General features: G+C 68.5%; 90 protein-coding genes, 2 tRNA genes and 1 pseudogene. 41 read left to right on the top strand and 52 right to left on the bottom strand.

The features are described from left to right. Positions 1-467 precede the first annotated feature (467 nt). Positions 468-1,955 (top strand): lipopolysaccharide biosynthesis protein, encoded by a 1,488-nt coding sequence (locus DDE10_RS14920; protein ID WP_284734683.1) that lies wholly within the window; start codon positions 468-470, stop codon positions 1,953-1,955. A 13-nt stretch (positions 1,956-1,968) separates the two neighbouring features. On the opposite strand, the gene DDE10_RS14915 is transcribed toward DDE10_RS14920, so the two are convergent. Beyond that, positions 1,969-2,397 (bottom strand): CBS domain-containing protein, encoded by a 429-nt coding sequence (locus DDE10_RS14915; protein WP_114953587.1) that lies wholly within the window; start codon positions 2,395-2,397, stop codon positions 1,969-1,971. A 161-nt stretch (positions 2,398-2,558) separates the two neighbouring features. On the opposite strand from DDE10_RS14915, the gene DDE10_RS14910 reads away from it, so the two are divergent. Then, complete coding sequence (locus DDE10_RS14910) at positions 2,559-2,864, top strand: hypothetical protein (protein WP_114953586.1); 306 nt, start codon at positions 2,559-2,561, stop codon at positions 2,862-2,864. After that, positions 2,845-3,231: an acyl-CoA thioesterase gene (locus tag DDE10_RS14905; protein ID WP_114953585.1), complete on the top strand. Its 387-nt coding sequence runs from the start codon at positions 2,845-2,847 to the stop codon at positions 3,229-3,231. The genes DDE10_RS14910 and DDE10_RS14905 overlap by 20 nt, the downstream gene beginning before the upstream one ends. Before the next feature lie 15 nt (positions 3,232-3,246). Here DDE10_RS14905 and DDE10_RS14900 read toward each other — a convergent pair whose 3' ends face one another. The 8 genes from DDE10_RS14900 to hisS all read right to left on the bottom strand — a co-directional run bounded on the left by DDE10_RS14900 (position 3,247) and on the right by hisS (position 12,394). Beyond that, positions 3,247-3,549: a fucose-binding lectin gene (locus DDE10_RS14900; protein WP_114953584.1), complete on the bottom strand. Its 303-nt coding sequence runs from the start codon at positions 3,547-3,549 to the stop codon at positions 3,247-3,249. A 120-nt stretch (positions 3,550-3,669) separates the two neighbouring features. Further along, the gene (locus tag DDE10_RS14895; RefSeq protein WP_162806641.1) at positions 3,670-5,220 is read right to left on the bottom strand and encodes a DUF4139 domain-containing protein; all 1,551 of its coding nucleotides are present in this window, start codon (positions 5,218-5,220) and stop codon (positions 3,670-3,672) included. After that, a complete protein-coding gene (locus tag DDE10_RS14890; RefSeq protein WP_114953582.1) occupies positions 5,217-6,761 on the bottom strand; it encodes a DUF4139 domain-containing protein in 1,545 nt (514 codons plus the stop codon). The genes DDE10_RS14895 and DDE10_RS14890 overlap by 4 nt, the downstream gene beginning before the upstream one ends. A gap of 6 nt (positions 6,762-6,767) precedes the next feature. Continuing rightward, positions 6,768-8,150, bottom strand: coding sequence for a DUF4139 domain-containing protein (locus tag DDE10_RS14885; protein WP_114953581.1), 1,383 nt, complete (start codon positions 8,148-8,150; stop codon positions 6,768-6,770). Positions 8,151-8,265: 115 nt separating this feature from the next. Next, the gene (locus tag DDE10_RS14880) at positions 8,266-8,958 is read right to left on the bottom strand and encodes a DUF4167 domain-containing protein (RefSeq protein ID WP_114953580.1); all 693 of its coding nucleotides are present in this window, start codon (positions 8,956-8,958) and stop codon (positions 8,266-8,268) included. A 254-nt stretch (positions 8,959-9,212) separates the two neighbouring features. Beyond that, on the bottom strand, positions 9,213-10,037 hold the full coding sequence (prmC, locus tag DDE10_RS14875; RefSeq protein WP_114953579.1) for a peptide chain release factor N(5)-glutamine methyltransferase: 825 nt from the start codon (positions 10,035-10,037) through the stop codon (positions 9,213-9,215). A 30-nt stretch (positions 10,038-10,067) separates the two neighbouring features. After that, a complete protein-coding gene (prfA, locus tag DDE10_RS14870; RefSeq protein WP_114953578.1) occupies positions 10,068-11,153 on the bottom strand; it encodes a peptide chain release factor 1 in 1,086 nt (361 codons plus the stop codon). After that, the gene (gene hisS, locus DDE10_RS14865; RefSeq protein ID WP_114953577.1) at positions 11,150-12,394 is read right to left on the bottom strand and encodes a histidine--tRNA ligase; all 1,245 of its coding nucleotides are present in this window, start codon (positions 12,392-12,394) and stop codon (positions 11,150-11,152) included. Before hisS ends, prfA begins: the two co-directional genes overlap by 4 nt. Before the next feature lie 118 nt (positions 12,395-12,512). Between hisS and DDE10_RS14860 the strand changes: the two genes are divergently transcribed. Beyond that, a complete protein-coding gene (locus DDE10_RS14860; RefSeq protein ID WP_114953576.1) occupies positions 12,513-14,111 on the top strand; it encodes an amidase in 1,599 nt (532 codons plus the stop codon). 2 nt (positions 14,112-14,113) lie between these two features. Here DDE10_RS14860 and DDE10_RS14855 read toward each other — a convergent pair whose 3' ends face one another. The 6 genes from DDE10_RS14855 to DDE10_RS23860 are packed head-to-tail and all read right to left on the bottom strand — an operon-like array spanning position 14,114 to position 17,521. Then, positions 14,114-14,872, bottom strand: coding sequence for a hypothetical protein (locus DDE10_RS14855; protein WP_162806640.1), 759 nt, complete (start codon positions 14,870-14,872; stop codon positions 14,114-14,116). Positions 14,873-14,923: 51 nt separating this feature from the next. Continuing rightward, a complete protein-coding gene (locus DDE10_RS14850) occupies positions 14,924-15,292 on the bottom strand; it encodes a TfoX/Sxy family protein (protein WP_114953574.1) in 369 nt (122 codons plus the stop codon). Beyond that, positions 15,289-15,603 (bottom strand): DMT family transporter, encoded by a 315-nt coding sequence (locus tag DDE10_RS14845; RefSeq protein ID WP_114953573.1) that lies wholly within the window; start codon positions 15,601-15,603, stop codon positions 15,289-15,291. Before DDE10_RS14845 ends, DDE10_RS14850 begins: the two co-directional genes overlap by 4 nt. Before the next feature lie 9 nt (positions 15,604-15,612). Then, positions 15,613-16,512, bottom strand: coding sequence for a DMT family transporter (locus DDE10_RS14840; RefSeq protein ID WP_114953572.1), 900 nt, complete (start codon positions 16,510-16,512; stop codon positions 15,613-15,615). Between the two features lie 47 nt (positions 16,513-16,559). After that, a complete protein-coding gene (locus tag DDE10_RS14835) occupies positions 16,560-16,868 on the bottom strand; it encodes a hypothetical protein (RefSeq protein ID WP_162806639.1) in 309 nt (102 codons plus the stop codon). Between the two features lie 11 nt (positions 16,869-16,879). Next, positions 16,880-17,521 carry a cell wall hydrolase gene (locus DDE10_RS23860; protein ID WP_284734682.1) on the bottom strand — a complete coding sequence of 214 codons (642 nt, stop codon included), beginning with the start codon at positions 17,519-17,521 and terminating at the stop codon, positions 16,880-16,882. A 100-nt stretch (positions 17,522-17,621) separates the two neighbouring features. Between DDE10_RS23860 and DDE10_RS14825 the strand changes: the two genes are divergently transcribed. Further along, the gene (locus tag DDE10_RS14825) at positions 17,622-18,275 is read left to right on the top strand and encodes a retropepsin-like aspartic protease (RefSeq protein WP_114953570.1); all 654 of its coding nucleotides are present in this window, start codon (positions 17,622-17,624) and stop codon (positions 18,273-18,275) included. Between the two features lie 7 nt (positions 18,276-18,282). Here the strand turns inward: DDE10_RS14825 and ispG are convergent, their stop codons facing one another. The 4 genes from ispG to DDE10_RS14805 all read right to left on the bottom strand — a co-directional run bounded on the left by ispG (position 18,283) and on the right by DDE10_RS14805 (position 22,085). Continuing rightward, positions 18,283-19,407, bottom strand: a complete 1,125-nt coding sequence (ispG, locus tag DDE10_RS14820) for a flavodoxin-dependent (E)-4-hydroxy-3-methylbut-2-enyl-diphosphate synthase (RefSeq protein ID WP_114953569.1) — start codon at positions 19,405-19,407, stop codon at positions 18,283-18,285. 119 nt (positions 19,408-19,526) lie between these two features. Beyond that, the gene (locus tag DDE10_RS14815) at positions 19,527-20,780 is read right to left on the bottom strand and encodes a M24 family metallopeptidase (protein ID WP_114953568.1); all 1,254 of its coding nucleotides are present in this window, start codon (positions 20,778-20,780) and stop codon (positions 19,527-19,529) included. 155 nt (positions 20,781-20,935) lie between these two features. Next, positions 20,936-21,148, bottom strand: a complete 213-nt coding sequence (locus DDE10_RS14810) for a type II toxin-antitoxin system antitoxin (protein WP_114953567.1) — start codon at positions 21,146-21,148, stop codon at positions 20,936-20,938. Positions 21,149-21,167: 19 nt separating this feature from the next. Continuing rightward, positions 21,168-22,085, bottom strand: a complete 918-nt coding sequence (locus DDE10_RS14805) for an SPFH domain-containing protein (protein WP_114953566.1) — start codon at positions 22,083-22,085, stop codon at positions 21,168-21,170. 183 nt (positions 22,086-22,268) lie between these two features. Between DDE10_RS14805 and DDE10_RS14800 the strand changes: the two genes are divergently transcribed. Beyond that, the gene (locus DDE10_RS14800) at positions 22,269-23,273 is read left to right on the top strand and encodes an isoaspartyl peptidase/L-asparaginase family protein (protein WP_114953565.1); all 1,005 of its coding nucleotides are present in this window, start codon (positions 22,269-22,271) and stop codon (positions 23,271-23,273) included. A 25-nt stretch (positions 23,274-23,298) separates the two neighbouring features. Here the strand turns inward: DDE10_RS14800 and DDE10_RS14795 are convergent, their stop codons facing one another. Further along, a complete protein-coding gene (locus DDE10_RS14795) occupies positions 23,299-23,997 on the bottom strand; it encodes an HAD family hydrolase (protein ID WP_114953564.1) in 699 nt (232 codons plus the stop codon). 85 nt (positions 23,998-24,082) lie between these two features. Here DDE10_RS14795 and DDE10_RS14790 point away from each other — a divergent pair, with 85 nt between their 5' ends. The 5 genes from DDE10_RS14790 to DDE10_RS14770 are packed head-to-tail and all read left to right on the top strand — an operon-like array spanning position 24,083 to position 28,041. Next, positions 24,083-25,192, top strand: a complete 1,110-nt coding sequence (locus DDE10_RS14790) for an ABC transporter permease (RefSeq protein ID WP_114953563.1) — start codon at positions 24,083-24,085, stop codon at positions 25,190-25,192. Beyond that, a complete protein-coding gene (locus tag DDE10_RS14785; RefSeq protein ID WP_284734681.1) occupies positions 25,189-25,983 on the top strand; it encodes an ABC transporter ATP-binding protein in 795 nt (264 codons plus the stop codon). The genes DDE10_RS14790 and DDE10_RS14785 overlap by 4 nt, the downstream gene beginning before the upstream one ends. Next, positions 25,983-26,978: an MlaD family protein gene (locus DDE10_RS14780; RefSeq protein WP_114953561.1), complete on the top strand. Its 996-nt coding sequence runs from the start codon at positions 25,983-25,985 to the stop codon at positions 26,976-26,978. The genes DDE10_RS14785 and DDE10_RS14780 overlap by 1 nt, the downstream gene beginning before the upstream one ends. A gap of 2 nt (positions 26,979-26,980) precedes the next feature. Continuing rightward, complete coding sequence (locus tag DDE10_RS14775; RefSeq protein WP_114953560.1) at positions 26,981-27,574, top strand: ABC-type transport auxiliary lipoprotein family protein; 594 nt, start codon at positions 26,981-26,983, stop codon at positions 27,572-27,574. A 14-nt stretch (positions 27,575-27,588) separates the two neighbouring features. Then, on the top strand, positions 27,589-28,041 hold the full coding sequence (locus tag DDE10_RS14770) for a hypothetical protein (protein WP_114953559.1): 453 nt from the start codon (positions 27,589-27,591) through the stop codon (positions 28,039-28,041). Between the two features lie 3 nt (positions 28,042-28,044). Here DDE10_RS14770 and pepN read toward each other — a convergent pair whose 3' ends face one another. Beyond that, complete coding sequence (gene pepN, locus DDE10_RS14765) at positions 28,045-30,633, bottom strand: aminopeptidase N (protein ID WP_114953558.1); 2,589 nt, start codon at positions 30,631-30,633, stop codon at positions 28,045-28,047. Positions 30,634-30,778: 145 nt separating this feature from the next. On the opposite strand from pepN, the gene DDE10_RS14760 reads away from it, so the two are divergent. Next, complete coding sequence (locus DDE10_RS14760) at positions 30,779-31,249, top strand: hypothetical protein (RefSeq protein ID WP_114953557.1); 471 nt, start codon at positions 30,779-30,781, stop codon at positions 31,247-31,249. 120 nt (positions 31,250-31,369) lie between these two features. Continuing rightward, positions 31,370-31,642 carry a GlsB/YeaQ/YmgE family stress response membrane protein gene (locus DDE10_RS14755; protein WP_114953556.1) on the top strand — a complete coding sequence of 91 codons (273 nt, stop codon included), beginning with the start codon at positions 31,370-31,372 and terminating at the stop codon, positions 31,640-31,642. A 33-nt stretch (positions 31,643-31,675) separates the two neighbouring features. On the opposite strand, the gene DDE10_RS14750 is transcribed toward DDE10_RS14755, so the two are convergent. The 3 genes from DDE10_RS14750 to DDE10_RS14740 all read right to left on the bottom strand — a co-directional run bounded on the left by DDE10_RS14750 (position 31,676) and on the right by DDE10_RS14740 (position 34,276). Further along, on the bottom strand, positions 31,676-32,647 hold the full coding sequence (locus DDE10_RS14750) for a DMT family transporter (protein ID WP_114953555.1): 972 nt from the start codon (positions 32,645-32,647) through the stop codon (positions 31,676-31,678). Next, positions 32,644-33,648: a threonine aldolase family protein gene (locus tag DDE10_RS14745; protein WP_114953554.1), complete on the bottom strand. Its 1,005-nt coding sequence runs from the start codon at positions 33,646-33,648 to the stop codon at positions 32,644-32,646. The genes DDE10_RS14750 and DDE10_RS14745 overlap by 4 nt, the downstream gene beginning before the upstream one ends. Before the next feature lie 145 nt (positions 33,649-33,793). Continuing rightward, positions 33,794-34,276, bottom strand: a complete 483-nt coding sequence (locus DDE10_RS14740) for a hypothetical protein (RefSeq protein ID WP_284734680.1) — start codon at positions 34,274-34,276, stop codon at positions 33,794-33,796. Between the two features lie 191 nt (positions 34,277-34,467). On the opposite strand from DDE10_RS14740, the gene DDE10_RS14735 reads away from it, so the two are divergent. Beyond that, a complete protein-coding gene (locus DDE10_RS14735; protein ID WP_162806638.1) occupies positions 34,468-35,196 on the top strand; it encodes a response regulator in 729 nt (242 codons plus the stop codon). Between the two features lie 10 nt (positions 35,197-35,206). Here the strand turns inward: DDE10_RS14735 and DDE10_RS23855 are convergent. Next, positions 35,207-36,169, bottom strand: a pseudogene (locus DDE10_RS23855) (ATP-binding protein); the annotation flags it as partial. Positions 36,170-37,321: 1,152 nt separating this feature from the next. Between DDE10_RS23855 and DDE10_RS14725 the strand changes: the two are divergent. The 3 genes from DDE10_RS14725 (at position 37,322) to DDE10_RS23515 (ending at position 38,414) form a co-directional block, all read left to right on the top strand. Next, positions 37,322-37,756, top strand: a complete 435-nt coding sequence (locus DDE10_RS14725; RefSeq protein WP_114953551.1) for a PilZ domain-containing protein — start codon at positions 37,322-37,324, stop codon at positions 37,754-37,756. Between the two features lie 10 nt (positions 37,757-37,766). Then, positions 37,767-38,156, top strand: coding sequence for a PilZ domain-containing protein (locus DDE10_RS14720; RefSeq protein ID WP_114953550.1), 390 nt, complete (start codon positions 37,767-37,769; stop codon positions 38,154-38,156). Positions 38,157-38,243: 87 nt separating this feature from the next. Beyond that, a complete protein-coding gene (locus DDE10_RS23515) occupies positions 38,244-38,414 on the top strand; it encodes a hypothetical protein (RefSeq protein ID WP_162806636.1) in 171 nt (56 codons plus the stop codon). Positions 38,415-38,448: 34 nt separating this feature from the next. Here DDE10_RS23515 and DDE10_RS14715 read toward each other — a convergent pair. Further along, positions 38,449-38,523: transfer RNA gene (locus tag DDE10_RS14715), tRNA-Thr, on the bottom strand. A 91-nt stretch (positions 38,524-38,614) separates the two neighbouring features. On the opposite strand from DDE10_RS14715, the gene DDE10_RS23850 reads away from it, so the two are divergent. Next, complete coding sequence (locus DDE10_RS23850) at positions 38,615-38,785, top strand: hypothetical protein (RefSeq protein WP_284734679.1); 171 nt, start codon at positions 38,615-38,617, stop codon at positions 38,783-38,785. 26 nt (positions 38,786-38,811) lie between these two features. Here DDE10_RS23850 and DDE10_RS14710 read toward each other — a convergent pair whose 3' ends face one another. Beyond that, a complete protein-coding gene (locus DDE10_RS14710) occupies positions 38,812-40,611 on the bottom strand; it encodes an aminopeptidase P family protein (RefSeq protein ID WP_114953549.1) in 1,800 nt (599 codons plus the stop codon). A 162-nt stretch (positions 40,612-40,773) separates the two neighbouring features. Here DDE10_RS14710 and DDE10_RS14705 point away from each other — a divergent pair, with 162 nt between their 5' ends. Genes DDE10_RS14705 through DDE10_RS14700 form a run of 3 tightly spaced genes read left to right on the top strand, consistent with a single transcriptional unit; the run spans position 40,774 to position 44,650 of the window. Next, on the top strand, positions 40,774-42,861 hold the full coding sequence (locus tag DDE10_RS14705) for a S9 family peptidase (RefSeq protein ID WP_114953548.1): 2,088 nt from the start codon (positions 40,774-40,776) through the stop codon (positions 42,859-42,861). Continuing rightward, positions 42,858-44,261 (top strand): M1 aminopeptidase family protein, encoded by a 1,404-nt coding sequence (locus tag DDE10_RS23845; protein ID WP_284734678.1) that lies wholly within the window; start codon positions 42,858-42,860, stop codon positions 44,259-44,261. Before DDE10_RS14705 ends, DDE10_RS23845 begins: the two co-directional genes overlap by 4 nt. Then, positions 44,258-44,650: an acyl-CoA thioesterase gene (locus DDE10_RS14700; protein ID WP_349356546.1), complete on the top strand. Its 393-nt coding sequence runs from the start codon at positions 44,258-44,260 to the stop codon at positions 44,648-44,650. Before DDE10_RS23845 ends, DDE10_RS14700 begins: the two co-directional genes overlap by 4 nt. A 33-nt stretch (positions 44,651-44,683) precedes the next feature. On the opposite strand, the gene DDE10_RS14695 is transcribed toward DDE10_RS14700, so the two are convergent. Together DDE10_RS14695 and serS are read right to left on the bottom strand one after the other, a co-directional pair. Next, complete coding sequence (locus DDE10_RS14695) at positions 44,684-45,346, bottom strand: alpha/beta fold hydrolase (RefSeq protein ID WP_114953546.1); 663 nt, start codon at positions 45,344-45,346, stop codon at positions 44,684-44,686. Positions 45,347-45,377: 31 nt separating this feature from the next. Continuing rightward, positions 45,378-46,640, bottom strand: a complete 1,263-nt coding sequence (gene serS, locus DDE10_RS14690) for a serine--tRNA ligase (protein WP_114953545.1) — start codon at positions 46,638-46,640, stop codon at positions 45,378-45,380. A 150-nt stretch (positions 46,641-46,790) separates the two neighbouring features. Between serS and DDE10_RS14685 the strand changes: the two genes are divergently transcribed. Then, positions 46,791-46,883: transfer RNA gene (locus DDE10_RS14685), tRNA-Ser, on the top strand. 263 nt (positions 46,884-47,146) lie between these two features. After that, positions 47,147-47,911: a DUF1134 domain-containing protein gene (locus DDE10_RS14680; protein ID WP_114953544.1), complete on the top strand. Its 765-nt coding sequence runs from the start codon at positions 47,147-47,149 to the stop codon at positions 47,909-47,911. A gap of 67 nt (positions 47,912-47,978) precedes the next feature. Here the strand turns inward: DDE10_RS14680 and pyrC are convergent, their stop codons facing one another. Next, positions 47,979-49,025: a dihydroorotase gene (pyrC, locus tag DDE10_RS14675; RefSeq protein ID WP_114953543.1), complete on the bottom strand. Its 1,047-nt coding sequence runs from the start codon at positions 49,023-49,025 to the stop codon at positions 47,979-47,981. A gap of 39 nt (positions 49,026-49,064) precedes the next feature. On the opposite strand from pyrC, the gene ygfZ reads away from it, so the two are divergent. Beyond that, positions 49,065-49,793 (top strand): CAF17-like 4Fe-4S cluster assembly/insertion protein YgfZ, encoded by a 729-nt coding sequence (gene ygfZ, locus DDE10_RS14670; RefSeq protein WP_114953542.1) that lies wholly within the window; start codon positions 49,065-49,067, stop codon positions 49,791-49,793. Between the two features lie 10 nt (positions 49,794-49,803). Here ygfZ and DDE10_RS14665 read toward each other — a convergent pair whose 3' ends face one another. After that, a complete protein-coding gene (locus DDE10_RS14665) occupies positions 49,804-50,322 on the bottom strand; it encodes a rhodanese-like domain-containing protein (protein ID WP_114953541.1) in 519 nt (172 codons plus the stop codon). A 12-nt stretch (positions 50,323-50,334) separates the two neighbouring features. Beyond that, the gene (locus tag DDE10_RS14660) at positions 50,335-50,898 is read right to left on the bottom strand and encodes a rhodanese-like domain-containing protein (RefSeq protein WP_114953540.1); all 564 of its coding nucleotides are present in this window, start codon (positions 50,896-50,898) and stop codon (positions 50,335-50,337) included. A gap of 162 nt (positions 50,899-51,060) precedes the next feature. Between DDE10_RS14660 and DDE10_RS14655 the strand changes: the two genes are divergently transcribed. Next, complete coding sequence (locus DDE10_RS14655; protein WP_114953539.1) at positions 51,061-52,200, top strand: sterol desaturase family protein; 1,140 nt, start codon at positions 51,061-51,063, stop codon at positions 52,198-52,200. 1 nt (position 52,201) lies between these two features. Here the strand turns inward: DDE10_RS14655 and DDE10_RS14650 are convergent, their stop codons facing one another. From DDE10_RS14650 to DDE10_RS14640, 3 genes are all read right to left on the bottom strand, one after another. Continuing rightward, positions 52,202-52,858, bottom strand: a complete 657-nt coding sequence (locus DDE10_RS14650) for a cyclase family protein (protein ID WP_284734677.1) — start codon at positions 52,856-52,858, stop codon at positions 52,202-52,204. A gap of 42 nt (positions 52,859-52,900) precedes the next feature. Next, positions 52,901-55,612, bottom strand: a complete 2,712-nt coding sequence (gene acnA, locus DDE10_RS14645) for an aconitate hydratase AcnA (protein ID WP_114953538.1) — start codon at positions 55,610-55,612, stop codon at positions 52,901-52,903. A 598-nt stretch (positions 55,613-56,210) separates the two neighbouring features. Next, positions 56,211-56,435, bottom strand: coding sequence for a hypothetical protein (locus tag DDE10_RS14640; protein ID WP_114953537.1), 225 nt, complete (start codon positions 56,433-56,435; stop codon positions 56,211-56,213). Between the two features lie 249 nt (positions 56,436-56,684). Here DDE10_RS14640 and DDE10_RS14635 point away from each other — a divergent pair, with 249 nt between their 5' ends. After that, entirely contained in the window at positions 56,685-56,885 is a 201-nt protein-coding gene (locus DDE10_RS14635) for a hypothetical protein (RefSeq protein ID WP_114953536.1), read from the top strand. A gap of 18 nt (positions 56,886-56,903) precedes the next feature. Here the strand turns inward: DDE10_RS14635 and DDE10_RS14630 are convergent, their stop codons facing one another. After that, positions 56,904-57,191 (bottom strand): hypothetical protein, encoded by a 288-nt coding sequence (locus DDE10_RS14630; RefSeq protein ID WP_114953535.1) that lies wholly within the window; start codon positions 57,189-57,191, stop codon positions 56,904-56,906. 324 nt (positions 57,192-57,515) lie between these two features. Between DDE10_RS14630 and DDE10_RS14625 the strand changes: the two genes are divergently transcribed. Together DDE10_RS14625 and DDE10_RS14620 are read left to right on the top strand one after the other, a co-directional pair. After that, the gene (locus tag DDE10_RS14625; RefSeq protein ID WP_284734676.1) at positions 57,516-57,782 is read left to right on the top strand and encodes a hypothetical protein; all 267 of its coding nucleotides are present in this window, start codon (positions 57,516-57,518) and stop codon (positions 57,780-57,782) included. A 140-nt stretch (positions 57,783-57,922) separates the two neighbouring features. Continuing rightward, complete coding sequence (locus tag DDE10_RS14620; RefSeq protein ID WP_114953534.1) at positions 57,923-58,435, top strand: retropepsin-like aspartic protease family protein; 513 nt, start codon at positions 57,923-57,925, stop codon at positions 58,433-58,435. A gap of 3 nt (positions 58,436-58,438) precedes the next feature. On the opposite strand, the gene DDE10_RS14615 is transcribed toward DDE10_RS14620, so the two are convergent. Continuing rightward, a complete protein-coding gene (locus tag DDE10_RS14615; protein WP_114953533.1) occupies positions 58,439-59,392 on the bottom strand; it encodes a peptidylprolyl isomerase in 954 nt (317 codons plus the stop codon). A gap of 210 nt (positions 59,393-59,602) precedes the next feature. On the opposite strand from DDE10_RS14615, the gene DDE10_RS14610 reads away from it, so the two are divergent. After that, entirely contained in the window at positions 59,603-60,100 is a 498-nt protein-coding gene (locus DDE10_RS14610; protein ID WP_114953532.1) for a hypothetical protein, read from the top strand. A 39-nt stretch (positions 60,101-60,139) separates the two neighbouring features. Here DDE10_RS14610 and DDE10_RS14605 read toward each other — a convergent pair whose 3' ends face one another. From DDE10_RS14605 to DDE10_RS14560, 10 genes are all read right to left on the bottom strand, one after another. Further along, the gene (locus DDE10_RS14605; protein ID WP_114953695.1) at positions 60,140-62,185 is read right to left on the bottom strand and encodes a M13 family metallopeptidase; all 2,046 of its coding nucleotides are present in this window, start codon (positions 62,183-62,185) and stop codon (positions 60,140-60,142) included. A gap of 141 nt (positions 62,186-62,326) precedes the next feature. Continuing rightward, on the bottom strand, positions 62,327-63,046 hold the full coding sequence (locus DDE10_RS14600) for a Crp/Fnr family transcriptional regulator (RefSeq protein WP_114953531.1): 720 nt from the start codon (positions 63,044-63,046) through the stop codon (positions 62,327-62,329). Positions 63,047-63,162: 116 nt separating this feature from the next. Then, positions 63,163-63,912 carry a Crp/Fnr family transcriptional regulator gene (locus DDE10_RS14595; RefSeq protein WP_114953530.1) on the bottom strand — a complete coding sequence of 250 codons (750 nt, stop codon included), beginning with the start codon at positions 63,910-63,912 and terminating at the stop codon, positions 63,163-63,165. A gap of 149 nt (positions 63,913-64,061) precedes the next feature. Beyond that, positions 64,062-65,171, bottom strand: a complete 1,110-nt coding sequence (locus DDE10_RS14590) for a hypothetical protein (RefSeq protein WP_162806635.1) — start codon at positions 65,169-65,171, stop codon at positions 64,062-64,064. Positions 65,172-65,322: 151 nt separating this feature from the next. Continuing rightward, entirely contained in the window at positions 65,323-65,637 is a 315-nt protein-coding gene (locus tag DDE10_RS14585; RefSeq protein ID WP_114953528.1) for a PilZ domain-containing protein, read from the bottom strand. Between the two features lie 121 nt (positions 65,638-65,758). Then, positions 65,759-68,956, bottom strand: coding sequence for an amidohydrolase family protein (locus tag DDE10_RS14580; RefSeq protein ID WP_114953527.1), 3,198 nt, complete (start codon positions 68,954-68,956; stop codon positions 65,759-65,761). A gap of 157 nt (positions 68,957-69,113) precedes the next feature. Continuing rightward, positions 69,114-69,359, bottom strand: coding sequence for a KTSC domain-containing protein (locus tag DDE10_RS23510; protein ID WP_162806634.1), 246 nt, complete (start codon positions 69,357-69,359; stop codon positions 69,114-69,116). Positions 69,360-69,532: 173 nt separating this feature from the next. Beyond that, positions 69,533-71,170 (bottom strand): peptide chain release factor 3, encoded by a 1,638-nt coding sequence (locus DDE10_RS14570; RefSeq protein ID WP_114953525.1) that lies wholly within the window; start codon positions 71,168-71,170, stop codon positions 69,533-69,535. Between the two features lie 298 nt (positions 71,171-71,468). Beyond that, positions 71,469-72,200 (bottom strand): extensin-like domain-containing protein, encoded by a 732-nt coding sequence (locus DDE10_RS14565; protein ID WP_114953524.1) that lies wholly within the window; start codon positions 72,198-72,200, stop codon positions 71,469-71,471. A gap of 58 nt (positions 72,201-72,258) precedes the next feature. Then, positions 72,259-73,005 (bottom strand): NUDIX hydrolase, encoded by a 747-nt coding sequence (locus tag DDE10_RS14560; protein ID WP_284734675.1) that lies wholly within the window; start codon positions 73,003-73,005, stop codon positions 72,259-72,261. Between the two features lie 54 nt (positions 73,006-73,059). Here DDE10_RS14560 and DDE10_RS14555 point away from each other — a divergent pair, with 54 nt between their 5' ends. The 5 genes from DDE10_RS14555 (at position 73,060) to DDE10_RS14535 (ending at position 78,980) form a co-directional block, all read left to right on the top strand. Next, the gene (locus DDE10_RS14555; RefSeq protein ID WP_114953522.1) at positions 73,060-74,421 is read left to right on the top strand and encodes an amidohydrolase family protein; all 1,362 of its coding nucleotides are present in this window, start codon (positions 73,060-73,062) and stop codon (positions 74,419-74,421) included. Beyond that, positions 74,414-75,556, top strand: coding sequence for a dipeptidase (locus DDE10_RS14550; protein WP_114953521.1), 1,143 nt, complete (start codon positions 74,414-74,416; stop codon positions 75,554-75,556). Before DDE10_RS14555 ends, DDE10_RS14550 begins: the two co-directional genes overlap by 8 nt. Before the next feature lie 134 nt (positions 75,557-75,690). Next, entirely contained in the window at positions 75,691-76,587 is an 897-nt protein-coding gene (locus DDE10_RS14545; RefSeq protein ID WP_114953520.1) for a bile acid:sodium symporter family protein, read from the top strand. Then, complete coding sequence (locus tag DDE10_RS14540) at positions 76,584-77,531, top strand: ornithine cyclodeaminase family protein (protein WP_114953519.1); 948 nt, start codon at positions 76,584-76,586, stop codon at positions 77,529-77,531. The genes DDE10_RS14545 and DDE10_RS14540 overlap by 4 nt, the downstream gene beginning before the upstream one ends. Before the next feature lie 204 nt (positions 77,532-77,735). Further along, positions 77,736-78,980: a multidrug effflux MFS transporter gene (locus DDE10_RS14535; RefSeq protein WP_114953518.1), complete on the top strand. Its 1,245-nt coding sequence runs from the start codon at positions 77,736-77,738 to the stop codon at positions 78,978-78,980. On the opposite strand, the gene mdlC is transcribed toward DDE10_RS14535, so the two are convergent. From mdlC to DDE10_RS14520, 3 genes are read right to left on the bottom strand one after another with little or no spacing between them, the layout of a single operon-like run. Then, the gene (gene mdlC, locus DDE10_RS14530; protein WP_114953517.1) at positions 78,948-80,513 is read right to left on the bottom strand and encodes a benzoylformate decarboxylase; all 1,566 of its coding nucleotides are present in this window, start codon (positions 80,511-80,513) and stop codon (positions 78,948-78,950) included. The two genes, DDE10_RS14535 and mdlC, sit on opposite strands and share 33 nt — an antisense overlap. Positions 80,514-80,559: 46 nt before the next feature. Beyond that, a complete protein-coding gene (locus DDE10_RS14525) occupies positions 80,560-82,221 on the bottom strand; it encodes a GMC family oxidoreductase (RefSeq protein WP_114953516.1) in 1,662 nt (553 codons plus the stop codon). Between the two features lie 31 nt (positions 82,222-82,252). After that, a complete protein-coding gene (locus DDE10_RS14520; RefSeq protein ID WP_114953515.1) occupies positions 82,253-83,092 on the bottom strand; it encodes a p-hydroxycinnamoyl CoA hydratase/lyase in 840 nt (279 codons plus the stop codon). A gap of 181 nt (positions 83,093-83,273) precedes the next feature. On the opposite strand from DDE10_RS14520, the gene DDE10_RS14515 reads away from it, so the two are divergent. From DDE10_RS14515 to DDE10_RS14495, 5 genes are read left to right on the top strand one after another with little or no spacing between them, the layout of a single operon-like run. Next, a complete protein-coding gene (locus DDE10_RS14515; protein WP_114953514.1) occupies positions 83,274-84,044 on the top strand; it encodes a glutathione S-transferase family protein in 771 nt (256 codons plus the stop codon). Continuing rightward, complete coding sequence (locus DDE10_RS14510; RefSeq protein WP_284734674.1) at positions 84,041-84,814, top strand: glutathione S-transferase family protein; 774 nt, start codon at positions 84,041-84,043, stop codon at positions 84,812-84,814. The genes DDE10_RS14515 and DDE10_RS14510 overlap by 4 nt, the downstream gene beginning before the upstream one ends. A gap of 15 nt (positions 84,815-84,829) precedes the next feature. Further along, positions 84,830-86,389: an AMP-binding protein gene (locus DDE10_RS14505; protein ID WP_114953512.1), complete on the top strand. Its 1,560-nt coding sequence runs from the start codon at positions 84,830-84,832 to the stop codon at positions 86,387-86,389. Positions 86,390-86,416: 27 nt separating this feature from the next. Continuing rightward, a complete protein-coding gene (locus tag DDE10_RS14500) occupies positions 86,417-88,543 on the top strand; it encodes a PQQ-dependent dehydrogenase, methanol/ethanol family (RefSeq protein ID WP_114953511.1) in 2,127 nt (708 codons plus the stop codon). 26 nt (positions 88,544-88,569) lie between these two features. After that, positions 88,570-89,235, top strand: a complete 666-nt coding sequence (locus DDE10_RS14495; RefSeq protein ID WP_114953510.1) for an O-methyltransferase — start codon at positions 88,570-88,572, stop codon at positions 89,233-89,235. Positions 89,236-89,396: 161 nt separating this feature from the next. Here DDE10_RS14495 and DDE10_RS14490 read toward each other — a convergent pair whose 3' ends face one another. Together DDE10_RS14490 and DDE10_RS23505 are read right to left on the bottom strand one after the other, a co-directional pair. Further along, positions 89,397-90,839 (bottom strand): XRE family transcriptional regulator, encoded by a 1,443-nt coding sequence (locus DDE10_RS14490; protein WP_284734673.1) that lies wholly within the window; start codon positions 90,837-90,839, stop codon positions 89,397-89,399. After that, positions 90,824-91,354, bottom strand: a complete 531-nt coding sequence (locus DDE10_RS23505; protein WP_162806633.1) for a hypothetical protein — start codon at positions 91,352-91,354, stop codon at positions 90,824-90,826. Before DDE10_RS23505 ends, DDE10_RS14490 begins: the two co-directional genes overlap by 16 nt. A gap of 459 nt (positions 91,355-91,813) precedes the next feature. Between DDE10_RS23505 and DDE10_RS14485 the strand changes: the two genes are divergently transcribed. Next, entirely contained in the window at positions 91,814-93,157 is a 1,344-nt protein-coding gene (locus tag DDE10_RS14485; RefSeq protein ID WP_162806632.1) for a toll/interleukin-1 receptor domain-containing protein, read from the top strand. Between the two features lie 149 nt (positions 93,158-93,306). Then, complete coding sequence (locus DDE10_RS14480) at positions 93,307-94,710, top strand: argonaute/piwi family protein (protein WP_284734672.1); 1,404 nt, start codon at positions 93,307-93,309, stop codon at positions 94,708-94,710. The last annotated feature ends 290 nt before the right edge of the window (positions 94,711-95,000 follow it).

Raw genomic sequence — 95,000 nt, 5'->3', positions numbered from 1 at the left:
GCCCACATGTCCCTTCATCTAAACCGACAATGTCAAAGAGCCGACGTCTCTCCCTCCCGGTTGTTCCGGGATACCGGCTCGCGGCTGAGAGAGACGCAAACGGGGTCGGGCAGGCGCCCTGCCCCGTCGGTGAAGCGCCATATATGGAGGCGACTGCCTACCGTCAATGGCTTTTTTCGTAAAATCTTCCGCGAGGCCGCGGCCGATTTGACGAAAGGGGAAGATCGGCAAGCCGACCCGCCCATCAGACCCATATAGGAGGGAAATTCCCTCCTGCAAGGGGCTGGCATGCTCTAAATTTCAAAGATTTCAGTAACTTGCCGTTGCCGGCTCGTTGCTGCGAACGGGCATATGATCGCCGGGCGCGCGGCCGTCAACCCTTATTTCAATTTTGTTGCTCAATGAGGGCTTAACCCCTTCGCGCTACCTCCCTCAGCCGAGGACCGGCGGCAGGACAAGGTTGGGCAGTGACGGAATCGGCGACCACGGACGCAGCGCAGTCGGCCGCCCTTGCTAATCAGGTAAAGGGCGCGGTGCTCTGGCGCTCCGGCAGCCAGATGGCGGGCCAGCTCATCGCCTGGGCGTCGACCTTCCTGGTGATTCGGGTGCTCGAGCCCAGCGATTACGGGCTGGTCGCGATGACCGCGGTGATGCTCACCTTCCTCAGCCTGTTCGACGGCTGGGGATTTGCGAGCTCGCTGGTCCGCGACGCGCGAATCGACCGCCACCGAATCGGCCAGGCCTTCGGCATGCTGCTGGTGATGAATGTCGGGCTGGCGGCCGTGCAATGGGCGGCGGCGCCGCTCGCCGCCGCCTATTTCCATCAGCCGATGCTCACCGATCTGCTCCGCGTCCAGGCTCTGTTCTACCTCAGCAACCCCTTCGCCGCGCTCGCCAACGCGCTGCTGATTCGGCGGATGGACTTTCGCCGCCAGTCGCAGGCGAATCTCGCGGCGGCGGTGCTGAGCGCGGTGACGGCGCTGGCCTGTGCCTATGCGGGCTGGGGAGTGTGGACCCTGGTCGCGGCACCGTGCGTCTTCTGGTATGCGCGGGCGATCGGCCTCGCCGTGGCGGCGCGGCTGTGGATCCGCCCGGTCTTCCGATTCGCCGGCGCCGGCGTGATGGCGCGCTATGGCGGGGCGATGATCCTCGTCCAGTCCTGCTGGTTCGTCCAGAGCCAGTCGGACGTGTTCATCGGCGGACGCCTGCTCGAGGCGCACGATCTCGGCCTCTACACCACCGCGCTCTTCCTCACCCAGATCCTCGCGGCCAAGTTCGTGCCGCCGCTCAACGAGGTGGCGTTCGCCGCTTATTCGCGGATCCAGGGCGAGAGCGACATCCTCCAGGCCGCGTTCGCCAAGACGGTGAGGCTGATCATGCTGATCGCCTTGCCTTTCTATTTCGGCCTCGCCGTCACCGCCGAGCCGCTGGTCACCGCCTTCCTCGGCGACAAATGGTCCGAGGCGGCGTCGCTGGTGCCGGTCCTGGCCATGGCGATGCCGCTGATGACGCTGCAGATCCTGTTCGCGCCGGCGACCAACGCCATCGGCCGGCCGTCGCTCGCCGTCCGCACCGGGCTGTTCGGCGCCCTGCTGATGCCCGCCGCCTTCCTCGCCGGGATCCAATGGGGAACCGAGGGCCTGGCCTGGGCCTGGCTGGGCGGCATGGCCGCCTTGCTCCTGGTCACCATCCAGGTATCGCTGCCGACGATCGGCATCGGCCGTCGCGCGCTGGCGGCCGCGGTCGCGCCCGGACTCGCCGCGTCGGCGGCGATGGCCGCGGCCGTCGCCGCGCTCGATTCGCTGCTCCCGGAAATGGGCGACCTCGCCCGTCTGGCGACCCTGGTGCCGTTCGGCGCGGCGCTGTACGGCGTCCTGCTCTTCCTGTTCGCCCGGCCCCAGGTCGACGAGATGATCGCCCTCGCCCGTCCGAGCCGGGTCGCGGCCGAAGCCTGACCAGATCCGCCGCTCAGGCGCTCTGGATGTAGTTGAGCAGCTGCGCCGCCTCCTGCTCGATCTGGTCCATGCGGTATTTGACCAGGTCGCCGATCGAGACGATCCCGACGAGACGCGATCCTTCCACGACCGGAAGGTGCCGGATGCGGCGGCGGGTCATCAGCGACAGCGCGCCGAGCACCTCCTGGTCCCGCGCGACGGTGATCGCGGGTGCGGTCATGATCCGCTCGACCGGCCAGTCGAGAATCGCGGCGCCGTCGCTGTTCAGGCAGTAGATGATGTCGCGCTCCGACATGATCCCGGCCACTTCGTCGCCGCGGGTGACCGGCACCGCGCCGATTCGGCGTTCGGCGAGCAGAGCGGCCGCGGCGCGAACCGCCGTCTCGACCGAGACGCTCTGCACGTCGGCGCCCTTGTTCTGGAGGATGGCTCCGATCGTCATGATTTCACTCCTTCGCCCTCCGCCGCGAATCAAGCCTCTCACGGGCGGCCGCAAATGTGAAGCCGGCGCGGAGCGCCTCGCGGCGGGAAGGCGGGCGGGCCGGTAAGCCGGCACGCCCGAATCGCCTTGAAGTCGGCCGGACCGATCGGCAAAGGGACGGCATGCCCCGTCACGATCCCGTGCCTCACCGCCGCCAGGCGGATTATGAGCGCGCCGCCATTGCCTGGGCGCGGTACAAGAGGATGATGAAATGGATGGTGCTGGTCGCCGCGGCCGCGGCGGCCCTCGCCCTTCTCTACCTGCGCGAACCGGGCGAGCCGATGCGGCTCCACCTGGTGGTGGCGACGATCGCCGGAGTCGGCCTCACCATCCTGGTCGGCACCGGGCTGATGGGCCTCGTCTTCCTCAGCAACCGGACCGGCCATGACGAAGCCGCGGGAGGCACGGATGACCACCGGCGGCGGTAGGGACCCGGTGCTGCGGGTGGTGCCGCGGCCTGCCGACATCAACGCCAACGGGCACATCTTCGGCGGCTGGGTGCTGAGCCAGATGGACATCGCCGCCGGCATCATCGCCGCGCGCGAGGCCGACGGCGCGGTCGCCACCGTGGCGATCGAGGCGATGGAGTTCATCGCCCCGATCCAGCTCCACGACCTCATCTCCGTCTATGCGACGGTGGAGCGGATCGGGCGGACGTCGATCGCGATTCGCGTCGAGGTCGTCGCCAGCCGCGAGCGAGGGCAGGCGGAGGTCAAGGTGACCGACGGCCTGTTCACCTTCGTCGCGCTGGACGAGAATCACCGGCCGCGGCTGGTGAAGCGCGGCAGCCGCTGAGGCGGCGCCGTCCGTTCAGACGGTCGTATAGTCGCCCTGCGTCCAGCCGGATCCCGGATCGTTGCACCATTCGACCGTCTTATCCTGAAAGGTGCAATAGACCCGCAGGTGGACGCCGGCGCTGTCGTTCCAGCTCGTCGCCGATACCGCCGATCCCGCCTGCTTGAAGTCGCCGATCTGCCAGCCGGCGCCGTCGTAACAGCGCTCGATCACGGTATAGGCGTCGCACGAATAGACGCGGATGTGATCCTGACCTCCCGAATCGACCCAGCTGACCACGGCCGTGGAGATCGGATAATTGGGATTGTCCTGAGCCATTGCTGCCTCCCCTCCCCTGCCGGCGGGAATGGCGACTCGCGCCGGACCGGAGAAGGGTAGGCCCCGCGCGGGCACGCGGCTATCGAATTCGGTGGCCCGGTCGGAGGCGCCGGCGCCGCCTCAGCGGTTCGCGGGCACGCGTACGCGCAAGGTCGCGCGCCCGTTCGCGGGCACCGTCACCGCCCACAGGTTCAAGCCGCCACGGCGACCGAGCGGCGCATCGGCCGTCAGCCCGGCATGATCGGTTATCTGGCCCTCGAACGCGACCGGAGCCCGGCCGTCGTTGGTGACGATCAGCTCGTAATCCGCGCTCTCGGTCGTCCGGGCGACGAGCCGCGCGGCGGTTTGGACGCCCGGGGCGGGGCCGATCGCGAAATCGACCTCCTCGCCGACGGCGCGATCCGCGATCGTGCCCTGGCCGAGCAGGATCGGCCGCGGGCCGCCGGACGAGAAGACGCGGATGCGGCCGGCCGGGAGCGGGAGCCCGAGACCTTCCTGATCGCGGTTTCGAGTCGCGATGACGCGAGTCGCTGGCGCGGCTTCGTCGCGGCCGTACAGCCCGAAATGGTGCCGGTAGAGGAAGCGGGTCCGGACACGCGGCCGCTGCAACAAGGCGACCTGCTTTTGGCTGCGGGCGGCGACCGTGACCGGCTCGGGAATTCGGTAGAGCTTGAGGTCACCGAGTTCCTCCTGGACCGCCTGCATCGCAGGCGGCGGGGGTGGCGGAGCAGGCGGAGGAGGAGGAGGAGGAGGCGCCATCATGTCGGCGAAGCCGGCCATGCGGCTGCCGGTGACGACAACTTGCTCGAACTGCTCCTCGTCGATGTCGCTGGTCGTCCCCTGCGGCCAGCAACGCAGGTTCAAGGGCGGCCCTTCCGAGGGCTGCGGCCGCACGTCCCGGCGATTGAGGCGGCCAGCCACCGCTTGGGTATCGGCCGCCTCGAAGCTGGTCTCGTCGCCACTGGCGAGGGTGAGCCAGGCGAACAGTTCCATCCGGTCGCCCTCGGGCGAAAGGGTGGCGATATAGTCGGCCTGCCAGTCGAAGCCGCTGGCGAGATAGGAAAGGGTGATTGTGGCCGTGACCGGCTCGCTGCTGCGCGCCCGCACCGACAGGGTCGGCGTGGTCGCCAGCTCGGCCGGGACGGAATCGTAGACCGGCGTCTCGCGAAGGCCGGTGCAGCGCAGCGCCTCGAACCCCGATTCGGTCTGAAGCACGACCGCGCCGTCCGCGCCGGAGCGGACGATCGCCTCATGCTCGCGCACCTCGCCGGTCGCTTCGGAGGTGCGGCGCAGATGGACGCGGCGGCCGAGGGAGCGGTCGAGCAGGGTCGCCGGCGAGAGCAGATAGGCGTCGCGATTGCGCTCGACGATCCCGTCGGGAAAGCCGGTGACGATCGCGCTCTGCGGCAAGATGCCGCCGGCCACGCCTTCGAACCGGACCTGAGATTCGCCCGCGGGCAGCGAGATACGCCGCGTCTCGCTGACCAGGGCGAAACCGTTCAGCCACCTGAGATTGGGGTCGCGATCGGGCGGCCGAGCGGGATCGCGGTAGACGGTGACGTCGACCTCGGCCGGCGCCGGGGAGGCGACGATCGTCTGGGCGGAGGCGGACGCGGCGCCGAGCAGCAAGGCGAGCAAGGCGAAACCGCCGGCTACCCGCCCCCTTCTCATCGGCCGCGCTCCGAGATCCGGTAGCGCAGCTCGGCGCTGCCATTGGCCGGAATCGTCACTGCCCAAAGCGGCCTCCCGTCGCGCCGCGCCAGCCGCGTCCGCGGCCGGAAGCGCTCGTCCTGGCCGACGTTGAACTCGGCTTCGAATCGCACCGGCTCCTGCTGGTCGCTGGTGACGGTCACGCGATAATCGGCCCAGTCGTCGCCAAACTCGATCGTCTCCACCCGGGTGACGACACCTGCAGCCTCGCCGATCTGGATCTCCACCTCCTCGCCGACCGCGCGATCGGCAAGCGCGCCCTGGCCAACCAGGATCGGGCGACCGCCGGCGGCCGCAAAGAGCTGCAGTGAGCCGCCGGGCAGAGGAAGGCCCAGGCCCTGCTCCGGGCGGTTGCGGGTCACCAGCATCCGCTGGGCCTGAAGCGCGTCATAGTCCGACCCAGCCGCAAGCCGCTGCCGGTAGACGAGATCGAAAGCGACCTGCGGCTGGTGGAGGAAGGCAACCTGCTTCTGGCCGTTCGCCGCCACCGTCACCGGCTCGGGCAGGCGATAGAGCTTGAGGTCGCCGAGCTCCTCCTGGCGGGCCATTCGCGCGCCGGTCACGACCACGTCCTCCGCACCGATGACGGTGACCGGCGCGACGGAATCAAAGCGCGCCGCAGCGAGGGCGCGCTGCCGGCGTGCGGGCGGCGCGTCGGCCGGGATGTCGCTCGTCCGTGCGCTCGGCCAGCAACGAAGCCGGAGCGCGCCGTCGTCCCCGCGCTCGCGCTCCACCGCCTCGCGGTTCAGCCGGCCGGCGACGGCCTGGGTATCGGCGTCGGGAAAGCTGGTCTCGTCGTTGCTGGCCAGGGTCAGCCAGGCGAACAGGTCGAGGGTGCGCCCGTCAGGGGCGAGCGTGGCGATATAGTCGGCCTGCCAATCGAAGCCGCTGGCGAGGTAGGTCAGGGTGATTGTGGCGGAGACCGCCTGGGTCGAGCGCGCCCGCACCGACAGGGTCGGGCTGGCCGACAGTCCGGGAGGCACCGAAGGATAGACGAGCTGCTCGGTCATTCCCGTGCACTGGAGCGCCTCATATCCGTCCGCCGTCTGCAGCACGACGGCGCCGTCGGCGCCGCTGCGGATCACCGCCGGATGCTCGCGGACAGCGCCGGTGGCGCGGGAGGTGCGGCGGATCCGGACGTGGCGACCGAGGGACCGTTCCAGCAGGCTCGCGGGCGAGAGGAGATAGGCGTCGCGGTTGCGCTCGACGATCCGCTCGGGGAAACCGCTCAGCACCGCGCTCTGCGGGACGATGCCGCCCGCCACGCCTTCGAAGCGCAGCTCCGTTTCTCCGGCCGGCAGCGAGACGCGGCGTGTCTCGGCAATGAGGGCATAGCCTTGCAGCAAGTCGAGCTCCATCGCGGTCGACGGATCACGGCCGGGCGCGCGATAGACCGTCACGTCGACCGAATCGGGCCGCGGCGAAGTGACCAGCGTCTGCGACGCAGCGGGCGCCGCACCCGCGAGAGCAGCGGCCCATGCGAGGCTCGTGAGAGCGCGCACGGCCCCTCAAAAGCGGGTGTCGAAGGTCGCCGTGACGGTCGCCTCGCCATTGGCCGGGACCTGGACCCGCCACAGCGCCTCGTCGGCCGAGCGGAGCTCGCTGGGCTGGCTCTCCTCGACGATGCGGGTATCGCCCCACAGGCCCGACTGGAGCAGGTCGACGGTGACCGCCTGCGGCCGCGCATTGGTCAGCGTGTAGCGCATCGTCGTGCGCCAGCGGCTGGAATTGATCCGCTCGCGCCGCTCGACGACCGGCTGCACCTTGACGTCGAAGGCCTGGCCGGTGACCAGGCCGAGCTCCGAGCCCATCGGCGTATGTCCGATCTGGCTCTCGCCGACGAATTGCGGATTGCCGCGCGCGTCGCGCTGATAGACGCGGACGGTCCCGGCCGGGAGGGCGTCGCCGAGGCCCTGCTCGCGCGAGCTCGAGAAGCGCAGCACGGAATTGGCGCTCCGCGCCTCGTCCGCCGTGCCGAGCCAGGGATTGCGAAACTCGTAGGCGCGGGCCGCCGGCGTGTTGCCGACGTCGAGGAAGCTCACCTGCTTGGTCTGGCGATTGGCGACCGTCGTCCGCTCGGGCAGCGGATAGAGATAATAGTCCCCGAGCCGCTCGCGATCGGCGGTCTCGGTGCCGGCCTGGCGCAGGCCGCGGCGCGGCGGGACGTAGCCGCCGCCCTGACCGGGATCGCCGGCGACGAGCAGCAGGTCGGCATTGTTATAGGGGGTGCCGCTATTGTTGGTGAGCGTGATCCAGCCCTGCACGTTCATCCGACCCGCGGATTCGTCGAACAGGGCGACATAGTCGGCCTGCCAGCCCAGCCCGGGCGTCAGATAGGTGAGGGTGAGCGGGCGGCGGCCGCCGCGATCGCTCTCGACCGTGACCGACAAGGTGGGACGGGCGCGCAGGTTCTCCGGCACGCGATCGAAGATCACCCTCACCGGCAGGCCGTCGTCGCGCAGCACCTCGATCCGGTCGCCGATCTGGAGGACGACGCCGCCATTGGCGGCGAGCACGCGCGCCCGCTCCCGGCTTTCGGCGCCGGAGGCTGGATTGGTGCGGACCAGGGTGATGGTCTCGCCGACCGCCTTCTGCATCAGCGCCTGGGGCGAGAGCAGGTCGAAATCGAAATTCTGCTCGACGATGCCGACGCCGCTGCCGGTGAGGGTCACCGTCTGCGGCTGGATCTGGGCAGAGACGTCGGGGAATTCCTGTCGCGAGCGGCCCGACGGGAGGTCGATCTGCCGGGTGTCCTGAACCAGCGCGAGATCGTTATTGTAGATGGTGACGGCGACCTCGCCCTGGGCGCTCTGGCTGGGAGCGGGTATCTCGTTCTGGGCGATCGCCGGGGCGGCAAGGAAGGTCGAAAGCAGCAGCCAGCCAGCGCGCATGTAGAAAGCTCCCCCGGATTATCGACCCGGGGGAGCGTCCTATACTGTTGCGGGCGGGTCAACCGGCAAAGGCCGGAAAACGCCCTCGAAATGTGCGCGGGAGTGCCCGGTGCGGTCAGGCCGCCGGGGCGACTTCCTCGCCGGGCGGGCGCGGCCGGCGGGTGCGGCGGCGCGGCGCGCGCGGCTCGTCGCCGCCTTCGTCACCCGCGGAGATGGCGGGCGGCAGGCTGTCCGCGGCGATCCGCTCCTCGCCATTATTGGCGGCTTCGGCCGGAGCGTCGGAGGAACCGGCCTCGCTGCGCCGCGTGCGCGGCCGGCGAGCCCGATATTCGCCATTGCCCGAAGCCGCTTCCTCGCGGTCGCGGGACGGACGCTCCTCACGGCTCCGGGGCGCCCGCTCCTCGCGGTCGCGCGCACTGCGCTCCTCGCGGTCACGCCGGGGCTCCGGCTCGCGCTCCTCCGGCTCGGCGTCGGACTGGGAGTCGCCGTCGCGGCCCTCCATCTCGTCCTGATCCTCGTCGTCATAGGAATCATAGTCGCCGCGCTGCCGGCGCTGCTCCTCGAAGCGCGCCCGGTTCTCGTTGAGAAGGCGGTAATAATGGTCCGCGAACTGCAGATAATATTCGGTCTGCACGCGGTCGCCCTGCATCTGCGCGTCGCGCGCAAGGCCCTTATACTTTTCGAGCAATTGGGCAGCGTTGCCGCGCTGCCGGTTGTCCTGGCGATTGCCGCCTCCCGGACTCATATTGGGCGCGCGTCCCCCGCCGCCCCGGCCGCGCCGGCGGCCGCCCTGACGATTGTTGATCAAACGAAAATCCTCACCGATGGTGGTTCACTCTGCTTCACCGGCCGGGTCATCCCCAGCCCCTTATACTGCACGGCCCCAGAGGCACGGATCCGCAAGGCGAACCAGTTACCTCACCAAATCGCCTGACAAGCGACCAAGCAATCGGGGGTCGGCGACGTCAGGCCTCACGCATCCACGCTGTGATCGGCCCCGTCCCTGACACCCTATGTAGCCATCGCCCCGCGGAAATCCAAGGGGAAAAGCATTGCGCTCGATCAAGCGGCGAGGCGAAGGACGAGGCAGCGTGCCACGCCATTAAGGTCGTTGCGTGACGAAGTGGTGAAACCTTCACGCGCGAACAAGGCGGCGGCTGCCTCGGCCTGGCCGGCACCGAGCTCGAGACAGGCCATCCCGCCCGGCGCCAGCAGGCCGCCCAGGCCGGGCGCGAGCCGGCGATAGGCGTCCAGCCCGTCCGCGCCGGCGAACAGCGCTTCGGCGGGCTCCCACTCCGAGACGTCGGGCGGCAGCGGCGCCTCGGTCTCGACATAAGGCGGGTTGCACAGGATGAGGTCGAACCGCTCGCCGATGCCCTCCGCCCAGTCGCCGCGGGCGAAACGTGCTCGGGCCGCAAGGCCGAGCCGGTCGGCGTTGCGGGCGGCGACGGCGAGCGCCGTCTCCGATCGGTCGATGCCGAGCCCTCTCGCCTGCGGCCATTGATCGAGCGCGGCGAGCAGCAAAGTGCCGGGCCCCGTTCCGAGGTCGAGGATCGTCGCCGGTCCGGCGTCGCCGAAACCAGCGAGCGCCGCCTCGATCAGGGTCTCGCTGTCCGGGCGCGGGATGAGCACGCCCGGGCCAACTGTCAGCTCGATCGTCCAGAAGGCGCGGCGGCCGGTGATGTAAGCGACGGGCTCGTGCGCGAGCCGTCGTTCGACCAGCTCCTCGAAGGACGGCGGCGCCGCCCTTTCGAGACCGCCGAGCAGGAGAGCCTCGCGCGTGAAACCGAGGGCGTGCGCCATGAGCAGCTCGGCGTCGAGGCGCGGCGTGGCGGAGACGGCGCGCAGACGGGCATCGGCCTCGGCCAAGGCGGCCCTGACGTTCACTCCTCTTTCCGCGGCGGCCGGCAAGGCCGATCAGGCCTGCGCATCCAGCGTCGCCAGGCGCTCGGCCTCGTCCTCGGCGACGAGCGCGCCGATGAGGTCGTCGAGCTGGCCCTCCAATATCTCCGGCAGGCGGTGGAGGGTAAGGTTGATGCGGTGATCGGTCACCCGCCCCTGCGGGAAATTGTAGGTGCGGATGCGCTCCGACCGGTCGCCCGAGCCGACCATCGACTTGCGTGCGCCGGCGCGCTCGCTGGCGAGGCGCTCGCGCTCCATCTCGTAGAGGCGGGTGCGCAGCACCTTGAGCGCCTTGGCCTTGTTCTTGTGCTGCGACTTCTCGTCCTGCTGGATGACGACGAGGCCGGTCGGCAAATGGGTGATCCTGACCGCGCTGTCGGTGGTGTTGACCGACTGGCCGCCAGGGCCCGACGAGCGATACACGTCGATCCTGAGGTCCTTGTCGTCGATCTGGACGTCCACATCCTCCGCTTCGGGCAGCACCGCGACCGTCGCCGCCGAGGTGTGGATGCGTCCGCCGCTCTCGGTCACCGGCACGCGCTGGACGCGGTGGACGCCGCTCTCGAACTTGAGACGGGCGAACACGCCCTGGCCGGAGACGGAGGCGATCACCTCCTTGAAGCCCCCCATTTCGGGGGCGCTCGCCGAGATGATCTCGAAGCGCCAGCCGCGGCTTTCGGCATAACGCTGGTACATGCGCAGAAGGTCGCCCGCGAACAGGGCGGCCTCGTCGCCGCCGGTTCCGGCGCGGATCTCGAGCATCGCGGCGCGCTCGTCGGCGGCGTCGCGCGGCAGCAGCTTCAGCGCCAGCGCGCGCTCCGCCTCGGGCAGCTTCGCCCGGATCGCCTCGGCCTCCTCGATCGCCATCGCCTTCAATTCGGGGTCGGCATCGCGATCCTCGGCCATCGCGACCAGCGAGTCGAGCTCGTCGCGCAGCTTGCGCAGCTCGGCGGCGGCGACCGCGACCGGCTCGACCTCGGCATATTCCTTGGAGAGGCGGACGAAGGCGTCAGGGGCGAGATCGCGCGCCGACATCGCCGCCTGCAATTCGTCCCGGCGCGCCTCGATCGCGGCGATCCGATCGGCGGAGATGGCGGTCATCGCGCGACCAGCGCTCCGGCCAGATCGGCGAGGGCGACGCGGAACTGCTCGCCGCTGCGCAGATCCTTGACCGCCGCCTCGCCGGCGGCAAGCTCGTCGTCGCCCAGGATGATTGCGAAGCGGACGCCCGCCGCGTCGGCCTTCGCCAGGCGGCGCTTCATATTGCCCTTGAACGCCATGTCGCAGGCGATGCCGGCGCGTCTCAGCCCGGCGGCCAGTCCGGTCGCCGCCGCCTCCGCCGCCTCGCCGAGCGGCACCAGGGCCGCCTGCGGCCGCGCCGGCTCGGGCGCCGCGATCATCATCGCCAGCCGCTCGATCCCGGCCGCCCAGCCGACCGCGGGCGTAGGCGGCCCGCCGAGGCTCTCGATGAGGCCGTCATAGCGGCCGCCGGCCAGCACGGTGCCCTGGGCGCCGAGCCGGTCGGTGATGAACTCGAAGGCAGTGTGGCGATAATAATCGAGGCCGCGCACGAGGCTGCCATTGCGCGTCCAGGCGACGCCGGCCGCGTCGAGACCCGCGGTCACCGCGGCGAAGAAGTCCGCCGCCTCGGCGGTGAGGAAGGCGTCGATCACCGGCGCGCTGTCGGCGGCCGGCCGGTCGCGCGGATCCTTGCTGTCGAGGATGCGCAGCGGATTCTTCTCGAGCCGGTTGAGACTGTCCTCGGAGAGATCCGCCCGGTGGGCCTCGAAATGCTCGACCAGGGCGGCGCGCCAGGCCTCGCGCGTCGCCGCGTCGCCGAGCGTGTTGAGATTGAGCGTCACCCCGTCCTGGATGCCGAGCTCGTGGAGCAGCTGGTCGGCGAGAACCAGAAGCTCGACGTCGGCCGCCGGCGCGTCCGATCCGATGATCTCGGCATCGAGCTGGTGGAACTGGCGGAAGCGTCCCTTCTGCGGCCGCTCGTAGCGGAAGACGGGCCCATGCGTCGCCAGCTTGAGCGGCGCGTGCTGCTGCCAGCCTTCCGAGAGATAGGCGCGGCAGATGCCGGCGGTGAATTCCGGCCGGAGCGTCAGCGAATCGCCGCCCCGGTCGGGGAAGCTGTACATCTCCTTCGAGACGATATCGGTGGTCTCGCCGATCGAGCGGGCGAACACTTCGGTCGCCTCGAACACCGGTATCTCGATCCGGCTGAAGGCGTAGAGGCGGCGCACGCGCTCGAAGGCGGCGACCACCGCCTGAAAGCGATCGGCCTCCTCGCCCCATATGTCCTGGGTGCCCCTGATCCGCTGCGGACCCTTGCTCATCGGCGCGCCCCTAGACCATTTCCCGAGCCTGAGGGAAGCCGCCGGGCCTGTTTATCCCCGTGGACGGCGGGCGGCGCCGCGGCCAAAGGGAAAGCAAAGCCAGCGAGCGGGGAGCGAGATGACCCAAAGGATTGATCCGCGAACGGAAACGCGGCGGCGGCCGCAGCCGGCATGGCTGCTCGGCGCCGCCTTGCTCGGCGCCTGCGCCACGATCCCGCCCGCCCCGGCACCCGTCTCCGCCCAGAATGCGGTGCCGGCCGAGACGGCGGAGGCGCGCACCCGGGCCGCGCTCGACCGGATCGAGGCGCTCAACCCGCGGCTCAACGCCGTCATTGCGGTCGATCCCACCGCGCTCGAGCAGGCGCGCGCGCTCGACCGCATCCGCCGCGCCCGCGGGCCGCTGTTCGGCCTGCCGATCCTGATCAAGGACAATATCGAAGCCGCGGGTCCGCTGCCGACGACGGCCGGCAGCCTCGCCCTCGCCGACAACGTCACCGACCGCGACGCGCCCCTGGTCGCGCGGCTGCGGGCGGCAGGCGCCGTGATCGTCGGCAAGGCCAATCTCTCGGAATGGGCGAATATCCGATCGAACAATTCGGTCTCGGGCTGGAGCGCGATCGGCGGCCAGACCCGCAACCCGCACTTCCTCGACCGCAACGCCTGCGGATCGAGCTCGGGCAGCGGCGCCGCGGTGGCTTCCGGAATGGTGCCGGCGGCGATCGGCACCGAGACGGACGGGTCGATCACCTGCCCGGCCGCGATCAACGGCATCGTCGGCTTCAAGCCCACGGTCGGGCTGGTCAGCCGCACCCATGTCGTGCCGATCAGCCATAGCCAGGACACGCCCGGCCCGATGACGAGGAACGTGCGCGATGCCGCCCTGGTGCTGGCGGCGATCGCCGGAAGCGATCCGGCCGATCCGGCGACCGCCGATGCCGATGCGCGGCGCGAGGATTACGCGGCGAGGCTGTCGGCCGACTCCCTGCGCGGCACCCGCCTCGGCGTGATGCGCTTCGCCACCGGCTTCGGCACCGACGCGGCGTTCGAGGCGGCGCTGGCGACCCTCCGGGCCCAGGGAGCCGTGCTCGTCGAAATCGCCGAGTTCGAGGGGCGCCCGGAGATCGGCCGCAACGAGCTCATCGTGCTGCTGCGCGAGCTCAAGGCGGATCTCAACGCCTATCTGGCCACGACCCCTTCGACGGTGCGCACCCGCAGTCTTGCCGACATCATCGCCTTCAACCGTGAGCATGCCGACGTTGAGCTCGCTCTGTTCGGCCAGGAATTGTTCGAGCAGGCCCAGGCCGCGCCCGGCCTCGACGAGGATTATCGCCGGGCACGCGAGACCAGCCTTCGGATGGCGGGCCCCGAGGGGATCGACCGGCTGCTGCGCGAGCACGATGTCGTCGCCCTGGTCGGTCCGACCATGCCGCCGGCCTGGCCGATCGACGCCGTCAACGGCGACCAGATATCGGGCGGCGGCGCCGGCAGCCTCGCCGCGGTCGCGGGCTACCCGCACCTTACCGTGCCGATGGGCGCGGTGCGGGGGCTTCCGGTCGGCCTCAGCTTCATCGGCCCGAAATGGTCGGACGCTTTGGTCCTGTCGCTGGGCTACGCCTATGAGCAGGCGTCCCAGCGTCGGATCGAGCCGCGCCTGCAGGCTTCGGTCGAGGAGAGCCCGGAAATTGCGCCGCTGCTCCGGCCGGCGCTGCGGAACTGACGTCAGCTCAGCAGCGATCCGGCAAAGGCCTGCCAGGCACCGGTCTCGCCGACATGGAGGCGGAATGGCCACGACAGCAGGTGGATGGCGACGCCCCAAAAGGTCACCGGGTGGATCCGACCCCGGCGCGACAGGTCGAAAGCGACCAGGGCCGCCAGGAACAGGTTGACGAGAACCAGCGCGCCGGCGACGCCCGGCGGCAGCAGCGGCGGATCGAAGTTCCGGACGATCCGGGCGAGCGCCGGCACCATCATCGCGATCGTCCCCAGCAACATCAGTCGCTTGTGAACGTCCGATCGCCGCCGCCATACGAAGCCGGCGGCGACGAAACCGCCGAAAAGCCCGATCGAGGTGAAGGGAAGCGCCAGGAAGGCTTCGGCATTGGCCCAGCCCGGCGGCGTGTTGCGGGCGCGACCGGAATCGATCGCCGTCCACAGTCCCACGGCGACGACCAGCGGCGCGAACGCCAGGGCGGCCGGACCAAGCCAGCGATGGAGATCCGTGCGCCCGATGGCGACGAGGGAGGTCTGAGCGATGAACAGCAGGATCCAGGCCGAGAAGATGATGGCGTGGACATGGACGATCGGCGTCAGCGCCGCCGCGCCGGCGACGCCGCGCACCGTCACACCCTGCAGCCAGGGGAGCAGATAGTAAGTCGGCGCGAATCCGACGAGAACGGTGAAGAGCATCGCCGCGGCCATCGCGACGAAGAAGCCGCGCTCGGATCGCACGCGTGATCGACGTGGGGCCAGAGTCGCCATCGAACACCCCCCAGTCGGGTGGCGTCTTCTAGCACGGCCGGCCGCCGCTGTTTAGGGCTGGGCCGCCTTCGGCCGCCGCCTCTTCCCGGCCCTGCCGCGCAGGCCTGCCTCGACCGCCAGCGCCGCCCAGCGCTGCAGCGCCTCGGCATCGTCATAGACGTCCGCCGGAGCCCGTCGGTAATTCATCGTGTCGACCCGGCCGTCCTTCATGGTGACCGAAAAGCGATCGCAGCCTTCCCGGTCCCATATCTCGTCGGTGACGGCATCGGCCTTGAGCCAGAGCTCACCCGCGTCGAGGATCGCGAAGACGGTGCCGTCGAGATAGAGGGTGGCGCCGCCCATCATGCGTCTCATCGTGACGGTGCCGAGCGGCGCCATCGCCTCCTCCACCCAGGCGAAGAGGCCTTCGTCGACGCTCATGCGGTCAGCTTCAGCCCGGCGATGCAGGCGACGATGCCGAGGATGAGGAGCATGCGCAGGGTGGTCGCCGGCTCGCCGAACCAGACCATGCCGACGAGGACCGTCCCGATCGCGCCGATCGCCCCCCAGACGGCATAAGCCGTGCCCATCGGGATCGTCCGCGCCGAATATTCGAGAAGGCCCATGCTGATCGTCACGGAGACCAGGAAGGCGATCGTCCACGGGATGTTGCGGAAGCCCTCGACGAAGCGCAGCGAAGTGGTGAAGCCGACCTCGAAGCAGCCGCCCAGGATGAGCCAGAACCAAGCCATTCTTGTCCCCTACACGCCCGTATTCGGGTCGGCCACAGGCGAGGCGATGCGGCGGGCGGCGAGGAAGCAGGCGGCGACGATCATCGCCGCGCCGCCCAGGGTGAGCGGGCGCACCGGCTCGGCGAAGACGAGGAAGCCAAAGAGCGCGGCCCAGACGAAGGCAGTATATTCCACCGGCGCGAGGAACTGCGCCTCGGCACGGGCATAGGCCCAGGAGAGCAGCATCAGCGAGGCGAAGGCCAGAGCCGCCGCGCCGACGACGAAGGGCAGATGCTCGCCCGCCGGGAAGACGGCGAGCCAGGGCGCGGCGACGAGGAAGCAGCCGCTCATGATCGCGCTCATGAAGAAGGCGACCTCGAGCGGCTGCGCGACCTGCGCCTGCTGGCGCATCAGGATGATGTTCCAGGCATAGCAGCCGGCCGAGGCGAGGATGGCGATCGCGCCGCGGAACGCCTCCGGCCCGAGATCAGCCTCGGCCTGTCCGAGCAGAATGACGATGACGCCGGCGAATCCCAGCAACGAGGCGAGGATGGCGCGGCGCTGGATCTGCTCCTTGAGGATGAGCGCGGCCAGATAGAGGGCAATGAGCGGCGCGACGAAAGCGAGCGCCACCCCCTGCGCCAGCGGCACGCGCGCCAGGCCCCAGAAGAAGAGCAAGGCCATCAATGCCGACAAGGTGCCTCGGATGAGGTGGAGCCGGAGCACGGCGCGCGACGGCCACACCTTCCCGCTCCCGAAGAAGACGGCGCCCCCGATCACGGCGCCCGCCGCGGTCCGCCACAGCAGCGCGTTGTAGACGCCGATCGCCAGGGTCAGATGCTTCATCACCGCATCCATGCCCGAGAAGAGCGCGATCCCCGCGGTCGCGACAGCGATGGGCAAAGCGACGGCGGAGGAAGGCTGCGACATGGGCTCGCCATAGAGACGGCTTCGATGGCCGTCACCCGCACCGGAACTCAGCCGCCCAGCGCCTCCGAAACGCTTCGATAGGCCGCGACGGAAGCCGCGACGGCAGCGAGCATGACGACCGCCAAGAGCGTCCAGAACCGAACCGGTGCATGTTGTCTGTCCAGGCTTGGGCCCAGCGCCAGGCTGAAACGGCCCTGTCGCCAGGCCACCACGCCCAATAGAATCAATGATAGGGCGGTCGCAGAGCTGCCGACAGGCTTGAAGCCGAGAGCCAAAGTTCCGATACCGACAACGAGGAGCAGGGCGACCGCTCCCGCGCAGCCTTTCACGCTCTCCTGTCGACTGGCCTCAGCCAAGAGCTGCCACCTTAGGCCGAGCGCGCTTCAAGGAAGAACAGATGATCGCCGATCCGAACCGCGGGATCGATGCCGCTCGACCAGGACGGCGCGACGGCCACGGTGTGGTAGAAGAGCGCGCCGCCGGTCGGGTCCGCCGATTCACCGGCGAGGATCTCGCCGGCGATCCGTTGGGCGGCAAGCCACAGCCGATGCTCGTCGCTGCCTTCGTCCAGGCGATCGATCGTCTCCATGGCGGCCCGATTGGGATCCCCCGGATTCCAGCAGCTGAACTGCCAGGCCTCGCTCACCGTGTCGGTGGCGTGGCCGCCATGCCGCCCGGAACGCCGGCGATTGTCGATGACGTGGCCGACGGCGCGCATGGCCGCTTCGCCGTCGCCGCGCGCCTCGCCCCACATGGTGAGCGCCATCCAATGGGCATCGACGACATCGATCTCGTCGACGTCAGTGCCGTTCTCAGGATTCGGGAGCGCGGAAGGGGCGGTGCCGACACGCGCCGAGGCCGGAAAGAAGGCGCGCGCGCCCTCGGCCCATCCGACCGCCGGAGCGGTGCGCGGCGGGTCGGCCGGCAGCGTCGTCTCGCTGCCGCCCTGCGCCTGCGCCGCGTAGATGAGCAAGGCCGCCGCCGTTCCTGCCCCGAGAGTCGCCCTCATGCTTCGATCCTAAACCGATTCGGGATCGCGCGGTAGCGCGCCGGCGTGACACCGGCATGACCTTGCGGAACCGGAACGGCCCTCCCGTCATTGGCCCGGCATGCGCGCCGCCCTCACCTCCCTCTTCGTTCCGTTCGCGCTCGCCGGTTGCGAGCAGGTATCGCCCCAGCCGGTCGATTATCAGCCGGAACTGGCGGGGACGGTCGACCATGCCTTGTGCCTGCTGGGCTATACCGGCTTGCCGATGCGCGAGGTTGCCACCGGTCACCAGCTCGTCGAGGCGACGCTCAACGGCCGCCCCGCCACCTTCGTCGTCGACACCGGCGCCAACGTCTCCGTGGTGCACGCGCCGCTGGCGGAACAGTTCGGCCTCTCGGGCGAGGGCGGCCGAACCGGCGGGGCGATCGGGATCGGCGGCGGCGGCGCGGCGCGGCAGGTGCGGATCGAAAGCCTCAGCACCGGCGATATCGTCCTGCGCCAGCAGCGGATGGTGCTGACCGACCTTTCGCAGCTCACCGCCATCCTCGGCCCGATGTCGGGCGGCACGATTTCCGGGATCATCGGCCAGGACATCCTGTCCGAGCATCGCGCGGTCATCGACGTCTCGCGCTCCATGCTTCACCTGATCCCGGAGGATCGGGATCCGGCGCCGGTGCCGGAAGAACGATGCCAGGCGCGTGACGAGAGCGAGGAGGCGAACCAAACCGCAGCGACGAACCGCTCGGACGGCGGCACGGACGAAGAAGACCGCTGACGCGCCCTTATTCCGCGGCGGCAGGCACCTGCATCGAGGCCGCCTCGATCTCGGCGGCCTTGGCCTCGACCAGCCGGACGATATGGTCGACCATCTCCTCGTCGCGGACATGGTGGTCGGTGACGCCCGAGAGATAGACCATGTGCTTGCCGTTGCCGCCGCCGGTAATGCCGATGTCGGTCTCGCGCGCCTCGCCTGGCCCGTTGACGACGCAGCCGAGCACCGACAGCGACATCGGCGTGCGGATATGGGAGAGCCGCTCCTCGAGCGTCTGGACGGTGCGGATGACGTCGAAGCCCTGGCGGGCGCAGCTCGGGCAGGAGACGACGCGGACGCCGCGATTGCGGATGCCGAGCGCCTTCAATATCTCGAAGCCGGCGCGGACCTCCTCCTCCGGCTCGGCCGAGAGCGAGACGCGGATGGTGTCGCCGATGCCGAACCAGAGCAAAGAGCCGATTCCGATCGCGCTCTTGACGGTTCCGCCGCGCAGGCCGCCGGCCTCGGTAATGCCGAGGTGGAGCGGACAATCGACCGCTTCGGCGAGCTGCTGGTAGGCGGCGACGGCGAGGAAGACGTCGGACGCCTTCACCGCGACCTTATATTCGCGGAAATCGTGATCCTCGAGCAGCCGGATATGATCGAGCGCGCTCTCGACCAGCGCCTCGGGGCACGGCTCGCCATATTTCTCGAGCAGGTCCTTCTCGAGGCTGCCGGCATTGACGCCGATCCGCATCGAGCAGCCGTTGGCCTTGGCGGCGTTGACCACCTCGCGCACCCGATCGGCCGAGCCGATATTGCCGGGATTGATCCTGAGGCAGGCGGCGCCGACATCGGCGGCCTCGAGCGCGCGCTTGTAGTGGAAATGGATGTCGGCGACGATCGGGACGCGCGCGGCGCGGACGATCTGCCTGAGCGCCGCCGTCGATTCCTGGTCGGGGCAGGACACCCGGACGATATCGGCGCCCGCTTCCTCGCAGCGGCGGATCTGGTCGATCGTCGCCTTGGCGTCGGCGGTGACGGTATTGGTCATCGTCTGCACGGTGACCGGCGCGTCGCCGCCGACCGGCACGCTGCCGACCATGATCTGCCGCGAGGCACGGCGATGAATGTCTCTCCAGGGACGTACCGACATGGGGCGGATATAGGCGCGGGGGCCGGCGAGGGAAAGGCGGCCGGATCCGACCTTGTCCAGGGCTTGTCCCGGAAACGGCCGGAGCGATTAAAATATTCGAAAAAACTGTCCGCGAAGGCTCAGCCCGCGGGCTGGTCGATCGAGCTCGGCGGGGTGGTGAACCAGCGCGGCCCGCTCTCAGTCATGTAGAAGCAGTCCTCGAGCCGGATGCCGAATTGGCCGGGCAGGTAGAGGCCGGGCTCGTTGGAGAAGCACATGCCCGGCGCCAGCATCGTGGTCTCGCCGCGGACGAGGTTGATCGGCTCGTGTCCCTCGAGGCCGATGCCGTGGCCGGTGCGGTGTGAAAGGCCCGGGAGCCGGTAATCGGGCCCGTAGCCCCATTCCTGGTAGCGAGCGCGCACCGCATCGTCGACGCTGCCGGCCGTGCGGCCCGGCTGCGCCGCCGCGAAGGCGATGTCCTGGCCGCGGCGGACCTGGTCCCAGATTCGGCGCTGCTCGGCGCTCGCCTCGCCGAAGACGAAGCTGCGCGAGATGTCGGATTGATACCCCTCGACGGTACAGCCGCAATCCATCAGCACGACCTCCCCCACCCTGACCGCCTGGGGCTGGCCCGAGCCATGCGGGTAGGCGCTGGCCTCGCCGAGCAGGATCAGGGCGAATTCGGGATTGCCGCCGAGCGCGCGGGTCGCCCCGTTCATGATGGCGGCGATGTCGGCGGGAGCCATGCCGCGCTCGATGCGCGGGATCGTGTGCCGATAGGCCGCAAGGGTGATGTCGGCGGCCTTCTGCATCAAAGCGAGCTCGCGAGCGCTCTTGCGCATCCGGCAGCCCCGCACGACCGGCGCACCGGGGCGCAGATCGACGGAAGGGATCGCCCGCCTGAGGCCGTCGACGGCGAAGAAGCGCACCGTCTCCTCGATCCCGACCGGGCCGGTCAGGCGACGGTCGGCAAGGAAGCCGGCGACCGTCCGCAGCGGATCCTCATGCTCGTTCCAGACCCGCACCTCGGCCGGCACCTTCAGGCTCTCGCGTACCGAAGGTTCCTCGAAATGCGGCGTGACGATCGCCGGCTCGCCGTCGACAGGCAGGATCGCGGCGGTGAGGCGCTCGCTGCGCCACCAATGGACGCCGGTGAAATAGGTCATCGAGGCCCCGGGCTCGATCAGAAGGGCCGACAGCCCGAGCTCGCGCATCAGCTCCTGCGCCCTGGCGATTCGCTCGAGATGCTCTTGCGGGGAGATGGGGACGATGTCGCCGGTCATCGGCCGCAGCTCGGCCGGCGCCGACTGGGCGAGAAGGGAACCGGGCGTCCACATCGCCGACGTCATCGCCGCCCCGCTCAGTCCGATGAAATGCCGCCGTCCGATCTTCATGCCGCCTTATCCTCCTGCGGCCGGAATGGCCGCGCCGAACCTGCGTGGCAAGCGTCAGGCGAAGAGGATGAGGAGCAGGCCCGAGGCCATCGGCAGGGCGCAGGCGAGGGCCAGCCGGGAAAGCAAGGCGGGCGCGACATGGACCATCATGAACATCAGCCTTCCTCCTTCGGCGGCCGCCCGCGCTTGCGCTCTTCGGGCGGGGCGACCTTGATCCCGCGCCGCGCCAGCGCCTCGCGCAGCAGCACCTCGACCTGGGCATTGATGCTTCGAAAGTCCCCCGCAGCGCTCCGCTCGAGCGCGTTCCAGAGCGACGGCTCGATGCGGAGCGGAAACGCCTTCTTAGGAGGCGGTGGGGTGGAGGACATGATCGCGCGCCGGCCCGACCTATTGGTAAAGGGAGCCGGCGTTGACGACCGGATGGGTCTCCCGCTCGGAGCAGAGCACCACCATCAGGTTCGACACCATCGCGGCCCTGCGCTCGTCGTCGAGATGGACGACGTCCTTCTCTGACAGCATCTGCAGCGCGGTTTCGACCATGCTGACCGCGCCGAGCACCAGCTTGGCCCGCGCCGCGATCACCGCCTCGGCCTGCTGACGGCGGAGCATCGCCTGGGCGATCTCCTGGGCATAAGCCAGGTGCGTCAGCCGCGATTCGTCGATGGTGATGCCGGCGCGCGCGACCCGGTCCTGCAGCTCCTTCTCGAGCTCGGCATTCACCACCTCGGCATCGCCGCGCAGGGTGAGCTCCTTATGCTCGATATCGTCATAGGGATATTGGCCGGCGATCGCGCGCACCGCGCTCTCGATCTGGATCTCGATGAACTCCATGTAATTGTCGACGTCGAACAGCGCCTGCGAGGTGTCGGTGACCCGCCATACGACATTGGCGGCGATCTCGATGGGGTTGCCGCGCAGGTCGTTCACCTTGAGCTTGTCCGAGGTGATGTTGTGGATTCGGGTCGATATCTTCGTCCGCGTCAGCCAGGGCAGCCGCCAGCGCAGGCCGGAATTGCGATCGGTGCCGCGATAGTCGCCGAACAGCAGGATCGCCGCGGCCTGATTGGGTTGCAGGAAGTAGAAGCCCACGGAGACGAAGAGGATGATCGATCCGCAGACCCAGGCGGAAAGGCCGACCATCAGGTCATCGCCGCGTTGCAGACCGGTCCAGACGAGCGCGACGGCGGCGACGACGGCCGCGAGGATGACGAGGAGCATCGGATAGCCGCTTTGAGTGCTCGCCGGCCGCTCCTGCGACAAGCGAAGCGCATGGGCCTCGGATGCGGTGACAATCGACTGTGCCATATCTCTACCTCCCTACAATCATGATATCATAATTATATCGATAGGATTCGGGCAAGCGAAATCGCGCAGCCGTCCGCGACCGGGAGAAAGGACTCGACAGCGGCTTTCGCGGGACGCCAGGGAGCCGCGACCGAGGCGGGCGCGTTCAGTGCCTGCTTGCCCTTCCGCTCCGGAGTCGCGTCCATGTCCAGCGCCGCCAACGATGTCTCCGACCGCTCCGGACAGCCCCGGGCGTGGCGGCTGGTCATCCATGGCGGCTGCGGCGTGCTCGAGCGGGAGCGGATGACACCGGAGGACGACGCGGCCGCGCGCACCGCGCTCGAGCGGGCGCTGGCGGCGGGCGCGGCGATCCTCGACCGCGGCGGCTCGGCGCTGGACGCGGTCGAGGCGGCCGGGCGGGCCCTGGAGGACGATCCTCATTTCAACGCCGGCCGCGGATCGGTCTTCACCTACCAGGGCACGATCGAGATGGACGCCGCGATCATGGAAGGCGAGCGGCGCGGCGCCGGCGCGGTCAACGGAGTCACCGCGACCCGCAATCCGATCAGCCTCGCACGGGCGGTGATGGAGAAATCGCCGCACGTCTTCCTCAGCCGCGAGGGCGCCGACGAATTCTCGCGGCTGCAGGGGCTGGAGCAGGCCCCGCCCGATTATTTCGGAACCCCTGAGCGCCGCCGCCAGCTCGAAGAGCTGCGCCGCCAGCCGGGCGAGGATTATTTCGACATCGACGTCAAATATGGGACGGTCGGCGCCGTCGCCGTCGATGTCCGCGGCCATGTCGCCGCGGCCACGTCGACCGGGGGGCTCACCGGCAAGCGCTGGGGCCGGATCGGAGATTCCCCGGTGATCGGCGCCGGCACCTATGCCGACGACCGCGCCGGCGCGGTGTCGGCGACGGGCGCCGGCGAATATTTCCTGAGATCGGCTGCGGCCCACGAAATCTGTGCCCGCCTCCGCTTTTCCGCTTCGCAAGGCGAGCCGCCGGCACCGGGACAGGCGCAGGCCATCGTCGATTCGGTGCTGGGCGAGATCGAGGAGATGGGCGGATCGGGCGGCATCATCCTGGTGACGCCCTGGGGCGAAGCCGTGTCGCGTTTCACCACCCCTGGAATGTATCGCGGCGAGGCTTCGCCGAAGGGGCGGTCGGTGGCGATCTACGGCGACGAGGGCGACGCCCCGACGCCTTGATCGGAGTCTGCCACCCGTCTCGGCGTCAGCGGGGCGGGGCCAGGCGCCGCCGGTCCCGCCAGTCGAGTACCTCCCAGCCCTGCGCCTCGGCCAGTCGGATCAGCCTTTCATCGGCATTGGTGGCGAAGGCCTCGTCCGACCAGTGATGAACCGGTGCATCCGAAATGTGATCGGAATAGAAACGGATATGGAGCGCCTCGCGCTCCAGTCCCTCGCGCTGCAGCCAGGCCTCGATCATGTCGAGCTTGGCGGCGCCATAGCAGTTGCGGCCGTCGATCCGGGCGACGATCCGGCCCTTTTCGTCGGGCAGGGTATCGGTGGCGATGACGTCGTCGAAACCGAGCCGCTCGGCGATCGCCGCCGCATAGAGGCGATAGGAGGCGGTCGCGAGCACCAGCCGCCTGCCGGCCGCCTTGTCCTCGGCGATGCGACGCCGGGCGCCCTCCATGATGTTGCTGGCCAGCTGCCGCTCCGCGAAACTCGCCACCACCGGCTCCAGCCGTTCCGGCGGGACCGGCCCGATCAGCAGCCGGAAGTTGATCTCCTTCAGGCGGGCCCGATCGATCCGTCCGGCCAGGTAGAGGAGGCCGGTCCCCAGCAAGGCGGGGGCAAGCAGGATCCGCCACGGCGCCACGCGCCGCAAGGCGTGGACGAGGAACAGCCCGTATGTGGGCCGCCGGGTCACCGTCTTGTCCATGTCGTAAATGGCGAGCGTCTGCCGCATGCGAGCGTGCCAAGCATGGATGGCGCTCGCCTGTCCATGCCTCCGTGCTTGCCGCCCGGGGGGAATTGAGACAGTAAACCTCCCGATGAACGCCACACCCGATTTTCTCGAGACCGGTCCGGACGGCCGCCGGGTAATCCGGTTCAGCGGCAACCTCACTCTTCTTCGCGTGCGCAGGCTCAGCGAACAGCTGGACGCGATCGACGGCGACGGCCTCACCGTCGATCTCACCGAGGTCGAGCGGATGGATACGGTCGGCGCCTGGCTGGTCCACAAGCTCCAGCGCGACCATGGCGCCCGGGTCGTCGGTGCGGACGAAGACCAGCAGACGCTGATCGATCATGTCGCGCGCGCCGACCAGCCGGTGAAGGTTCGTGCCGAGCGCGAGCCGCGCTTCCGCCAGATGGCGGCCGAAGTCGGTGCCGCGACCCAGCAGGCGGGCCAGACCATGTTCGGCCTGCTCGGATTCTTCGGCGCTCTGATCATCGCGCTCGGCAACATCGCCCGCCATCCGCGCCGGTTCCGGTTCAACGCGGTGGTCACCCGATTCGACGTGGTCGGCGTGCGCGCGCTCGGCATCATCGGCCTGATGAGCTTCCTGGTCGGGATCGTCATCGCCCAGCAGGGCGCGGTCCAGCTGCGCCAGTTCGGCGCCGAGGTGTTCACCGTCAACCTGATCGGCCGCAGCGCGATGAAGGAGCTGGGCGTGCTGATGACCGCCATCATGGTCGCCGGCCGCTCCGGATCCGCCTTCGCCGCCCAATTGGGATCGATGAAGCTCAACGAGGAAGTCGACGCGATGCGCACGATCGGCGTCTCGCCGATGGAAGCTCTGGTCTTCCCCCGGGTGATCGCGACCGTGCTGATGATGCCGCTGCTCGGCTTCTATGCGGCGCTGATCGCGATCATGGGCGGCGGCCTGTTCTGCTGGATCTCCCTGGAGATGCCCCCGATCACCTTCATCCAGCGCATCCGCGAGATCGTGCCGCTGACCGACGTCTACCAGACGCTGATCAAGGCGCCCGTCTTCGGGCTGATCATCGCCATGGCCGGCTGCTATCAGGGCCTTCAGGTCGAGGGGAATGCCGAGGAGGTCGGCCTGCGCACGACGACGGCGGTCGTCCAGGGCATCTTCCTGGTGATCGTCCTCGACGCCTTCTTCGCCGTCTTCTTCACCGAGATAGGCTGGGCGTGAGCAAGGGCAAGTCCGTCATCGAGGTCAGGAGCCTCGTCAACCGGTTCGGCGACCAGGTCGTCCACGAGAATCTCGACCTCTCCGTCCGCGAAGGCGAGATACTCGGCGTCGTCGGCGGCTCGGGAACCGGCAAGTCGGTGCTGATGCGATCGATCATTGGCCTGCAGACGCCCGCTGAAGGCGAGATCACCGTCTTCGACGAGCCGATGATCGGCCGCGACGAGGAAGAGGCCAAGCATGTCCGGCGGCGCTGGGGCGTGCTCTTCCAGGGCGGCGCCCTGTTCTCGACCCTGACCGTCGCCGAGAATATCCAGGTGCCGATCCGGGAATATTTCCCCGGTATCGAGCGGGACCTGCTCGACGAGATCGCCGCCTACAAGACGACGATGAGCGGGCTTCCCCCCGACGCGGCGGCCAAGTTCCCGGCAGAATTGTCCGGGGGCATGAGGAAACGGGCCGGAATCGCCCGCGCGCTCGCGCTCGATCCCGAGCTGCTCTTCCTCGACGAGCCGACCGCCGGCCTCGATCCGATCGGGGCGGCGAAGTTCGATCAGCTGATCTGCGAACTGCGCGACGCGCTCGGCCTCACCGTCTTCCTGATCACGCACGATCTCGACACGCTCCATGCGATCTGCGACCGGGTGGCGGTGCTCGCCGACCGCAAGGTGGTGGCGATCGGGACCATCCCGGAGCTGCTCGCCTTGGATCACGACTGGATCCAGGAATATTTCAACGGACCGCGCGGTCGTGCCGCCGCCGGGATCCAAGAGATTGAGAAAGCCGCAAGCTGATGGAAACACGGTCCAACCAGATCCTCGTCGGCAGCATCGTGCTCGGCCTGGTCGCCGCGCTGGCGGTATTCATCGTCTGGCTGAGCCAGCTCGGCGAAGGCGGACAGAAGACCTATGACGTCTTCTTCCAGCAGTCGGTCGAAGGGCTTGCCAAGGGATCCGGCGTGACCTTCCGCGGCGTGCCCGTCGGACAGATCCAGTCCATCAATCTCGAGCCGGAAAGCCCGCAGTTTATTCGCGTGCGAATCACGGTCAACGAGCAGACGCCGGTGCTCGAAGGAACGACCGCGACGATCCGCGGCGTCGGCTTCACCGGCGTGTCGCAGATCCAGCTGGACCCGCCCGAAGCAAGGCCCGGCCGCCCGCTCGGCAACCTTCCGGAGATCAGCTGTCCCGAGCAGAATCCGGACCAGGTCTGCCCTTATGGTTATCCCGTGATCCCGACCCGGCCCGGCGCGCTGGGCCAGCTGCTCAACACCGCGCCGGAGCTGCTCGAACGGGTATCGACGCTGACCGAGAGGCTGACCGAGCTGTTCTCGGATCGAAACCAGCAGTCGATCGCCGGCATCCTCGACAATCTCGAGGTGACGACCCGGGCCCTCGCCGAGCGCTCGCCGGAGATCGCCTCCACCCTCGCCGAGGCGCGGGTGGCGATCGCCCAGGCCGGCGACGCCGCCGAGCAGTTCGGCGCGCTCGCCGGCACCACCGAATCGCTGCTCAACGAAGAGGGTCGGCCGCTGATCAACGATCTCAGGCACACGATCCGCTCCGCCGAGCAGAGCATGCGCAACCTCGATGCCGTCCTCAACGACGCGCGGCCCGGAGTGCAGGCCTTCTCGAACCGGACCCTGCCCGAAGTCGGGCAGCTGGTGCAGGACCTGCGCGCCACCAGCGAGTCGCTGCGCGGCATCACCGATCGGCTGAACGAGCAGGGCGTCGGCGGCATCATCGGCGGCCAGCAACTGCCTGACTACCAGCCCGGACGAAGGAACTGACGATGCGCCTCACCCTCCTCCCCGCTCTTGCAGGCCTGCTCGCCCTCGGCGGCTGCTTCGGCGGCGGCTCGGTGCCGGACCAGCTGTTCACCCTCAGCGCGGCCGAGACCCGTCCCGCCGCCGCGCCGCGCATTGCGGAACCCGGCCAGGCGATCACCGTCGCCGATCCGACCGTGCCGCAGGCGCTGCGCACCCAGCGCGTGCCGGTCTATATCGATGAGACCTCGATCCAATATCTGCAGGACGCGCAGTGGGTCGAGAATCCGGCGGCCTTGTTCGGTCGCCTGGTCGGCGAGGTGATCGCCGCTCGCACCGGCCGGGTGGTTCTCGATACCGCCCAATATACCAATGAGCCGGGAACGGTGCTCACCGGCCAGCTCCAGCGCTTCGGAATCGATCCGACGAGCATGGAAGCGGTGGCGCTCTACGACGTCGCCGTCGCCAATCCGACGGGCGGCATCCGCAGCAACCGCTTCGAGGCGCGGGTGCCGGTGGCGGAGGTGACTCCGCTGGCGGCGGCGCCGGCGCTCAATCAGGCGGCCAACCAGATCGCGGAGCAGGTGGCGGCGTGGGTGGGCGGTACGCCCGCATCCTGACGGCGCCACGCCGCATGCGCGGCTCCGCCTGGTACCTCCTCGGCCTCGCGGCCGCGCCGATCCTCTCGGGTTGCGGCTTCGCCTCGCTCGGCGAGGACGAGCAGCGACAGGTCGCGGACGGCCGCGGCGCCGAGGTCCGGCTGATCGGCACGGAGGTCCGCTTGCCGTCCTCCGCGACGGAGGTGCGGCTCTTCGACAGGCGCTTCCAGGATTCGCTCCAGTGGGTGCGCTTCGAAGCACCCCTCGCCGACGCGCGGCGTTTCGCCGAAGCCGTGATCGGCCGCCCGCTCGTGCTAGGCGAGGATCCCGGCCTCGCGCCTCCCGAAGGCATCGACTGGTGGTTCGCCGCCTATCCGATCGGCGGCGAAGGCGGCTCCCGAAGCGAGTCCCGAACGACGATCGGCCTCGTGCTGCAGCCGCGAGGCGCCCTGGCGACCGTCTGGATGAGGACGGTGATCGTCTCCTGACCTTCAGCCCAGGCTCTTGCTCGCCTGCTCGAACACGTCCTTCGAGAGGCCAGGCGCCGCAACGATCCGCTCGAGCTCGGCCCGCATCAGCTTCGCGCGCGCCTCGTCGAACCGGCGCCAGCGGCCGAGCGGCGGGACCAGGCGGGCCGCGGTCTGGGAATTGAGCTTGTCGGCGGCGAGGATGGTGTCGGCGAGGAAGCGATAGCCCCGGCCCGACGCGTCGTGGAAGGCGCGCTGGTTGGCGGCGAAGGCGCCGACCAGGGAGCGCAGCCGGTTCGGATTGCCGAGGATGAAGTCCGGATGCCGGAACAATGCCTCGACCGCCTCCGGCGTGTCGTCGCGGGTGGAGAGCGCCTGCACGCTGAACCATTTGTCGAGCACCAGCGCATTGCCGCGATAGCGATCGTAGAAGGCGGCAAGGGCCACTTCCCGCTCCGGCGAATCGCCGTTGGCGAGGACGCCGAGCGCGCCCTGACGGTCGGTCATGTTGTCGGCCCGGTCGAACTGCGCCCGGGCGAGCGCGGGGGCATCCTCCGCCCCTGCGGCCGCGATATAGCCGAGCGCGATCGAGCGCAGCCGCCGCGCGCCCTTGGCGGCCGGATTATATTCGTAGCGATTGGCGCCATGAGCGGCGTAGGCGTCCCGCCACAGGGTCTCGAGCCGGTGGCCGAGCTCGGCCCGCAGCGCCTCGCGGCGGCGGTGGATGGCTTCCGGATCGACCCGCTCCATCCGGTCGCCGACGAAGGTCTCGCTCGGCAGCAGCACCGCCTCGGCGACGAAGGCCGGGTCGAGCGACGGATCGGCCAGCGTCCGCCGGACCGCCTCGACCACGGCCTCATGATCGACGCCGCGGCCGGAGATGGCGGCGGTCAGCGTGTCGAGCATGAGCTGCTGCATCGCCTCGTAGCGGGCGAACGGATCGTCGTCCTGCGCCGAAAGGAAGGCGAGGTCGGCGGCGCCACGATCGGTCTCGACGACGACGGGCGCCGAGAAATCGCGATTGATCGACAGGACCGGCCGCTGCGGCGCATCGCCGAGCGGAATCTCCATCCGCGCCTGGTCGAGGATGATCAGCCTCTCGTCGGCCACGTCGCCGCTGTCGCGATCGAGCAGGGCCACCTTGAGCGGGATCGGCATGGGCTGCTTGTCCGATTGGCCCGGAGTGGGCGGCACGATCTGCTCGAGACGCAGCCGTGCCTCCGCGCCGCTCCCGGCCAGGCTCGCCCGGACGGTCGGCGTGCCCGCCTGCGAATACCAGAGGCGGAAGCGCGACAGGTCGACGCCGCTGGCATCCTCCATCGCCTTGACGAAATCCTCGCAGGTCACCGCCTGGCCGTCATGGCGCTCGAAATAGAGGTCGCAACCGGCGCGGAAGCGGTCGGGCCCGAGGATGGTGTGCATCATCCGGATGAGCTCGGCGCCCTTGTTGTAGACGGTTGCGGTGTAGAAGTTGGATATCTCGATATAGGAATCGGGCCGGACCGGGTGGGCGAGCGGCCCCGCATCCTCGGGGAATTGCGCGGCGCGGAGCATGCGCACGTCCTCGATCCGCTTGACCGCCCTGGAGCCCATGTCGGCGCTGAATTGCTGGTCGCGGAAGACGGTGAAGCCCTCCTTGAGCGAGAGCTGGAACCAGTCGCGGCAGGTGACGCGGTTGCCCGACCAGTTGTGGAAATATTCATGGGCGACGACGCCGGCAATGGCATCATAGTCGGCGTCGGTGGCGGTGTCGGGATCGGCGAGAATGTAGCGCGAGTTGAAGATGTTGAGGCCTTTATTCTCCATCGCGCCGAAGTTGAAGTCGGCGACGGCGACGATGTTGAAGACGTCGAGGTCATATTCCCGGCCGAACACCTCCTCGTCCCATTTCATCGACGCCTTGAGCGCCGCCATCGCATGCTCGGTCTTGGCGAGGTCCCCGTCGCGGACCCAGATGCCGAGCTGGACCGACCGGCCGGAGCGGGTGACGAACGTGTCCCGATTGACGACGAGATCGCCGGCGACGAGCGCGAACAGGTAGCAGGGCTTGGGGAAGGGATCGTGCCACTCCGCCCAGTGGGTGCCGGCGGCCGCGTCCTTGCCCTGCGCCACCGGATCGCCATTGGCGAGGAGCACGGGATAAAGCGCCTCGTCGGCGGTCATCCTCACCCGGTAGCGGGAAAGGACGTCCGGCCGGTCGGGGAAGGGCGTGATCCGCCGGAAACCCTCGGCCTCGCACTGGGTGCAGAGCAGGCCGCCGGATTCGTAGAGGCCCATCAGCTGGGTATTGGCGGCGGGGGAGATGGCGACTTCCGTCTCGACGACGGCGCGGTCGCCGTCGATCGGCACCTTCAGAACGTCCTGCTCGAAGCGGTAATTGACCGGTTTGCCGTCGACGACGAGCCGGCGCAGATCGAGATCCTTGGCATCGAGATGGAGCGGCAGCTTGTGCTCGCCATTCCGCTCGACCGTCAGGGCGGCGCGGACGATCGTCCGCGACCCGTCCAGCTCGAACTCAAGCGCAATCTCGGGGACGAGCCATTCGGGGGCTCGATATTCCTCGCGGCGGATGACGGGAGGAGCGGAAAGGTGGCCGGGCCGGATGTCCATCATAGCGAAGGTTTAGGCTCCGCCTCCCCGGCACGCAATGCGAGCCGGCGAGCCGCGATATTGCTGCGCTGCAACAGGTGGCGCAAATCGCACGCTCCGACGAATTTTTCAGGCTTCCTCAAGCTTTTCCTGCTGATAGGCTGACGTCATGAATCGCGTCGACGACCTCCTGATCGAAAAGATCGCCTCGCCCCTCAGCGGCTGGGTGCAGCACCGCCTCGGAATCAGCCAGTGGCGGGCATCCATCGAGTGCCTGAACGGCAGCGTCGCCTTCTACGTCGCCGCCGTGGCGCTCGAGATCGCCGTCAAAGGCCCGTACGATGCCGTGTTCGTCACCCTTCTGCGCGCCGTCGTCTGGCTCATGATCATGGAGCATGTCCGGCGGCTCGCCTACCGCCAGGCGGCCTCGTCGGTCGGCACCCGCACCGCGCGCGTGCGCGAATGGATGTTCCGCACGCTGCTGGTGCTGATGCTGCCGGTAAGCGTCTTCTACGCCGACGGGTGGCACAATCTGTGCTACTCGGCCTCGCTCGCGCTGCTGATCTGCCACCTCTATCTCAAGGCTTCGGACGCGCCGCCGCCGCAGTCGCGGGGCAAGCTCGCCTTCGGACGGCTCTAGCCCCCGTTCATCCCGGCCCGACTTTCCCAATCAGTCCGGCTGCGGAACCAACAGGGCGAGTCGCGCGTCTTGTTGGCGATCCGCGGTCACGGCCGACGGAGAACCATTGGGAGTAGAGCCATGGGTCTTATATTGGCGCTTATCATTGGGGGCATTATCGGCTGGCTGGCCAGCATCGTCATGCGCACCAATGCCCAGCAGGGAATCCTGCTGAACATCGTCGTCGGCATTGTCGGTTCGCTGATCGGCAGCTTCCTGCTCGGCGGCTTCTTCGGGGCCGACGGCAGCATCCTCAACGCCCCGCTCGACGGCGGCACGCTGATCGCCGCCTTCCTCGGCGCGGTCATCCTGCTGGCGATCGTCAATCTCTTCCGCCGGGGCGCCGTCCGCTAAACCGGTTCACATCCAACAAAAGCAAGCCCGCGGTCAGGCCTGATCGCGGGCTTGCTCCGTTTCAGGCGGCGCCGATGCCGCGGCCGCGCGTCTTCCGGCACGAAGGGCGAAATACATGCCGGCGATCGCCACCGCGCCGCCGGCCAGCGCCAGCGGCGTCCAGCGATAGCCTTCCGCTACCGTCGAGATCGCCATGGCGATGATCGGGATCAGCAGGCTCGAATAAGCGGCCGGGCCGGGGCCGACCGCGCGGATCACCGCGAAGTAGAGCGGGAAGGCAAGCGCCGACGCGACCAGCCCCAAATAGACCAGGCCAATCCAGTAGCCCAGCCGCGGCTCGACCATCGGCGGACCCGACCACGCCCAGGCAAAAAGGGCGTTGGCGATCGTGCCATAGACCATCGACCAGGCGATCAGGCTGGCCATCGGCCATGACGCGGCACGGCCGCTCGCCTGCATGACATTGGCCGAAGAGGCGGCGAGCACGGCGAGCAGGCTGAGGCCGATCCCCGCCGCCACCTGACTCGACGGTATCGGGCTCGAGCGCATCTCCTGGACGAACAGCAAGGCGACGCCGACGCAGGCGAGCGCCGAGCCGGCCGCGAAACGCCCGGTCATGCGCTGCTTGAGGAAGAGCCACGCAAGGAGGCTGTTCGGGACCATCAGCAAGGCGAAGACGGTCGCGACGAGGCCGGACGTGACGAAATGCTCGGCCGCATAGACCAGATTGAAATTGGCCGAGAATTGCAGGATCCCGAACGGCGCCGCGAGCAGATGGCCGCGCCGGCCGATCCGCAGGCTCGCGCCGGTCGCCGCGGCGTAAGCGAGCATCGCCGCCGCCCCGATCAGGAAACGGTAGGTGACCGACCAGGCCGAGGGCACGGCTATTCCGCCGGCGCCGCCGATCTGGTCCTTGATGACGATCCAGGTCGAGCTCCAGATCAGGGTGATCAGGATGAAGGGGATGAGGACCCGCGGATCGCGAAATCCTTCCCGCCGGCTCACAGCGCGGCGATGGCGGCGGCCAGGGCGTCGACCGCCCCGGCATCGCTGTCCCAGCTCGTGACCAGGCGCGCCTCGCCCGGGCCCCAATCGTAGAAGTCGAAGCCCTGGGCGCGCAGCGCCGCCGCTTCCTCGGCGGTGACCCGGATGAAGACCTCGTTGGCCTCGACCGGCAGGACGAGCCGGTCCGCGCCGGCGGCTTCGGCGAGGCGCGCCGCTGCGCGGTTGGCGGCGTCGGCATTGCGCAGCCAGACGTCGCCGTCCAGCATGGCGAGCAATTGGGCGGCGAGATAGCGGCCCTTGGACAGCAGGTGGCCGGCGCGCTTGCGGCGATAATAAGTGGCCGCCGCCAGCTCGCGCCGGAAGAAGATCAGCGCCTCCGCGCAAAGGCCGCCATTCTTGACGAAGCCGAAGCTCAAGGCATCGACCCCCGCCTTCCAGGTCAGGTCCGCGGGCGAGCAGCCGAGCCGCGCGACGGCATTGGCAAAGCGGGCGCCGTCGACATGGAAGCCGAGCCCGCGTTCGCGGCACAGGGCGCCGAGCGCTGCCACCTCTTCCGGCGAATAGACCAAGCCATATTCGGTAGCGTTGGTGATCGACAGCGCCGCCGGCTGCACCTGATGGACGTCGTTGCGGATGCCGGCGAGGGCGGCGGCGACCGCGTCGGGAGTCATTTTCGCTCCCGCGCCGTCGACGAGCAGCAGCTTGGCGCCGTGGGTGTAGAATTCCGGGGCGCCGCATTCGTCATTCTGGATGTGGGCGTCGCGGTGGCACAGGATCGAGCCGTGCGGGGGACAGAGCGCGGCGAGCGCGAGGCTGTTCGCCGCGGTGCCGGTGGCGATCCACAGCGCCTCCACCTCGGTTCCGAACAGGCGCGAGAAGGCGTCGTCGAGACGCCGGCTCCAGGCATCGCCGTCATAGGCCGTATCCAGCCGGTTGGCCTGTTCGATCGCCGCGAGCACCTCGGGGCAGGCGGCGGCGGCGTTGTCGGAGAAGAAGCGCATGCGCGCGCCATGTGAAATGCGCGCGCGCCGGTCAATGGGCGCCGACCGGGCGCTGGCTTGAAAGGCCCGGCCGGACAGGAAGAAGGGAGGGGAGCCTCGCTCTCCCCTCCCTTCGCGCTCGCCCTCCGGCAGGAGGGCGGGGCGCTTACTGGCTGCTGACTTCCGAGATGTGCAGCCGCGCGCCTTCGAGGCGGCCGCTGCGATAGGTGCCCACCCAGATCTCGTAACGTCCGCCCTGCGGATCATTGAAGCGGAGCGACGGGTTGAGGCCGTTCACGCCGCCATCGTCGTCGCAATACCAGGAACCGTCGGGACCGTTGACCACCAGGGTCGTGTCGGCGCTCGAGGCGACCGAGATGATCAGAGGATAGTTGCCCGGCGTATAGTTCAGTCGGACGTCGGGCGCGTTGGAGATGAAGCCGCGGCACGAGCTGCTGAGGCCGGAGGCATCGAGTTCGCCGCCGGCGCGCACGGCGACGACCCGCGGATCGGGCGTGAAGCCCGCCCGCAGGTTGACGCTGCCGAAATTGGGGGCGGCGTTGAAGTCCTGCGCCACGGCCGGACCCACGGCGGCGGAGGCGGCGAGCATCGCGGCAGCGGCCAGCGCGCCGCGGTAAAGATGGTTCATTGTCATTCTCCCTGAGAAACCCGTGCGATCGAGCGGCAACGCGGCCGTCCGTTCGACGCCGCCATCATTCCCGAGCCGCGGCGCCCCGTCATTCCCGCTTGTGTCGGATGCCCGCCCCGACAGATGCCGTATTTCCCGTTCCGACATGTGTCGGATGGCCGGGCGCGCGGCGTCCCACTAATCAACAGGCAGTGTCGGACCGTAACCTCATCATACTCATCCTCGAGGATCAGGGGCTGGTTCGCGCCGGGATGCGCGAGCTCATCCAGATCAGCGAGCCGCAGGCGCGCATCCTGGAAGCTTCGAGCTACGAGGAAGCGCTGGTCCGCCTGGAGGAAGCGAGGGTCGACATCGCCTTCCTCGACATCGACCTCAAGGGCGCCCGATCGGGCCTCGACTTCCTGCGTCAGCTTCGCGAGCGCGAGCTCGACACGCGGGCGATCATGCTGTCCGGCCGCTCCGACAAGGATGTCGTCATGGAATGCCTGCGCGAGGGCGCCAGCGGCTATATCGTCAAGGACATGGAGAGCGACGGACTCTTCCGCCGCGCGCTCGACACCGTCTTCCAGGGCAGCGTCTTCCTTCCGGCCAACGTCATCGGCCGCGGCGGCTTCTCCCCGACGCCGCCATCGACCCAGGCCCCGGTGACGGCGGAATCGCTCGGCATAAGCGGGCGGGCGCTGGAGGCGCTCTACTGGGTCTGCCAGGGCCTGCCGAACAAGGCGATCGCCCGCCACATGGGCATCGAGGAAGGGACTGTCAGGAAAGACTATCTTCCGAGGCTGTTCCGGATCTTCAAGGTCGTTCGGCGGACGGAGCTTCTGATCGAGGTGTCGCGGCGGGGGATCCATGTGCCCCGACCGGATTCGGTTCCGCCCGAAGGAGGGGCTCCGGCGCCGGCTCCAGGCATAAGGCACTGATCGCCGAGGCGAGCGCATCCGGCGAGACCGGCTTTCGAAGGACCCGCCCCGAGGCGAGCCAGGCGCTGTCGCCGAGGGCCTGCATCTCCCCGGTCACGACGATGAGGCGGGGAACCCGCTCGAAGGCGGCGGCGACGGTGCGCACGATATCCTCGCCGCTGCGTCCGCCCGGCAGCCGATAATCGGTGATGAGCAGATCCGGCTCGCGCTCGAGGTCGGGAAGCGCGGTCTCGAGCGACGCCAGCGACGCGAAGGCTTCGTGGCGGATACCAAGCGAGTCGAGCAGCGCCACGGTCGAACCGCGCACCAGGGCATCGTCCTCGACGTAGAAGACATAGAGCCCGGACAGGTCCATCGCACCGGGCGGTCGCGTGATCTCTGGACGATGCTGCAGGGCGGATTCGGCCGAGCCATGCGGGATCTCCAGCGAGAAGCGGGTCCCCTCGCCGGCACGCGAGCGCATGTCGAGGCGATGCTCCTTGAGCAAGGTGACGATCGCGTTGACGATCGACAGGCCCAGGCCGACCCCCTTTTCCCGGTCTCTCTCGACATTGTGAAGCTGGACGAACGGGTTGAACACCCTGGCCCAGTCCGATTCGGCGATGCCGAGGCCGTTGTCGACGACGTCCAGGCGCACCCGGTTGGGAAGCGAGACGATGCCGAGGACGATCCCGGCCCGGCTTTCCCGCGACGGATCGCTATACTTGATCGCGTTGGAGAGGAGATTGCCGATCACCCGGCCGAGCAGGTGCCGGTCGCTGTGCACCGGCACGAGGCGGCCTGGCTTCCAGTGGAGCCGGAGCGCCACGCCCCGCTCGGCGGCTCCGAGCCGGAAGGAGGCGGCGACCTCCTCGACGAGCGCGGCGAGGTCGAAGGTGGAATATTCCGCCTCGACGAATCCCGATTCGAGCCTGGAGATGTCGAGGACGGCATTGAAGGAGGTGCGGGTGAGACGCGACGCGTCCTGCGCCATGGCCAGCAGGGAATCGCACTTCGCCCGGTCCCCCGCCTCCAGAGCGTGCCGGGCCGCGCCGAGCAGGTTGGTGAGCGCCTGCATCGGCTGGCGAAGATCGTGCGCGGCGTCGGCGAGGAAGCGCGACTTGGCGATGTTGCGCTGCTCGGCCAGCGCCCTGAGCTCGTCCTTGGCCTTGACCAGCGCCGCCGTCTTCACCTTGGTGTCGCGTTCCGAGGCGGCGAGACGGGCATTGCGGTCCGTCAATTGCCGCTCGCGCGCGAAAGCGGCGCGGGCGGAGCGCTCGAGCTCCACCGCCACGGCGCATCCGATCAGCGAGAAGGAGAAAAGGAAGAGGAGCGCCGCGACATTGTAGTAGGAAAGCGACTTGGTGAGGAACTGGAGGATGTTCTTCGGCGACCCGGTCTCGGTCGTCTCGGTGAAGACCAGGAAGACGAAGCTGGCGAGGAGGCAGGCGCCCGCCATCGCATAGACCAGCCGGCTCTCCAGACGCAGCGGGCCGAACAGGAACAGCAGGATCAGCGGCAGGCAGATGAAGTAGAAGAGATAATTGTAGGGAAAGGGCGTGGCCGTGATCATCGCCAGCGAGAGAAGATAGAGGGAGCCGACGCAGAAGCAGAGCGCGGCGTCGAGCGCCCGCCGCTTCTCCCGCCACAGCATCAGCGAGGCGCCGGCGATGACGATGCAGGCCATCCCGGCCAGGCGCAGCGCGAAGACCTCGTCGAGCGCCGATCGGAAATCCTCGTTGCGATAGCCGTGGAACGAGTCCCAGCCGAAATAGGACAGCCAGATGAGGAGCAGCAGGACGAGGCCGGTCTGCCGCGCATTGGCGGAACGCCGGTCCGAATGGAGGCTGAACTCCGCCTCGACGTCGGGCGCAAAGCGCTCCGGCGGGCGGAACATGGTGACGAGGATCGCGGGGGTAAGCCGCGTCAGCGGCGACCCGTCTCCAGCACGCGCTCCAGTTTCGACTCCAGCCAAGATCCTGCCCCCCGACGCGTACGATAGCGGAGCGGCGCTCCCGGCGAAATCCCGCCTTTCCCGTCTGTTGCCGTTCATCGACCCGCCCATGGACAAGCGGGTCATTGCCGCGGCGTTTACGAATTCTTGGCCGTTCGGCGGTAATACCCTCTCCGGATCGAGGGATAAGGAATGGGCGCTGACAATTTCGTGAATTCAGAGGTGGGCGGCAAGCGCGCGACGAAGCGCGCCCGCGTCCTGCTCGCGGCTAAGCTGCAGACGCCCTACGGGGAGGTGGATTGCCGCCTTCGGGACCTGTCGCGGAAGGGGGCGCTGATCGAATGCGCCGCCTTGCCCGCGGTGGGCAGCGAGGTCACCTTCAGCCGCGGCAGCACCGTCGTACCCGCGCGCGTCGCCTGGGTGGCCGGTGGGCGGATCGGGCTCGAATTCCTGTTCATGATCGACGAGCAGGAGGTGCTCGTCCAGTTGAAGCGGCGCACCGGCGACGGTGGCGGCGGCCGCTTCCGCCGCCCGGGTCTCAACGAGGACCTCTCCGAAAAGGAGCGCAAGATGGCGCTGGCCTGGGGCGTGACGGTCGGCCTCACCCTCCCCGGCGGCGACGGCTGAGGAACGCGTCATGAGTGCCTATGCCGGCAGCTGGACGTCTTCCTCCGAAGGCTCGGCGCTGTCGATCAGCGGCGAGATCTCGACCGACGGCACCTTCGAATCGGCCGGGCCGAAAGGCCGCCGCGCGGAGCGATTGCCGGTGACGTTGGGCGCGGGCCTTCGTCAGCGCGGTGCATCCGGCGTGACGGTCCAGATCGTCGACCTGTCGACCGACGGCTTTCGCGTCGCCACCCACCTCGAGCTCGCCGTCGGGACCGATGTCTGGCTGCGCCTGCCGGGGCTCGAGGCCTGCCATGGCCGCGTGGTCTGGGCGGAAGGCCCGAGCGTCGGCTGCGCCTTCGAACGGCCGCTGCATCCCGCCGTGGTGGACATGATCGTCGCCAAGTCGAATCACCGTTGAGACGACTGGCGGCAGCCTCCGGGCAGGCCGAGTCGAAATCCCACTATTCCTATGTTAAGCAACCCCTGCTGTAGGGGAGGCGACGGCATGGAGTCTGACTATCGTTATTATTCGCGGCGGGCGGCCGAGGAGCAGAGGCTGGCCGCGCGCGCGATCACGACCGAGGCGCGTGAGCGGCACCGCGAGCTTGCCAGCCTTTTCGCCACCAAGGCGGGACAGCGGATGCTGGTCGAGAAGCGGCGGGTCGCCGGAGGCTGAGCGGCCCCTGGGGCGGGACCACCAGCGGCGAAAGTGGTGCTGCCGGTGAGGATTGAACTCACGACCTCAGCCTTACCAAGGATGCGCTCTACCACTGAGCTACGGCAGCACGGCTTTCGCGGAAAGGCGGCGCTAGCCGCAGGGCCGATATGGTGTCAAGGCGGCTTGCGGCAAGGCGGTGCCGATCCTAACCCGGGGAAATGGCAGCGAAGGATGAGGAACGCGAACGGCGGCTGGCTGCGGCGCTGAGGGAGAATCTCCGCCGCCGCAAGGCGCAGGCGCGGGCGATCGCCCCGGCCGGCGCCAAGGCCGGCGAAGAGGCGGCAGCGCGATCCGGTCCCGGCGGCGGGCGCACCGACGACGCCAGCTGAATCGCGGAACGGGCCGCGGCTGGCCCCTAGCCGGCGAGCGGCGCGCAGGCCTCATCGAGCCAAAGGCGTGCGTCACCTTCGAGCTGGGGCCCCACCACCTCGAGCACCTGCGCGTGATAGTCGTCGACCCATTGCCGCTCCTCGGGCGACAGCAGCGCCGGCTCGATCAGGGCGCGGTCGATCGGCGCGAAGGTCAGCGTTTCGAAACCCAGCATTTCCTTCTCGGCGCCCTCGATCGCGGCCGGCACGACCAGCACGAGATTCTCGACCCGGATGCCATATTCGCCGGTCTTGTAATAACCGGGCTCGTTCGAGAGGATCATGCCGGCCCGCAGCGGCTCGTCGCCGCCGGCCTGGCCGCTGCCGACCGGCGAGATACGCTGCGGCCCTTCGTGGACAGCGAGGAAGCTGCCGACGCCGTGGCCGGTGCCGTGGGCATAATCGAGCCCGGCCTGCCAGAGATGCTGCCGGGCGAAGCTGTCGAGCTGGCCGCCGCGCGTCCCGGCCGGGAAGCGGGCGCGGGCGACCGCGATATGGCCCTTGAGGACGCGGGTGAAGCGGTCGCGCATCTCCGCGGTGGGCGCGCCCACCACGACGGTGCGGGTGACGTCGGTGGTGCCGTCCGGATATTGACCGCCGCTATCGACCAGATAGAGCGAGTCCCGCTCGATCGGCCGGTTGGTCTCCTCGGTCACCCGGTAATGGACGATGGCGCCGTTCGGCCCGGCGCCTGAAATGGTGTCGAAGCTGAGGTCGCGAAGATCGCCGCCGTCGCGGCGGAAGCCGTGGAGCCGGTCGGCGGCCTTGAGCTCGTCGAGCTCGCCCTTCGGCGCCTCGACCGACAGCCAGTGGAGGAAGCGCGACAAGGCGGCGCCGTCGCGCGCCTGCGCCGCCTTGTGGCCCGCTATCTCGACGTCGTTCTTGATCGCCTTCGGCAGCACCGCGGGATCGCGGCGGGCGACGACCTTGGCGCCGGCCTGGTCGAGCGCCTCGAAGATCGCCGCCACCGAGCGCTCGGGGTCGACCGCGACCGTCTTGCCGCCGAGTCCGCCGAGCCAGGCCTCGAACTCGTCGCGCTCGTGCAGCCGAACGCCATTGCCGAGATGCTGGCGCACGTCGTCGCCGATCTTCTCGGAAGCGACGAAAAGGTCGGCGGTGCCGTCCTCATGGACGACGGCGAAGGACAAAGCGACCGGCGTATGCTCGACATCCTGGCCGCGGACATTGAAGGTCCAGGCGATCGAATCGAGCGCCGCCAGCACCGCCGCGTCCGCTTTCTCGGCTCGCAGCCAGTCCGCCATCTCCTGGCGCTTGGCGGCCGACGGCTTTCCGGCCAGCGAGTCCGGATGGACGATCAGCCGCGCCCGCGATGGCTCCGGCTTGTCGGCCCAGACGCTGTCGATCGGATTGCGCCCGACGGCGACCAGCTCGGCGCCCTTGTCGGCTAACGCCTCGCGCGCCTTGACCACCCACTCCCGAGTATGGAGCCAGGGATCGTAGCCGATCCGGCCGCCCTGCGGCGCGTGCGCCTTCAGCCAGGCGGCGATGCTCGTCTCCGGGACCGACTGGTAGCTCCAGTGGCGGCCGTCGACCTGCGAACGGACCTGCAGCGTGTAACGGCCGTCGACGAAGATCGCGGCCTCTTCGGGCAGCACCACTGCCGAACCGGCCGAGCCCTGGAAGCCGGTCAGCCACGCCAGGCGCTGGGCATAGCTGCCGACATATTCGCTCATATGCTCGTCGGTGAGCGGCACCACGAATCCGTCGAGACGGTCCGTCCTGAGCTGCTCGCGCAGCGCGGCAAGGCGGTCGGCATAGCTGGACATTGGCAAGTCCTCGAATGGCGTTTATCGCCGCTGATCTAGTCGCCGGAGGCGCGCCGCGCCAGCCTTCGAACCGGGTGGGGAACCAAAATGCGCCTCCTTTCTCTTCTGCTTTTGCTGACGGCCGCGCCAGCCATCGCCCAGGACCAACCGCAAAGGGATCCAATGACCCGCACTGCCGAGCTTCCTGCTCCGCCCGTCGCCGAGCAGCGGCCTTTCTCCTTCGAGCGCCACGGCCGGACGGTGCAGGATCCCTGGCACTGGCTGCGCGACGAATCCTATCCGACCGTCGATGACGAGGACGTGCTGTCCTACCTGCGCGCCGAGAATGCCTATTTCGAGGCGGCGATGGCGCCGCACCGGCCGCTGGTCGACACCCTGTTCCAGGAGATGCGCGGCCGCATCCCCGAGGATGACAGCTCGGTTCCGGTCCGCGACGGCGACTGGCTCTACTGGTGGGCGTTCCAGCCCGGCGCGCAATATCGCACCTGGTATCGCCGCCCCGCGTCGAGCCCGGAGCAGGCTGGCGAACCGCAGCTGATCTTCGACGAGCCTGCCGAGGCGCAGGGCAAGCAATATTTCGTCCTCGGCGCGCTCGAGATCAGCCCCGACGGCCGCTACGCCGCCATCATGGTCGATGACGACGGGTCGGAGCGGTTCCAGCTGCGCATCCGCGAACTGGCCACCGGCCGCGACATCGAGACGGTGACCGAGGTGGGCATCGGCGATCCGGTGTGGACCGCCGACAGCCGCGGAATCGTCTTCACCGAGGTGAACGAGAATTGGCGAAGCTACCGCGCCCGGTTCCATCGCATCGGCGCGCCGCTCGAGAGTGACCGGACGCTCTACGAGGAGACGGAGAATGTCGCCTTCACGGTCAGCGTCGAGAAGACCCAGGACCGCCGCTTCATCCTGATCGGGACCGGCGAGAACGTCTCCAACGAGATCCGTCTGCTGCCGGCCGACAATCCCGAGGCGGAACCGGTGCTGATCGCGCGGCGCCGCCCAAACATCCTCTATTCGGTCGACGCCAGCCACGACCGGCTGTGGGTCCTCACCAACGACAATCACGTCAATTTCCGCCTGGCCGAGGCCTCACCGGAAAATCCGGGCGAGTGGCGCGAGGTGATTGCCGGCTCGGACGCGGTCTATCTGCGCGGCATCACCGCCTTTCGCGACCATCTCGTCATCAGCGAGCGCTTGAACGGCCTCGATCAGATCCGGCTGCGCGGCTATGACGGCAGCGAGCGCCGCATCCCTTTCACCGAGGCGAGCTACACCGCCTCGCTGGGATCGAATCCCGAATATGCGCCGGCCGCCTATCGGCTGAGCTACGCGTCGATGGTGACGCCGCCGACGGTCTACGACTACCATCCGGCCGACAACCGGCTGGAGACTCGCAAGGTCCAGCAGATCCCGTCGGGCTACGATCCCAGCCAGTATGTGACCGAGCGGATCACCGTCCCCACGCGCGACGGCCGGCAATTGCCGGTGTCGATCGTCTATCGCCGCGGCTTCGAGCGCAACGGCCAGGGCCGCCTCTTCCTCTACGCCTATGGCGCCTACGGCTATGCGACGCCGCCGGGCTTCAGCACCAACCGGTTCAGCCTGATCGACCGCGGCTACGCCTTCGCCATCGCCCATATCCGCGGCGGCGACGATCTCGGTTATCAATGGTATCTCGACGGCAAGCTCGACCGGCGGACCAACACCTTCAACGATTTCGTCGATGCCGCCCGCGGGCTGATCGCCGAAAATTATACCGGCGTCGGCCGGATCGCGATCCAGGGCGGGTCGGCGGGCGGCGAGCTGATGGGAGCAGTGGTCAATTCCGATCCCGAGCTTTGGGGGGCCGTCGTCGCCGACGTTCCCTTCGTCGACGTCGTCAACACGATGCTCGACGAGAGCCTGCCGCTGACGCCCGGCGAATGGAACGAGTGGGGCAATCCGGTCACCGATCCGGCCGCGTTCGAATATATGCTGAGCTATTCGCCCTACGACAATGTCCGCGCCCAGGCCTATCCGCCGATGCTCATCACCGGCGGCCTCAACGACCCGCGGGTGACCTATTGGGAGCCGGCCAAGTGGGCGGCGCGGCTGCGCGCCACCAAGACCGACGACAATCTGCTGCTGCTCAAGATCAACATGGGGGCCGGCCATGGCGGCCAGTCGGGCCGCTGGACCCGGCTGCGCGAAGTGGCCGAGGCCTATGCCTTCGTCCTGACCCAGATGGGAGCCGACACGGCGCAATGAGGTTCCTGGCGGCGCTCCTGCTGCTGGTCGGCGGTTCGACGGCGGCGGCGGAGACGCCGCCGCCGTCGCCGCCGCTGACGGTCGAGGTGACGAAGCGCGGCGACGCCTGGACGGCCGATTTCCGCTTTCGCGACCGCAACCCGGTCTGGCTCTTCGCGCGATCGGCCGTCACCCGCGAGGACCAGCAGCCATGGCGGCCGCGCAGCTGGACGGTCGAGACGCCCGGCGTGCGGCTCGAGCGCCGCGGCTATTGGGACGTCTTGATCGCCGAGGGACGGCGGATGCCGCCGCGGGTGCGGGTGCGGTTCACCCCTTTCACGCAGGACCTGCTCGGCGACTACGATCCGGCGCTGGTGTTCACCGACGGATCGGTGGCGCTGCACAGCGGCCAGTTCCACGCCCTCCCGATCTCGTCGCCCCAGCTGGCGGGCCGGCTGCCGGCCGACCTCGCCCGCTCCGGACTGCCACAGAGCGCGACCCGCCTCACCTTCAGCGACGAGGCCGAGGCGGTGCTCCATGGCGGGTTGCGCGTCCCGGCCGCCACCGTCGAAGCCGGCGACGGCGACGGGACCTACGTCCTGTTCGGCCCGGCCGAGCCGGTGGCGAGCGAGGCGATGACCGCGATCGTCGATCCGGCGCTTCCCGGCTGGATCAGGTCGACGCTCGAACGCTCGATCCCCGGCATCTTCGCCCGCTACGCCGAAGCGCTCGGGCCGGCGGACGGGCCGCGGCCGACGGTGATGGTGAGTTGGGCGGGCCCGACCCGCGGCGTCACCAGCATGGGCGGCAGCGCCCTGCCGGGGCTGATCACCATGGCCTATGAAGGCGAGGGCGTGGTTGCGGAGACCCCCGGATCGCGCGGCTTCGGGCTGTGGTTCATCGCCCACGAGGCGGCCCATTTCTGGCTCGGCCACACCGTGACCTACGAATATGCCCGCGATTCCTGGATCACCGAGGGCGGCGCGGACCTGCTCGCCTTTCGGACCGTGGCGATGATGGACCGTGACTATGACTGGCGCGGCGCCCTCGACCTCGCGATCCGCGACTGTGCGAGGCTCGCCCAGGGCCGGGGCGTCGCCTCGGCCGAGGACCGGAACGAGCAGAGGGCCTATTATGCCTGCGGCGCCGTCTTCGGCCTCGTCGCCGAAGCCTCCGCCGGCGGCTCCTTCACGGCCTTCGTCCGCGCCCTGATCGACGACAATCGCGGCGACGGCATCGTCTCGCGCCGCGACTGGCTGGCCGCCCTCGACCGCGCCTCGGGCGATCCCTCCTTGTCCGCCGACATCGGACGGCTGCTCGACACCGGCGCCGAAGATCCGGCATCCTTGATAGCGTCGCTGCTGGCGCGGGCCGGAGTCGCGCACGCGGTCGGCGACGACGGACTGCCGAGGCTTCGATGAAGAGGTTCGAGACGAGGATCACCGCCTCGGCGGAGGACATTGACGAGCTCGGCCATGTCAACAATGCCGCCTGGGTCCGCTGGATCCAGGAGGTGGCGGTCGCGCATTGGCGCGCGCTCGCCGATCCGGCCGACGTCGATGCCTATGTCTGGGTCGTGATCCGGCACGAGATCGACTATCTGCGCGCCGTGGGGCCCGGGGAGACGGTGGTCGGCCGTACCTGGGTTCCCGATCCGCCAAGGGGCGCCCGCTTCGACCGCCATGTCGAGTTCGTCGGCGAGGACGGCAAGCCCCGCGTCCGCGCAAAAACCACCTGGGCGATCATCGATCGCGCCACCGGCCGGCCGATCCGGGTGCCGCCGGCGCTCGCGGCCTCGTTCATGGCCTGAGCCGGCGCGCCACTCGTCAGGATCCCGTCCAAGTCAGGGTCGTGACGTCACCTTGAAAGCCCGGATCGCCTCGACGATCGGCGGATAGGCCGAGCGGCTGACCGCGAAGCCCATATGGGTGCAGCTGAGCTCGACCGCATGATCCCGCTCGCCGGGCGCGCCGCGGGCCGAGGCGGCGCAGACGACTCCGTCCCGCCGCGACCAAAGGGCCAGGGTCGGCACCGGCGGCTTCTCCTCCAGCACCGTCTCGACCGGCGGGGCGTCGACCGGGTGTCCCGCGACCAGCTCGTAGAGCCGCCAGGCATTGTTGCGGCGGCGGTCGCCGGAGAAGGGCGAGCCGAGGGTCACCACTCCGGCGACGAGATCCGGCCGCCGCTTGGCGGCCTCGCGCGCATAGACGCCGCCCAGGCTCCATCCGACCAGGATGACGGGCCGTCCGCGCCCGAACCGTTCGAGACGCTCCGCGATGCGGTCGAGCGTGTCTTCGCGGACGCCGCGGTTGAGGCCGAGACCCCAGCCGGCGACGCGATAGCCGGCCGCGGCGAGCGCCCGCTGAAGGCCCAAGGTCGTGCGGTCGGTGGCGAGGAAGCCTGGGATCACCATCAGCGGCTCGCCATCGGCGGGGCCGCGCGCCTCCAGCCGGCCGAAGCTGCGATGGAAGCGGGACAGCAGGGCGATCCCCTCGCGGATCAGCATCCACGCGGGGGGACGCCGATGGTCCGCGGCGTCAGAGATACTCGCCACCGCCCATCAGCTCGCGCAGCGGCTCGGGCAGCAGGACGCGGCCGTCCGCGGTCTGATGGTTCTCGAGCAGCGGAACGAGGATGCGCGGACTGGCCAGCGCCGTATTGTTGAGCGTGTGGGCGAAGCGGACCTTGCGCTCCTCGTCGCGCCACCTGAGATTAGCCCGCCGCGCCTGCCAGTCGTGCAGGGTCGAGCAGCTGTGCGTCTCGCGATACTTGCCGAGCGACGGCACCCAGCTCTCGATGTCGTTCATCCGGAACTTGCCGTTGCCCATGTCGCCGGTCGACGCCTCGATCACCTGATAGGGTATCTCCAGCGCCTCGAGCATGGCCTCCGCATTGGCGAGCAGGCGGGCGTGCCAGCGCGCGCTCTCCGCGGGATCGTCGCGGCAGATCACATATTGCTCGAGCTTGTAGAATTGGTGGACCCGCAGCAGCCCGCGCACGTCGCGGCCGGCGCTGCCCGCCTCCCGTCGGAAGCAGGGCGAATAGCCGGCATAGAGGATGGGCAGCGTCTCCGCCTCGACGATCTCCCCGGAATGGAGGCTGGTCAGCGCGATCTCGCCCGTGCCGGCGAGATAGAGATCGTCGGCGGGCATGTGATAGGCTTCTTCCTCGTGCCCCGGAAAATGGCCGGTGGCGACGAACGCCTGCGGCCGCGCCAGCGCCGGCACCGTCATCAGCGTGAAGCCGTCGTCGGCGAGGCGCCTTTGCGCCCACAGCATCAGCGCCTGCTCGAGCAGGGCGAGCCTGCCCTTGAGACAATAAGTGCGCGATCCGGACACCTGGGTGATGCGGCCGAGATCGGCCCAGTCGTTGCGCTCGATCAGAGCGACATGGTCGAGCGGCTCGAAATCGAAGGTCGGCACCGTCCCTTCCTGACGGACGACGACATTGGCGCTCTCGTCCGGCCCGACCGGCGCCCCCTCCCAGGGAATGTTGGGCACGCGAAGGAGCAGGGCGTCGAGCGCGGCCTGCTTCTCGCCCAGCGCGGCATCGCTCGCATTGATCTCGGCGCCGATCGCCTTCGCCTTCTGGCCCAGCGCCGGGCGCTCTTCCGCCGTGGCGCTCTTGAAGCCGTCGCTGATCGCATTGCGCTGGCGCCGCAGCTCGTCTGTCCGCGTCTTGATCTCGCGGACCTCGGCATCGAGCGCGAGCAGGGCGTCGAGATCGAGCGCGACGCCCTTCTCGGATATGGCGCGGCGGACGGTGTCGGCGTTCTCGCGGATGAAGGGCAGGCTCAGCATGAACCGACGCCTAGCAACCGCGGCGGGCCTTGCCAAAGCCTTCCTGCAGGCGCCCTTCCCGCTGTCGGCCGTGCTTCGGCATTTTACCCGCAGGCTCCAGTTGAACCTTTGAAATCCCGCCTATATAGGCCGTGAGCCTTGGGGCCCTCCGGAGACGTGGGTGAGTGGCTGAAACCAGCGGTTTGCTAAACCGCCGTAGGGGGATTACTCCTACCGAGGGTTCGAATCCCTCCGTCTCCGCCAGCTTTCAGCCTGGATGACGCGCCGACCGGCTCCTCGCTCATGGGGTGGAGCCGTCGGGGATATTCTTCCGTCATGTCCGCGCCGGTCACCGCTTCCGGCCTCTATAATGTGGTTAACGGTTACCTGCCGTGGCGGATCGCCAGCTTCCGATCGGCACGCTGCCCGGCTCGGCCCGGCGCACGATCGACTCGTGTCGCCGCCCGTTCATTGAAGCGAAAGCGCCGGATGGGATATGATCCCGTCCGAGCGTGTGGGGAATTGTCATGTTGAAATCATTCGCGAATTTCGCAGCGGTCGCCGCGCTCGCGCTGGCGGCGCCGGCACTGGCCCAGGTCCAGACCGTCGATCCCAACGACGCCTACGAACAATCGGGCTATGGCCAGGAGCCGGCGACGGAGACGAGCGACGACGCCTATCAGGATTGGCAGGGCGATCCGGCGCCTTCCTCGGAGCCGGAATGGACGATCCCGGAACCGCAGGCGAACGAGACGGTGCCGGCCGAATCCTATAGCCAGCCGACGCAGACCGTGCAGGCCGCGCCGGGGTCCACGATCCCGCGCGAGGACGTGTTCACGGCCGCCGAGGACCTGTTCGGCCGCGGCGCCGAGGGCCTTGGCGGCATCCTCGAGAACATCCTGCGCGACCAGGGCGAGCCCACCGCCTATATTTCGGGCCAGGAGGCCGGCGGCGCGCTCGTCTTCGGGGTCCGCTACGGATCGGGCACGATGCGCCACCAGATCGAAGGTGATCGCGTCGTCTACTGGACCGGGCCTTCGCTCGGCTTCGACGTCGGCGCCGATGCCAACAAGGTGTTCGTCCTCGTCTACAATCTCCATGACAGCCAGGAACTGTTCCGCCGCTATCCGGGCGCGGAGGGCAATGCCTATTTCGTCGGCGGCTTCACCGCCCAATATCTGCGGCGCGGCGACGTCGTGCTGATCCCGATCCGGCTCGGCGTCGGCCTTCGGCTCGGCGTCAATGCCGGCTACATGCGCTTTTCCGAGCGCAACCGCTGGGTTCCGTTCTGACCGACCTGTAAGTCGGTCATCCCGGACTTGATCCGGGATCCACGATTCGCGTTCCCGTGGCCGGCGCCTACGCCTGCACCAGCCGCCAGGGCAGCGTCTCGCCGGCATGGAACGGCACCAGGGCCGATCCCGCCGCCGGCAGGCTCGTCTCGACCTCGATCGGCACCCGCTCCAGCACGATCCGCTCCTCGTTGCGCGGAAGGCCGTAGAAGAGCGGTCCGTTCTCGGACGCGAAGGCCTCGAGCCGGTCGAGCGCTCCCTCCTCCTCGAAGGCGGTTGCATAGCTTTCGATCGCGTAGGGTGCGTTGAAGATGCCGGCGCAGCCGCAATCCGCCTCCTTGCGCTCGACCGCATGGGGGGCGCTGTCGGTGCCGAGGAAGAACTTGGCCGAGCCCGACACCGCCGCCTTGCGGACGGCCTGGCGATGCCGCTCGCGTTTGACCACCGGCAGGCAATAAGCGTGCGGCCGCAGGCCTCCCTCGAACAGGGCGTTGCGGTTGAGCGCCATGTGATGCGGCGTCACGGTGGCGGCGACCGTCGGCCCTGCGCTCTCCACGAACGCCGCCGCCTCGGCCGTGGTGATATGTTCCAGCACGATCCGGAGCTCCGGAAAGTCCCGCACCAGCCCGGTGAGGATGCGGTCGATATAGACCGCCTCGCGGTCGAAGATGTCGATGTCGCGATCGGTGACCTCGCCGTGGACGAGGAGGGGCATGCCGATGCGCTGCATCCGCTCGAGCGCCGGCCGGATCGTGGCGAGATCGGTGACGCCGAAGGCGGAATTGGTGGTGGCGTGCGCCGGGTAGAGCTTGGCGGCGGTGAACAGGCCGGCTTCGTGGCCGCGCGCGAGCTCGTCGGGATCGGCATGATCGGTGAGGTAGCAGGTCATCAGCGGCACGAAGCCGCTTCCCTCCGGCAGGGCGTCGAGGACCCGCTGCCGATAGGCTTCGGCGGCCCCGGCGGTCGTCACCGGCGGTACCAGGTTCGGCATGACGATCGCCCGCGCGAACTGGCGCGCCGTGTAGGATGCCACCGCGCGCAGCATTTCGCCGTCGCGCAGATGGACGTGCCAGTCGTCGGGCCGCCTGATCTCGATCCGCGTCGCTTCGCCCATGTCCTTCCCTTTGTCCCGCGCGGCTCCTAACTGAACCCCATGCCCGCCACCACCCTTGTCGACCGCGCCCTCATCCGACTTTCCGGGGAGGATGTCCCCGGCTTCCTCCAGGGCCTGGTCACCAACGACGTCGCCGTCCTGGCGCCCGACCGGCCGATCTGGGCTGGGCTGCTGTCGCCGCAGGGAAAGGCCTTGTTCGACTTCATCCTGTGGAGCGACGGCGACGACATCCTCGTCGATTGCGAGGCGGCCGCGGCCGAGGCCCTGGCGAGGCGCCTCAGCCTCTACCGGCTGCGCCGGCCGATCGCGATCGCCGCCGAGCCGGCGCTGGAGGTCCAATGGGCACTCGACGGCGACGGTCCCGCCGACCCGCGGCTGCCGGCGCTCGGCCGCCGCTGGCTTGCACCGCCTTCGGGCGGGGCAGGCGCGGAAGCGGAGTGGCTCAGGCACCGGCTGGGGCTCGGCGTCGCCGAGGGACTGGCCGAGCTCGGACAGGACAAGACGCTCTGGCTGGAATGCAATGCCGCCGAGCTGAACGGCGTCAGCTTCGCCAAGGGCTGCTATGTCGGGCAGGAAAATACCGCCCGCATGAACTATCGCCAGAAGGTCAATCGCCGGCTCGTCGTCGTTCCGACCGATGGGCCGGGGCCGCGCACCCGGATCCACTATCCCGAGCTCGGCCTCGCCGTGGAGCACCGGCGGGTGGACGATCTCGACGGCGCCATCGTTCCGGACTGGCTGGCCGCGGCGCTGTCTCCGGCCGATTAGATTCCGACTATCAGCCGGCGCTGCGCCGGGGCTCTCGATCGTCCCTGACCCACGGAATTCGCGGATCGTCGAAGTCCACCACCTCGCCGAGTTCGCTGACGTTCGCATAGCCGTAGCCGACGAGATTGATGAAGGTCTGGATGTTGAGCGCGAGCTGGAGCGCCTTGACCCGGACCGGCGCCACGTCGTTGCGGAAATTGTTGTTGCAGTAGATCAGGATGGGCCGATCGCGCCGGCCGACGACGCGCGCCAGGCTCTCCGCCGTGAAGTCGGGCAGCGGCAGGTTGACGGCGCCGTCGATATGGCCGGCGGCGAAGGATTCGGCGGAACGCGCATCGAGGATGAGGACGTCGGGATCGGCAGCGGCCGCGGTGAATTCGTCCCACCGGATCAGCCGCTGCGCCCGCAGGCTCTCGACATCGGCGGCGAGCCGGCGAAAGCCCGGATAATCGATTTGCGGGTTCGTCGGCGGCGCCGCGGACGCGACGCCCGTCACGCCGACGATCAGCGCGAGGGCGAACAATCGCATCGTCTTTCTCCCTCAGCGGTTGCGAGCGCCGCGCGCGGCGGCAGGCTCGGGGCGGTCCGCCCGCGACGGCCGGGAGCCGCCGGTATCGGTCACCCAGGGAATGCGCGGGTCATCGAGATCGACCACCTCGCCGAGCTCGCGGATGTTGCGATAGCCGTAAGCGTAGAGATGGATGAAGGTCGGGATGTTGAGCGCGACCGGCCCGGACTTCAGCATCACCGGCGGCCGATCGTCGTCGAAATTGTTGTTGCAGTAGATCAGGATCGGCCGGTTCACCTCGCCTATCACCTCGGCCAGCCGTTCGACGCTGAACTCGGGCAGCGGCAGGTTGACGGCGCCGTCGATATGGCCCGCAGCGAATTGGCGCTCGGACCGCGCATCGAGGATCAGCACGCCGGGCTCGCCGGCGGCGACCACGAACGCTTCCCAGTCGATCAGCCGTTCCTGGCGGTAGGGCTCGACCTCGGCGGTGAGGTGCCGAAAGGTCGCATAGTCGATCTGCGGATTGACCGGTGCGGCCGCCTCGACCTGAGCGGAAGCGACGGCGATCGACAGGAAGAGAATGGGACGGAGCATAAGCGGTCTCCTTCGATTCTCAATGGTTACGCCCCCGAAACTGGCGCAGCACTGAATGAACGAGTCGGCCGCCGTTCAGCTTCTCGCCGCCCGCGCAGGCGGCCGATTGTCATCTCCTCGCTTCCGTCATAGCTTCGGGCAGGATTGCCGGGGGAAGGGTGCATGGCAGGACCGAGCGACTCGCTGCTTCGTGAGCTGGAGGCCCCGGTAGCGCTGCGGCGCTTCGGCAGCGGCTGGTATGCCGGCTTCTTCGGCCTCGTCCTCGCTCTGTCCGGCCTCGGCATGGTGCTGGTGCTGCGCTATCCGGATTGGCTGGGCAGCCCGGAGCTCGAATCCCTGCGGGAGAGTCCCGCCTTCCGGCCCGTCGTCCATGCCTTCATCCTGGGCGCCTATGCGCTGGCCATCGTCAGCCTGTTGCTGCGGCGGCGCAAGGCGCTCGGCTTCACTGCGCTCGCCTTCGCGCTCGGCGCCGCCTTGCTCGGCGGGTCGAACGCCACCGCCCGGGAAGTGGAGAGCTGGGGCATCTTCTTCGGCCTCGATTTCTTCGTGCTCAACATGGTCCTGACCGGGCTGATGTTCGCCCCGCTCGAGCGCGTGGCGCCGCATCGCGAGGAGCAAAGGCTGTTCCGGGTCGAGTGGCGCGAGGACCTGTTCTACTTCCTGGTGAGCTCGATGCTGGTCCAGGCGATCACCTTCCTCACCTTCGCGCCCTCGACCTTCATCCTCGATCAGACCAGCGGCTTCGCTTTGGCCCGGGCCGCGGTCGCCGGCCAGCCGCTGGCGCTCCAGGTGATCGAGGTGATGGTGCTGAGCGATCTCGCCCAATATTGGATCCACCGCGCCTTCCACCGCTTCCCCTTCCTGTGGGGATTCCACGCGGTCCATCACAGCGCCAAGTCAATGGACTGGCTGGCCGGGTCGCGCATGCACTTCATCGAGATCGGGCTGCTGCGCGGGTTGACGGCGGTCCCGATGATCACCCTCGGCTTCTCGCCGGTGGCCCTGCAGATCTATGTGGGCATCGTCTACGTCTACTCCTCGCTGCTCCACGCCAATGTCCGCGGCAATTTCGACCGGCTGGGGACGATCATTGCCACGCCGCGCTTCCATCATTGGCATCACGGCCTGGAAGCGGAGGCGGTGGACAAGAATTTCGCCATCCATTTCCCGCTGCTCGACCGCCTGTTCGGCACCTACCATCTGCCGCCGGGGCGCTGGCCCGAAGCCTATGGCGTGCCGGAGGCGGTGCCGTCGGGCTATCTCGCCCAGTTCCTCTACCCGTTCCGGCGCCGGCGCGCCTGAATCAGGCCGGGACGGCGGCGAAGGCGCGCACCGGAAAGGTGCCCATGCCCGCGATCCTCGGCGGCGAGGCGGTGAACAGGAAGCCCGAAGCCGGCAGCGCCGCGAGATTGGTCATATGCTCGCAGATGAGGATTCCGGCGCCGAGCAGGATCGAGTGGACCGGGCGCGTCCGCCGGCGCGTGTCGTCGATATTGTGGCTGTCTATGCCGACCAGCCTGGCGCCGCGCTCGACCAGCGCCTGCGCCGCGGCCGCGGTCAGGAACGGATGGCCTTCGAAATAGGCGTCGCTGCGCCAGTGCCGGTCCCAGCCGGTATGGACCAGCACCGCCTTGCCGGCGACGTCGAGCCCCTCGAAGGCGAGGACGTCGATCTCAGGCCCGCTGTGACGCACGACCAGCCCCGGCAGGCCCACCAGCGATTCGAGCGGAAGGGCCGCCAGGTCCGCCCCGTCGGCATAGCGATGGAAGGGCGCGTCCACATAGGTGCCGGTATTGGCGACCAGGTCGATCCGGCCGATCTGGAACGTTGACCCGTCCTCGTAGAAGCCGGCCGAATGCTCGCGCGTCCAATAGTCGCAGATATGCGGCCCCGGCAGCCCCTTATAGGTGGCCATGCCGTGCTCGATCACGTGGCTGAGGTCGATCAGCCGGACCGTCACTCTACCTCTTCCTCCTGCCTGCGGCGGGCCGGCACCGCCCGCTCAGGCCGGGGCGCCGCCCTTGGCCAGCGACCGCAGGACGTAATGCAGGATGCCGCCATGCCGGAAATATTCCAGCTCGTTGGCGGTATCGATGCGCACCCGCGCCGGGAAGCCGCGCGTGGAGCCGTCGGCATTGGTCACCTCGACGACGATCTCCTGGCGCGGCTTGACGTCGGCAACGCCGGTGATGGTGAAGGTCTCGCTGCCGTCGAACGCCGGCACCTCGCCGATGAACTGAAGCGGGAGCACGCCCATGCCGACCAGATTGGACCGGTGGATGCGCTCGTAGGTCTCGGCGATGACGGCGCGCACGCCGAGCAGGTTGGTGCCCTTGGCCGCCCAGTCGCGCGACGAACCGGTGCCATATTCCTTGCCGGCGATGACGACCAGCGGCGTCCCTGCCGCCTTGTAACGCATCGCTGCATCGTAGATCGGCATCTGCTCGCCGGTCGGGACATGACGGGTGATGCCGCCTTCGACGCCCGGCACCATCTTGTTCTTGATGCGGATGTTGGCGAACGTGCCACGCATCATCACCTCGTGATTGCCTCGCCGGGCGCCGTAGCTGTTGAAGTCGGCGCGGGAGACCTGGTGCTCGGTCAGATACTTGCCGCCGGGGCTGTCGAGCTTGATCGCACCGGCCGGGCTGATGTGGTCGGTGGTGATGCTGTCGCCGAGGATGGCGAGCGGCCGCGCACCGACGACGTCCCCCGGAGCCGTCGGGGTCATCGACATGCCTTCGAAATAAGGCGGGTTGGCGATGTAGGTCGATCCGGCCGGCCAGCCATAGGTGTCGCCGCCGACCACCTCGATCGACCGCCAGCGGTCGTCGCCGGCATAGACGTTGGCGTAGCGCTCGCGGAACATCTCGCCATGGACATAGGTGTCGATGAGGCGCCGGATCTCGTCGTTCGACGGCCAGATGTCCTTGAGATAGACGTCCTCGCCGTCCTTGCCGGTGCCGATCGGGCACTCGACCATGTCCTCGATCACCGTCCCCTTGAGCGCATAGGCGACCACCAGAGGCGGCGAGGCGAGATAGTTGGCGCGCACGTCGGGACTGACGCGTCCCTCGAAGTTGCGGTTGCCCGACAGCACCGAGGCGGCGACGAGGTCGTTCTTGTGGATCGCCTTGCTGATCGGCTCCGGCAGCGGGCCGGAATTGCCGATGCAGGTGGTGCAGCCATAGCCGGCGAGATTGAAGCCGAGCGCGTCGAGATCCTCCTGCAGCCCTGAACGGACGAGATAGTCCGTCACCACCTGCGATCCCGGGGCCAGGCTGGTCTTCACCCACGGCTTGCGCTGAAGGCCTTTCTCGCGCGCCTTGCGGGCGACGAGGCCGGCCGCGACCAGGACCGCCGGATTCGAGGTGTTGGTGCAACTGGTGATCGCGGCGATGACCACGTCGCCATTGCCGAGCGTCTCCGCCCCCTCGAGCTTGCCGTCATTGTCGACGTCGACCGGGCAGCGGCGGTTGAGCGTGCCGATATCCTGCCCGAACTCACTGGTGAAATTGCCGATGAATTCGTCGTCGACGCGGCTCAGCAGCACCTTGTCCTGCGGACGCTTCGGCCCGGCAAGACTGGGCTCGACGGTCGCCATGTCGAGCGCGAGGGTCTCGGTGAAGACCGGTTCCGCCGCGTCCGCTTCGAGCCAGAGACCCTGGGCGCGGCAATAGGCCTCGGTGAGCGCGATCTGCTCGTCGGAGCGGCCGGTGAGACGCATATAGTCGAGCGTCTTGCGATCGATCCCGAAAAAGCCGCAGGTCGCTCCATATTCCGGCGCCATATTGGCGATGGTCGCCCGGTCCGCGACGCTCAGTGCCGAGACGCCGGGACCGTAGAATTCGACGAAGCGGCCGACGACGCCATGCTTGCGCAGCATCTGGGTGACGGTCAGCACCAGGTCGGTGGCGGTGATCCCTTCCTTGAGCCCGCCGGTGAGGCGGAAACCGACCACTTCCGGGATCAGCATCGATACCGGCTGGCCGAGCATCGCCGCCTCGGCCTCGATGCCGCCGACGCCCCAGCCGAGCACGCCGAGACCGTTCACCATCGTGGTGTGGGAATCGGTGCCGACCAGAGTATCGGGATAGGCGACCTCGTTCCCGTCCGGTGCGGCGGAGGACCAGATGCCGCGGGCGATATATTCGAGGTTCACCTGATGGCAGATGCCCGTGCCCGGCGGCACGACCTCGAAATTGTTGAAGGCGCTCTGCCCCCATTTCAGGAACTGGTAGCGCTCGGAATTGCGCTCATATTCGAGCGCCACATTCTCTTCGAACGCCGTCGGCGTGCCGAACGCGTCGACCATGACGCTGTGATCGATGACGAGGTGGACGGGAACCAGCGGGTTGATGCGCTGCGGATCGCCGCCGAGCTTCGCCATGGCGTCGCGCATCGCGGCGAGATCGACCACCGCGGGCACGCCGGTGAAATCCTGCATGAGCACGCGCGCCGGCCGGTACTGGATCTCGCGATCGGACCGGCGATCCTTCTGCCAGTCGACGAGGGCCTGGATGTCATCGCGGGTGACGGTCACGCCATCCTCGAAACGGAGCAGATTCTCGAGCAGCACCTTCATCGAGAAGGGCAGGCGCGAGACGTCACCGAGTTGCTCGCCGGCCTTGGCGAGCGAATAATAAGCGTAGGACTTGGTGCCGACGGTGAAGGTGCTGCGAGTGTTGAGGCTGTCCTGGCCGACGGATGTCATGGCGCTTCCTTCCGCTGGAGCGAGGTGAACGACGGGGAGCGGCAGCCGCCCCGGTTGATTGGCCCCTAGCAAGGCCGACGCGGGGGGGAAAGCGGATCAGTGAGCCGTCGTCGACGCGGAGGCGCCGGCCGCTGCGGGCGAAACGAGCAAGGACCGCCGGCGGTCGGCCCGCTCAGCGGCGGTTCTTCGGTCGCGGATGTCGAACCAGGCGGCTTAGAATTTCGCGCGCCTGACGCGCGGCGGCGCGGCGCCGGGCCCGCTCGCGCCTCGCCTCGGCGGTGGTGAGGATCAGACCGGAAGGGTCGACGGCCGGGGCGGCGAAGAAGAGCATCCCGTCCAAGCGCTCGGCAGCCGATCCGGTTCCAGCGGGGGACGGAACCGGCCCGGCACCGCCTGTCGAAGTACGCGCGGCCGCCTGCGGGCGAGTTAAACGGGCTGGGAATTGCCGCGCAAGCAAACGACGCCTATCAGCGCGCCGCATTCAGCCTGGATCAGCGTCGCACGTCGGTTCGCGTTGCCTCGGCATCGCTCCTTCCCTCGCTCCAGACCCGCCCCGAAATCGGCTCGGTCACGGCGACGCCGTTCGTCCGGACAGCGTCTAGGCGGTGGCCGGCGCCGGATGCGCCTGCGCCTGCGCCTCGAGCGCCTTCTTCGCTTCGGTCTCGGCCCTCATCCGCTCGGTCCGGGCGGCGCGGGACGCCATCTCGTCCCAGGCGGCGGCGGCGCGCAGGCAGCGATCGCGGACATTGGCCAGGGTAGCCTCCGATGCGTCGCGTCGGGCTGCGGCAGCACGCTCGATATAGAATTCGTGATGGGTCGACATGCGGTTCTCGCTTCTAGGTCGGCGGCAGGAGGCGGCGTAGGGAGGAAAAGCCGCGAGGGCGCCAAGGATGGTCGAACACGACCGGAACACCTCCTCCTTAGGCTTCCCGGTCGAATATGGCAAACGCGCCACCCTGATTCGGGTTGCGTCACGCGCCGCAATCCTCGCTCCGTTCGGGCCCGCAACAAAGTGGTGCGCAGAGCGACATGAATGGCGTCGGGCGGAGACTGTGCAGGTGGAGGAACGGCGATGGTCCGCTACCGCTACCGCACACCGGTCCTCACCGGACGCTGGCGCGATTCCCGGGACGCCGCTCTGCGCGATGCGGTCGCCGCCAATCAGGCGCTTCAGGACGAGGCGGTGCCGGGAGGGATCCGGTGGCTCGTCCCAGGCGAGATCGAGGAAGAGGAGGGCGGATCGAGCCTGAAGGACCGTATCCAGCGCCACTGAGACAGGCGTGCCGTCTAGTCAGCGTCCGGCCGCCTCCGAAGTCGCGGAGAGCTGGGTCGGATCGGCTCGATTGGTCTCTGCCGCCAGCTCCGCAGCCCGGGTCGCGGCCGCCGCCTCCTCCTTGAAACGCGCAGCGGCATCGATCGCGGCCTCGCGATTGCGTTCCCCGATCTCGTTCAGGACGGCCGTCGGTGCCGGGCTTTCCCGTGCCTCTCGGCCGACCAATGTCGCCGAAAGCACGAGCAGGACGAGGAGCCCGAGCGCTCCCGCGAGCAGGAGCCGAAGATCGGCCCGCCTGCGCCTCAATTTCCTAATTCCGGATGGCGGTCTGCGCTCATGGGCCGCTCAAATCCCAGCGGGCGGCGTGGTTCCCTTGCGGCCCTCCGTCCCGGTGTCCCGATCTGAGCCATATGCCCTGGCGGACTCCGTTCGTCGCATTTCCGTCGACTGCTTCCGCCGCGCCTCGTCGCATGCCGAAAACGGCTCAACGCCGCGGATTTGCATGGCTTGCGCGCATGTGGACCAAGGGAAAAGCGGCGGCGCCTGCCGCTCGTTCACCTGCGCGCCATGAAACTTCTCGTTCCGCCCCTGCGTTGGGCACCGCAAGTTGATTGTGGAAGGAGCCGGAGTATGGCGACGAATGTGCTCGAGGCCCGTGGCGGAAGCCTGGTCCCTCCCGTAGCTCAGCGCGGCTACCATATCGTGTATCGCGACCATGAGACCAATTATTGCCCGGGTTGCGGACGCACTCACTGGTATATCGGCCGGATCATGGCGGAATGCGCCTTTTGCGGCACGGCCTTGCCGCTGGAGAGCGCTCCCCTGATCGCGGGTGGTCAAATCATCCGGACGGTGCGCCGCTTTCCCTTTTCCGAAAGCCACGCTTACGCTGCCTAGATATCGAGGAAGGGCCCGCCGCCATGCGGCTGGTCTCCGCCCCGCCTGCGCTTGAAGTGCAACCAGTCCAGGAGAGGCGGCCGCCTCCTTTTCGGGCCTCGTTAACCGGGGCTTGGTGGACGGTCGGCTAGGATGCCGCCATGTCCTCGGGCGGTTATCTCCTGGGCGGAGCGCTGCTGCTGGCCGCGGTGCTCGTGATCGCGCCTCGCCTTCCCGCGCCGCAGGCGCCGCCGCTCGCGCCCGCTCGCGCCGATGTCGACGACGGGACCGGCGAGCCGCCCCGGCTGACCAAAGCGGGGGAGGCTCACAGTCTCGAGCGCGACGGCGACGGTCATTTCTATGTGCAGGCGCGCGTGAATGGGGCGCCGGTCCGCTTCATCGTCGACACCGGCGCCAGCCTCGTCGCGCTGACGCCGGAGGATGCGCAGCGGGCGGGCATCGTTGCCGGCATTGCGCGGCTGCGCGCGAGGGGCGCCGGCGGAGCGATCGAGGTGAGCCCGATCACCATCGATCGTCTCGAGCTCGGGCCGCTCGCCGGTACCAGCGTCGACGCGGTCGTCGCCGAGGACCTGCCCGTTTCGCTTCTCGGCCAGAGCTTCCTTTCGCGCCTCGAACGGCTCGAGATCGAAGACGATCGGATGACCCTGCGCTGACGCTCAGCCCTGGGCGCGGCGGACCGGAACGTTGACGTTGCACAGGTCGACGCCGCCGGCGGGCCGGTTGAAGAAGCTGCCGCCCCGGTTGGCGCGTCCGGTGACATAGGCGGAAAAGGCCGCGCTCTCGGTGCGCATCGCCTCGTATCGCGGGCGCGCTGCCTCGGGAAGGTCGCTCGCCAGCCGCACCGATCGGATCGCGACCGGAGTCTCGCCCCGCTCGGCCGCATAGAAGCCGAGATCGCCCGAACCGCGCGGCCGCGCCGCGAGATGCTCCATCCCTTCGATCACTCGGCCGATCGTGGCGATGTTGCGATCGAGATGGCGCGGCGCATGGCCGATCACGGCATAGAGCTCGCCGCCCGTCCCGGTATCGGGCGCGAGGTTGCGGCCGACGCCGACCGATGCGTAGCAATGGGTGAGCCACGCCTTGCCGCTCTCGGGATCCCAGGCGACCGGCCAGCCGCCGGCATGACCGACCATCGGCGCGTAGCTGTCGGGATAGCCGAGCGGCCTGATCGGCAGGCCGGCGAGATCGCGCTCATATTCGGGCGGCGGCGTCCGAACGACGCCCTGCGGCAAGGCGACCTCGGCGTCGCCATTGCCCCATTGGGCGACATAATTGTCCTGGACGCGATAGATGGCGGCATCGTTCCACCAGCCGGCCCGAGCGAAGGCGCGGACATTGGCGACGTGGACCGGCGCGAAATCGGGCGCGAGCTCGATCACGACCCGCTTGCCGTCGGCAAGCTCCATGACCAGCAGATTGTCGGGCGCGACCGCGCGCCAGTCGGCGGCGGTCGAGCGCGCGATCACCTCCGAAGGCTCGGTGGCCCCCTCGACTGGCGCCGGACGCCAGAAGGTGTAGCGTGCGGAGGGTTCCGGCGCCGCTTCCTGAGACGCGGGCGTGCAGGCCGCGGCAAGCGACGCGGCGGCGAGGGCGAAGGCGAGACGCATGCATGTTTCCCCTGTTGAGGGCTCCATCTTCACCGGCGCGGCGGCGGGATCAAGGGCCGACGTCGGATGTACCGGTGGCGGTCGCTTCCGAAACGGTCTCCAGCGCCCCACAGCTTTGCGTCTCCCCGCCGAAAGCCCGAGCCCGCCGCTTGCCGCAGGCCGATTGCGACGCCTAAGGGAGGCAATTCTCGAGGGGGACCAAGCGGAAAGATGCGGTTCTTGTGGCTCATCGCGGCGGCCCTGGCCCCCGCCCAGGCGGCGGCGACGCAGCCTGGCGCGGCCCCCGTCCAGGCGCAACGCGGCGTCGACGATCCGCGCGCCTTCGTCGCCGCGCAATATGATGCCTACCGCCGCAATCCCGAGGCACCGCCGGCGGATCCGGAATTCGCCTATAGCGACGGGCTTCGCGCGCTCTTCGATGCCTATATGGCGTGGACGGCACGGCACGATGACCTGATCGGCTCGCTCGACTTCGACTGGTGGACCAATTCGCAGGACTGGCGCGTCGACCGGGTCGAGCTCGACGTCATCGAGGAGGGGGCCGATCGGCGCACGATCGTCGCGCGGTTTCGCAACTGGGAGGCGCCTGACGAGGTCCGCTTCGCCTTCGTCCGGCAGTCGGGGCGCTGGTATCTCGACGATGCCTCGAGCGGCGACGGCGAGGACGGCTGGGTCCTCTCCGTGCTGCTCGCCGAGCGGCCGGAATGAGCGCGGGGCCGGATCCCTCCGGCCCCGCGCCTCTTCATCCTACCAGATCTTCACGCGCTGCTCCGGCGGAAGATAGAGCCGGTCGCCGGGCTGGACATTGAAGGCCCGGTACCAGGCGTCCATGTTCCGCACGACGCCGTTCACCCGATATTCGGGCGGGCTGTGCGGATCGGTCAGCACGCGCTCGCGCAGCGTTCCATCGCGCAGGTGGCTGCGCCAGACCTGGGCGAAGGCGAGGAAGAAGCGCTGGTCGCCGGTCAGGCCGTCGACCACCGGTGGCTCGCCATGCTGGGCGACGTGGCGGCGATAGGCGGCATAGGCCATTTCGAGCCCGCCGAGATCGCCGATATTCTCGCCCATGGTCAGGTCGCCGTTGACGGTGAGGCCCGGCAGCGGCTCGTAGCCCGAATATTGGCCCCCGAGCCGGGACGCGCGCTCCCGGAAGCGCTCGGCGGCAGTCGCCGTCCACCAATCGCGGATCCGCCCGGTGGCGTCGAACTGCCGGCCCTGATCGTCGAATCCGTGGCCGATCTCGTGGCCGATGACGGCGCCGATCGCGCCATAATTGACCGCCGGATCGGCATTGGGATCGAAGAAGGGCGGCTGCAGGATGCCGGCCGGGAAGGTGATCTGATTGAGCAGCGGATTGTAGGAGGCGTTGATCGTCTGCGGGTTCATGTTCCAGAGCCCGCGATCCACCGGCCCGCCGAGTCGTGAAACCTGCAGGTTCCACTGGAAGTCGCGGGCGCGAAGCACGTTGCCGAGCAGGTCGCCGCGGGCCACCTGGACCGGCGAATAGTCGATGAAGCGCTCCGGATGGCCGATGCGCGGCTCGAACGTCTCCAGCTTCGCCAGCGCCTGGGCGCGGGTCTCCGCATCCATCCAGTCGAGCCGCTCCAGCCGGTCGGCGAAGGCGCCGCGCAGGTTGGCGATCAGCTCGTTCATCTGGCGCCGGCTCTCGGCGGGGAAGTGGCGCTCGACATAGAGGCGGCCGACCGCCTCGCCCATCATGCCGTTCAGCAGGCCGATGCCGCGCTGCCACCGCTCGCGCTGGCGCTCGACCCCGCGCAAGGTGCGCTGGTAGAAGTCGAAATTGGCCTGGTCGAAGGCGCGAGGCAGGAAGGCGGCATTGTCGCTCAGGAAATGGAAGGTCATCCACGCCTTCCAGGTGTCGAGCGACACCGTGTCGAGCATCTCGCCGATGGCCGCGATCGCCGTGGTCTCGCCGGCGACGATCGTCGGCAGCTCGCCGAGCCCGAGCTGCGGCAGCGTCTCGTTCCAACCGAATTGCGGGGCCAGCGCGATCAGCTGCGCGCGGTTCATCGGGTTGTAGATCTGCTGGATGTCGCGGCTGCGCTCCGGCGTCCAATGCGCCTCGGCGATGCGCCGCTCGAGGGCGATGATCGCGTCGGCCCGCGCTTCGGGCTCGCTCAGGCCGGCCAGCCGGTGGAGCGACACGACATAGTCGCGATAGGCGGCGCGGTAGCGATCATATTGCTCGCCCTCGCGAAGATAATAATCGCGATTGGGCATGCCGAGGCCGGCCTGCTCGACCGAGGCCGTGTAGCGGGTCGGGTCGGCCGGGTCGGGAAGGATGCCGACGCCGATCGGCACCGGGAATCCGGGCGTGGCGAACAGACGAAGCAGGCCGGCGCGGTCGGTCACCGCCGCAATGCGATCAAGGTGGGGCTGCGCCGCCGAGAGGCCGCGCGCTTCGATCGCCGCCTCGTCCATCCAGCTGGCGTAGAAATCGCCGACCTGCCGCGCCACCGGATCGCTGCCGCCGCCCTCGACGATCGCCCTCACCTGCCGCTCGATCTCCTGATCGAGCACGGTCCACAGGCTGTAGCTGTTCCGGTCGGCCGGGATCGGGTTGTTGCGGAACCAGCTGTTGCTGGCATGGCGATAGAAGTCGTCGCCCGCCTTGACCGCCAGGTCGCGGCCGTCGAGGTCGACGCCCCAATTTCCGTAATGGGCCTTGCCGGCGGCCTGGACCGTCGCCGCCTCGGTGTCGGCCTGCGCGAAGATCGGCGCCGCGCCGGCCAGCAGCAGCGCCGCGGCCAGCGCATGTCGAGATGTCTTCATGTGAGAATTGCCCTCCATCACGGCCGGCGCGCCGGCCGCGTCATTCATCTGCGTCCCCGCCCCCCGAGTCCGCAACCCGCCGCTCAAGCGCAAGCCTTTTTAGACCAAGCGCATGATCGGGCTGCGAAAAGCCCGCAATCGTCAGCGCGCCCGCGGCTCCAGGTAGAGATAGGCCGGATCGAACTCCGCCACCCGCGCCAGCGCGGCGAGGTCGGGGATAGAGACCCGGCCCGACCGGAATTCGAGCAGCCCGCGCTCGCGCAGCTCCCTCAGCGTCCGGTTCACGTGGACCGGCGTCAGGCCCATGCATTCCGCGATCTCCGTCTGGGTGAGCGGCAGATCGTAGCCGTCGCCGTTCACGAGCCCGACAAGACCGAGCCTGGCCTGCAGCTCGCAGAACAGGTGCGCGATCCGGGCGAGCGACGGGCGCCGGCCGAGCGACACCTCCCATTCGCGGTGGATCGCCGCGTCGAGATTGGTGGTGAACCAATAGAGCCGGGTGAGATGGGGGTGCTGCTCGGTGATTGCCTTCAGGCGCTCGTGCGGAACGATCGCGATCCGGCACCGCGACATCGTCATGACATTGTGGTCGAGCCGCTTGAGCGTGAAGCTGTGGAGGTCGGCGAAGTCGCCGGACACGTGCAGCTCGGTGATCTGGCGCTGTCCGTCGCTGAGATCCTTGTAGCGACACAGGATCCCGTCGACGAGCAGCAGGCTCACCGTCAGATCCTCGCCCGCCCGGATGATCGTCTTGTCGGCCGCAAATTCCCGAACTTCCGAGACGGCGCCGCGGATCGCCCGCTCCTCTTCTTCGGAGACCCGGTCGCGGGCACGCAGCTTCATCAGGTGAGTGTCGATCATGACTCAACCTCGGGCGGGAGAGGCTTCAGGCGTCGGTCCTGGCTTCGCTCGCTCGATAGGGCCTCGCGCCCCAGGTGGCAAATGAGCGGCCCGATCCTCGCCGACCGCGCATGCGGTCAGCGGAAGGCGAGCAAGTGCTGGGTCTCGGCCGGGAGGTGGAGATAGAGAGGACTGAACTCCGCGACCTGGCGCAGCCGGGCAGGATCCGGCAGCGCCAGGCGGCGGCCGCGCAGCTCGATCAGCCCTTCCCGGCGCAGTTCCTGCAGCGTCCGGTTGACGTGAACGGCGGTGAGGCCGGTGGCGTCGGCGAGATCGTTCTGGGTGAGCGGCCATTCGCAGCTGGCATCCTCGGCCAGGCCGATGGCGGCCAGGCGCAGGAAGGTCTCGCAGAACAGGTGGGCGAGCCGCTCATAGGCGGTGCGTTGGCCGACATTAGCCGTCCATTCGCGCGCGATCGCCGCCTCGATCATCTCGTTGCGCCAGAAGGTCCTGAGCAGCTCCGAACCTTGCGTGATCAGCGTCTCGATCTCGGCCGCCGGTATCTCGGCGTAGGCGAGCCGCGTGATCGCGCCGACCGAATGATCGATCCGTTCCGCGACGAAGTGACAGGCGTCGCAGAAGTCGCCGGGAAGGAGGATATGGACGATCTGCCGGCGGCCGTCCGGGAGTTGCTTGTACCGGCAGGCCCAGCCGTCGAGGATGAGCCGGATGGCGGATGGCCTGTCGCCCTCGCGTGTCAGATCGCGGCGGGGCGCCAGCTCGCGCAAGTGCCGGCGTGCGAGCTTTTCGAAAGCCGCGCGATGCTGCCTTGGCAGCCTGGCGAAGGCGTCGAACGATCGTGAAGAGGAAGTCGCCGATCCGTGCATAGGTCCGATCGCCTGCGTAGCGCGGCCTACCCGCCCGGACGTTCACCTAGATTTACTTTTCGCCGGCGCGCGAGAACTTATCGGCGCGACGAAGGATTGCCCCTGTTGGTGGGGCGATCACCCGGCTTCTACGCCAACCGACTCCTCGTCTACTCCCGCACCTCGACGATCCGCTCGCCGGTGACCAGCCAGATGCGCGACGGTTCGCCGGTCGCGACCAGAATGGGCCTGCCCATCAACTGGGAAAGGAAGACGTGCATCTCGGTCGGCATCGGATCGAGGAGGTGGGTGACGCCGATCGGGCGCGGCTGCTCTCCAGCGGCGGGCACGGACGCCTCGATGTCGACGCAGCTGTTGGCGAAGCGGCGTGAATCCGCGATGCTGCCGTCGGCCGCCACGGTCGAGCGGAAATGCCCGCCGAGCGGGAACACGCCGCGCTGCGCGGGGGCCGACGTCTGATAGACGTCGATCGGACCATCGGCGGCCGCCGGCGGAACGACGAGGACGTTGAACGGCTGGGGGGTGCAGGCCTCGTTGTCGAGCGCCTCGGTGGCCGCCCGCGCCGCGGCCATGCGCGCCTGTAGCGGGGTCAGCGGCGGCCGCTCGCCGGTGATGTGGGTTTCGCGCGACACGACGCGCGGCCCGAGCACCGTCGCCCGATAGACGGCGGCCGGGCCGGCTTCGCCTTCGGCGTAGAAAGTGACGGTGACGGCATTGCCCTCGGGCTCGGCGATCCAGCCGGCGATGCCGGCCGCGTCGGGATCGGAGACGCGCGTCAGCATGTCCTGGGTGGCGAGGATGCCGGCGCGGGCGATGGCGATGAGCAGGCGGCCCCGCTCGGCGATCCGGTCCACCTCGGCGCGTTCGGCCCGCGTCAGCGGCGGCGCCGGGCGGGGCGGCGTCTGAGGCGAGGCGTCCGCGGCGGGAGCGGCCGCCGGCTCTTCCAGCGGGGGCGCGGTCGCCGGCTCCGCCGCAGGCTGGCTTTCGGGCGCTTCGGGCGGGGATTCCGGCTGCGTTTCGTCCTCGGCCGGTGTCGATCCGGCCTCCGGGGAGTCCGGCTGGCCGGTATTCCGGTCATCCGCAGACGCCGGATCATTCTCCTCTTCCAGCAGCTGGTTCACCGTCGATTCGAGGTCGGAGAGACCGGTTCGCTCCTGCGGCTGCCCGGCGGGCGCGGGATCCTGTGCTGAGAGGAAATCGACGGGAAGGCTCGCCGCCGAGGCGAGCAGGCTGGCGGCGAGAAGTTTCGAAAGACGCATGAAATCGGGGCTCCGGCCGTTTGCGAAGGCATGGACCGGCAATCGGATGCGATCAAGAAGCCAGAGCGCCGAGCGTCCCCGGGGAGTTCAACCGAGGATGAGATCGTCCGTCCGATGCGCCCCGCGCATCGGAGGTTGAGCCCGGGGGGGCTCAACCGAGGATGATCTCGCCGCCGAAATTGAGGCCGATGCGGCCGTCGCGCCACCAGCGGACGAAGGCGTGCATCGGACTGCAGCCGTCGAAACGGATAACGACGCTCTCGCCCAGACGCGGCGCGATGTCGCTCTCGATCAACGTCCCGCGGCTTGAAATGTTGATCACCGGCACCCGCAGGGTCTCGCCGCGAAAGGACAGCATCGCCGCCTCCGCCAGCCCTTCGTGCCGCGGCTCCGATCGCCGCTCCGCAGGCGCCGAATAGGCGCTCACTTCGCTTGCCGCTTCGAATCCCCCCGCTTGGAAATCCATGGCCTCGCCCTCCCAGTCGGAGGAGTATGGCTGACAGCGGTTACCGAAACCCTATCGCGCTTGTGAGCAGATTCCCGTAGCTGGACATGCGCATCGCGCAGCGCCGGAGCCGCCTGTCCGCTCAATCCTCCCAATAATAAGGCTGGCGCTGGCGATTTCCGGTAACGACCTCGTTGAGCGTCGCGGCCTCGTAGAGCCGCCCGTTCAGCATCACCCGCGAGATGCGCTCGCTGTTGCGGATGTCCTGGGTCGGATCGGCATCGAGAATGACGAGGTCGGCAAGCTTGCCTTCCTCGAGGGTGCCGAGATCGCGAAAGCCGTACATCTCGGCCGCTTCGACGGTGCCGTAGCGCAGCGCCTCGACCGGCGTGGCGCCGCCGCGGACGTGCGACCACATTTCCCAATGGGCGGCGAGGCCGGGCTGCTGGCCGTGGCCGCCGATGGAGATGCGCACCCCGCGCGCGGCGAGGCGATCGGATTCGCGCGCGCTATATTGGTCGGCGAACTGTTCGTCGGGAGCGGTCACCGCCCTCACCCGGCTGGCAAGCTCGTTCGGCGGCGTGTGGCGGGTCAGCAGCGGGTGGTTCCAGACCTGGGTCTCCTGCGCCCAATAGGGATCGCCGGCGAGGCCGCCATAGGTCACCACCAGGGTCGGATTGTAGCCGGTCCGGGTCTGCGACCACAGGCTCAGCACGTCCTCGTAGAGCCGCGCCTGCGGGACATTGTGCTCGAGGGTCGAATTGCCGTCCTGGATGAGGGTCATGTCCATCGAGAAGAGCGATCCGCCCTCCGGCACGACGAGGATGTTCTCGGCGCGGGCGGCGGCGGCGACCTGCTGGCGCTGGTTGCGGCGCGGCTGGTTGTAGTTCTTGATCGAGTGCGCGCCCTCCGCCTCGAGCCGGCGGACGTGGTTGAGCGCGTCCTCGTAGGAATCGATTTGGGCGTAGCGGCCCGGCGAGCGGGCGCCGTAGACGATCTCGCCCGAGGAGAAAGTGCGCGGCGCAAGGATGATGCCGGCCCGCTGCATCTCGGCCGCCGGGAAGATCTCGCTCGACGTGCTCGACGGGTCGTGGACGGTGGTCACGCCCAGCGCCAGATGGGACAGCGCCGACCAGTTCTGCTGCGGGATGATGTCGTCCTCGCCCTGGGCGCCATGGGCGTGGCCGTCGATCAGCCCCGGAATGATCGTCTTGCCGGCAAGGTCGACCTGCTGGGCGTCGGGCGGGATCTGGACTTCCCCGCGGCGGCCCACCGCCCGGATGCGGTTGCCTTCGATGAGCAGCACGCCGTCGTCGATGACCCCGCCATCCTCCTGCGCCATCGTGACGATGCGGGCGCCGACCAGCGCCACTCGCCCCTGCGGCACGTCGGCACGCGCCGACACGGCGAGCGACGTTCCGGCGGTGGGCGGCGTGTAATCGCCGCCCGGCGCCGTGCGCAGCAGATCCGCGGTCTGGGCGCGGTAGAGATTGGGCCCCAGGCTCCAGGCGAGCTGGGCGCCGCCGCTGCTCCAGGAGGGATAGGTGCCGCCGCCATTGGTCACCCGCGTGATCGGCATCTGGTTGCCGCGCGCGCCGACGTTGAGCGTCGCCGCGCCGGCGAAGAACGGCGTCACGAACAGGTTGTAATTCTCGCGGAAGGCGAGGCTGCGCCCGTCGGGCGACACTTCGTAGCCGGTGACGAGATCGCCCTGGGCATGATCGCGCCGGTTTCCGCCGCTGAGATCGACGCTGATCAGCTTGAGCTTCTGCTCGTCGCTGACCTCGAGGAAGATCCGGTCGGACGCGGCGCCGAAATGCGGGTTGCCGCCCTCGCCGAGCACCCGGGTCGAGGCGCCGCCGGCGGCGGGAACGCGGTAGATGCCGGTATTGGCCGACCATTCGGGCGCGGTCAGCCCACCGCTCGCCCCCGATTCATAGACGATCGTGCCGCCGTCCGGCGAGAAATGCGGGCGGCGGTAATGGCCGGGCTGCTGCGTCACCGTGCGCATGTCGCTGCCGTCGGCGGCGACCGTGCGGATTTCGCCGAGCCGCTGGTCGTTCCACGAGACGAAGACGATCCGGCTGCCGTCCCGCGACCAGGACGGGAAGAGCTGGAAGTCGCCGTCCGCGGCCGTCAGCGGCCTCGCCGCGGCATTGCCGCCCGCGTCGCGGATGTAGAGCCGGCCGAGCGTCTCGAACACGATCCGGCTGCCGTCCGGCGACAGCGAGGCGAAGCGCGGCATCCGGGTGGTGAACGTCTCCGGCGCCACGTCGACCTGGGGAAGCGGCGGATCGATGACGGCACGGGTGTCGTCGACGGCGAAGGGGATCTCGGCCATGCCGGTGCCGTCGGCATTGATCCGGCGGATCTTGCCGCCGGACCAGAAGACGATGGAGCGGCTGTCGGGCGTCCAGTCCATCACCGGATAGACTCCATGGACGGCCCAGGTCTCCTGCAGGTCCTGGTCGAGATCGGCATAGACCTGCCGCTCCTCGCCCGATCGCAGATCCTTGACGAACAGGCGGCTGCGGCCGCCGACCCGGTGGACATAGGCCAGCCAGTTGCCGTCCGGCGACGGAGTCGGCCGGACGGCGCCGCCGGGACCGCCGGCAATCTGGTCGCGCTCGCCCGTCGCCATGTCGTAGCGCTCGATCGCGAAGACCTGCTGGTTCGAATCCTGGGCATATTCGAAGATCGGGCCGGGCGTCGTGTTGCGGCTGAAGAAGATGGCGCCGCCGTCGGCCGAGAAGGCCGGCTCGCCCAGCTCCTTCTGGTGCTGCGGGTTGGGCCGCTGGACGAGCGGCACGCCGTTGCCGGTGCCGCTGGCATGGTAGAGCCAGATCTCGCCGGTGCCGAGCGAGCGCTGGGTGGTGAAATGCTTGCGCGCCGCGATGTAGCGGCCGTCCGGGCTCCAGGTCGGGTTGTTGAGCAGCTCGAACGTCTCCTCGGTGATCGCCCGGGGCGACGATCCGTCGGCATCCATCACCCAGATATTGTCGCCGCCGCCGCGGTCCGAGGTGAAGGCGATCAGCCGGCCGTCGGGCGAGAATCGGGGCTGCATGTCCCAGGCGAGGCCCGACGTGATTCGACGCGGTCGGCCGCCCTCGATCGGCATGGTGTAGATGTCGCCGAGCAGGTCGAAGGCGATCGTCCGCCCGTCCGGGCTGACGTCGACGTTCATCCAGGTGCCCTCGTCGACCCGGATCGGCACCTGCCTCAGCCGCGCGCCCGGCGGCGCGTTGACGTCCCACTTCGGCTGCTCGCTGCTGCCGCCCCGCTGGGCGAGGGCGGCGGTCGAGGCGAGCAGGAGCGAGGCAAGGGCGAGGCTGCGGATCATGAAGGAATTTCTCCGGCTGAAGCGTTCTGGAAATGCGGCGGACGCTGCCCGAACCCTGGCGCACAGGCAAGCGCGACGCCCGTCTTTTCGATGAACCGCGGAGGCGCTTCGGCTGCCTACAAACGGGCAGCCGCCGGTCAACCGGCGATCGGGGCGGTCACGCCGCCGCGTCGGGCCGAAACCTCTTCCGCGCCGGGTCGAAGGTGCAGCGGTAGCGGCCGCGCACGTGGCGGTTATAGTGCCGTCCCGGCGATGCGGCGGTCTTCAGCGCCTCATAGGCCTCGAGCGGGACGTCGTGATAGACGTAGAGCGTGCCGCTTCGGAAATGGACGTGCAGCGTCCGTTTCGAGTCATGATAGACGATCCGCGAGAGCAAGCGGGACGGCAAAGCGGCGGCTCTCATCGGCGATCCTCCTCGGCCATGAGAATCGAGCTTGAAGCCCGAAAGGAATCGATCGTTCCGACGCCGTCGCCGGTCCGAGTCGGTTTCGCGCCGGAACGAGTCGGCGGCGCCCCGCCTCTCGTGGATCGTCGCCGGGCGGGGCATGATCCGCGCCGGCTCCGCGCGCCCGAAAATCAGAGCCGCTCGCGTACTGCCGCGAAGGTGATCCCCGGCCATTCCTCGGCGAAGCGGCCATGCTCCCAGGCATTGCGCATCAGCAGGACCAGCGCCTGGTCCTGATCCTCGGCGATGCGGTCGCGATTGGCTTCGACGAGGCGCTTGAGCTTGGCCGGGTCGTCGGACCTGACCCAGCGTGCGACCTCGTAGGGGCTGCTCTCGAAGCCGAGCTTCACGCCATATTCCTGCTCGAGACGGGTGGCGAGCACGTCGAGCTGGAGCTCGCCGATCACCCCGACGATCCACTGCGAGCCGATCACCGGCTTGAACAGCCGGATCACGCCTTCCTCGGCAAGATCGCCGAGGCCGCGGCGCATCTGCTTCACCTTGAGCGGATCGTCGAGGCGGACGCGCCGCAAAATCTCCGGCGCGAAATCGGGAAGCCCGGTGAAGGCGAGGTCGCCCTTCTCGGTGAGCGTGTCGCCGACCCGGAGCGTGCCATGGTTGGGGATGCCGATGATGTCGCCCGGCCGCGCCGCCTCGGCGAGCTCGCGGTCGCGGGCGAAGAAGCTGATCGGGTTGTGGATGGCGATGGCCTTGCCGACGCGGCTGTTGTTCAGCTTCATGCCGCGCTTCAGCGTGCCCGAGCAGATCCGCATGAAGGCGATCCGGTCGCGGTGATTGGGATCCATATTGGCCTGGACCTTGAAGATGAACCCGGTCACCCGCGCCTCGTCCGGCTCGACCGGCGCCGGCCGGGCCGGCTGCGCCTGCGGCGGCGGCGCGTGCTCGGCGAGGCCGTCGAGCAGCGGATCGACGCCGAACAGCTTCAATGCGCTGCCGAAGAAGACCGGGGTGAGATCGCCGGCGCGGAAGGCGTCGAGATCGAATTGCGGATAAGCGGCGAGCGCGAGCCCGCCATCCTCGCGCAGCGACGCGGCGGCGTCGGCCGGAAGCAGATCGTCCAGCTTCGGATCGTCGAGACCGGCGACGCCGGTCCAGCGGAACCGCCCCTCGCCGTCGGCCGTGAGCAGTCGGTCGCGCCTGAGGTCGTAAAGGCCGTGGAACAGCCCGCCCATGCCGGTCGGCCAGTTCTGCGGCGACACGTCGAGCTGGAGCATCTCGGCGATCTCGTCGAGCAGCTCGAACGGCGTGCGCCCCTCGCGGTCGACCTTGTTGATGAAGGTGACGATCGGGATGTTCCTGAGGCGGCAAACCTCGAACAATTTGCGGGTCTGCGCCTCGATGCCTTTGGCGGCGTCGATCACCATGATCGCCGAATCGACGGCGGTGAGGGTGCGGTAGGTGTCCTCGGAGAAGTCCTGGTGGCCCGGCGTGTCGAGCAGGTTGAACAGGATGTTGCCGCGCTCGAAGGTCATCACCGAGCTGGTCACCGAGATGCCGCGCTGCTGCTCGATCTGCATCCAGTCGGAGCGGGCGCGGCGGCGGTCGCCGCGGGCGCGCACCTCGCCGGCCTCGTGGACCGCGCCGGCCGAGAAGAGCAGTTTCTCGGTCAGCGTCGTCTTGCCCGCGTCCGGATGCGAGATGATCGCGAAGGTGCGCCGCTCGAGCGCGGCCGGGCTGCGGGCACCTGCCTTGGTTTCGGTCTCGGCCGAGGCCCGGTTCGGGCTCTCGCCGGCAAAGGCTTCCGTCACGTCGCTTCCCCTGGCGACGCCCACGGTCGCACGCTCGATGTGGTTCGTTGATGCGCCGCGCCGCCTGCCGGCAGGCGCCCGGCGCGCTTCAGATAGGGAATTCGGCAGCAAATTTGTAGAGGGCTGCGCAGGGCGCAGTGTTGATCCTCCCCGTCGAGGGGAGGGGACCAGGCGAAGCCTGGTGGAGGGGTGTCAGCGCCCGTTTCATCTCGGCAAGGGCGGATAGGCTGACACCCCCCTACCGCCCTGCGGGCGGTCCCCCTCCCCTTAAAGGGGAGGATCGCCTCTAGCCCAGCGACTACCGGCAGGCGCGCCAACCCATCGTCCCGCGCTGCGCCTGGTCGAGATGGAAATGGTCGCGATGCGCCTCGTTATAGTCGGGCGACAGGACGGTGGCGAAGAGATCGCAGGCGCCGTCGCGCACCTCGCGCAGGAATCGGCCGGCCGCCGCCTCATCGTCCCAGTCGCGAACGACGCTGATCCTCGTGCCGTCGGCAAGGACGAAGCCGGCTATGTCGACCGCATTGGCCGTCGCATGCTCGCTCCAGGCGCCGCTGTCGCGCCCGTAGAGACGCCGGCAGCTATAGCTTCCGAAATGCTCGATCCGCTCGACCTCGCTCCCGAAATGGCGCTGCGCCGCCGGCTGGACGACGTGCCATTCCCACAAGGCCAAGGCGGCGGCGACCGAGCAGCTGGTGCCGAGACCAGAGGGCGAATAGCGGATGCCGAGGGCGCCGTCGGTCCGCAACCTCACCGCATGATCGTAGCCGCATTGCTCCCCGCCGCCCCGCGCCGGCAGGGCGGTGAAGCGGACTCCGGCCTGGTCGAGCAGCGCCTGGCAGCGCGGTCCCTCGTCGGCCAGGTCGGCAATTTTGCGCCCGGTGAACATTCCGACCGGCCGGGTGAGGTCAAGCGCCGTCCACGGCATATCCTCGGGATGGCTGCGTGCATGGCCGTAGAGCAGCAGCGCCCCGAGCCCGAGCAGGCCGAGGAGGATGAGCGTCACGATCGTTCGGCGCAGTCGGCGCATCTCATGCCAAACGCCGCGCCGAGGAAACGGATCAACCGGCGCCGGGATCGAGGACCGCTCAGCTGCGCCTCGCCGTTTCCAGCGGTTCGCAGGTCACCGGATAGCCGGCGTCGTCAGGGATGCACAGGAAGCGCCCGCTTGGCCGGTCCTCGATCCAGGGGGTGATCTTGCGGACCGGATGCCGCGCCGCATCCTCGCGCGCCTCGGCGATCGAGTCGAAGCGGGCGAGACGCTCCAGGTTGCGGCGGGTCGGGAATATCGCATGGGCTCGGCCCGCCTCGATCTCGTCCAGGATGTCGCGCGCGCCGGCCCAGAAGACGCGCACCGCCTCCTGCTCGCTCACCGTCGGCTCGGCCGCCTCCGCCGGCGCCTCGGCCAGGAAGAACAAGGTGTCGAAGCGGCGGGTCTCGCGGAAATTGGGGCACCAGCGGGCAAAGGGCGTCAGCCGGTGCGGATCGATCGCGAGCGATTCCTCGGCGAGCAGGGCGGCGAGGTCGCGGCCCGATTCGATCCCGGCGCGAAGCCGGCACGCCGTGGCAGCGTCGATCTCCGGGCGGATCGCGGGCGCCAGCCCGGTCTCCTCGATCGTCTCGCGCACCGCGGCGATCCGGGCGGCGGCATCCGGCAGGTCCGCGAAGCCGGCGCCGAAGGCCTCGTCCTCGGGGTCGATGCGCCCGCCCGGAAAGACGAGCGCGCCGGCCGCGAACGCCATGTGGCCGGTGCGCTCCATCACCAGCAGCTCCGGCGGGCCGCGCCGCGCTTCGCGCATCAGCACCAGGGTGGCGGCCGGAATCGGGTCGGGCATGTCGGACATTCGCCCGAGCTAGGCGCGATGCCGGGCCGATGCTAGGCCGCAGCCATGCGGGGTGTGGGACTGGTCCTGTTGGGATGGCTTTCGATCGCTTGGCCGGCGGCGGCCCAGGCGCCGTTCGCGCCGCCGGCTGCGACGGAGCGCAGCGTCTATCGCGGCGCCGTTCTGATCGACGGCACCGGCGCCGCGCCGCGTCCGGACATGACGGTCATCACCCGAGGCGATCGGATCGAGCGGGTGCTGCCCGATTCCGAGGTCACGCCCGATCTGCTCGCGGACGCGGAGGTGATCGACCTCGCCGGGCGCTTCCTCCTGCCGGGCCTGATCGACAGCCACCAGCATCTCGCGACGCCGCCCCGGCGGCTCCAGGCGGAAGGGCTGATGCGCCGCGCCCTCTATGGCGGCGTCACCGGCATGCGGATCATGGCCGACGATCTGCGCTCGGTCGCCGAGCTCGACCGCGCCGCCAGGACGGGCGAGATCGAGGGCCCAGACCTCGTTCATGCCGCGATCATGGCCGGCCCCAGCTTCTTCGCCGACCCCCGCACCGCGGCAGTCAGCGCCGGCTACCGCCCCGGCGAGGCGCCCTGGGCGCAGGCGGTTGACGAGGATACCAATCTCGTCCGCGCGGTCGCCATGGCCCGCGGCACCGGCGCCGCCGCGATCAAGATCTACGCCAATCTGCCGGCCGCGCTCGTGCGCCGGATCGCCGAAGAGGCCCACCGCCAGGGCTTGCGCGTCTGGGTCCATGCCATGGTCTTTCCGGCGCTGCCGAGCGAAGTGCTCGACGCCCGGCCGGACGTCGTCTCCCACACCTGCTATCTCGCTTATGAGGCGCTCGATCGCCGGCCTTCGGCTTATGCCGATCGCTTCCCGATCGATCCGGAGCCCTTTCGCAGCGGCGACGATCCCGTCATGGCCCGCCTGTTTGCGACGATGCGCGAGCGCGGCATCGTCCTCGACCCGACGCTGCGGGTCTATCGCGAGGTCGAGAGCCGGTCGACGCCGGAACGCCCGCCTTATTGCACGCTCGACCTCGCCGCCCGCCTGACAGACCAGGCCCGGCGCGCAGGCGTGACGCTGTCGGCGGGAACGGACAGCTATGCCCCGTCCGATTCGCCCTGGCCCGCTCTCCACGACGAGCTCGAGCTGCTCGTCGCGCGCGCCGGCCTGACACCGATGGAGGCGATCGTGGCGGCGACCAGCGTCGGCGCCGCGACCATCGGTCAAGGCGACGCGCTCGGCACCATCGCCCCCGGCCGCCAGGCCGATCTCGTCGTGCTCGAGCGCGATCCGACCGCCGACATCGCCCATATCCGATCGGTGACGATGACGGTGAAAAGGGGCCGTCGATTCGCCCGTGCCGATTACCGCCCGATCACGCCTGAGGAAGCCGCCGACGATGAATGAATTCGACCGCCGAACCTTCCTCGCCGCAGCGGCGGCGGCCGCCGCCGTGCCGGTGCCCGCTTTGGCTTCGGCGTCCGCGGGCGAGGCCGCGGACAGGCTCGTCGTCAATGCGCTCGGCGGCTTCTACGATCCCAATGCCGAGCGGCCGGCCGGCGCGATCGCGTCGACGCTCGCCCGCACGATCGATCGCCGCGTCCTCGACGATGCCCGTGCCTCGGGGATGGACGCGGTCAACGTCACCCTCGGCTATGTCGCCGGCGAGATGGACCCGTTCGAGCACACGATGCGCGAGATCGGCGTCTGGGAAGCGCGGCTGCGGGCCCATCCCGATCGCCTGCTCAAGGTGATCGAGGCGGCGGACATCGAGCGCGCGCGGCGCGACGGCCGGATCGGGATCATCTACGGCTTCCAGAATGCCGCGATGATGGGCGACGATGCGTCGCGCGCCGACATCTTCGCCGATCTCGGCGTGCGGATCATTCAGCTCACCTACAATCCCGCCAACCGGATCGGCGACGGATCGATGGCCTCCGAAAATCGCGGCATCACGCCGTTCGGCCGGGAGGTGATCGAGCGGCTGAACGGCAACCGGATCATGGTCGATCTCTCCCATAGCGGCCAACGGACCTGCCTCGAGGCGGCCCGGATCTCGAGCCGGCCGGTGTCGATCAACCACACCGGTTGCCGCGCCCTCACCGACCTGCCGCGCAACAAGACCGACGAGGAGCTCCGGCTGGTCGCCTCGCGAGGCGGCTTCGTCGGCATCTACTTCATGCCCTTCCTCAGCCCGGACAGCGTCGCCACGGCCGAGGATGTGGTCGCCCATATCGATCATGCGGTGAACGTCTGCGGCGAGGACCATGTCGGCATCGGCACCGACGGCGGCACCACCGGCATCGACGACATGGCCGCCTATCGCGCCCGCATCCGCCAGGAGATCGCCGAGCGCCGCGCCGCCGGCATCGGCGCCGCCGGCGAGAATCCGGACACCCTGCCCTTCGTCGAGGATCTGAGCGGGCCCGGCCAGTTCGACCGCCTCATCGGCTTGCTCGAGCGGCGGGGCTATGCCGCGGCGAGGATCGACAAGATCATGGGCCTGAACTTCCTCGCTTACGCGCGGGAAGTCTGGGGATAGCGCACTAACCCTCTCCCTTGAGGGAGAGGGCAGGGTGAGGGTGCTCGGTGCCCGCGGAACGTCTCGACCGCCGAGCCCCCCACCCTACCCTCCCCCTCCAGGGGGAGGGATCCGAAAGGAGTGAAGGGGGAAGAATGTCTCAGCAGTTCATCGGCTTCGTCCAGACCCTGTTCGTGCCGGCCTGCCTGATGCTGATCATGTTCAGCATGGGCCTCACCCTCGCGCTCAGGGATTTCGTCCTGGTGCTGCGCGGCGGCAAGGCCGTGATCGGCGGGCTGGGCGGCCAGCTCGTGCTGCTGCCGATCCTGGGCCTCGCCGTCGCCCTCCTCTTCCCCTTGTCCCCGGAGCTCGCGCTCGGCGTCTTCATCATCTCGATCTGCCCCGCCGGCACCACCTCCAACGCGCTCACCTTCGTCGGCCGCGGCAATGTCGCGCTCGCGGTCGTCCTCACCGCTCTCTCGAGCCTGGTCACCGTGTTCAGCATCCCGTTCCTGCTGAGCTGGGCGATCCCCTTCTTCCTCGGCAGCGGCGGCGACGTTCCGACCATCTCGATCCCGCAGACGATCGTGCAGCTCTTCCTGATCACCGTCGTCCCGGTCGCGCTCGGCATGGTCGTGCATCGCTACTGGAGCGCCGCCGCGGCCCGTCTGGTGCATTGGCTCCGCCCGATGGCCTTCGTGCTGATGGTCGCGGTCATCGCCTTCTCGGTCGCGATCAGCCTCGACATGGTGCTGGCGCAGCTGGTCGGCGCCGGCCCGGCGATGTGGACGCTCAACGTCCTCGCCACGCTCGCCGGGCTGCTGATCGGTCGGGCGATCGGCGCCGGGCGGCGCGACTCGATGACCCTCGCCATCGAGGTCGGCGTGCAGAATGCCAGCCTCGCCATCTTCCTGACGCTGACCGTGCTCGGCAGCCTGCCGCTGGCGGTCACGCAGAACATCTACGGCGTCGTCATGCTGCTCAACGGCAGCATCCTCATCCGCCTGTTCCGCGCGCGGCTCAGGGCAGACGAAGCGAGGGCGGTCGCATGACTCCCGTCTGGGTGCCTGCCGACGCCGTCGTTCGCCTCCTCTCCTACGAGGCCTGCATCCCGCTGATGCGGGACGCGATGATCGCCCTCTCCACGGGCCGGACGCGCCAGCTGCTTCGCGGCATCGTCGATCTCGACGAGGGCCGCGCCTTCGGCGTCATGCCCGGGGCGATGCTCGACGACGGCTTCGGCGCCAAGCTGGTCAGCATCTTCCCGGACAATGTCGCCCGCGGCGGACTTTCGCACCAGGGCGTGGTCGTGCTGTTCGACGGCCGCACCGGCGCCCCCGCGGCCTTCGTCGAAGGGGGCGAGCTGACCGCGATCCGGACCGCCGCCGCCTCGGCCGCGGCGACCGACGCACTCGCCCGGGCCGACGCCCGGCGGCTGGCGATCCTCGGCACCGGCGAGCAGGCGTGGCGCCACGTCGAGGCGATCCGGCATGTCCGCCGGCTGGAGCGGGTGACCATCTGGGGCCGCGCACCCGAGCGCGCGGCCGCGCTGGCACAGCGCGTGCGCGGCAGCGGCATCGCGGCCGAGGCCCTGCCGACGGCGCAGGCGGCGGCTCGGGATGCCGACATCCTCTGCACCGTCTCGGCGGCATCGGATCCGATCCTGCTCTCGCTCTGGGTGGCCGACGGCGCCCATATCAACGCGGTCGGCTCGAGCCGTGCCGGGCCGGCCGAGATCGACGACGATCTCGTCGCCCGCGCCCGCTTCTTCGCCGATCATCGCGAAGGCGTGCTCGCCCAGGGCGGCGAGTTCCTGCGCGCCAAGGCCGCCGGCCTCATCGACGATTCGCACGTGCTCGGCGAGATCGGCGAGGTGATGGCCGGGACGCTCGCCGGCCGCCGGGCCGACACCGACGTGACGATCTACAAATCGCTCGGCAGCATCGTCCAGGACCTCGCCGCGGCGCGTTATGTGGTGGAGAGACTCGGGGGCTGATCGCCCCCTCCTCGCCCCTGAGTGCCCGCGTCGGTCCGCCGACCTCCCTCCCGTCGCCCCTGCGAAAGCAGGGGCCCAAGCGGCGCAGGTCGGAAGCCGCGGGGCGTATGAAGCGAGCTGCATGGGCCCCTGCGTTCGCAGGGGCGACGAAGAAGCAGAACCGTAAGCCTTGCCTACGTTCCGGCCGCACCCCACAAGGCCGCCATGGCACGCAGGCACGAAATGGAGACGGCCGTCGCCGGGCGGCGCAGCCTCGGCCGCCAGGCGCTCGTGCTCGGCCTGGTCTCGCTGTCGAGCCCGCTCGCGCTCAACATGTACGTGCCGGCCTTTCCGCGCATGGCCGCCGATCTCGGCACCGATCCGGCGTCGATCCAGCTCAGCCTGACCAGCCTGCTCGCCGCGCTCGCGCTCGGCCAGAACATCTACGGCCCGCTCTCCGACCGGTTCGGACGCAAGGGGCCGCTCTATCTCGGGCTGGGCCTGTTCATCCTCGCCTCGATCGGCGTCGCCTTCGCGCCGACCCTGGAGGCGCTGGTCGCCTGGCGCTTCGTCCAGGGCCTCGGCGCCTGCGCCGCCATGGCCATTCCCCGCGCCGTGGTGCGGGATCTCTATACCGGCGCGCAAGCGGCGCGGATCATGGCGCTGGTGATGCTCGTCATCTCGATCGCGCCGCTGCTCGCGCCGATGCTGGGCAGCGCGCTCGCCGCCGCCTTTTCCTGGCGCATCATCTTCTGGTTCATGGCCGCCACCGCCGGCCTCGCCATCCTGCTGCTGGCGACCCTTCTTCCCGAGACGCTCCCGCAGGAGCGGCGCAGCGTCGGCGGCGTCGCCCGGATCCTCGGCGGCTATGCGATCCTGCTGCGCGACCGTCACTTCGTCGGCGTCGCCTTGATGATGTCGCTGAGCCAGGCCGCCTTCTTCGCCTATCTCGGCGGCTCGCCATTCGTGTTCATGACCCTCTACGGCTGGGACGGCTGGGAGTTCAGCCTGATGTACGGCGTCACCGCCGCTTTCTGGGCGGGGTCGGCCCAGCTCGCGCCGATGGTGATGGATCGGATCGGCGCCCGTCGCGCCCTCACCCGCTGCACCGCGGTCACGGCGGCGGTGATGACTTTCCTCCTCGCGCTCGCTTTCTCCCCCCTGATCGGGCCGTGGACGATCGTGGGCGCGATCGTCCTCCAATATCTCGCCACCGGCATGATGATCCCGATGGCGACGGTGGAGGCGCTGCACCGCCACGGCGCCCAGGCCGGCACCGCGTCGGCGCTGATGGGCACCGCCGCCTTCGCCGGCGGCGGCCTCGCCAGCGCGCTCGTCAGCGCCTTCGCCGACGGCAGCGAGCGGCCGATGATCGCGGTGATGGCGGGCTGCTGCCTCGCCGCCTTGGCCTCCGCCGCTCTGGCCTATGCCGGCCGCTCAGGCGACGACGACCTCGACCAGGCCTGGTGAGGGCGAATCGAAGGCGCTGCGCAGCGCGGCGTCGAGCCGCTCGGCGCTTTCGACCCGGGCGGCGGCCACGCCCTGGGCCTCGGCCAGAGCGCAGAAATCGATCCCCGGCAGTTGCGTGCCGACCGGCCGCTCCACCCCGAACCTCCGGCCGAAGCCGAGCAGCGCCTCGTAGCGGCGATTATTGACGATGACGAAGCTGACCGGAAGCCCGAGCTGGGCGGCCGACCACAGGGCCTGGGGCGCGTACATGGCCGATCCGTCCCCGATAAGCGCGATCACCTTCTCGCCCGGCCGGCCCAGCGCGATGCCCACCGCCGCCGGCATCGAGAAACCCAGGCCGCCGCTCGCGCAGGTGTAGAAGCCGTCCGGATCGGTGATCGGCAGGAAGTCGTGCATGGCGCCGCGGCTCGACGGCGCCTCCTCGACGACGATGCTCCCCGCCGGCCGCAGGGCCGCCACCCTCGACAGGAGATAGGCGTCGGTGAGCGGCTCGGGCGCAGGCGGATTCGGCCGGTCGAAGCGGGCCGGCTCGGGCCGCCTGCCGGGGGCCGGGCCGGCGAGCAGCTCGCGCAGGCCCTCGCGGATATTGCCGACGATGGCCGTGCCGACCGGGGATGCGGCCGCCACCAGCGGATCGTCGATCAGCTGGTAGAGCCGGGACTCGGGCGGGACATGCGGCCCGAAGCCCTCGACATGATAGGTGAAGACCGGCGCGCCCAGCGCCAGGACCAGATCGTGGCCGGCAAGATCGCGGACGATCGCCTCCCGGCTGGCCTCGAGGAAGCCGGCGAACAGTTTATGGTCCTCGGGGAAGGCGTTGCGGCTGGACATCGGGCTCACCCAGACCGGCATGAGGTGCCGCTCGGCCAGCGCGATCGTCTCGGCCCAGGCCTCGTCCCGCGCCGCTTCGGCGCCGACGACGAGCACCGGCCTTTCCGCCTTCGCAAGGGCGCGGCCGAGCTCGTCCAGCAGGCGCGCGTCGCCCCGCGGCGCCCGCCCCACCGCGCGCGGCGCCGGCGCCTCGCACGGCCGGTCCCAATCGTCGACCGGGACCGAGACGAAGACCGGCCCGCGCGGCGGCTGCATCGCGACATGATAAGCGCGCGCGATCGCCGCGGGCACGTCCTCGGCGCGGGCGGGCTCGAAGCTCCATTTGACGTAGGGCTTCGGGAATTCCGTTGCCTGCTCCGCATAGAGGAACGGCTGGAAAGGCAGGATCGATCGCGCCTGCTGGCCGGCGATCACCACCAAAGGCGTGCGGTTGCGGAAGGCGGTGAACAGGTTTCCGAGCGCATGGCCGACCCCGACCGCGCTGTGGAGGTTGACCAAAGCGGCATTGCGGGTGGCCTGGGCGAAGCCGTCCGCCATGCCGAGCGCCACCGATTCCTGAAGCCCCAGCACATAGCGGAAATCCTCGGGAAAATCGCGGAACATCGGCAGCTCGGTCGAACCCGGATTGCCGAAGATCGTGGTCATTCCGTGCGCTCGCAGCAGCGCGAACACTGCCTCGCGAACGGTGACGGCCGCGCTCATCGCACCATCGGCACGCGCGCCGCGTCGGCCGTGACCCGCTCCGCGCTCACGCCGCCGCGCGCATCGCATTCTTGCCCAGGATCATGTCCGCCGCCTTCTCGGCGATCATGATCGTCGGTGCGTTGGTGTTGCCCGAGGCGATCTTGGGCATGATCGAGGCGTCGACGACGCGCAGGGCCTCGACGCCGTTCACCCGGAGCTGGGGATCGACGACCGCGGCCGGATCGCTGCCCATCCGGCAGGTGCCGACGGCATGATAGAGGGTGCCGCCGGCCATCCGGGCATAGCCGAGCATCGATTCGTCGGTGTCGCCGAAAGGGTCGGCCGTGCTGACCAGATAGGGCGCGATGGCCGGCTGGTTGACGATCCGCCGCGCCAGCTTGAGCTGGGCGATCGCGCTCTCCTGGTCGAGCGGGTCCGACAGATAGTTGGCGACGATCGTGGGATAGACGCGGGCATCGGCCGATTTGGCGTGGATCGAGCCGCGCGATTCGGGCCGGAGCTGGCACGGCGTGCAGGTGATGCCCGGCGTCCGCTCGAGGACGAGCGCCTGGGTCTTCGCCAGCGCCTCCAGGTCCATGCTCGCCGCCATCAGGTGGAACTGGACGTCGGGATTCGCCAGCCCCTCGCGCGTCTTGGTGAAGGCGACGACATGGGCGACGGCGTAGGTGAGGAGGCCCTTCCTGCCGACCGCATATTTGACGATCTCGCGGGCGAGGTTGAGCCCGTGCGAGAGCTCGTTCACCGTCTTGTATTCCGGCTTCACCTGCCACTGGCAGCCGATCATGTAATGGTCCTGGAGATTCTCGCCGACGGCGGGAAGCGCGTGCAGGACCGGGACGCCGATCTTCCTCAGCACCTCGCCCGAACCGATTCCGGAGACCTCGAGCAGCTGCGGCGAGGCGACCGCGCCCGCGGCGAGGATGACCTCGGAATTGGCGCGGGCGATCCGGGTCCGGCCGCCCTGGACGAACTCCACGCCCACCGCGCGCCTGCCTTCGAACAGGATCCGGGTCGTCTGCGCCTCCGTCTCGATCCGCAAATTGGGTCGGCCCTCGACCGGGTGGAGGTAGCCGACCGCGGTCGAGCAGCGCTTGCCGCCGCGCTGGGTCAGCTGGAACCAGGTCACGCCCTCCTGGTCGCCGGTATTGATGTCCGGGACATAGGGAATACCGGCCTCGACGCAGGCGTCGAGCAGCGCCTTGCTGACCTCGTTCTGCTCGGGGAAATCGCACGTGTTGAGCGGCCCGCCGGCGCCGTGCACGTCGCAGGCGCCGCGTTCCTGGTTCTGCGCGCGCCGGAAATAAGGGAGGACGTCGTCATAGGACCAGCCGGTGCAGCCCATCTGCGCCCAGCCGTCATAATCGGCGGCCTGTCCGCGGACATAGAGCATGCCGTTGATCGAGGAGGAGCCGCCGAGCACCTTGCCCTTCGGCCATTTGTGCGGCCGGCCGCCGGTGCCCGGGTCCGGCTCGGTCTCGTAGATCCAGTTCACCTTGGGATCGTTCAGCGTCTTCCCGAAGCCGATCGGCGTGTGGATCAGCAGGTTCGACCAGAATTGCTTGAGGTTGCGCAAGGGGCGGTCGTCGCCGCCGGCCTCGAGCAGCAGCACCCGGTTGCCCGGATCGGCCGAAAGCCGATTGGCGAGCACGCAGCCCGCGCTGCCGGCGCCGACGATCACATAGTCGGCGATGATGTCTTCGCTCATGCCTCCACTTCCTCTCCGTCCGTGGGGCTCCTTATCCAGCGCGATCCTTCTGCTTGCTGAGATCGTAGCTGGCGAGCCCGGGCTTGTAGCTCTTCTCGTCGATGAACTGCCTTATGCCTTCCTTCCTGGCGGCCGGGTCGAAGCTGTTGGCCGCTTCCTGCGCCCGCACCAGATAATCCTCGGCATTGTCGTAGGTCATTTCCTTGACGCGGCGAACCGCGTCCTTGGCCGCCTTGATCGCCACCGGATTCTTGGCGAGCAGCAGGTTGGCGAGCTCGGTCACCCGCGCTTCCAGCCGCTCCAGCGGCACGCTTTCGTTGACCAGCCGCCAGGCCGCGGCGGTGCGGCCGTCGATGAGATCGCCGGTGAGCGCCAGGTACATGGCGTCGCGCATGCTCAGGAGGTCGACCACCACCTTGGTGACGCCGCCGCCGGGGAGGATGCCCCAGTTGATCTCCGAAAGGCCGAACTTGGCCTCGTCCGCGGCGATGGCGAGGTCGCAGGCGAAGAGCGGACCGAAGGCGCCGCCGAAGCACCAGCCGTTGACCATGGCGATGGTCGGCTTCTGGTACCAGCGCAGCCGCCGGAACCAGCCATAGGATTCGCGCTGGGACTTGCGCACGCCCGCGAGCCCCTGCGCCTCGGTCTCCCGGAAATATTCCTTGAGATCCATTCCGGCCGACCAGGATTCGCCGGCGCCCTTCAGCACCAGCACGCCGACATCGTCGCGATATTCGAGCGCGTCGAGCACCTCCATCATCCGCCGGTTGAGCGCCGGGCTCATCGCGTTGCGCTTTTCGGGGCGATTGAAGCTCACCCAGGCGATCCGATCGGCGACATGGAAATCGACCACTTCGGAGGCTCGGTTCATCGGCTCGTCATCCTCTACGCACGGCCGTCGCTCCGGCGGATCCGGAGGGTCGGCGAAGCTCCGCGCGGCATTGATCCCGCGTTCGAAAGTTGTATGCTTCACATACATCCTAATTTGGCCAACCGGAAAAACAAGCCGCGTCGAAAGGCGGCGAAGCCGGGCAAGGGAGAGGCGGGCGCCGATGAGCGACGAAGTCACTCTGTTCCACTGGGAGCCGAACGCCAATAGCGGCAAGCCGATGCTCGCGCTCGCGGAGAAGGGCGTTCCCTTCGAGAGCCGCTACGTCGACATGCTGAACTTCGACCAGCACAAGCCGGACTATCTGGCGATCAACCCGCAGGGGACGATCCCGGCCATGCTCCACGGCGGCCGGGTGCTGACCGAATCGACGGCGATCATGGAATATGTCGACGCCGCCTTCGACGGGCCGGCGCTGATGCCGCCCGATCCGAAGGACCGATGGCGGGTCCGCTGGTGGATGAAGTTCATGGACCAGTGGCTCGCCCCCTCGTTCAGCATGATCGGCTGGAGCATCTTCGTCGGTCCCGCCGTCCGCCGGCGCGACCCGCAGGAGCTCGAGGCGGCGATCGAGCGGATTCCGCTGCCGGAGCGCCGCACCGCCTGGCGCAAAGCGATCTACAATCAGTTCAGCGAGGCGGAGCTGGCGGAATCGCAGCGCCGGGTCGCGATCGGCATCGGCCTGCTCGAGGAGGCGCTTTCGAAGCGCGCCTGGCTGGCCTGCGACCGCTACACGCTCGCCGACGTCAACGGCTTCAACCTCGCTTACGCGCTGCCGCTGTCGCAGCCGCATCTGTCGAATGAGGAGAAGACGCCGCACATCCTCGAATGGCTGCGCAGGATCTACGAGCGGCCGGCGACCCGGCAGACCTGGGCGCTCGGCCGCACCGAAATGGTGAAGCGCGTGAAGATCCTGGAAAGGGAGCCGCAATGATGGGCACCAGCCTGTTCCACGGCGAGCCGAACGGCCCCTCGCTGACCGTCCTGGCGGCCTGCTACGAGGTCGGCGCCGAAGCCGAGATGATCGCGATCGACCTGGCGGCCGGGGAGCGGCACGCCGTCCCGCCGCGCAGGCGCGAGGTCGAGATGAGCATCGAGGGCGAAGGCCCGGTCCTGGTCGTGGAGGGGGAGCCGATGGCGGACAGCGTCTTCCTCGCCCAATATCTCGACGAGGCCCATGGCGGCTCCCTGCAGCCCGCCGAACCCTATGCACGCTGGGAAATGGAGATGTGGTGCCGGTTCGTCATCGAGCGGGTGGCGCCCGCCGCGTCGCTGCTCGGGGCCCGCGCGCATCTGACGCCGAAGCTGCAGGCGATGGACGACGTCGCGTTCGAGCAGCTCGTCGCGGCGATCGGCAGCGCCGACCTGGCCGAGCGCTGGCGCACCATCCGCGAGGGCGCCTTCCCGGAGGCGCAGATCGAGGATTCGCGCGGCAAGATCCGTCTCGCGGTCGAGCGGCTCGAGAACAGGATCGACGGCGACTGGATCCTCGGCGACTTCACCATCGCCGATCTCGAGACCTACGCCTGGCTGGCCGGGATGGTCGCGCTCGTTCCGGAGGCCTTCGAGAATGCACCCCGGACCCGCGCCTGGCTGGACCGGATGGCGGGCCGCGAATCGATCCGCAGGGCCGTGGCGCAATCGCGAACCGGCGATCCGCTGTCCGCCTGGGCGCCCGGGCCCGAGATCAACCGCTGGGGCTGAGGCAGGGGGACCCGCATGCGTGCCATCGACTATTTCGACCGCGGTGCCAGGATCGACCCCGATCGCGTCGCCATGGCCGATGCCGAGCGGAGCCTGACCTTCGCCGAGGCGCAGGCGCTGACCAGACGGATCGCCGTCGCCATGGAATCGGCCGGGTTTCCCGGACAGGAACCGGTCGCGCTCTACTCGACCAACAATGTCGACGTGCTCCTCGCCTTGCTCGGCCTTTGGCGGGCCAATGCCAAGTGGGTTCCGGTCAACACCCGCAACGCGATCGACGCCAATGCCGCCTATCTCAACTATGTCCGCTGCGGCTGGCTCTTCTATCACAGCAGCCTCGCCGCCGACGTCGCCGAGCTGAAGCGGAGGGTGCCGACGCTCGTTCATTGCGTCTGCCTCGACCGCGGCCATGACGGCGATCCGTCGCTCGACTCGTTCATCGCCGGGGCCGATCCCGCGGCCTGGCGGGATCCGAGCGATCCGTTCGGCAACCTCGACGAGATCGTCGGCATCTTCCCGACCGGCGGCACCACCGGCCCCTCCAAGGGCGTCAATGTCACCAATCTCGGCTGGGGGACGATGATCGAGACGGTCGGCAACGCGATCGGCGGCCGCACCGAGGCGCCGGTCAACCTCGTCGTCGCGCCGCTGACCCATGCCGCCGGCCCGGTCGCGCTGGCGACCCTGCAGTTCGGCGCCACCCAGCTCATCCTGCCCGGCTTCGATCCGCAGGCCGTGTTCGAGGCGATCGAGCGGCACCGCGTCACCCACATGTACCTGCCGCCGACCGCGCTCTACGGCCTGCTCAATCATCCCGGCCGCGAGCGCTACGACGTCTCTTCGCTCAGGATCTTCGTGCTGGTCGGCTCGGCGGTGTCGCCGGACAAGCTCAGACAGGCGGTCGAGGTGTTCGGCCCCTGCATGTGCCAGGCCTACGGCCAGGTGGAATCGCCGATGATCACCTGCTGGCTGCCCCCCGAGACGGTGGCGAGAGCGGCGGCGGGCGACCGGCCGGAGCTGCTCGCCAGCTGCGGCAAGCCGAGCTACTCGGTCCGGGTCGAGGTCATGGACGATGACGGCAACATCCTCCCGCCGGGTGAGGCCGGCGAGATCGTCGTCCGCGGCGCCTTGGTCAGCCAGGGCTATTTCGAGATGCCCGAGGCGACGGCCGAGATCCGCAAGTTCGACTGGCACCATACCGGCGATGTCGGCCGGTTCAGCGACGACGGCTATCTGTTCATCGTCGACCGCAAGAAGGACATGGTCGTGACCGGCGGCTTCAACGTCTATTCGGCCGAGGTCGAGGCGGCGATCATGGAGCTGGACCAGGTCCGCGAGTGCGTCGTGATCGGGGTGCCGCACGAGCATTGGGGCGAGGCGGTCCACGCCGTCGTCGTCGCCGACGAGATCGCCGAGGAGGCGATCATCGCGCACGCCAAGGCGCGGCTCGGCGGGGTCAAGGCGCCCAAGGCGGTGACCTTCACCGATTCCATCCCGCGGACCGCGGCCGGCAAGATGGACAAGAAGAGTCTGAAGAAGCAATTCTGGGGCGAGCAGGACCGCATGGTGCACTGACCTCGGCGGGCCGCCATGGGAGGGGCGATGGGACGAAGGCTGGTTCTTGTCCTCGCCGTGCTGGCGACCCTGTCCGCCTGCGGCTCGAGGACGAAGACGCCCTCCACCGCGGCCGGCGCGGTCACCGGGGAGCGGATCGTCGCCGCCCGCGCCGACGGCGCCGACTGGCTGACCACCGGACGCACCTATGACGAGCAGCGGCACAGCCCGCTGAACCAGATCGATCGCGAGAACGTGTCGCAGCTCGGCCTCGCCTGGTTCGCCGATCTCGACACCAGCCGCGGCCAGGAAGCGACGCCGATCGTCATCGACGGCAATCTCTACGTGTCCACCGCCTGGTCGATGGTGAAGGCCTATGACGGCCGGACCGGGCGACTGCTCTGGTCCTTCGATCCACAGGTGCCGCGCGAGCGGCTCGCCATGGTCTGCTGCGACGCGGTCAATCGCGGCGTCGCCGCCTGGGGCGACAGCCTGTTCGTCGGCACGCTCGACGGCCGGCTGATCGCGCTCGACCGCCACAGCGGCCGCCCGCTGTGGAGCGTCGTCACCGTCGATCAGTCCAAGCCCTATTCGATCACCGGCGCCCCGCGGGTGATCGACGGCCGCGTCATCATCGGCAATGGCGGATCGGAGTTCGGCGTGCGCGGCTACGTCACCGCCTATGACGCGCGCGACGGCCGGCAGCTTTGGCGTTTCTTCACCGTCCCGGGCAACCCTGCCGACGGCTTCGAAGGCGAGCACCTCCGGCGCGCGGCCGAGACCTGGCACGGCGAATATTGGCGCCTCGGCGGCGGCGGCACGGTCTGGGATTCGATGGCCTACGATCCCGAGCTGAACCTGCTCTATATCGGCGTCGGCAACGGCTCCCCCTGGAACCAGGCGCACCGCTCCGAAGGACGCGGCGACAATCTCTACCTCTCCTCGATCGTCGCGATCCGTCCCGACACCGGCGACTATGTCTGGCACTACCAGACCACGCCGGGCGAGACCTGGGACTTCACGGCTACCCAGCACATCATCCTCGCCGATCTCACTATCGGCGGAAGGGTGCGCAAGGTGCTGATGCAGGCGCCGAAGAACGGCTTCTTCTACGTCATCGACCGCACCAACGGGCAGCTCATTTCGGCCGAGAATTTCGTCGAGATGAACTGGGCGATCGGGATCGACATGCGCACCGGCCGCCCGATCGAGAATCCCGAGGCGCGCTACTACCGAACCGGCCGGCCCTTCATCTCCGTCCCCGGCGCGAGCGGCGCCCATAGCTGGCATCCGATGTCCTTCGATCCGGCGACAGGCCTGGTCTTCATCCCCGCCCAGGATGCCGGCTTCCCCTACTTCCCGGACCCGGACTGGCAGCCGGCACCGATGGGCTTCAACACCGGCATCGACATGGGCGCGGCGGCCATGCCGGCCATTGCCGAGGCGCGGGCGGCGGCGCGGCAGGGCACGCGCGGCGCCCTCATCGCCTGGGACCCGGTCCAGCAGCGCGAGCGCTGGCGGGTCCAGTATCGCGGCCCCTGGAACGGCGGCGTGCTCTCGACCGCCGGAGGGCTCGTCTTCCAGGGCTCGGCAGCGGGCGATTTCGCCGCCTTCGACACGGCGAGCGGCCGCCGCCTGTGGACCTTCCCGGCCCAGACGGGAATCGTCGCCGCGCCCGTCACCTACGCGATCGACGGCCAGCAATATGTCGCCGTCCTCGCCGGCTGGGGCGGCGTGTGGGCGATCGCCCCCGGAATCCTCCACGACGTCTCGGGGCCGGTGCGCAACATCAGCCGGCTTCTCGTCTTCAAGGTCGGCGGAACGGCCCGGCTGCCGCCGGCGCCGCCCTTCACCGATCGGCCGCTCGACCCGCCCGCGGACCGCGGCACGCCCGAGGCCATCGCGCAGGGCGCCGCGCTCTACGGCCGCTTCTGCGGCGTCTGCCACGGCGACGCCGCGGTCGCCGGCGCGCTCGTCCCCGATCTTCGCTACAGCGCCGCGCTCGACAATCCCGCCACCTGGCGCTCGGTCGTGTTCGAGGGCGCGCTGCACGAAAACGGCATGGTGTCGTGGCGGCCGGTGATGGACGCGGCGCAGGCGGATACGATACGCCACTATGTGATCCGGCGCGCCCATGAGGACCGGGCGCTCGCGGGCAGAGAGGCGACGCGCTGATCTCCCGAAGGGAGGGACGGACGGACATGGCCGAGGCCGAATGGGACGATCTGGACCGCTATTTCGCGGAGCGGCTGCTGGCGCGCGACCCGGAGATGGAGGCCGTCCTCGCCGCCAATGCGGCAGCGGGGCTCCCGCCGATCGACGTGTCGCCGTTGCAGGGCAAGTTCCTCCACCTGCTCGCGCGGGCGATCCGCGCCCGACGGGTGCTCGAGATCGGCACCCTCGGCGGCTATTCGACGATCTGGCTCGCGCGCGCCGTCGGTCCCGAAGGCGAGGTGGTGACGATCGAGCACCAGGCGGATCATGCGCGAATCGCCCACGCCAATATCGTCCGCGCCGGCCTCGCCGACCGGGTCGACATCCGCGTCGGCCCGGCCCTCGACCTGCTGCCCCGGATCGAGGCGGAAAGGCGCGGCCCCTTCGATCTCGTCTTCATCGACGCCGACAAGGCCAACCAGGACCTCTATCTCGCCTGGGGCGTGCGCCTGTCGCGGCCGGGCACATTGATCATCGGCGACAATGTCGTGCGCGACGGCGAGGTGCGCGACGCCGCCAGCCAGAATCCGGCGGTCCAGGGCATACGCCGCTTCATCGACCTCATCGCCGCCGAGCCGCGGCTGAGCGGCACCGCCATCCAGACGGTCGGCAGCAAGGGCTGGGACGGCTTCGCTATGGCGGTGGTGGATTAGAGGACGTCCGCCACCGGCCTCTCGATGCGGTCCGGTAGGGCCAGGCGGCTTACCCTAACGCAGCGGTTCATGGGCGGCGTCTTTGTGGCTAGATCTGGCCGGGAGCGGACCGGCTGCGACGTATGTTCGTCTGGTGGCGTGTGAACATTCTTAAATCACATCTATGGCCGCGAAAGAGCCACTTCGCCCAGAGAGACGATATTGTCACGCTGGGCGGCAACTTCTTCGGGCGCTATCCTCAGCCACTCAGAGACTGTGTCGGCACTTACCAAGCCGCGTTCCATTGCTAGCACAGCCAACGCTGCAAAAGCCCCGCGTCGGGTGTCGGGCACAGAAGCAATTGGATAGAACGCGTTGGTCCAATCTTCTCGAGCGTTCCATTCGTCGCTCGGCTCGGGCAGCAGACGGCCTGAGACAGTCATGAAATCTATTTCCCGGTGGAGATGTTCCCGGCTCACATTGGCGAGATGATGCTTCGCTGCGCCAGGCCCAATACCGAACCGGTCCATGACAACGGCGACCATTGTTGCTTTGTCGCTGAGATCGTCCAGGATACGAGCGACCGCTCTCGGCGGTGCCAAGAAAGCGATCGCGAACGCATTGGCGCGTGCTTCGACAGGATCGCCCCCTGGCGTTTGCAGCTCCATGTAGGTGTCCACCTTGAGTTTGCCGAGCCGAGAAGGGGGATCCCAGAGCAGATGCCCCAATTCGTGGCAGATCGTCATCCGCCGAACCCAGACATTTGAGTTTGACCCTTCCGTGTTCGCGACAATTCCGCGGACATCGGCATTTGCGATCGTCGCGCCGGCAAAGCGCGTTCCGAACGCAGTTTCAATCAACGGGAGGCCGAACCGAGCGACGATCTTGCGGACGTTCTCAATGGGCGCTTCGTCGTCGATGCTCAGCATCGTGCGCGTCTGCGCCGCCAATTCATAGCCACGTTGCCAGACCGGGCCGTGATAATCGTCGCTGTAGCTCTCGTTGGTGACTTCTGGCGCGACACCAAGCAGCCGAGCCAGTTCGGACTGACGGGAAATGACCCAGGCCGCTTCAGTGAGTTTCAGAACGATAGAAGGAGAAAAGCCCGGTCCGGCGTGACGTTCGCTAGAGAGCGTGCGCAAGCGGACACCAAGTTCGGAATCTCCCCGCGCATTTGGCAAATAGCTCAGAACCTGCTCGTCGAGCGCTAGCGCTTCCGCAATTCTCATGAGGTCGCGAATGGGCGAAACCTTGCCTACAGTCTCTGCCTTCACGACACTGGCCTCTGGCAAGTCGATCATACGCGCGATTTGCTTTGCCGTTAGCCCAAGCTCTTTGCGTCGCTCTTCGATCGTACGCGCCGGCTCTGTGCGGGATGGGATCAGCTGCGCCGAACCGTCGCGCGCGACTCTCAACAGTACATCATAATCAAATGCGTGAAGGGCCTGCGCAGGGGTGAGCTCGAGCCCCTTTGCTTCCGGTCGCCATTCGGCGACTTGCGTCTGGCTCCGCACAAAGCGCTTGGTGGAACTCAACGCGCGCGTCAGCGGGTCTGAGCCGGACGAATCCGGACCGAAGACGAGATCCAGTTCTTGCGAGGAATGCAGCATCACGCTGCCACCCATTCCGGATCAGTGTCACCAAAACGATAAGGCCATCCTGCTTCGGTATCGAAACCCAAGCTCCATACGCCGTACCCCGAGCGACGAAAAGCTGTCGCAATCGCTGACATTTCCTCTTCCGTCTGAGGTCCGTAGCGACCGGAAGCACCGTTGAGCGCGATGACGTCGTCCTTAAGAAACAGCAGTTCCCCGCCACAGTGGGCAGGTTCGCCGCCGGTAAGGTTGCTGTGCTTAAGAACCTTGCGAACCAGGGTCTGCGCGAAGGCGCTAGTTTCCGTCGAATGAACTACATCGTCGGTTCGCACGACCCACAATTCCTTGCCCGTAGGCGCGACATCGATTTGAGGTGGGGTGTCACTCGTAGGTGCGCCAGGTCCGTCGATCCAAAATCTCAATCCCTGCTCCGGCGTCATAGGAGTCAACTCGCTCGCGTCCTGCACCTCGTCCATGTTGCAGGGCTTAGCAGGAAACTTCGACCGAAACTGATCAAATGCTGCATCCGTCAGCTCGCTCGCCATGCCTACTCCGCTGGAATCATCCCTCACGCAGCGCTTCCTGCATGAACGCTTCCGGTTGCTCAAGCGTCTGCGATCGCTCCGGCACCTTTGAGAAGCGACCAGTGGGTCATCCACCCTTCTCGAAATGCTAGAGAATCTCGCTCGATTGGCTACGCAGCGGTCTCCGCATGCGAAGCGTACGTCGGTGGTCGTTCCGTCAAGCAGCGCATGCAAGGGGCCGTAGGCGGGCTTGCGCCCATCGTTGCCGATAGCCGTTGATCGCCCTGATGTCCGAAACTGAAGAAAGTGGAACGACCGCAAAGTTCCGACAACCTGCATACAGGCGCTTCGTTCAGGCACATTGTGCCCGATGACTTGCAGAAACATGGCCTCGGGACCGCGTCGCTTTAAATGAGTGCAGGTCGTGCGCCCATCCTCTATCGATAGATGATGGTCGCAAAAGCTCCCCAGCGAGACACTTTGTTCATTTCCAAGGCAACGCCAGGCGACGACGCGTTCGTCCTCTGGCTGGCTCCACGTTTGGAAGCGGCGGGATACAAGGTCTTCGCGGACATCTTAGACCTTCAGGGTGGCGACCGCTGGCGCACTAAGATTACGAATGTGCTGCGCAACGACGCGATGAGGATGCTGCTCTGCTGCAGCGATAGGACGCTAGCCCGGCCCGGAGTGCTGGAGGAGATCGAGATAGCCTCCGACCTCACCCGCGAACTCTCGCAGCCGAACTTCATCATCCCTCTGCGCATGGAGCCTTTCCAGAAGCTCTTCGGCATCGGGGGCCTGCAATGGGTCGACTTTCACGGCGGCTGGGCACAAGGACTGGGTGAACTGGAGCGCACGCTCGCTCGGCAGCGGCTCCCGCGCGCGCAGAAATCTATTAGTCCGGACTGGGCTGCCTATCTAAGACGAGCTGCTATCAGGGTCAGACGTGAGCCGGAGCCACTTACGTCCAACTGGCTGCGCGTCATCGAGATGCCTGACAAACTGTGGCTCCTCGTTCCCCGTAACTCCTGCAGCGACGGGACGCTCAAGAAGCTCGGGACGCCATCCACCCTGCCGCTGGTTCCTTTCAAGGAGGGCTTCCTTACCTTCGCGGCCCCCTTCGATCTCGACGAGAGCTTCGCGCAAATAGGCGGATTGCGCGAGGAAGCCGAGTTCGACCTGATGACGTTGCTGGAGCATGGAAGCGAGGCGCATGGGCTTGGTTCGAGAGATACCCGGAGCATTGCGACTAACCTCCTCAGACAAGCCTGGGAGAAGCGCATGCGGGCACTCGGCTTCTTCGAGCGGACCTTCTCTAGCGGAGCCTCCTTCCATGTTGACGCGTCGAAGCTAGACATTGGCAAGCGCGTGCCTTGGGGACGTCAGGGGCAGACACGCAGCTCAATGCTACGAAATGTAGCGAAGAATCGGATCTGGGAATATGGAGTCAGCGCGATCCCAAACTTCTTCCCCTATCCTCATCTAAAATTGAAGGGGCGAGTCCTCTTCTCCGAGCGCGGAGAGAAGGACCAAGTAGTCGCAATCGAAGACGACCGCACTCAGTTTCGGCTGCGACGCTCCGTGTGCTCCGTGTGGCGCAACAAGGCATGGCATGGCCGACTGATGGCGTTCTTGGAGCTCCTGGCCGGCGAGAGCCCATTCGTTGACCTGCCGGTAGGTCGCGGGCTTGCGGTCACGCTCGACGCAGCACCCATCGAATTCACGTCACCAGTCTCCGCGCGGCAGATGAACAGGCTTGGGGAGGACGCCGAGGAGACCGACGAGACGACGGTCACCCGCTACTATGAGGACGACGAGCTTTGATCCGGCCTCCCGAGACATCGCTGCCAGTCCATTACGTGGATGAGCCCGAACTCGGTTTCGCATTCGGCCAAGTCACCGACCATCCGAAGGACGGACTGCACCTATACGGACCGGCCGAGCGACCAGACAGGCCCGACTTGCGCGTAGGCGTGATCGGCACCGCTAGCGGCATCGACTACTTCAGGCGCTGGGCGGCCGCCGCAAGCCGAGCGGTTCGCATGCCCAAGCGCGGCCCTCGGGACAAGGCGAACCGGCTTCACCTATCCGACTTCCCCGGACTGGAAGAGGCGTTCGGGCTGAGACTGGATCCGGACACCTTCACGCTGCGTGAGATCGATCTTCAGCAGGTGCTCGGCTCCATAAACATCGAGAACCACCACGAAGCTGTGTCCCGAACCGTCGACGTTTTCCTGCGCCCGATAGAGACGCACGTTGCCGAGGAGGAGCGCTCGATGGACGTGTGGGTACTCGTGGTCCCGGAGATCGTCTTTGAGACCTGCCGGCCCAAGATGGCCGGAAGGCGAAAGGGGGAGCTCATCCCCGGGAAGCTCGCAAAGAAGCAGGGCGCGAGATCCGATCTCCCCCTACTTTCGGAGATCATCGATCAGTCCGCAGAGTCGGTGTTCGACGATGTGCCGGACTTCCACCGTCAGGTGAAGGCACGACTGCTCCGCTTGGCTCAGCCGTCGCAGCTCATCCGCGAAACTACCCTCGCTCCACACGAGTTTCTGAACAAGGCCGGCAAGCCCTCGCGCGGGACACAGGACCCAGCGAGTGTCGCTTGGAACCTCGCCACGGGTTTGTTCTACAAGACACAGGGGACGCCGCCCTGGCGTATTGCCGGAATGCGTCCGGGCGTGTGCTACGTTGGATTGGTTTTTAAGCTAATCCCCAACCATCCACAGCATCACGCCTGCTGCGCCGCGCAGATGTTCCTCAGTGAAGGCGACGGCGTTGTCTTTCGCGGCGCCAACGGCCCGTGGCGTTCCGAGGACAAGGAGTTTCACCTCCCCCGCGAACGCGCCAAGGCGCTTCTCTCGATGGTGCTCGAAACTTACAAATCCCGATTTCAAGATTATCCCAGGGAACTCTTCGTCCACGGCCGGGCGAACTTCTCGGATGACGAATGGGCCGGTTTCGCCGATGCCGCGCCCGCCGGCACGAGCGTTGTAGGCATTCGGATCAAGTCGACCCATGGTGAGACCAAGGTGTTCCGCGAGGGGGACTACCCGGTCCTGCGTGGGACCGCGCTGCTGCTAGACCCGCATAACGCCTACCTCTGGGCTGCAGGCTACGCACCTCGTATCGACACCTATCTCGGCCCCGAGACGCCTAATCCGCTTTTCATTACGACGCTTCGCTCCACGGGTGAGCTTCCGGACATCCGCACGGTCTTGTCAGACGTGATGGGCCTAACCAAGATCAACTACAACGCCTGCAACTTCAGCGACGCAGTGCCTGTCACGATCAGGTTCGCTGACAAGGTCGGAGATGTGCTCGTCATGGGCAGCGCCGCGGGTACTGAGAAGCAACCCTTCAAGTTCTACATTTGAAGAAGTCTCATCGCGCCCTTAGACCGTCGGCTGCCGACGCCTGAGCGGGGCTGAGCGGCCGAAAGTGAGTCAGAGCTGCCGTTCGTCAGTGCGAGTTGGTCGTCCGAAATGGGCGCACGTCGGCCGGCCGCATGTGCCCAGCAGATGTCAGCTTTCGGGATAAGTAGATCCGGCGCCGAACGACCGAGATTGGCGGATAGTGTTGAAAATCTCCTCTTGCTGCGGTGACTCGGCTCTGATTCAATCCTGCTGAGCAAGGCGGGAGGCGAGCCATGATGGGCGAGCGGACG

It is taken from the genome of Sphingosinicella terrae (genome assembly GCF_003347635.1).
GTDB lineage: Bacteria > Pseudomonadota > Alphaproteobacteria > Sphingomonadales > Sphingomonadaceae > Allosphingosinicella > Allosphingosinicella terrae.
This window is presented reverse-complemented; position numbering and strand designations above follow the sequence as displayed.

What these genes read in the sequence shown, in the direction of transcription:
- DDE10_RS14915 (WP_114953587.1), bottom strand. Translation starts at nt 2,397, where the DNA reads ATGACGATCGGAGCCATCCTCCAGAACAAGGGCGCCGACGTGCAGAGC.
- DDE10_RS14910 (WP_114953586.1), top strand. Translation starts at nt 2,559, where the DNA reads ATGCCCCGTCACGATCCCGTGCCTCACCGCCGCCAGGCGGATTATGAG.
- DDE10_RS14905 (WP_114953585.1), top strand. Translation starts at nt 2,845, where the DNA reads ATGACCACCGGCGGCGGTAGGGACCCGGTGCTGCGGGTGGTGCCGCGG.
- DDE10_RS14900 (WP_114953584.1), bottom strand. Translation starts at nt 3,549, where the DNA reads ATGGCTCAGGACAATCCCAATTATCCGATCTCCACGGCCGTGGTCAGC.
- DDE10_RS14895 (WP_162806641.1), bottom strand. Translation starts at nt 5,220, where the DNA reads ATGAGAAGGGGGCGGGTAGCCGGCGGTTTCGCCTTGCTCGCCTTGCTG.
- DDE10_RS14885 (WP_114953581.1), bottom strand. Translation starts at nt 8,150, where the DNA reads ATGCGCGCTGGCTGGCTGCTGCTTTCGACCTTCCTTGCCGCCCCGGCG.
- prfA (WP_114953578.1), bottom strand. Translation starts at nt 11,153, where the DNA reads ATGACCGCCATCTCCGCCGATCGGATCGCCGCGATCGAGGCGCGCCGG.
- hisS (WP_114953577.1), bottom strand. Translation starts at nt 12,394, where the DNA reads ATGAGCAAGGGTCCGCAGCGGATCAGGGGCACCCAGGACATATGGGGC.
- DDE10_RS14860 (WP_114953576.1), top strand. Translation starts at nt 12,513, where the DNA reads ATGACCCAAAGGATTGATCCGCGAACGGAAACGCGGCGGCGGCCGCAG.
- DDE10_RS14855 (WP_162806640.1), bottom strand. Translation starts at nt 14,872, where the DNA reads ATGGCGACTCTGGCCCCACGTCGATCACGCGTGCGATCCGAGCGCGGC.
- DDE10_RS14850 (WP_114953574.1), bottom strand. Translation starts at nt 15,292, where the DNA reads ATGAGCGTCGACGAAGGCCTCTTCGCCTGGGTGGAGGAGGCGATGGCG.
- DDE10_RS14845 (WP_114953573.1), bottom strand. Translation starts at nt 15,603, where the DNA reads ATGGCTTGGTTCTGGCTCATCCTGGGCGGCTGCTTCGAGGTCGGCTTC.
- DDE10_RS14840 (WP_114953572.1), bottom strand. Translation starts at nt 16,512, where the DNA reads ATGTCGCAGCCTTCCTCCGCCGTCGCTTTGCCCATCGCTGTCGCGACC.
- DDE10_RS23860 (WP_284734682.1), bottom strand. Translation starts at nt 17,521, where the DNA reads ATGAGGGCGACTCTCGGGGCAGGAACGGCGGCGGCCTTGCTCATCTAC.
- DDE10_RS14825 (WP_114953570.1), top strand. Translation starts at nt 17,622, where the DNA reads ATGCGCGCCGCCCTCACCTCCCTCTTCGTTCCGTTCGCGCTCGCCGGT.
- ispG (WP_114953569.1), bottom strand. Translation starts at nt 19,407, where the DNA reads ATGTCGGTACGTCCCTGGAGAGACATTCATCGCCGTGCCTCGCGGCAG.
- DDE10_RS14815 (WP_114953568.1), bottom strand. Translation starts at nt 20,780, where the DNA reads ATGAAGATCGGACGGCGGCATTTCATCGGACTGAGCGGGGCGGCGATG.
- DDE10_RS14810 (WP_114953567.1), bottom strand. Translation starts at nt 21,148, where the DNA reads ATGTCCTCCACCCCACCGCCTCCTAAGAAGGCGTTTCCGCTCCGCATC.
- DDE10_RS14805 (WP_114953566.1), bottom strand. Translation starts at nt 22,085, where the DNA reads ATGGCACAGTCGATTGTCACCGCATCCGAGGCCCATGCGCTTCGCTTG.
- DDE10_RS14800 (WP_114953565.1), top strand. Translation starts at nt 22,269, where the DNA reads ATGTCCAGCGCCGCCAACGATGTCTCCGACCGCTCCGGACAGCCCCGG.
- DDE10_RS14795 (WP_114953564.1), bottom strand. Translation starts at nt 23,997, where the DNA reads ATGCGGCAGACGCTCGCCATTTACGACATGGACAAGACGGTGACCCGG.
- DDE10_RS14790 (WP_114953563.1), top strand. Translation starts at nt 24,083, where the DNA reads ATGAACGCCACACCCGATTTTCTCGAGACCGGTCCGGACGGCCGCCGG.
- DDE10_RS14780 (WP_114953561.1), top strand. Translation starts at nt 25,983, where the DNA reads ATGGAAACACGGTCCAACCAGATCCTCGTCGGCAGCATCGTGCTCGGC.
- DDE10_RS14775 (WP_114953560.1), top strand. Translation starts at nt 26,981, where the DNA reads ATGCGCCTCACCCTCCTCCCCGCTCTTGCAGGCCTGCTCGCCCTCGGC.
- DDE10_RS14770 (WP_114953559.1), top strand. Translation starts at nt 27,589, where the DNA reads ATGCGCGGCTCCGCCTGGTACCTCCTCGGCCTCGCGGCCGCGCCGATC.
- pepN (WP_114953558.1), bottom strand. Translation starts at nt 30,633, where the DNA reads ATGATGGACATCCGGCCCGGCCACCTTTCCGCTCCTCCCGTCATCCGC.
- DDE10_RS14760 (WP_114953557.1), top strand. Translation starts at nt 30,779, where the DNA reads ATGAATCGCGTCGACGACCTCCTGATCGAAAAGATCGCCTCGCCCCTC.
- DDE10_RS14755 (WP_114953556.1), top strand. Translation starts at nt 31,370, where the DNA reads ATGGGTCTTATATTGGCGCTTATCATTGGGGGCATTATCGGCTGGCTG.
- DDE10_RS14745 (WP_114953554.1), bottom strand. Translation starts at nt 33,648, where the DNA reads ATGCGCTTCTTCTCCGACAACGCCGCCGCCGCCTGCCCCGAGGTGCTC.
- DDE10_RS14740 (WP_284734680.1), bottom strand. Translation starts at nt 34,276, where the DNA reads ATGAACCATCTTTACCGCGGCGCGCTGGCCGCTGCCGCGATGCTCGCC.
- DDE10_RS14725 (WP_114953551.1), top strand. Translation starts at nt 37,322, where the DNA reads ATGGGCGCTGACAATTTCGTGAATTCAGAGGTGGGCGGCAAGCGCGCG.
- DDE10_RS14720 (WP_114953550.1), top strand. Translation starts at nt 37,767, where the DNA reads ATGAGTGCCTATGCCGGCAGCTGGACGTCTTCCTCCGAAGGCTCGGCG.
- DDE10_RS23515 (WP_162806636.1), top strand. Translation starts at nt 38,244, where the DNA reads ATGGAGTCTGACTATCGTTATTATTCGCGGCGGGCGGCCGAGGAGCAG.
- DDE10_RS23850 (WP_284734679.1), top strand. Translation starts at nt 38,615, where the DNA reads ATGGCAGCGAAGGATGAGGAACGCGAACGGCGGCTGGCTGCGGCGCTG.
- DDE10_RS14710 (WP_114953549.1), bottom strand. Translation starts at nt 40,611, where the DNA reads ATGTCCAGCTATGCCGACCGCCTTGCCGCGCTGCGCGAGCAGCTCAGG.
- DDE10_RS14705 (WP_114953548.1), top strand. Translation starts at nt 40,774, where the DNA reads ATGACCCGCACTGCCGAGCTTCCTGCTCCGCCCGTCGCCGAGCAGCGG.
- DDE10_RS23845 (WP_284734678.1), top strand. Translation starts at nt 42,858, where the DNA reads ATGAGGTTCCTGGCGGCGCTCCTGCTGCTGGTCGGCGGTTCGACGGCG.
- DDE10_RS14700 (WP_349356546.1), top strand. Translation starts at nt 44,258, where the DNA reads ATGAAGAGGTTCGAGACGAGGATCACCGCCTCGGCGGAGGACATTGAC.
- DDE10_RS14695 (WP_114953546.1), bottom strand. Translation starts at nt 45,346, where the DNA reads ATGCTGATCCGCGAGGGGATCGCCCTGCTGTCCCGCTTCCATCGCAGC.
- serS (WP_114953545.1), bottom strand. Translation starts at nt 46,640, where the DNA reads ATGCTGAGCCTGCCCTTCATCCGCGAGAACGCCGACACCGTCCGCCGC.
- DDE10_RS14680 (WP_114953544.1), top strand. Translation starts at nt 47,147, where the DNA reads ATGTTGAAATCATTCGCGAATTTCGCAGCGGTCGCCGCGCTCGCGCTG.
- pyrC (WP_114953543.1), bottom strand. Translation starts at nt 49,025, where the DNA reads ATGGGCGAAGCGACGCGGATCGAGATCAGGCGGCCCGACGACTGGCAC.
- ygfZ (WP_114953542.1), top strand. Translation starts at nt 49,065, where the DNA reads ATGCCCGCCACCACCCTTGTCGACCGCGCCCTCATCCGACTTTCCGGG.
- DDE10_RS14665 (WP_114953541.1), bottom strand. Translation starts at nt 50,322, where the DNA reads ATGCGATTGTTCGCCCTCGCGCTGATCGTCGGCGTGACGGGCGTCGCG.
- DDE10_RS14660 (WP_114953540.1), bottom strand. Translation starts at nt 50,898, where the DNA reads ATGCTCCGTCCCATTCTCTTCCTGTCGATCGCCGTCGCTTCCGCTCAG.
- DDE10_RS14655 (WP_114953539.1), top strand. Translation starts at nt 51,061, where the DNA reads ATGGCAGGACCGAGCGACTCGCTGCTTCGTGAGCTGGAGGCCCCGGTA.
- acnA (WP_114953538.1), bottom strand. Translation starts at nt 55,612, where the DNA reads ATGACATCCGTCGGCCAGGACAGCCTCAACACTCGCAGCACCTTCACC.
- DDE10_RS14640 (WP_114953537.1), bottom strand. Translation starts at nt 56,435, where the DNA reads ATGTCGACCCATCACGAATTCTATATCGAGCGTGCTGCCGCAGCCCGA.
- DDE10_RS14635 (WP_114953536.1), top strand. Translation starts at nt 56,685, where the DNA reads ATGGTCCGCTACCGCTACCGCACACCGGTCCTCACCGGACGCTGGCGC.
- DDE10_RS14625 (WP_284734676.1), top strand. Translation starts at nt 57,516, where the DNA reads ATGGCGACGAATGTGCTCGAGGCCCGTGGCGGAAGCCTGGTCCCTCCC.
- DDE10_RS14620 (WP_114953534.1), top strand. Translation starts at nt 57,923, where the DNA reads ATGTCCTCGGGCGGTTATCTCCTGGGCGGAGCGCTGCTGCTGGCCGCG.
- DDE10_RS14615 (WP_114953533.1), bottom strand. Translation starts at nt 59,392, where the DNA reads ATGCGTCTCGCCTTCGCCCTCGCCGCCGCGTCGCTTGCCGCGGCCTGC.
- DDE10_RS14610 (WP_114953532.1), top strand. Translation starts at nt 59,603, where the DNA reads ATGCGGTTCTTGTGGCTCATCGCGGCGGCCCTGGCCCCCGCCCAGGCG.
- DDE10_RS14605 (WP_114953695.1), bottom strand. Translation starts at nt 62,185, where the DNA reads ATGAAGACATCTCGACATGCGCTGGCCGCGGCGCTGCTGCTGGCCGGC.
- DDE10_RS14600 (WP_114953531.1), bottom strand. Translation starts at nt 63,046, where the DNA reads ATGATCGACACTCACCTGATGAAGCTGCGTGCCCGCGACCGGGTCTCC.
- DDE10_RS14595 (WP_114953530.1), bottom strand. Translation starts at nt 63,912, where the DNA reads ATGCACGGATCGGCGACTTCCTCTTCACGATCGTTCGACGCCTTCGCC.
- DDE10_RS14590 (WP_162806635.1), bottom strand. Translation starts at nt 65,171, where the DNA reads ATGCGTCTTTCGAAACTTCTCGCCGCCAGCCTGCTCGCCTCGGCGGCG.
- DDE10_RS14585 (WP_114953528.1), bottom strand. Translation starts at nt 65,637, where the DNA reads ATGGATTTCCAAGCGGGGGGATTCGAAGCGGCAAGCGAAGTGAGCGCC.
- DDE10_RS14580 (WP_114953527.1), bottom strand. Translation starts at nt 68,956, where the DNA reads ATGATCCGCAGCCTCGCCCTTGCCTCGCTCCTGCTCGCCTCGACCGCC.
- DDE10_RS23510 (WP_162806634.1), bottom strand. Translation starts at nt 69,359, where the DNA reads ATGAGAGCCGCCGCTTTGCCGTCCCGCTTGCTCTCGCGGATCGTCTAT.
- DDE10_RS14565 (WP_114953524.1), bottom strand. Translation starts at nt 72,200, where the DNA reads ATGCGCCGACTGCGCCGAACGATCGTGACGCTCATCCTCCTCGGCCTG.
- DDE10_RS14560 (WP_284734675.1), bottom strand. Translation starts at nt 73,005, where the DNA reads ATGCCCGACCCGATTCCGGCCGCCACCCTGGTGCTGATGCGCGAAGCG.
- DDE10_RS14555 (WP_114953522.1), top strand. Translation starts at nt 73,060, where the DNA reads ATGCGGGGTGTGGGACTGGTCCTGTTGGGATGGCTTTCGATCGCTTGG.
- DDE10_RS14550 (WP_114953521.1), top strand. Translation starts at nt 74,414, where the DNA reads ATGAATGAATTCGACCGCCGAACCTTCCTCGCCGCAGCGGCGGCGGCC.
- DDE10_RS14545 (WP_114953520.1), top strand. Translation starts at nt 75,691, where the DNA reads ATGTCTCAGCAGTTCATCGGCTTCGTCCAGACCCTGTTCGTGCCGGCC.
- DDE10_RS14540 (WP_114953519.1), top strand. Translation starts at nt 76,584, where the DNA reads ATGACTCCCGTCTGGGTGCCTGCCGACGCCGTCGTTCGCCTCCTCTCC.
- DDE10_RS14535 (WP_114953518.1), top strand. Translation starts at nt 77,736, where the DNA reads ATGGCACGCAGGCACGAAATGGAGACGGCCGTCGCCGGGCGGCGCAGC.
- mdlC (WP_114953517.1), bottom strand. Translation starts at nt 80,513, where the DNA reads ATGAGCGCGGCCGTCACCGTTCGCGAGGCAGTGTTCGCGCTGCTGCGA.
- DDE10_RS14525 (WP_114953516.1), bottom strand. Translation starts at nt 82,221, where the DNA reads ATGAGCGAAGACATCATCGCCGACTATGTGATCGTCGGCGCCGGCAGC.
- DDE10_RS14520 (WP_114953515.1), bottom strand. Translation starts at nt 83,092, where the DNA reads ATGAACCGAGCCTCCGAAGTGGTCGATTTCCATGTCGCCGATCGGATC.
- DDE10_RS14515 (WP_114953514.1), top strand. Translation starts at nt 83,274, where the DNA reads ATGAGCGACGAAGTCACTCTGTTCCACTGGGAGCCGAACGCCAATAGC.
- DDE10_RS14510 (WP_284734674.1), top strand. Translation starts at nt 84,041, where the DNA reads ATGATGGGCACCAGCCTGTTCCACGGCGAGCCGAACGGCCCCTCGCTG.
- DDE10_RS14505 (WP_114953512.1), top strand. Translation starts at nt 84,830, where the DNA reads ATGCGTGCCATCGACTATTTCGACCGCGGTGCCAGGATCGACCCCGAT.
- DDE10_RS14500 (WP_114953511.1), top strand. Translation starts at nt 86,417, where the DNA reads ATGGGACGAAGGCTGGTTCTTGTCCTCGCCGTGCTGGCGACCCTGTCC.
- DDE10_RS14495 (WP_114953510.1), top strand. Translation starts at nt 88,570, where the DNA reads ATGGCCGAGGCCGAATGGGACGATCTGGACCGCTATTTCGCGGAGCGG.
- DDE10_RS14490 (WP_284734673.1), bottom strand. Translation starts at nt 90,839, where the DNA reads ATGGGTGGCAGCGTGATGCTGCATTCCTCGCAAGAACTGGATCTCGTC.
- DDE10_RS23505 (WP_162806633.1), bottom strand. Translation starts at nt 91,354, where the DNA reads ATGGCGAGCGAGCTGACGGATGCAGCATTTGATCAGTTTCGGTCGAAG.